General features: G+C 50.1%; 103 protein-coding genes and 1 pseudogene (2 of these 104 running past the window's edge). 71 read left to right on the top strand and 33 right to left on the bottom strand.

Features of this window, described 5'->3' with window-relative positions; all coding sequences use genetic code 11:
- A protein-coding gene (locus tag EL633_RS08215) for a DNA translocase FtsK (RefSeq protein ID WP_126626721.1) crosses the window boundary here: on the top strand, positions 1 to 1,371 show its end. 1,956 nt of this gene lie to the left of the window's left edge; 1,371 of the gene's 3,327 nt are visible here — the last part of the coding sequence; its start codon lies off the left edge, out of view; the stop codon is at positions 1,369 to 1,371.
- Positions 1,372 to 1,471: 100 nt separating this feature from the next.
- Here the strand turns inward: EL633_RS08215 and EL633_RS08210 are convergent, their stop codons facing one another.
- Positions 1,472 to 1,705: a hypothetical protein gene (locus EL633_RS08210; protein ID WP_126626720.1), complete on the bottom strand. Its 234-nt coding sequence runs from the start codon at positions 1,703 to 1,705 to the stop codon at positions 1,472 to 1,474.
- Between the two features lie 506 nt (positions 1,706 to 2,211).
- Here EL633_RS08210 and EL633_RS08205 point away from each other — a divergent pair.
- Positions 2,212 to 4,017, top strand: coding sequence for an N-acetylmuramoyl-L-alanine amidase (locus tag EL633_RS08205; protein ID WP_126626719.1), 1,806 nt, complete (start codon positions 2,212 to 2,214; stop codon positions 4,015 to 4,017).
- A 197-nt stretch (positions 4,018 to 4,214) separates the two neighbouring features.
- On the opposite strand, the gene EL633_RS08200 is transcribed toward EL633_RS08205, so the two are convergent.
- Complete coding sequence (locus EL633_RS08200; RefSeq protein WP_126626718.1) at positions 4,215 to 5,081, bottom strand: GNAT family N-acetyltransferase; 867 nt, start codon at positions 5,079 to 5,081, stop codon at positions 4,215 to 4,217.
- Positions 5,082 to 5,107: 26 nt separating this feature from the next.
- Positions 5,108 to 5,869, bottom strand: a complete 762-nt coding sequence (gene trmD / locus EL633_RS08195) for a tRNA (guanosine(37)-N1)-methyltransferase TrmD (RefSeq protein WP_126626717.1) — start codon at positions 5,867 to 5,869, stop codon at positions 5,108 to 5,110.
- Positions 5,870 to 5,996: 127 nt separating this feature from the next.
- Here trmD and EL633_RS08190 point away from each other — a divergent pair, with 127 nt between their 5' ends.
- The 6 genes from EL633_RS08190 (at position 5,997) to EL633_RS08165 (ending at position 11,207) form a co-directional block, all read left to right on the top strand.
- Complete coding sequence (locus tag EL633_RS08190) at positions 5,997 to 7,592, top strand: sensor histidine kinase (protein ID WP_161982032.1); 1,596 nt, start codon at positions 5,997 to 5,999, stop codon at positions 7,590 to 7,592.
- A 2-nt stretch (positions 7,593 to 7,594) separates the two neighbouring features.
- Positions 7,595 to 8,323 (top strand): response regulator transcription factor, encoded by a 729-nt coding sequence (locus tag EL633_RS08185; RefSeq protein WP_126629377.1) that lies wholly within the window; start codon positions 7,595 to 7,597, stop codon positions 8,321 to 8,323.
- Positions 8,324 to 8,343: 20 nt separating this feature from the next.
- A complete protein-coding gene (locus EL633_RS08180) occupies positions 8,344 to 9,333 on the top strand; it encodes a uroporphyrinogen decarboxylase family protein (protein WP_126626715.1) in 990 nt (329 codons plus the stop codon).
- Between the two features lie 347 nt (positions 9,334 to 9,680).
- Positions 9,681 to 10,199, top strand: coding sequence for an NUDIX hydrolase (locus tag EL633_RS08175; protein ID WP_161982031.1), 519 nt, complete (start codon positions 9,681 to 9,683; stop codon positions 10,197 to 10,199).
- Between the two features lie 5 nt (positions 10,200 to 10,204).
- Positions 10,205 to 10,564, top strand: a complete 360-nt coding sequence (locus EL633_RS08170) for a hypothetical protein (protein WP_126626713.1) — start codon at positions 10,205 to 10,207, stop codon at positions 10,562 to 10,564.
- Positions 10,554 to 11,207, top strand: a complete 654-nt coding sequence (locus EL633_RS08165) for an MEDS domain-containing protein (protein ID WP_126626712.1) — start codon at positions 10,554 to 10,556, stop codon at positions 11,205 to 11,207. Before EL633_RS08170 ends, EL633_RS08165 begins: the two co-directional genes overlap by 11 nt.
- 178 nt (positions 11,208 to 11,385) lie before the next feature.
- On the opposite strand, the gene EL633_RS08160 is transcribed toward EL633_RS08165, so the two are convergent.
- From EL633_RS08160 to EL633_RS08115, 10 genes are all read right to left on the bottom strand, one after another.
- Positions 11,386 to 12,423: an AIM24 family protein gene (locus EL633_RS08160; protein WP_126626711.1), complete on the bottom strand. Its 1,038-nt coding sequence runs from the start codon at positions 12,421 to 12,423 to the stop codon at positions 11,386 to 11,388.
- A gap of 220 nt (positions 12,424 to 12,643) precedes the next feature.
- A complete protein-coding gene (locus EL633_RS08155) occupies positions 12,644 to 13,105 on the bottom strand; it encodes a hypothetical protein (RefSeq protein ID WP_126626710.1) in 462 nt (153 codons plus the stop codon).
- A gap of 36 nt (positions 13,106 to 13,141) precedes the next feature.
- On the bottom strand, positions 13,142 to 14,419 hold the full coding sequence (gene coaBC, locus EL633_RS08150) for a bifunctional phosphopantothenoylcysteine decarboxylase/phosphopantothenate--cysteine ligase CoaBC (RefSeq protein ID WP_126626709.1): 1,278 nt from the start codon (positions 14,417 to 14,419) through the stop codon (positions 13,142 to 13,144).
- A 228-nt stretch (positions 14,420 to 14,647) separates the two neighbouring features.
- Positions 14,648 to 16,564: a M6 family metallopeptidase gene (locus EL633_RS37255; protein ID WP_218027443.1), complete on the bottom strand. Its 1,917-nt coding sequence runs from the start codon at positions 16,562 to 16,564 to the stop codon at positions 14,648 to 14,650.
- A gap of 755 nt (positions 16,565 to 17,319) precedes the next feature.
- Positions 17,320 to 19,425: a hypothetical protein gene (locus EL633_RS08140; protein ID WP_126626708.1), complete on the bottom strand. Its 2,106-nt coding sequence runs from the start codon at positions 19,423 to 19,425 to the stop codon at positions 17,320 to 17,322.
- Between the two features lie 296 nt (positions 19,426 to 19,721).
- Positions 19,722 to 22,895, bottom strand: coding sequence for an FHA domain-containing protein (locus tag EL633_RS08135; RefSeq protein ID WP_246039104.1), 3,174 nt, complete (start codon positions 22,893 to 22,895; stop codon positions 19,722 to 19,724).
- Between the two features lie 181 nt (positions 22,896 to 23,076).
- Positions 23,077 to 24,357: a DUF4097 family beta strand repeat-containing protein gene (locus tag EL633_RS08130; protein WP_126626707.1), complete on the bottom strand. Its 1,281-nt coding sequence runs from the start codon at positions 24,355 to 24,357 to the stop codon at positions 23,077 to 23,079.
- Positions 24,338 to 26,020 carry an MFS transporter gene (locus EL633_RS08125; RefSeq protein WP_126626706.1) on the bottom strand — a complete coding sequence of 561 codons (1,683 nt, stop codon included), beginning with the start codon at positions 26,018 to 26,020 and terminating at the stop codon, positions 24,338 to 24,340. The genes EL633_RS08130 and EL633_RS08125 overlap by 20 nt, the downstream gene beginning before the upstream one ends.
- Before the next feature lie 118 nt (positions 26,021 to 26,138).
- Complete coding sequence (locus EL633_RS08120; RefSeq protein WP_126626705.1) at positions 26,139 to 26,870, bottom strand: LppX_LprAFG lipoprotein; 732 nt, start codon at positions 26,868 to 26,870, stop codon at positions 26,139 to 26,141.
- A gap of 168 nt (positions 26,871 to 27,038) precedes the next feature.
- Complete coding sequence (locus EL633_RS08115; RefSeq protein WP_161982030.1) at positions 27,039 to 28,001, bottom strand: YihY/virulence factor BrkB family protein; 963 nt, start codon at positions 27,999 to 28,001, stop codon at positions 27,039 to 27,041.
- Positions 28,002 to 28,233: 232 nt separating this feature from the next.
- Here EL633_RS08115 and EL633_RS08110 point away from each other — a divergent pair, with 232 nt between their 5' ends.
- From EL633_RS08110 to EL633_RS08080, 7 genes are all read left to right on the top strand, one after another.
- Complete coding sequence (locus EL633_RS08110) at positions 28,234 to 29,154, top strand: MBL fold metallo-hydrolase (protein WP_126626703.1); 921 nt, start codon at positions 28,234 to 28,236, stop codon at positions 29,152 to 29,154.
- 16 nt (positions 29,155 to 29,170) lie between these two features.
- Positions 29,171 to 29,902, top strand: a complete 732-nt coding sequence (locus tag EL633_RS08105) for a site-2 protease family protein (protein WP_126626702.1) — start codon at positions 29,171 to 29,173, stop codon at positions 29,900 to 29,902.
- Between the two features lie 9 nt (positions 29,903 to 29,911).
- The gene (locus EL633_RS08100) at positions 29,912 to 30,442 is read left to right on the top strand and encodes a hypothetical protein (RefSeq protein WP_126626701.1); all 531 of its coding nucleotides are present in this window, start codon (positions 29,912 to 29,914) and stop codon (positions 30,440 to 30,442) included.
- The gene (locus tag EL633_RS08095; protein ID WP_126626700.1) at positions 30,442 to 31,272 is read left to right on the top strand and encodes a segregation and condensation protein A; all 831 of its coding nucleotides are present in this window, start codon (positions 30,442 to 30,444) and stop codon (positions 31,270 to 31,272) included. Before EL633_RS08100 ends, EL633_RS08095 begins: the two co-directional genes overlap by 1 nt.
- 322 nt (positions 31,273 to 31,594) lie before the next feature.
- The gene (locus tag EL633_RS08090) at positions 31,595 to 32,152 is read left to right on the top strand and encodes a nucleotide exchange factor GrpE (RefSeq protein ID WP_126626699.1); all 558 of its coding nucleotides are present in this window, start codon (positions 31,595 to 31,597) and stop codon (positions 32,150 to 32,152) included.
- 63 nt (positions 32,153 to 32,215) lie between these two features.
- Positions 32,216 to 33,250, top strand: a complete 1,035-nt coding sequence (locus EL633_RS08085) for a DnaJ C-terminal domain-containing protein (protein ID WP_126626698.1) — start codon at positions 32,216 to 32,218, stop codon at positions 33,248 to 33,250.
- 26 nt (positions 33,251 to 33,276) lie between these two features.
- Positions 33,277 to 33,642, top strand: coding sequence for a MerR family transcriptional regulator (locus tag EL633_RS08080; RefSeq protein WP_126626697.1), 366 nt, complete (start codon positions 33,277 to 33,279; stop codon positions 33,640 to 33,642).
- Between the two features lie 192 nt (positions 33,643 to 33,834).
- Here the strand turns inward: EL633_RS08080 and EL633_RS08075 are convergent, their stop codons facing one another.
- The 4 genes from EL633_RS08075 to EL633_RS08060 form a co-directional block, all read right to left on the bottom strand.
- Entirely contained in the window at positions 33,835 to 35,370 is a 1,536-nt protein-coding gene (locus tag EL633_RS08075) for a glycoside hydrolase family 3 protein (RefSeq protein ID WP_126626696.1), read from the bottom strand.
- 163 nt (positions 35,371 to 35,533) lie between these two features.
- Positions 35,534 to 37,990, bottom strand: a complete 2,457-nt coding sequence (locus EL633_RS08070) for an alcohol dehydrogenase catalytic domain-containing protein (RefSeq protein WP_126626695.1) — start codon at positions 37,988 to 37,990, stop codon at positions 35,534 to 35,536.
- A 157-nt stretch (positions 37,991 to 38,147) separates the two neighbouring features.
- Positions 38,148 to 39,398, bottom strand: coding sequence for a sensor histidine kinase (locus tag EL633_RS08065; protein ID WP_126626694.1), 1,251 nt, complete (start codon positions 39,396 to 39,398; stop codon positions 38,148 to 38,150).
- Positions 39,399 to 39,445: 47 nt separating this feature from the next.
- The gene (locus tag EL633_RS08060) at positions 39,446 to 40,204 is read right to left on the bottom strand and encodes a response regulator transcription factor (protein ID WP_126626693.1); all 759 of its coding nucleotides are present in this window, start codon (positions 40,202 to 40,204) and stop codon (positions 39,446 to 39,448) included.
- A gap of 316 nt (positions 40,205 to 40,520) precedes the next feature.
- Here EL633_RS08060 and EL633_RS08055 point away from each other — a divergent pair, with 316 nt between their 5' ends.
- The 43 genes and pseudogenes from EL633_RS08055 to rpsI all read left to right on the top strand — a co-directional run bounded on the left by EL633_RS08055 (position 40,521) and on the right by rpsI (position 77,188).
- Positions 40,521 to 40,961 (top strand): RrF2 family transcriptional regulator, encoded by a 441-nt coding sequence (locus tag EL633_RS08055; RefSeq protein ID WP_126626692.1) that lies wholly within the window; start codon positions 40,521 to 40,523, stop codon positions 40,959 to 40,961.
- A 141-nt stretch (positions 40,962 to 41,102) separates the two neighbouring features.
- A complete protein-coding gene (locus EL633_RS08050) occupies positions 41,103 to 41,489 on the top strand; it encodes a response regulator transcription factor (protein WP_161982029.1) in 387 nt (128 codons plus the stop codon).
- A gap of 29 nt (positions 41,490 to 41,518) precedes the next feature.
- A complete protein-coding gene (cysK, locus tag EL633_RS08045; protein ID WP_126626690.1) occupies positions 41,519 to 42,490 on the top strand; it encodes a cysteine synthase A in 972 nt (323 codons plus the stop codon).
- A 309-nt stretch (positions 42,491 to 42,799) separates the two neighbouring features.
- The gene (locus EL633_RS08040) at positions 42,800 to 43,633 is read left to right on the top strand and encodes a hypothetical protein (RefSeq protein ID WP_126626689.1); all 834 of its coding nucleotides are present in this window, start codon (positions 42,800 to 42,802) and stop codon (positions 43,631 to 43,633) included.
- Between the two features lie 777 nt (positions 43,634 to 44,410).
- Entirely contained in the window at positions 44,411 to 47,908 is a 3,498-nt protein-coding gene (gene rpoB / locus EL633_RS08035; RefSeq protein ID WP_126626688.1) for a DNA-directed RNA polymerase subunit beta, read from the top strand.
- Between the two features lie 114 nt (positions 47,909 to 48,022).
- Positions 48,023 to 52,357, top strand: a complete 4,335-nt coding sequence (gene rpoC / locus EL633_RS08030) for a DNA-directed RNA polymerase subunit beta' (RefSeq protein ID WP_126626687.1) — start codon at positions 48,023 to 48,025, stop codon at positions 52,355 to 52,357.
- A gap of 94 nt (positions 52,358 to 52,451) precedes the next feature.
- A complete protein-coding gene (rpsL, locus tag EL633_RS08025) occupies positions 52,452 to 52,901 on the top strand; it encodes a 30S ribosomal protein S12 (protein ID WP_126626686.1) in 450 nt (149 codons plus the stop codon).
- 579 nt (positions 52,902 to 53,480) lie between these two features.
- Complete coding sequence (gene rpsG, locus EL633_RS08020; protein ID WP_126549960.1) at positions 53,481 to 53,951, top strand: 30S ribosomal protein S7; 471 nt, start codon at positions 53,481 to 53,483, stop codon at positions 53,949 to 53,951.
- Between the two features lie 9 nt (positions 53,952 to 53,960).
- Positions 53,961 to 56,039, top strand: a complete 2,079-nt coding sequence (gene fusA / locus EL633_RS08015; protein WP_126626685.1) for an elongation factor G — start codon at positions 53,961 to 53,963, stop codon at positions 56,037 to 56,039.
- A 314-nt stretch (positions 56,040 to 56,353) separates the two neighbouring features.
- A complete protein-coding gene (tuf, locus tag EL633_RS08010; RefSeq protein ID WP_126626684.1) occupies positions 56,354 to 57,559 on the top strand; it encodes an elongation factor Tu in 1,206 nt (401 codons plus the stop codon).
- Between the two features lie 86 nt (positions 57,560 to 57,645).
- Entirely contained in the window at positions 57,646 to 57,963 is a 318-nt protein-coding gene (gene rpsJ, locus EL633_RS08005) for a 30S ribosomal protein S10 (protein WP_126626683.1), read from the top strand.
- A 53-nt stretch (positions 57,964 to 58,016) separates the two neighbouring features.
- A complete protein-coding gene (rplC, locus tag EL633_RS08000) occupies positions 58,017 to 58,826 on the top strand; it encodes a 50S ribosomal protein L3 (RefSeq protein ID WP_126626682.1) in 810 nt (269 codons plus the stop codon).
- A gap of 5 nt (positions 58,827 to 58,831) precedes the next feature.
- A complete protein-coding gene (gene rplD, locus EL633_RS07995) occupies positions 58,832 to 59,533 on the top strand; it encodes a 50S ribosomal protein L4 (RefSeq protein ID WP_126626681.1) in 702 nt (233 codons plus the stop codon).
- A 17-nt stretch (positions 59,534 to 59,550) separates the two neighbouring features.
- On the top strand, positions 59,551 to 59,847 hold the full coding sequence (gene rplW, locus EL633_RS07990) for a 50S ribosomal protein L23 (protein WP_126626680.1): 297 nt from the start codon (positions 59,551 to 59,553) through the stop codon (positions 59,845 to 59,847).
- A gap of 11 nt (positions 59,848 to 59,858) precedes the next feature.
- Positions 59,859 to 60,698, top strand: coding sequence for a 50S ribosomal protein L2 (gene rplB, locus EL633_RS07985; protein WP_126626679.1), 840 nt, complete (start codon positions 59,859 to 59,861; stop codon positions 60,696 to 60,698).
- Positions 60,699 to 60,701: 3 nt separating this feature from the next.
- A complete protein-coding gene (gene rpsS / locus EL633_RS07980) occupies positions 60,702 to 60,989 on the top strand; it encodes a 30S ribosomal protein S19 (protein ID WP_126626678.1) in 288 nt (95 codons plus the stop codon).
- 120 nt (positions 60,990 to 61,109) lie between these two features.
- Positions 61,110 to 61,460: a 50S ribosomal protein L22 gene (rplV, locus tag EL633_RS07975; RefSeq protein WP_126626677.1), complete on the top strand. Its 351-nt coding sequence runs from the start codon at positions 61,110 to 61,112 to the stop codon at positions 61,458 to 61,460.
- A gap of 23 nt (positions 61,461 to 61,483) precedes the next feature.
- Positions 61,484 to 62,530 carry a 30S ribosomal protein S3 gene (gene rpsC, locus EL633_RS38105; RefSeq protein WP_126626676.1) on the top strand — a complete coding sequence of 349 codons (1,047 nt, stop codon included), beginning with the start codon at positions 61,484 to 61,486 and terminating at the stop codon, positions 62,528 to 62,530.
- 14 nt (positions 62,531 to 62,544) lie between these two features.
- Positions 62,545 to 62,976 (top strand): 50S ribosomal protein L16, encoded by a 432-nt coding sequence (gene rplP, locus EL633_RS07965; RefSeq protein WP_126626675.1) that lies wholly within the window; start codon positions 62,545 to 62,547, stop codon positions 62,974 to 62,976.
- On the top strand, positions 62,963 to 63,172 hold the full coding sequence (gene rpmC, locus EL633_RS07960; RefSeq protein WP_218027441.1) for a 50S ribosomal protein L29: 210 nt from the start codon (positions 62,963 to 62,965) through the stop codon (positions 63,170 to 63,172). Before rplP ends, rpmC begins: the two co-directional genes overlap by 14 nt.
- Positions 63,172 to 63,552 carry a 30S ribosomal protein S17 gene (gene rpsQ, locus EL633_RS07955; RefSeq protein ID WP_126626674.1) on the top strand — a complete coding sequence of 127 codons (381 nt, stop codon included), beginning with the start codon at positions 63,172 to 63,174 and terminating at the stop codon, positions 63,550 to 63,552. Before rpmC ends, rpsQ begins: the two co-directional genes overlap by 1 nt.
- A 13-nt stretch (positions 63,553 to 63,565) precedes the next feature.
- Entirely contained in the window at positions 63,566 to 63,934 is a 369-nt protein-coding gene (gene rplN / locus EL633_RS07950; protein ID WP_126626673.1) for a 50S ribosomal protein L14, read from the top strand.
- A gap of 56 nt (positions 63,935 to 63,990) precedes the next feature.
- Entirely contained in the window at positions 63,991 to 64,332 is a 342-nt protein-coding gene (gene rplX, locus EL633_RS07945) for a 50S ribosomal protein L24 (protein WP_126629374.1), read from the top strand.
- Between the two features lie 5 nt (positions 64,333 to 64,337).
- Positions 64,338 to 64,880 carry a 50S ribosomal protein L5 gene (gene rplE / locus EL633_RS07940; RefSeq protein WP_126626672.1) on the top strand — a complete coding sequence of 181 codons (543 nt, stop codon included), beginning with the start codon at positions 64,338 to 64,340 and terminating at the stop codon, positions 64,878 to 64,880.
- A gap of 14 nt (positions 64,881 to 64,894) precedes the next feature.
- Positions 64,895 to 65,080 (top strand): type Z 30S ribosomal protein S14, encoded by a 186-nt coding sequence (locus tag EL633_RS07935; RefSeq protein ID WP_126549944.1) that lies wholly within the window; start codon positions 64,895 to 64,897, stop codon positions 65,078 to 65,080.
- 74 nt (positions 65,081 to 65,154) lie between these two features.
- On the top strand, positions 65,155 to 65,550 hold the full coding sequence (gene rpsH, locus EL633_RS07930; RefSeq protein ID WP_126626671.1) for a 30S ribosomal protein S8: 396 nt from the start codon (positions 65,155 to 65,157) through the stop codon (positions 65,548 to 65,550).
- Between the two features lie 13 nt (positions 65,551 to 65,563).
- Positions 65,564 to 66,139, top strand: coding sequence for a 50S ribosomal protein L6 (rplF, locus tag EL633_RS07925; protein ID WP_126626670.1), 576 nt, complete (start codon positions 65,564 to 65,566; stop codon positions 66,137 to 66,139).
- Positions 66,140 to 66,516: 377 nt separating this feature from the next.
- Entirely contained in the window at positions 66,517 to 67,065 is a 549-nt protein-coding gene (locus tag EL633_RS38360) for a 50S ribosomal protein L18 (RefSeq protein ID WP_443090056.1), read from the top strand.
- Positions 67,066 to 67,228: 163 nt separating this feature from the next.
- Positions 67,229 to 67,726 (top strand): annotated as a pseudogene (rpsE, locus tag EL633_RS07915) (30S ribosomal protein S5); the annotation flags it as partial.
- Positions 67,727 to 67,950: 224 nt separating this feature from the next.
- On the top strand, positions 67,951 to 68,145 hold the full coding sequence (gene rpmD, locus EL633_RS07910) for a 50S ribosomal protein L30 (protein ID WP_126626668.1): 195 nt from the start codon (positions 67,951 to 67,953) through the stop codon (positions 68,143 to 68,145).
- Complete coding sequence (rplO, locus tag EL633_RS07905) at positions 68,132 to 68,659, top strand: 50S ribosomal protein L15 (protein WP_126626667.1); 528 nt, start codon at positions 68,132 to 68,134, stop codon at positions 68,657 to 68,659. The genes rpmD and rplO overlap by 14 nt, the downstream gene beginning before the upstream one ends.
- Before the next feature lie 108 nt (positions 68,660 to 68,767).
- Positions 68,768 to 70,096, top strand: coding sequence for a preprotein translocase subunit SecY (gene secY, locus EL633_RS07900; RefSeq protein WP_126626666.1), 1,329 nt, complete (start codon positions 68,768 to 68,770; stop codon positions 70,094 to 70,096).
- Between the two features lie 104 nt (positions 70,097 to 70,200).
- Positions 70,201 to 70,854 (top strand): adenylate kinase, encoded by a 654-nt coding sequence (locus EL633_RS07895; protein ID WP_126626665.1) that lies wholly within the window; start codon positions 70,201 to 70,203, stop codon positions 70,852 to 70,854.
- Between the two features lie 596 nt (positions 70,855 to 71,450).
- Entirely contained in the window at positions 71,451 to 71,669 is a 219-nt protein-coding gene (gene infA / locus EL633_RS07890) for a translation initiation factor IF-1 (protein WP_126626664.1), read from the top strand.
- 256 nt (positions 71,670 to 71,925) lie between these two features.
- Positions 71,926 to 72,042, top strand: a complete 117-nt coding sequence (rpmJ, locus tag EL633_RS07885) for a 50S ribosomal protein L36 (protein ID WP_126626663.1) — start codon at positions 71,926 to 71,928, stop codon at positions 72,040 to 72,042.
- A gap of 75 nt (positions 72,043 to 72,117) precedes the next feature.
- Positions 72,118 to 72,498, top strand: a complete 381-nt coding sequence (gene rpsM, locus EL633_RS07880; RefSeq protein WP_126626662.1) for a 30S ribosomal protein S13 — start codon at positions 72,118 to 72,120, stop codon at positions 72,496 to 72,498.
- Positions 72,499 to 72,524: 26 nt separating this feature from the next.
- A complete protein-coding gene (gene rpsK, locus EL633_RS07875; protein WP_126626661.1) occupies positions 72,525 to 72,926 on the top strand; it encodes a 30S ribosomal protein S11 in 402 nt (133 codons plus the stop codon).
- A 31-nt stretch (positions 72,927 to 72,957) separates the two neighbouring features.
- Positions 72,958 to 73,584, top strand: coding sequence for a 30S ribosomal protein S4 (gene rpsD / locus EL633_RS07870; RefSeq protein ID WP_126626660.1), 627 nt, complete (start codon positions 72,958 to 72,960; stop codon positions 73,582 to 73,584).
- Positions 73,585 to 73,831: 247 nt separating this feature from the next.
- Positions 73,832 to 74,812: a DNA-directed RNA polymerase subunit alpha gene (locus tag EL633_RS07865; RefSeq protein WP_126626659.1), complete on the top strand. Its 981-nt coding sequence runs from the start codon at positions 73,832 to 73,834 to the stop codon at positions 74,810 to 74,812.
- A gap of 1 nt (position 74,813) precedes the next feature.
- Positions 74,814 to 75,440, top strand: a complete 627-nt coding sequence (locus EL633_RS07860) for a bL17 family ribosomal protein (RefSeq protein WP_161982028.1) — start codon at positions 74,814 to 74,816, stop codon at positions 75,438 to 75,440.
- 62 nt (positions 75,441 to 75,502) lie between these two features.
- A complete protein-coding gene (gene truA / locus EL633_RS07855; RefSeq protein ID WP_126626657.1) occupies positions 75,503 to 76,297 on the top strand; it encodes a tRNA pseudouridine(38-40) synthase TruA in 795 nt (264 codons plus the stop codon).
- Positions 76,297 to 76,764, top strand: a complete 468-nt coding sequence (gene rplM, locus EL633_RS07850) for a 50S ribosomal protein L13 (protein ID WP_371865555.1) — start codon at positions 76,297 to 76,299, stop codon at positions 76,762 to 76,764. Before truA ends, rplM begins: the two co-directional genes overlap by 1 nt.
- Before the next feature lie 52 nt (positions 76,765 to 76,816).
- The gene (gene rpsI, locus EL633_RS07845; RefSeq protein ID WP_126629372.1) at positions 76,817 to 77,188 is read left to right on the top strand and encodes a 30S ribosomal protein S9; all 372 of its coding nucleotides are present in this window, start codon (positions 76,817 to 76,819) and stop codon (positions 77,186 to 77,188) included.
- 254 nt (positions 77,189 to 77,442) lie between these two features.
- Here the strand turns inward: rpsI and EL633_RS07840 are convergent, their stop codons facing one another.
- Together EL633_RS07840 and rocF are read right to left on the bottom strand one after the other, a co-directional pair.
- Positions 77,443 to 78,378, bottom strand: coding sequence for a branched-chain amino acid transaminase (locus EL633_RS07840; protein WP_126626655.1), 936 nt, complete (start codon positions 78,376 to 78,378; stop codon positions 77,443 to 77,445).
- A gap of 159 nt (positions 78,379 to 78,537) precedes the next feature.
- Positions 78,538 to 79,431 carry an arginase gene (gene rocF, locus EL633_RS07835; RefSeq protein ID WP_126626654.1) on the bottom strand — a complete coding sequence of 298 codons (894 nt, stop codon included), beginning with the start codon at positions 79,429 to 79,431 and terminating at the stop codon, positions 78,538 to 78,540.
- Between the two features lie 709 nt (positions 79,432 to 80,140).
- Between rocF and EL633_RS07830 the strand changes: the two genes are divergently transcribed.
- Positions 80,141 to 81,394: a Glu/Leu/Phe/Val family dehydrogenase gene (locus EL633_RS07830; RefSeq protein WP_126626653.1), complete on the top strand. Its 1,254-nt coding sequence runs from the start codon at positions 80,141 to 80,143 to the stop codon at positions 81,392 to 81,394.
- A gap of 89 nt (positions 81,395 to 81,483) precedes the next feature.
- Here the strand turns inward: EL633_RS07830 and recJ are convergent, their stop codons facing one another.
- The 6 genes from recJ to rpsF form a co-directional block, all read right to left on the bottom strand.
- Positions 81,484 to 83,343, bottom strand: a complete 1,860-nt coding sequence (gene recJ / locus EL633_RS07825) for a single-stranded-DNA-specific exonuclease RecJ (RefSeq protein ID WP_126626652.1) — start codon at positions 83,341 to 83,343, stop codon at positions 81,484 to 81,486.
- Positions 83,344 to 83,362: 19 nt separating this feature from the next.
- Complete coding sequence (gene hemW, locus EL633_RS07820) at positions 83,363 to 84,601, bottom strand: radical SAM family heme chaperone HemW (RefSeq protein ID WP_126626651.1); 1,239 nt, start codon at positions 84,599 to 84,601, stop codon at positions 83,363 to 83,365.
- Positions 84,602 to 84,792: 191 nt separating this feature from the next.
- Entirely contained in the window at positions 84,793 to 86,277 is a 1,485-nt protein-coding gene (locus EL633_RS07815) for a peptidylprolyl isomerase (RefSeq protein WP_126626650.1), read from the bottom strand.
- A gap of 317 nt (positions 86,278 to 86,594) precedes the next feature.
- The gene (gene rpsR / locus EL633_RS07810) at positions 86,595 to 86,873 is read right to left on the bottom strand and encodes a 30S ribosomal protein S18 (RefSeq protein ID WP_126549923.1); all 279 of its coding nucleotides are present in this window, start codon (positions 86,871 to 86,873) and stop codon (positions 86,595 to 86,597) included.
- 17 nt (positions 86,874 to 86,890) lie between these two features.
- On the bottom strand, positions 86,891 to 87,289 hold the full coding sequence (locus EL633_RS07805; protein ID WP_126626649.1) for a single-stranded DNA-binding protein: 399 nt from the start codon (positions 87,287 to 87,289) through the stop codon (positions 86,891 to 86,893).
- Between the two features lie 103 nt (positions 87,290 to 87,392).
- Positions 87,393 to 87,980: a 30S ribosomal protein S6 gene (gene rpsF / locus EL633_RS07800; RefSeq protein ID WP_126626648.1), complete on the bottom strand. Its 588-nt coding sequence runs from the start codon at positions 87,978 to 87,980 to the stop codon at positions 87,393 to 87,395.
- A 1,066-nt stretch (positions 87,981 to 89,046) separates the two neighbouring features.
- Between rpsF and EL633_RS07795 the strand changes: the two genes are divergently transcribed.
- Entirely contained in the window at positions 89,047 to 90,756 is a 1,710-nt protein-coding gene (locus EL633_RS07795) for an MptA/MptB family glycosyltransferase (protein ID WP_126626647.1), read from the top strand.
- Between the two features lie 84 nt (positions 90,757 to 90,840).
- On the opposite strand, the gene EL633_RS07790 is transcribed toward EL633_RS07795, so the two are convergent.
- Positions 90,841 to 91,899 carry a LacI family DNA-binding transcriptional regulator gene (locus EL633_RS07790; RefSeq protein WP_126626646.1) on the bottom strand — a complete coding sequence of 353 codons (1,059 nt, stop codon included), beginning with the start codon at positions 91,897 to 91,899 and terminating at the stop codon, positions 90,841 to 90,843.
- Positions 91,900 to 92,402: 503 nt separating this feature from the next.
- On the opposite strand from EL633_RS07790, the gene EL633_RS07785 reads away from it, so the two are divergent.
- The 6 genes from EL633_RS07785 to EL633_RS07760 all read left to right on the top strand — a co-directional run bounded on the left by EL633_RS07785 (position 92,403) and on the right by EL633_RS07760 (position 97,659).
- Positions 92,403 to 93,368, top strand: coding sequence for a carbohydrate ABC transporter permease (locus EL633_RS07785; protein ID WP_126626645.1), 966 nt, complete (start codon positions 92,403 to 92,405; stop codon positions 93,366 to 93,368).
- A 19-nt stretch (positions 93,369 to 93,387) separates the two neighbouring features.
- Positions 93,388 to 94,272, top strand: coding sequence for a carbohydrate ABC transporter permease (locus tag EL633_RS07780; RefSeq protein WP_126626644.1), 885 nt, complete (start codon positions 93,388 to 93,390; stop codon positions 94,270 to 94,272).
- A gap of 103 nt (positions 94,273 to 94,375) precedes the next feature.
- Positions 94,376 to 95,716 carry an extracellular solute-binding protein gene (locus EL633_RS07775; protein WP_161982027.1) on the top strand — a complete coding sequence of 447 codons (1,341 nt, stop codon included), beginning with the start codon at positions 94,376 to 94,378 and terminating at the stop codon, positions 95,714 to 95,716.
- Between the two features lie 399 nt (positions 95,717 to 96,115).
- On the top strand, positions 96,116 to 96,322 hold the full coding sequence (gene rpmI / locus EL633_RS07770; RefSeq protein ID WP_126626642.1) for a 50S ribosomal protein L35: 207 nt from the start codon (positions 96,116 to 96,118) through the stop codon (positions 96,320 to 96,322).
- A gap of 39 nt (positions 96,323 to 96,361) precedes the next feature.
- Positions 96,362 to 96,721 carry a 50S ribosomal protein L20 gene (gene rplT, locus EL633_RS07765; protein ID WP_126626641.1) on the top strand — a complete coding sequence of 120 codons (360 nt, stop codon included), beginning with the start codon at positions 96,362 to 96,364 and terminating at the stop codon, positions 96,719 to 96,721.
- A 68-nt stretch (positions 96,722 to 96,789) separates the two neighbouring features.
- On the top strand, positions 96,790 to 97,659 hold the full coding sequence (locus tag EL633_RS07760) for a TrmH family RNA methyltransferase (RefSeq protein WP_126626640.1): 870 nt from the start codon (positions 96,790 to 96,792) through the stop codon (positions 97,657 to 97,659).
- 70 nt (positions 97,660 to 97,729) lie between these two features.
- Here the strand turns inward: EL633_RS07760 and EL633_RS07755 are convergent, their stop codons facing one another.
- Complete coding sequence (locus tag EL633_RS07755) at positions 97,730 to 99,919, bottom strand: methyl-accepting chemotaxis protein (RefSeq protein ID WP_126626639.1); 2,190 nt, start codon at positions 99,917 to 99,919, stop codon at positions 97,730 to 97,732.
- 504 nt (positions 99,920 to 100,423) lie between these two features.
- Here EL633_RS07755 and EL633_RS07750 point away from each other — a divergent pair.
- Positions 100,424 to 102,019, top strand: a complete 1,596-nt coding sequence (locus tag EL633_RS07750; RefSeq protein WP_218027440.1) for an acetyl-CoA carboxylase biotin carboxylase subunit — start codon at positions 100,424 to 100,426, stop codon at positions 102,017 to 102,019.
- Positions 102,020 to 102,191: 172 nt separating this feature from the next.
- On the opposite strand, the gene lepB is transcribed toward EL633_RS07750, so the two are convergent.
- From lepB to EL633_RS07730, 4 genes are all read right to left on the bottom strand, one after another.
- Positions 102,192 to 102,770 carry a signal peptidase I gene (gene lepB, locus EL633_RS07745; protein ID WP_126626638.1) on the bottom strand — a complete coding sequence of 193 codons (579 nt, stop codon included), beginning with the start codon at positions 102,768 to 102,770 and terminating at the stop codon, positions 102,192 to 102,194.
- 28 nt (positions 102,771 to 102,798) lie between these two features.
- Complete coding sequence (locus EL633_RS07740) at positions 102,799 to 103,683, bottom strand: PHP domain-containing protein (RefSeq protein ID WP_161982026.1); 885 nt, start codon at positions 103,681 to 103,683, stop codon at positions 102,799 to 102,801.
- Positions 103,684 to 103,818: 135 nt separating this feature from the next.
- Positions 103,819 to 105,366 carry a ribonuclease Y gene (rny, locus tag EL633_RS07735; protein ID WP_218027438.1) on the bottom strand — a complete coding sequence of 516 codons (1,548 nt, stop codon included), beginning with the start codon at positions 105,364 to 105,366 and terminating at the stop codon, positions 103,819 to 103,821.
- A gap of 459 nt (positions 105,367 to 105,825) precedes the next feature.
- A complete protein-coding gene (locus EL633_RS07730) occupies positions 105,826 to 107,094 on the bottom strand; it encodes a mannosyltransferase family protein (RefSeq protein WP_161982025.1) in 1,269 nt (422 codons plus the stop codon).
- A gap of 116 nt (positions 107,095 to 107,210) precedes the next feature.
- Between EL633_RS07730 and EL633_RS07725 the strand changes: the two genes are divergently transcribed.
- On the top strand, positions 107,211 to 107,666 hold the full coding sequence (locus tag EL633_RS07725; RefSeq protein WP_126626635.1) for an NUDIX domain-containing protein: 456 nt from the start codon (positions 107,211 to 107,213) through the stop codon (positions 107,664 to 107,666).
- A 179-nt stretch (positions 107,667 to 107,845) separates the two neighbouring features.
- Here EL633_RS07725 and EL633_RS07720 read toward each other — a convergent pair whose 3' ends face one another.
- Positions 107,846 to 108,622: an enoyl-CoA hydratase-related protein gene (locus EL633_RS07720; RefSeq protein ID WP_126626634.1), complete on the bottom strand. Its 777-nt coding sequence runs from the start codon at positions 108,620 to 108,622 to the stop codon at positions 107,846 to 107,848.
- A gap of 204 nt (positions 108,623 to 108,826) precedes the next feature.
- Here EL633_RS07720 and EL633_RS07715 point away from each other — a divergent pair, with 204 nt between their 5' ends.
- Positions 108,827 to 109,729, top strand: a complete 903-nt coding sequence (locus EL633_RS07715; RefSeq protein ID WP_126626633.1) for an ATP-grasp domain-containing protein — start codon at positions 108,827 to 108,829, stop codon at positions 109,727 to 109,729.
- Between the two features lie 316 nt (positions 109,730 to 110,045).
- Here the strand turns inward: EL633_RS07715 and EL633_RS07710 are convergent, their stop codons facing one another.
- The gene (locus EL633_RS07710) at positions 110,046 to 111,413 is read right to left on the bottom strand and encodes a dipeptidase (RefSeq protein ID WP_126626632.1); all 1,368 of its coding nucleotides are present in this window, start codon (positions 111,411 to 111,413) and stop codon (positions 110,046 to 110,048) included.
- Between the two features lie 255 nt (positions 111,414 to 111,668).
- Here EL633_RS07710 and mutL point away from each other — a divergent pair, with 255 nt between their 5' ends.
- Both mutL and priA read left to right on the top strand, forming a co-directional pair.
- Positions 111,669 to 113,861, top strand: coding sequence for a DNA mismatch repair endonuclease MutL (gene mutL, locus EL633_RS07705; RefSeq protein ID WP_126626631.1), 2,193 nt, complete (start codon positions 111,669 to 111,671; stop codon positions 113,859 to 113,861).
- A 5-nt stretch (positions 113,862 to 113,866) separates the two neighbouring features.
- Positions 113,867 to 115,343 carry the 5' portion of a replication restart helicase PriA gene (gene priA / locus EL633_RS07700; protein ID WP_126626630.1) on the top strand. The gene runs 1,145 nt beyond the window's last position, so only the first 1,477 of its 2,622 coding nucleotides appear in the window; its start codon is at positions 113,867 to 113,869; its stop codon lies beyond the right edge, outside the window.

Genomic DNA, 115,343 nt, shown 5'->3' with positions numbered 1-115,343 from the left:
ATTCGTATGGAGGCACCAGTACCAGGTCGTCCGTATGTTGGTGTGGAGATCCCAAATAAAAATAGCCGTCTGGTCACCTTACGTGAGGTGCTGGAGAGCAAAGAGTATATTGCCGCCAAAGTAAAATCCTATCTCTCAATTGGACTAGGTAAAGACGTGGCGGGTCTTGTTCGTGTCGGGGATCTGGCCAAGATGCCGCACTTGCTGATCGCTGGTGCTACCGGAGCCGGTAAGAGCGTGATGATCAACGCGATCATTGCCAGTATCCTGATGCAGGCTACGCCAGACGATGTCCGTTTGCTGATGGTCGATCCGAAGATGGTGGAATTGAACATGTATAATGGCATTCCCCATCTGCTCTCACCGGTCGTTGTTGAAGTGGAGAAAGTTGTCTCCTTACTCAAAAATGCTATCGCTGAGATGGAGCGCCGCTATCGACTTTTCTCGCAGCTGGGTGTGCGTAACCTGGATGGATATCGCAAGTTGCGGGCTCAGAAATTGACCCAGGGTGATGTCAGCCTGAATAATTTGCCTGCCATCGTGATTATCATTGACGAGTTAGCCGACCTGATGATGGCCGCGCCTGAAGAAGTCGAAGGTATGATCTGTCGTCTGGCCCAGCTAGCCCGTGCCACTGGTATCCACCTGGTCGTGGCCACACAGCGTCCATCGGTCGATGTTATCACAGGACTGATCAAAGCCAACATCCCGACGCGTATCTCGTTCATGGTGAGCTCGGCCGTCGATTCTCGTACCATTATCGATATGGGCGGCGCTGAGCGGCTACTGGGCCGAGGGGATATGTTATACTTACCCGCCGACGCTGGACGGCCTGAGCGCATTCAGGGCGCGTTCCTGAGTGACGATGAAGCCCAACGGCTAGCGGATTTCTGGCGCCAACAAATCATCCAGCATGCCCTTGAGTTAGGAGCTGATCCTGATAGCGTTCAGCGCCAGTCGGCGATTGAGCCGGGTTGGGAACTCAAGGTCGAGCAGCACGATGAGTTCGAGCTTGAAGATGAGCTCTTGGATCGTGCCGAGGATGTCGTACGGGAACAGGGACGAGCCTCCATCTCGCTCTTGCAGCGCCGTCTCAAAGTCGGTTATTCACGGGCGGCTCGCCTGATCGATCTTTTGGAGCAGCGTGGCATCATCGGACAATCCGTAGATGGTGGTCGAGCCCGAGAGGTCTATGATCATGGCAACCGTGGCGGTGGTGATGATGGACACAGTATGGCTGATGAAGCCGATGACATCATGGCTGACGAAAAGGCTCGCAACGACTTCCTACGCAGTCAGGCTTCCCGTTTCCAGCCCAATGTTGGCTCCCGTGGTGCCCCCATTGATGATGAAGATGAAGAGATAGACTAGAGATCTTATAAGAAAGACGCCTTCTCAGCACTGCTGGAAAGGCGTCTTTTTATGTTCGTGTACGTTCACCGCACGGTGATGTTATACCTGTCTGCATCGTTTAGCGCAACATCGGCTGCTGTTCCCAATAGGAAAGCCTGGCCGAAGAAACCATCAGAGCCGTCTCATAGTCCAATTGTTCTCCAGCATACAATGACTGATCCCCATCCAATTTCTGTGTCGGAGTCTGAGTAACCACATAGTGTTGGAAATAGCTTACCCTGCGCATCACAGCCTGTAACAACGTCTCTTTTTCTGATAGATGAGCGGTTGGTAATAAATCATAGAGTTGCATAAAGATCATTTCCTTTTATATATCTTATCAATAGAAGCACTTGTGCCTCATTCATCTCTTCAAGCTTCGATACCCATAGTGTAAAGGAAAGATGTTTAAAATATATGTCATATGTGTCACAGAGTTGTCGCAACATTTATAAGTCAGCGGATAATAAAACGTAGCGGCAGGTCTTGTACCTGCAACCTGTTCACGTATGCAAAGCCTCAAAAACACGTGGTCGTGTAATGGCGATCACAGCCAGGCGTGTTCAGCCTCTGGCCTGTGCATAGTCATACGTTGGACTGGTCGCAGGTACAAGACCTGCCGCTACGTTGAGCTGCGTCTCCAGTGAGCATAAATAAATAAATTATGTTATTTTATATTAGAGCGTGAAATATCTCCCAGGTGGAAAAGCATATACCACCCATCAATCTAGTGCATCTGTAAACATATACCACTCTGTTTTGTTTCTCTTCGCACCTTCTTCAATGTACCTTTATTTGCTTAGGAGAGTTTAAAGTAAGATGCAACAACAATTCTTGTCTAAACGCATTGAGATCACTATTGTATTAGCTTTACTTCTTTCTTTCTCCCTTAGTGCTTTATCCGGTGGAACACCTCTACAGGCCAGCGCCGCCATTGGATCTCAATCGGCCAATGGAGCTATTACGCAGGCCTCACAGACTACGGGCGTCCCCGCCGAACTCCTCAAAGCTCTGGCATATATGGAGGGTCAATTCAACAATCACCAGGGCCGTCCCAGTGTGGATGGTGGGTATGGTAGTATGCATCTCATCAAAAACAGACGTGGTAATACCCTCGATGAAGCTGCTATGGATATTGGCGTTGCCGTTGACAAGCTGAAGAAGGATCTTGCCACCAATATTCGTGGTGGGGCCGCCGTCCTCCGTGATGAGGCATTACAGCAATCTTCCTCACATACGCTTCCTGGCAATCTGGCTGATTGGTATGGGGTGGTAGCTACCTATAGTCATGCAGCCACGCGGACATCTGCATTACAGTACGCCGATGCCCTCTATACCGTGCTGAATGCAGGCTTTTCCCGTCAAACGGAGAGCGGAGAGACGGTAACGCTGGCACCTCAGAATGTACAGCCGCATACCGCTACCGCCGCATCCGCTAAAATCGCTACCACCTCTTCCTTACCTGCAGGCTGCAAGCGTGATAATAAAGTAGATTATGCTGGTGCCATTGACTGTATTGTGCCAACCTCCTTTGATTGTACGCCGCCTGATTCTACCTATCCTGGTTGTACCTATGAATCAACCGATCGCCCCAAAGTTTTACCGGTCAATTATGTGACCATTCATGATACTGAAGGTGGCCTGCAGGCTTCACTGGGCGTCTTTCAAGATGTGAATAGCGGAGTGAGTATTCACTATCTTGTGGATACCGATGGGACCATCTATCAACTACTACACGACAAGGATGTGGCCTATCATGTCGGTAACTATTGGTATAATCAGCGCTCAATCGGCATTGAACATATTGGTTATGATGCGACTGGTTATCTCTGGTATAATGCCGCGCAGTATCTAAGCTCAGCCAAATTAACCGCCTACCTGCTCAAAAAATACAACATACCTCTGGACCATGACCATATTGTTTCACATGGAACAGTCCCATCACCTGGTTTGTTTACCAACCATGTCGATCCAGGTCCCTACTGGCTCTGGACCTATTATCTCAAATTGATTCATGAGCAGGGCGTTCCTTATCCTAAAGGTAAAAAGTACGACAATGTGATTACCCTGAAGCCCCGCACAGACCAGAAGCCGCTGGGAAGAAATGGAACCGAGACCAGCGCCAACTTCAACTTCTTCTATCTACATACTGGTCCCAATACGCATGCTCCTCTGGTCACAGCATTGGGTATCAATGATATGACTGATGAGACCAATAACGTTGAGACCAATACCAGTTACTATTACATCAACAAGGTCAAAGATCCAGTTGGAACGGGTGATACCTTTTATGAGATCTGGTATGGTGTATCGGACCATGGAGGAGACAATCCACCCACGCCTCTAGCGGATGCACATCTGGCATGGCTTGATGTACCGCCCGGTGGTGCCATAGAAGGACCCGGGACTCCCGTAACGCTGAATAGCGCCACCGGCGCTGATATTGCGGTTACTGGTAAACCCATGACCGGGGCGACCACGATTGGTTATGCGCCCAGTGGCGCCATCTTCGTCTCCGGCTATACCTATGTCGAGGATGGAACAACAAATCTGTGGTATGAGATTAACTATAATCATCGCCAGGCCTGGGTTCCTGCCAGCGTCGTAGTGCCTACCAGCAAATAAAGCGTAAAGGAGATAAAAAGAAATAATCCCAGTAGCGGCTGCCCTCGTGGCTGCGCACCTTCGCCCACGAGCGTAGCCGCTGACACCATGAGTACACTTCCCTCCACGCCTCGCTCAGCAACAATCTCCGCCCACTTGCCCCTGCGATCATCTCATTGACAGAACGGCTACGTGCGCAGCCACGAAGGCAACCTCAGTTATTTATTGGATTCGGTAAAGATAATGTCGTTCATATCGGCCAGCGGACGGTAACCTATCTTCTGGTAGATGCTATTAGAGGTAGGATTGGCGAGATCAGTAAAGAGGCTGCAGGCTCGCCAGCCACTATCCAGCAGGTGTTGGCTGAGGGCGGCTACACAGTTTGTACCATAACCTTGGCCGCGCTCGGCGGGCGGCGTATAGACTGGACCAATGTTGACGACGGTGGACATCTCGCGACTCTTGGCGGCCATGCACACAATCTCACCGGCAGCAGTCTCCCAGAAAAAGAAATCTCCCCGGTCCAGTCTGAATGGTATGGTGCGTTTAATCTCACTGACAGGTTCGTTGAGATGGGCCTCGGCAAAGAACGCTAGCATCCACTCCAGAATGAGCTCATAATCCTGACTGGTGGCCTGTCGTAAGCGGCCGTTTGTGGTCGCTGGTTGCGTCACCGCCGTCAACTCATAGACGCGTTCATGGGTCGCGACCTGATACGTGTGTCCCGTCTGCTCCTGCCAGATGCGGGCGAAATCTTCCGCGACTCGGGAGGGTCCGATGCAGCCCGGCAGAGCGATCTGCTGGGTGTAGAGATAATCGGCCAGCAACTTGAGGGCCGTTGACTGTTTTTCTGGATGATGGCTATACAGAATCAAGCGATGTGGAGGGGTCATGCAGGCCGCAATGACTAACTCTTCGTGATCTTCGACCGTCGCCAGAAATGGGGGCGTGGGGTAGGCATCTGGCTGAGCACGCAGGCGCATGCTGATACCCAATATCAGATTATTCATGGCCTCCTGCTCTTCCAGAATCTGCTGGGTTTTGGCCAAAAAATCCTGTGCTTCAGTATAGGTGGTTACAAGCATTGATTGCTACCTCCCTGGTATTTGTTCTATTCTTCAGGTGTTTCTGGTTGTGGTCGTAAGGCCTGTCTGGCTTCTTCGTCGAGTTCCTTCATGATTTTTTTGTCCTGTTTGCTACTCAGATCGAGTTTAGCGAAGAGATCAGGACGGCGTGCACGGGTACGGCGAATGGCTTCTTTCCGCCGCCAGCGTTCGATGTTTGCATGGTGACCGGAGAGGAGTGTCTCGGGAATGCCCCAGCCACGGAAGACAGGGGGGCGGGTATATTGGGGATATTCGAGCAGGTTGTTGCTATGGGATTCATCGCTGGCGGAGCCCTCGGTGAGTACGCCCGGCGTTAAGCGACTGACGGCATCTACCAGGATCATCGCGGCCAACTCCCCACCGGTCAACACATAATCTCCAATGGATATCTCATCGGTGACGAGATGCTCGATGATGCGCTCATCGATACCCTCATAGTGGCCACAGAGCAGGGTAATGCGTGGCTCCAGTGCCAGTTCATGCGCAATACTCTGATTAAATAAGCGGCCCTGGGGAGTCAGATAAATGATCGGTCCACCCTGATGAACCGCCTCGATCGCATGAAAAATAGGATCTGGTTTCATCACCATACCCGCGCCACCGCCATAGGGATAATCATCCACCACATGGTGCCGATCGGTCGTGACATCCCGAATATTGTGCAGATCGATACTCAGAAGATTGCGCTCCTGAGCTCGTTTAAGAATACTCTCGGTAAAAGGTCCCTGAAACATGCCAGGGAAAAGCGTGAAAATGTCGAAATGCATGAGCCTACTCACCTCTACAGATATGTGTTACAATAACACCGTTGCCGCTTACTGGCAAGCCCATTGCATTGTAAACACATACAGCTTTTCCAAAAGCCAGCTGAAATTTCCACAGCGGAGTCTTGTTATGTCCTGGTCCCAACCGCAGCAAGTTGAGGGTCCCCATGACCAAATGGCCATTCTGGTGGGTAGTGCGATACAATTGCTGCGTGGCGAATCCGGTGTTTTTGTGGTCTCGAATGAAGCTTTTGATCCACAGAGTAGCACCGAGTATACGCTGTATCAATTAAGTAAAATCGCTTTACCTGCGCTTCTCGCCTATGTGCAGGAAGGTATGCAACCTAACTCGCTTCATCCTCTGGTCGTAGAAAATCTGGCGCCCGATCTGGCGCACCAGATGGGATTGGCGGAAGAGGCTATTGCGGGCCATGGCGTTGAGTGGTGTTCACTGGCAGTCTATGATGAAGTGGGGCCGCTGGGGACGCTGTATTTCTTGCGCCCTGGGAATCTGCGTTCCTGTTTTGAACGGCAGGTCGCCGATGAGCATGAGGCGCTAGAATACAATGCTCTACATTTGTTTGTTACCCAGTTAGCGACCAGTCTGCGTATCGCTTTACGTTCGCAGGCATTGGTCAAAGAGCAAGACCGGCTGGCCGCGATCTTCCAGCATAGCACTGAAGGCATCTTGACGGTTGATAATGCGTTGCGTATTATCGATTTTAATCCAGCTATGCAGCGTCTGACCGGTTGGCGTGAGAACGAGGTACTGGGCCAGTTCTATTTCAAGGTTCTTCGTCCCAAGGACCGCCAGGGGAATGATCTGGGCCTCCAGGACTCCGTGATTCTACAAGCTTTCGCGGGCCAGGAGGTGGTCAATCGGGACATGATCATTTGCGCCCGTGATGGGCAGCGCTTCTCTGTGGCTGTGACCGCGTCATGCGTGCGTTCAGCGCGTGGTGAGCCGATGAATGGTATTCTCCATGTCCATGATCTGACACGCGAGCATCAGCAAGAGGAGCAGCGCTCAACCTTTATCTCAGTGATCTCGCACGAATTGCAGACACCGATCGCGATTATCAAAGGGTACGCCTCGACCTTAGCCCGTACCGATGCCCGCTTCGATGCCAAAACAATCCGTTCGCGGCTGGTAGCGATTGAAGAAGAGGCTGACCGTTTAAACAAGCTGGTTGGTAATCTACTCTATGCCTCACGTATCCAGGCCAACGGACTCCAAATGGACATTACGGCCCTGGATCTGGAGCGTGTGGTGCGCGGCATGGTACGTCGCCTGCGCGCCAAAGCGCCCGATGTTCAGGTGTCAGTCTTGATTCCGGAACATCTGCCTGTTGTTATGGCGGATCGAGAGAGAATCGAAGAGGTGCTGCAAAACTTATTGGATAATGCTGTAAAATATTCTCCGCGCCATCCAGAAGTGACTGTTGCATGTTATGTGACGGGAGAAGAAGTCATCGTCAGTGTCAGTGATACAGGTATGGGAATTGCGCTACGCGAGCAAGAGCAGATCTTTGATCGCTTTCACCGTGTCGGGGAGCCGCTCTCACAATCCACTCCTGGAGCGGGCCTGGGACTGTATATCTGTAAAGCCATAGTTGAAGCACATGGAGGACGTATCTGGGTGGAGAGCACATTGCGCCAGGGTTCAACCTTTTCGTTTAGTTTACCGCGTGAGGAGAAAGCGCCGTTACCGATGGTGGTTTTTTGATGATGGAACAGGAAGTATTTGATCAGCGGGACATGACGATTCTCATCGTCGATGATGAGCCGCGCATCCGCGATTTTGTGCGCATGAATCTTGAGCTAGAGCATTATCGCGTGCTTGAAGCCAACAACGGGATCGAAGCCCTTGACGAGTTACGTGAAAACCTGCCTGATCTCGTTGTGCTGGATGTGATGATGCCAGAGATGGACGGCTTCGAGACCCTTAAAGCCATTCGTGAAGTCTCGACGGTTCCGGTCGTGATGCTCACTGTGCGTCAAAATGAACAAGATCGCATTCGTGGCCTGGATCTAGGGGCCGACGACTATATCGCCAAGCCATTTAGTCCCCGTGAATTACTCTCGCGCATTCGCGCCCTTTTACGCCGCTCACTGATGGCCCCGCCATCCCGCAAGACAGAGATCGTGGTTGATCCCGATCTGACGATAGATTTTGCACGTCGAGAAGTGATTGTGCGTGGCCGTAAAGTCGTGCTACGTCCAACCGAGTATCGTCTCCTCTATCATCTCGTCAGCAATGCCGGGCGTTTGCTCACCCATGAAACCCTGCTCTCGAAGGTCTGGGGCCGTGAATATCGTGATGAATCACACTATCTGCGTCTGTATATTACCTATTTACGCCAAAAGCTTGAGAAAGATCCCGCTCATCCCCAATATATTCTCACGGAACGTGGGGTTGGCTATCGTTTTAAAGCGCTTGATGAAGGACACAAATAACAGGAGAACGAGAAGTTATTATGAATAAGAAGGAACGAGTAGACGCAGTGTTGCGTGGAGAAAAAGCCGATCGTGTCCCTGTCAGCGTCTGGGGACACGACTATGAGCGTGAATGGGGAATACAGTCACTGTCCGAATCAATCGCCGAGAATTTTAATCGCTACGATTGGGACTACATTAACGTGAAGCCACGGTCATCCTATCTGGTAGAAGGTTGGAAGGCGAAATATCAGCCCTCCGGCAAAAAGTTTCAGCCCCCAACCTGTGAATATACCCCAATTAGAAGTGCTTCAGACTGGAAGCGGATGCGTCCACTTGAACCGGATCATGGAGCGCTGGGCGAGCAACTACGGGTTCTGCAATTAGTCAATCATGAAGTTGGCTATGATGCTTACTTCACCCAGTCTATCCCCTGTCCACTTGGCGTTGCCCGCTATCTGGCTGGCGACAAAACCCAGCCAATCCTGTTGAGTATTCGTGAAGATCGCACTGCCCTGCATACCGCCCTGCGTATCATCACAGAAACCCTGATCAATCATGCCATCGCCTGTCTGGAGCAAGGTGCCAGCGGCATCTACTACTCCACCAATGGATGGGCCAGCGCGGGCATGTTGACCGAAGATCAATATCGAGAATATGGCGAACAATATGACCTTGAATTCTTAGACGCCATTAAAAGTCGCAGCAAATTCAACATTCTGCACAACTATGGTTCACACATCTACTTTGATCTCCTGGCCTCCTATCCAGTCCAGGCCATTAACTGGTCCACCGAACAAAAAGGCAATCCAGATTTACTTGATGGGCGTAAGCGTTCAGGAAAAGCTGTGATGGGTGGATTAAGTGAAATTGGCACCCTGAAAAAAGGCACCCCAGGAAAAGTCCAGGACGAAATTGGACTTGTCGTGGAACAGACCGGTGGACAGGGTCTGCTCCTGGCACCAGGCTGCTCTATCGCACCTGAAACGCCAACCAAAAACCTTGAAGCTATTCGCCGTGCGTTATCTTGACACTTTCTGATGCATTCGTTATACTTCCTGATGATTCTCAACCATGCAAAATAATCATATAGTGTACGCATTGCTAAGGTGAGATTGATAACAAAACATTATCCCCATACTGGCTAATAAGCCGACCATTATATACCAGGAGTGGGAAAAAATGTTGTATAGTAATATCTAACGAATAACAGAGAAGACCATGCACCGCGCTGTCTGGGAATAGGGATAGAGTGGGAAAGAGGAGAACTCAGCAATTACGGTGTATGCATCCTCAAAATTCCGTCGACAAGCATACTCGCATCGCACTTTGTTTGTAATAGAGAGGGTATACGGGAGCAATGGAGCGATATAGAACAATGCGAGCCTATTCAGCAGGCGGCGTTGTGTTCCGCCTTGCCCCTATGAGCTCTCCTGACATAAACTTCTCACAGAATCAACTGCGATCCGACGATATTCACGAAGGGTCCGACAGGTTGATATCTATGGAAGTAGTGCTGGTGGGACGTAGTCACGCTGGTATCTGGGCCTTACCTAAGGGGACCCCTCAGCCGGGCGAGACCGTCGAGCAGGTCGCATTACGAGAGGCACAGGAAGAGACTGGTTTGCAAGTCGAATTGATTGCCTATATTGGTAGCACCTCGTATTCATTTGTACGTGAGCAAGTGCGCTACCATAAACAGGTGCGACATTTCTTATTAGAGGCAGTTGGTGGCGATACCGCTTTACATGATCATGAATATGACCTCGTGGAGTGGTTTCCATTGTATGAAGCCAGTCGTCGCCTGACATATCAGAATGAAGTCAATATTCTATATCAGGCAGAAGAAATGCTCCAGCGCTGGTTGCAATATCGGCAACAAGAAGGGCAAAAGTAAGCTGTATGCAAGAAGAATATAAACCCCGCTTTAAACTCGCGAGACGCATACTCTTTCCCTATACTGGCGAAGAGCCGCTTACTCGTGCCCAGGAAGTGAAAGTCATCATCTCGTGGGCAACCATTTTTCCAATTATGCTTGTGGTATGCACACTGCCACTCGTGGCTTTATTCAGCAGCAATGCATCTCTGCAGAGAGTCGCCCTTTTTCTCCTGCTGGTCTTTGTAGGAGGGATCGCTATTTTTGGCTTGATGGCCTGGTTTGTGGTCTTGATGGTCAATCGATCTGCCCGGCTATTTCAGCTACACATGGCAAAAAAATCTGCAGGGACTAGCAACATCAGCGGAGGTAGGTATGGATCTTAGTGTCGAAGGCAAATCAGAGCGTATACCCCCTGGCTCACATATCTGCCAGCTTTATAGCAAGGTGACAGAAATTCCTGGTGTGACGGCGCGCCTGTTGCGTGTTGGGTTGTCACTAAATGAAAAGTGTCTGTTCGCAGCCGCACCGGCGCAAATTAAAGAGCTTCGTGAAGAGCTGGAGAAGCTCCAGGTTGATGTAGATGAACTTATCGCCTCTGGCCAGCTGGTTCTATATGATGAACGGGATGTGTTTCTGGCCAATGGGAAGCGTTTTGATCCATACTTTTTGTTATCCTCGCATCAAACGTTTATTGCGCAGGCATTACGTGAAGGCTGGCAGGCGGTACGCATATCGATAGATATGACCTGGTTGGCGAAGGATCTGGCTACTCCTGAGCAGATTCTTAAGTATGAGGCGGCTTCGGATGCTGTGTTTACGTTCCAGAATGCTCCTATTATTGCTTTAATGCATTATGATCATAGTAAGTTATTGCCGAGTCTGGTTGTGGAGGTGCTGAAGCTTCATCCGATTTCTGTGGTTGGTAAATATATTAAGCGTAACCCCTATTATCTTAACTCTGAGCAATATATGTTAAAGATTCTACGCATCAATAAAGATAAAGGGAATGCCAATACGGTTGTGTGATAACTTTTCGCTCACTTGGGCGCTAAAGCGCCCAACTTTAGTTTATCATATTGTGCCACAATATGATATATTGGTCAGGTGAGTATATTGTGCCACAATATGATATATCAGATAAAAAGAAGTCAGCGCTCTCGGTTCTGCGCGCAGAACCGAGAGCGCTGACTTCTTTTTATCTGGTTTAGTTGTCGAAGATGTTGCCCATGAAGTTGCTTTGGCCGCCAGCCTGAGGGGAGCCTTCGCTGGAGGGTGGATGATAGGTCATGGATTGTATGCCTACGCGGCCAGGACCAATGAAGCGGTTGAGGGTAAATGATGCACCCGCCATCAGGCCACCGATGGCTCCAAGGATGCCACCTCCGCGTTGTGATCCAGCCACCGTTGTTACCTGCATCTGGACCGATGGATCTTTCCAGAGCCATGCACCGGGCTCTACATCGAGTGCCTCTCCAGGCGCGAGCATCTTTTCAAAGACGTTACCATAGCCATGCAGGAGTAGCATGCCTTCGCCATTGACCGCAGTGAATTGATCAATAAACATCCCGGTTCGGCTGAAGAGAATATTAGCTGCCCCCTGGACGAAGGTAAAATTATAATCTACATTGCTGGTGGCGATAAGAAATTGATGTTCGCGTACCTCAACCGTCTGCCCTTGTTGCAGGCGAAGTGCCACAATCTGGCCTACAGAATCGCGTGAGAACGAAATATTACCGGGTCCTTGAGCCTCACTGATGAAGACCTGCAAGCCTGCAAAGAAGCGCCGTGCCGCACCTCTCAGGGACTTAAAGCCGATCTGGACACCTGGATGCTTCCACAATAGGATATGATGCTCAAAATAGACTGATAGTTGATTTCCAAGCATCACATCGACCACAGGTACCAGTTCGCCATCAATGCTGATAGTCATGTCCGCGATCCGTAATGGACCTTTGGGGTTATGTAATTCAGCTTTAGGAACCGCGTTTCCGAACATACTATTGGAATACTCTTCAAACTGGTTCGGTGGCGTGTATCCACTCTGTGAAGGAGTTCCATAGTTACCTGGTTGTGAAGGTGGTGGTGGTGGATTATACATACCTGGCTGTGAGGGTGGTGGACTGTTATAAGGTCCAGGTTGGGATTGGCCCTGTGGAAATGGAGCCGCATTCACAGGGGCTCCACATGTTCCACAGAATTTTACCCCATCAGCGATTTGGCTATGGCAGCGAGGACAGGTCATTGAATCCTCCTTATAAAGGACCGGTTAAGAATGTGTCTAACTCCCATCCCAATGGGAGTGGTGAGTTTTGTGCGCGTAAGCTTGTATCAATCTTTAATGTGATAATAACAGTGTTTGTCTGAAGATACAAGAGTAAAAATATAGAAAAAATCAGGAAGGAAACCGTAGCGGTTTTACACTTCCTGATTTTTTCTATTTGAGGTGATAATAACAGGGCAAGCTAGAGAACGAAGCTATCAGCCAGAGGGCTACGTGAATTATTATTAGAATTATCACGCTTGTCACCATTCAGATTAACCTGAGGCTGACCGTTGGTCTGGCGACCATTGCTATTATACGTTCCACTGCCATTATTTGAAGATGGCATAGCGGGTGGCGTATTCTGCATCCCTTGTAAGCTCTGAAGAGCGGCCTGTGATTGGCTCGACTGGTTAGAGGATCCAGACTCGGTTGCGAGCTGAATTGTCTTACCCTCAATTACTACAGCGATACCAATACCACGGCGAAGATCAGCGAGCTGTCTACGCAACTCACGATTCTCAGCCTCTAATGCATCCATCAATTTTTTCTGCTCGAGCAGCATCTGAGCGATGCCTTCAAAACCAGCGCTAGCAGCACGATCCATCATGGACTCCTCCTGCGTACTTTCCGTACCCATTTTATCTAGAACAAATTCACCCATCACAGCGCCACGTCCTCCAACTCAATTGTGCCTGGCCTAGCCTAATAACGGCACAACGCGATCCCAAATTGCCGCCGCAACGCCGGTCTTGGGCATTACAGGCAGGTCTTCCATTGTACCATCAGCATGAAAGATGAGCACTTTATTGGTGTCGGTACCGAAACCACTATCTGAGCGCGACACATCGTTCGCGACCAGCAAGTCCAGTTGCTTGCGTTGTAACTTCTCCTGGGCATGCTCGACAAGGTGTTCGGTTTCGGCCGCAAAGCCAACGCGTATCAAGCGCCGCTTCAACTGAGGAATGGAGCCGCCAGCATGTACATCTCTGACATCACCATCACCCTTAAGTGCCATCGCAAGTTCGCCAAGAATATCTGGATTCGAGACCAGATCAATGGTAAACCTGCCCTCCCCGTTTTGCCCGGTAGACTTATCACCATGCTTCTTGATTTTTTGTTCTGCGACCCGTGTTGGACGAAAATCCGCTACGGCAGCACTCATAATCAAGGCATCGGCATCAGTAATAAAGTCACGCACGGCGTCACGCATCTGTATCGCAGTATCGACCGGATGCAGTTCTACACCAAATGGTGGAGGGAGTGCAACGGGTCCCGATACTAATATAACGTGCGCGCCGCGATCTCTTGCTTCCGCTGCGAGGTTATAGCCCATTTTTCCTGATGAGCGATTCCCTACGTATCGTACTGGATCGATTGGTTCCTGTGTCCCACCAGCTGTGACAATAACACGGCGACCTGTAAGATCCCCATGTTGCCCCAAAACTTTATGAATGGCCCCAAGTAAAGTAGCCGTCTCAGGAAAGCGACCAATGCCGATTGCACCTGAAGCGAGTCGGCCCACCTCTGGTTCTACGACAAAGGCACCTCGCTCGCGTAATACTGCCAGGTTCGCCTGTGTCGCCGGATGGTTATACATATTGGTATGCATCGCAGGTGCCAGGAGCAAAGGAGCCCTGGTAGCCAGGGCCACGGCTGTCAGCATATTATCTGTCATACCGTGAGCCAACTTAGCAATTGTATTGGCGGTTGCCGGTACAATTACCAGAAGCTCAGCCTCGTCTGCCAACTTTATATGCGTCTCTGCGGCTTCTCCCGAGGCTTCCCAGAGGTCGCTATACACGCGCCTATGGCTCATGGTCGCGAATGTGAGCGGGCGAACAAATTCTTCCGCGTGCTCAGTCATAATCACATCTACGAGAGCACCTGCCTGTTGCAATTTGCTGACCAGGTCGATTGCCTTGTACGATGCAATTCCTCCACAGATACCTACGATAATACGCCTATTGAGTAACATGGCTAGCCTACTTGTTTCCTAGAATAAACCATTCGTGCTGGAACATAGCTACAATAGCATATGGAAATGTTTAACGGCAAGGTTGGTGCCAAGAAGTACCATTATATATTAAATAATACCCCATCCCACCAAATTAGAGCCAGTAGTAAGCATAAAAAAACCTGGTATATTGCAGCAATGCAATATACCAGGAGTGTGTTACAACAACTGCGGGAGTTGTTATGCGATCTAAGCATTCAATGCAACATCATCCACATAGAAGCTAGTGGTGAGTGAGGAATCGGTCGTACCAGAGAAGTACACCTGAACCTGCTGTCCCTTATAACTTGACAGTGCTGATGTTACATCGAAACTATACTGGGTCCAACCGTGAGCATTAGCGTTACACTGGGTCTGTGGTGTTGAGATGGTCGCGCCAGTGCTGGTGCGCAGACGTGCGTAGAAGTAGTCATAACACGTGCTACCGGTCTCGCTTGTGCTGATATAGGTCCAATAGGTCAATGTGATTTTTGAGGTTGTCGATGGGATCGAAACGGTCTGATAGATGGTGTCGGTACAAGAATTGTATCCACAGAGGTAGGCGCTATGGGTGCCGCTGTGTGGCTTGCTTGTATCAACGATCTCGTAGCCGCCTGTGGAACTCTCAGTCCATGAAGCAGATCCGCTCTCAAAGCCACCATTGGTGATGACGTTACCGCCACCGCCGCCGCCGCCGGAACCAACTGTTACTGTTACTGATGTGCCGTGAGAGGCGCTACCTTCAGTACCATTTACTGTAACGGTGTATGTACCAGAAGCAACGCTTGAACCGACTGAAACTGTCAGGGTTGAAGAACCACCGGCTGTAACGGAGGTTGGGGAAAGAGAAGCTGTTGGGCCGGAAGGAGAAACGCTTGCGGTCAGGCTAACTGTTGCGGCTGAACCACTGGTAACCGAAGTTGAGATTGTGGAAGAACCGTTGCTACCTGGAGCGATTGACAGGCTTGTTGGATTTGCGCTGATACCGAAGTCGTTACCGCCGCCGCCGCCACCACCAACGATCGCATGTGAAATATCACAGCGGTTGGTGTCATTAGACCATGTGGACTGCATGGCATAGGTACCATTGCCCATGGTAACGTTAGCCGAAGCACCCTGACCGGAACTGATCCAGGCACACTCGTCAGCGTTTTCCTGACCACTGGAAGCGGTCCAACCACCAGCAGGATTCTGGTCGGTGATGGTCTCTGCATACTCGTGGCCTTCAACCATGGTGTAACCATCATTAGTGCCATTGGAGTTTACGAAGTTCTGACCGCAACTGGAACCCTGGTCCATGACATATGGCATGTTGGTGAAAGCGATATCACCATAAGAGGAGCTGACAGCACCACCGCTCAGTGAACTATCACCGTTGTAGTCGTGCCATGCGCAGAAACCACCGGTTTTGTAGTTATCCGGGTTAGCACCTTTAGGGGAGAGAATTACGTATTGTGCATAACGGTTAGAAGAAGCGCTTGTGTTGCCGAAGTGGGCGGCAGCATTCACGGCTTCAACACCAATCTGGTGACCAGTAGCTGCGCTAGGTGAGGCTGTTGAATTGTCATACCAGACACCGGAGAGAGCACCACCTGTTGGATAACCAACATGAGCTGCGTTGGCGGAACAGCTGCTTGCGCCGGTTGCGACACCAGGACCATCACAAAACTGGGTCATGACACCAGACCACAGTTCGTTGCCAGTTCCCAGGCCTTTGAACATTTTCTGCATTAAGGGCGCGCCGCCGCTTGTGTCGCTTGAGAAGGTCAGGTTACCACCGCTATCTGTGCTCTGTGTACCCCACTGAGTGCCCCAGAAAATCAGATAGACTTTTTCATGGCCACTGGTGACGCCGATACCATCGATGCCACCACCATAACCAAGGGTTTTACCAGTGACAGCAGGATGTACCTGGCTGTAGGACTTCATCTGGTTGTTCTGTGAAATAGTAGGAACAACACCATGACGATAGCTGTGCTGGTAAGCTGGGGAATAAGGATTGGAATCAGTGGAGCCGGTCACACCCGCTCTGGCTGTTGTAGCAGCAAAAGCATTTGCCTGTGACAGGGCCGATAACAGTAGTAAAAATACTGTTATAGAGAAAAATCGTATCGCTCGTTTCTGCAAAATAAACTCCTTTTTAAGGCTAAAAGAAACGGTTTCTAATGGCGGATACAATTAAATAAGATATACAAGATGGTAGGCGTCCATTTCTACCATCATTAAGTAGGAGTATAGAATTAAAGCCTTAACAATCGCTTCGCTTTAAATTACATAATATTATGGTAAAAGAGTAGTGTGATGGCTGAACGATTGTGACTTGTATAAGACTTTTTTTTCTTGTGAGGAGTAAGTTCTTCGTGAGGATTCGCATGGTCTCTTTATGAGATTATAATGTTATTTTGTAGTGTATGTAACCCCTATGACCACCTTAAGTAGAATGAAAATTTTATATTAGCGGTAGTTATGTGCCGTTTCGCTCTATAGTAATACAAGATAGAATGGAAGAGAAGGAGATAGCGTCAGTCAGCGTACGGCAGGGTTTGCCCCTGCGGCCCGCACCATGTACGAGCAGACCTGGCCCATACACTGGACGCCCAGCCTCAATGCCGCGTGTTTGAGCGGCATATCAGACGTGAACAGGTCGCAGGGGCAAGCCCTGCCGTTACGTTGAGAGGTCTGGTCTTATGATTCTGATTAGATGTCACTATATCTGCATAAGATATTTCTTTATGTAACATTACATAAGACATTGAGTTGAATTTCTTTAACTTATCCTTTTTTGATATTAGGAGGCACTATCTCTAAGTTATGGCTAAAAATATAAAGAGGCAGGATAGTAACATATTCCAAATTACTATCCTGCCTCTTTAAGACTTTTTTTATTGAGCAATAAAAGTAGTTGTAGGCTGAATGGGTGGCCAAGAAAGAGTGGCAGTTACGTGATATGTTTGCCCACTTACCAGATCATTGGCTAGAATGGTGGCTGTAAAACTACCATTTTGATCCGTATTTACTACCACATACGTTCCTTGTGGGTAATACCATAGATCAGGATCTGCAGTAAATGGACCATCCCAACCAACAGGTATTTGAACACCGGCCAGAAAATGTGTGCCTGTAACGGTAATTGTTGTTCCTGAAGGACCAGTAGTAGGTGTTATGGTGAGTGTGGGTTGATAATAAAATGTGGTGGTATTCCAGCTATTACCAGCTATGAGACCACTTGTCACTCCAACTGCTTTTACCAAAGCATTGCCAGGGCCTGTGCTAACACTTTCTATAGCAGGAATAGTGACTGCCGCTTCATACGACCCATCGCTTTGACTGGTGGTTGTCGCAACGACTTTATCGTTAAAGGTGATATTTATCGTCTCATTCGCCCCAAAATTTTGTCCGGCAAAGCGCACAACATCCCCAGCCTTGCCAATCACATTTTCCGGCGTAGCATTTTCGGCAAGTATAGTTGGCTCCACTGAATATGTGCTTGTCGCAATCAGATTGGTGGTTTGTCCTATGGCAGCCATGGGAATGGTTTTTCCCAATGGTGTACTTGGCCACGTAATTAACATAATGCCATTGCCCTCAGCATCTGCCGTAATCGTGGCTATATTGCTTTGATCGGGTTGTTGATAGTGATTGACAATCTGAACTTGTTCATTAGCTCCAAAGCCACCGATAGTAATTCTGCCGTTTCCATCATCAATCCCCACCCCTTGAGGCCTAAATGTAAATGGTGAGCGAACAGAAATGGTAGCCGCTTTATTTTTAGCATAAATATAATATTTTGTCGTTGGGGAATACTGAAAGGGTACAGTGATATTAGCAGCAATGCTACCTGTACTATCGGTAGTAACGGTCGTCACACCATTTTTTACATTTTGGAAGTAGAGATCTACTTGCTCATTTGCGTTAAAGCCGCCGCCGTCGACTTCGATTGTTCCTCCAGGATTAGTATCTCCATCATAGTAGTGTGGATGATAGAGGCTAATGCCGGGGCCTACATTAATACTTGTAGTAACTGATAAGTTGCTCAACGTTCCCGTTGCTTGCAGAGTATAAGTGCCTGAAGAGGCAGGAGATAATTGTACGTCGAATCTAAATGCACCTTTACTGTCAGCGGCATCATTATAGAGCTGCTGCCCACCATTAGCATTCCAGGTTAGATTTACATACTCATTAGGTGCAAAACCTGTGCCGCGTACTGTAATGATTTGATGTGGTTTAGATCCGCCTGGAGCGGAAAGCGTCAGAGGATAGACACGAATTTGTCCTTTGACCGTAGCCGGTTTTTTGTTTGATCGTACGATGGTCACTGGATAGGATCCTGGTATTAAATGCGCTGGCATAGAAAATGAGAAGGATACGCCGCCATCCTCATTACTTGTTGTGGTACCTTCAGAAGTTCCAGTGATACTATCACCAAAGAAAATTTGAACTGTTTCAAAAGCGTTGAAACCTGTCCCTCGCATGGTTATGGGTAAGCCAGGATTTCCTGTGATGGGGGTAATTGCCGGAACAACCTGAATCGATGTCTGTGCAATAAATGGTGTATTGTAATAAATATCTGTGGGATAGAGATTCACCATATACGTTCCCTGTATAAGGGAGCTATTATCCTCCATAAAGGTAAATGTCTTTGAAAGATTGCCATTGCCATCTGTCAGGAAATATCCACCGAGCATACGAAGCCCTTGCCCATTAAGCATGAGTGCTAATTGATAATCAGTCTGTGGAGCCAGACCTTGTCCTGTAAGTGTTAGTGTCTGGCCTATATGTGCCGTTTTGCTGCTCAGGGCAATAGTTGGGGCACTGATTGTAGCTGCATGTGCTATCCGATTAGATGTCGGGATAAATATGCTTCCCAGAAAGGTGAAGCTGATAAGCATACACAAAGTTACAGTTGCGAGGATAGTGCGTTTAAAATGCATTGATGACCTCACGCTTTTTTCTTTAAATAAGTGTATCAATAGAAATGAGATAACCATAAGGAATATACTTTAAATATTGAAAAAAATCAATCATATTATCCATTTTTCTCTTTTGGGTACTTACCAGCCAAATGATTGTTCGGTCCTGATAGACAATCAAATGTCTTCAATGCTTTTATGCTAGCTATATGTGTAAATAACTGGAGCATAAATATTAAAAAGTAGTTTGGGCGAAAATAGATCATAAAATCGGTATAAGAGGATCTGGAGAATGTAGAGGTGAAATTGATAGGCTATGGGGGATATACGCCCAAAGGAGAGAGATTTTTTCCTTTGGGCGTATATTAGGTGGATTATGCGCGTACGTCTTTGCGTTTGATACACCAGGCGATGATGAGTCCCTGGATCAGGATCATGCCAAGCAGGATACCCCAGCAGAGTAAGAGGTGGGCTGCTGATGCGGCCTGATTGTTTCCGTTGACGGACGAGAATAGGGATGTGATGTATGAGAAGTTATCTGCGTCGAGTTTGTCTCCATGGAGGCCGACTGTGGTACCCATGGCTGCCATAGACCAGCGGGCACTGAAGAAGGCTCCAACTATCTGGAGAAGCTGTGGCTTGTCCAGTGAGAAGATGACGCCAGCAAAGATGACTTGCGGGATGAGCGGCAATGGCACAATACTCATAGCGCGATCATTGTTTGGAACGATGGCTGAGATCACAAGTCCGGTCATGAGGCCCGCGAGTGAGGTCAGTGCCATTGATATATATATCTCCAGGAATGGCGGTAGTATTACGCTGTGCCGATAGGGTGCGCTGAATGAGACCATGGCAACCAGGATCAGACTTTGGACCAGGCTGAAGATGCCAAGGACCGCGATTTTGGAGAAGAGGTAGGGCGCGATACCCAGATTGACTGAGCGTTCACGCCGATAGATCGCCGACTCTTTTACAATTTCACGGGAGCCGTTGATACAACCAAACATAATGGCGGCAAATGACATGATGAACAGTAACTTCTGTGCGTCCGAACCAGATCCCGGTAGAATGGAGCGCTTAAGAAATTCATCTGGCGTTAAGCCTTGTTGTTGGGCAGCCTGCTTACCTTCAGGGGTCTTCAAGAAATCTACGACGACCTGACAATTATCGGTTGGATGCGAGTTGGGATCAGTCATGACGACGTGACCGACACAGGTGGCAATCTTATTTTCATTAAAGGAGCCACTACCGGCAAGTCCTAGCAGGAGTAAGCCGATAATTGGCGCCTGTAAAACCAGGATGGCCAGATTGATACGGTCATTCAGGATTAATTCTATATAGCGCATGGAGAGCAGAAGGAACTGCTTCCAGGGATTACCACGTTTAGGCTGTGAGACCGGTGCGGCTGGTCTGTGCTGGTTGGCATTACCGGCGGGCCCTTGCTGGATATTAGAGACTACAAAGCGTGCATAGTCAGGTGACTGCTTGAATTTCGCCTCAGCCTCCACTGGAATATTTGGATTCTCATCAGTTGGCTCAAGCGCACTATAAATCTCAGCAAAGTCTGTTTTGCCGAAATACGCTTTGGCATCATTTGGCGGTCCAAAGTAGGCCAGATGGCCACCCTGACAAAGGAAACAGATGTAGTCACAGGCATTAATATTATTAGTCGCATGCGTGACCAGCACAATCGTATGACCTTTGTCAGCCAGTTTACGCAGCAGCAACATCATCTTACGATCCAGGCCCGGATCAAGTCCTGAGGTTGGTTCATCCAGGAAAAAGACACTGGGATTAGCCAGTAACTCTAGAGCGATCGAGACACGTTTCCGTTGTCCACCGGAGAGTTTGTTGACCAGCAGACCGCGTCGATGTTTCATCTCAACATCTTCAAGCACTTCATCGATGCGCTCTTTAATCTGCTTTTCCGTGAAGTCCTGTGGCAGCCGCAGCTTGGCGGCATAATAGAGAGCCCGCTCAACCGACAACTCGCGGTGAATAATATCATCCTGTGGTACATAACCCAGTTGTGTGCTAAAGGATGCCAGATTACGATAATAATCCTGTCCATTATACAGCACTGTACCCTGTTGAGCCGGACGCAGGCCATTTAGCGCATCCATCAGCGTTGATTTACCAGCACCAGAACCACCTACCAGGGCGACAAACTTACGGGGCGGAATGGCAAATGAGATATCGTTAAGGATAACAACATGTTTATTACCCTCTTTTCTCAGATTCAACGCATCAATACGAATACCATAACTTTCATCCTGCTGGGTCAGTACGGTACCCGTATATGTGAGCTTGAATGGACCGATACGAATGATATCGCCGGGCTTCAGAATCTGATTGCCTGTGCGCTGACTATTAACATACACATGGTTGGTACTATTCAGATCTACCAGTCGATAGCCGCCCTGCACCTGTTCCATGCGAGCATGATGGCTGGAGACCTGTGGGTGACGCAGGACTACCATATTATCGGGTGCGCGACCAAAGGTAATCACCGGCGCTCCCAGCTGAATTGGCTGGAGTTCAGGAATCGCATCCTGTATCTGACCACTACCATCATTATAGGTTAGAGAAACAAAGGTACCATTGGCATCACTGATACGGAACACATCACCACGTGTCAGGACACGACGGAACGGCTGTTGACCGCCAATATTCTGTCCCTGGAATGTCAAGCCATTCAAGGTCTGACCACGCTTGGGATGAGGATGGATCAAGACCAGCTGATTGTTCTCACGCACAATCTGGGCATGGAAACTGGAAATAGTTGGACGATTAATCACAATTGTATTTGATGGATCACGTCCAATATCAAAAACCTGGCGATCGGCGGTCAAGGGATATTGATGTTTTTCTTGATCGGTATTGGTGCTGACCTCCAGGGTTGGAACGCCAGGCACCTGGATTGCCCTGCTAAAGCTCCCATCTGATTGTTGTACCTGGGTCGGAAGGGCATCATTAGGATTAAATCCCGGTGCCGGCGCATAAGCATTGGCAGGAACTGGATTGACTGGCGCGGCCATATAATTTTGCGGTTGTTGTGGAGCCGGCATCGGTGCTGGTCCGGGTTGATATGGTGGTGGTGCCTGTACAGGTGGGTTGCCCTGAGCAACATTTGGCATATTCGCACCACGCTCAGTTGAGGGAGGGGTTGGACGAGCAGTATCCGCGATTAATAAGAGAAAGGTCGTACCCTGTCCCAGACTAATCGTATCCCGATCATTGAGCGGCGACTGATTGATCTCGCGCTGATTGAGCAAGATAGTGTTTTGTGGCGCAGTCTTCTTGATGGACCAAACATTGCCATTCCACATGATTTGCGCATGATGGCGCGATACCGATGGATCGGATATAACTATGTCGTTGCCGGGTTCACGTCCCATATTCGTAATGGGTTTTGTAATAGAATAGGTTTTGCCGGCCAGTGGTCCGGTCAAAAATTGAAGTGAACCGAGCACCGTAGGGTTGTTCACGGCATTCATGAAAAACATACCGTAGCTGCGTTCCTCATCATCATGATGACGAGTGGGCACTACGGCCCTCCTTTCTGCGTGAGCATGGCTGATGTAGCAGAAAACAGTAGAGTTGGGGACGGGAAAAATAGTACAAAATTATGTCTTGCTTCTTCATAATAACTTTGCTTCCCAGGCGGTAACTGTTTCCTGATCATGTGCCATTATACTTTAGCTTGCTTGTCACTTCAAGCAAGCTATATTACTGTGTCATTTCTTTGGCCTTCTGTATATGAACGTCGCCGGTGCTAACATCTAGGACAAGAGTTGCTGGCGCTGTATTGGTGGCGGTGGGATTAAGCGGACCATGGTAATTGACGGGTCCGCCGTTATTGTTGACGGTAATGGGAAATTCGCTATGGACAGCCCCAATGTTGGTGTTGGCATCCAGGGTGACGTTGGTATTGGCAGGCAATGTCACGTCAATCTTGCCTTTTTCGTTGCGTAACATATAGCGGCCATTGGCCTGAGGATCGGTAGGTAGCAGGAGAAAGCCACTAAAGCCCACATTCCCCTGGCCGGTCTCAAGCACGGAACCATCGGCCAGCACAGCATGCGAAACGGTAACATTGCCATCAAGTCCATGCAGGTTGAAGATGCCACTCAATCCATCCACGGCGATATTACCTTTGAGTGCCTCAATATGGATGGGGGCAGTAGGATGGTCGGTCGCTTGAATTATTCCTGGGGGCATGGTAATGGTTAGATCGACCTGATTATCAACTGGTTTGGGCAATGTCACATTAATAATCAAAGCATTGGCGCTATCGGCAGTGCCTGTTGCTGGAGTTGGCGTTGCCCCTGCCGTTGGAGTGGCGGTCTGCGTGGAAGAGCAACTTAAAGGTTTTGTTTGTGTCGCTGGCGGTTGGACCTCAACCGCAACCTGATTAAGCAGTGTTTTCCCTTCAGCATCACTGGTTGCCTGCACAGTTTTCAATGCACTTACAGTAGTCGTGGTGGCTGCGGGATCAACTTTGAGATTAACATTGCCAATTTTGTCGCAGACCTGAATACTGGCGATCTGTGTCAGCTTCACATCCTGTTTCAGCGTCTGGGTGTATGGTTTTTTGACGGGCAGGCCTGGTAGACCAGCAATCTTCCCACCATTTTGAATTGAGTTAATGCCCAATACCACCAGCAGGGCCAATACGCCAATAACCAGTACCATGCCGATGAAACAACCCAGTAAGAGTGTTGGCCAGGTCCTGCGCTTTTGAGGCACTGGTATTTGTCGTACGGCGCGCCGTGGCGGCTGTTGTCGGGGACGAGAAGGCACATCCTCATACCTGCGCCGTGGGGGAATCGTACCCGGAGGACGAGAGGCCCGAGACACGCGGCTAGCACGGGCTGGAGGTTCCTCATAATCATCGTAGTCCTCGTAGTCAGCATAATCCTCATCATGAATATAGCGATTATCCACAAAGCGATCCTCATCCTGAGGATGCCAGCCATTATGAGAATCCTTATTTCTTCCTGTGCCCATAGCTACTGCTTGCCTCGCTTTCCTGCCCAATTGGCTGCTTAAGTGATGTGGGATTGAGTTGATCGCTTGATTGTTCCTGGGATGGTATATTATGGGTGTTTATACCCTCAAGCAAGAGGGCTGGCAGTAAAGCCAGCAGGCAGAGTATACCGGCAGCCAGAAACGTACTACCATAAACGTCGTGTGCAGCGATCGTGATATAGCGAAAATAGAGTGTATTATATTCAGGACTCAATGTTGTAACGCCTGCGGGCACCGTAAACAAGGCCACTGATGCGCGGAAGCGCGCCAGACCCCATGAGGTGAGCGCGGCCAGGCCCAGAATCATACCGATCATACGCAGGATAGTCACAATTGAGGATGCCATCCCCAACCGCCACGTACCCACCGCATTCACCGCCGTCGTACTGATCGGCGCGATCACCAGGCCAAAGCCCAGGCCACCACAAAACGCGCTGATCGTAATCAAATTCCAATCGCGACTCAAAGGCCAGAGATGCATCAGCCAGAAACCCAGCGCCGCTAGTAGCAGTCCTGCTACCGCCGTCCAGCGACATGTTATACGCCCACAGAGCCAACCGCCCAGTAAAGCTCCCACTGGTATCAGTGCCGTCAAGCGCAGCAAGGCCAGTCCACTCTCCAGGGAATCGCCATCGTAGACAGTTAGAAAGAAAATGGGAATATCCACCATCGCAATGATCAGCGCAGCCCCTATCAACAGACTGACCAGTGCCGCGGCACTAAATGCCGGTCGCTTAAAGAGATCCAGTTCGATTAGCGGCCAGCGCCCGTGACGGGACAAGTACCATTGCAGGAACACAAAGATTGCCAGCAGTAAGAGCGCCGCCAGCACGAACCAATAGTTATGCGTCACCGTTGTCGTGGATGTGTTGATGAGTGGCTGAGGGATAAATTGTGCCGCCCCCTGGGATAATCCCAGACTCAGGCACAGCAGGACCGTGCCCAATACCAGTGCGCCAAACCAATCTATGCGCCTCCCTGTAGTAGTGACTGGATTATCCTGGTCTGAAGGTGGAACATAGAGAAAAATGAGGAGCATAATCAAAGCAACAAGCGGGATATTCACATAGAAGATAGCCGGCCAGTTCCAGTGTTGTACCAGTAACGAACCATAGAGAGGACCAAGCATCCCGCCGGCCTCCGTCACCATCCCGATTAAGCCCAGCACAATGCCCCGGTGACCCACACCATAGAAATCAGCCGCCACCGCCATCGCCACCGGAACCACCGCACCACCGCCAGCCGCCTGGATAAAGCGCGCAAGCACCAGCCAGACAAGTCCAGGATAATGGATATCGATCACGGACCCCTGTAAAAAGTCCAGTGGCCACCATCTGCCAAGTTGTGGAGCCAATGCACACAGAAGCGAGCCTAGAGCGAAAATAGAGAGGCAAATGATTAATACCAGTCGACGACCATAGAGGTCCGAGACACGACCCATCAGGGGCATCACAATCACATAGCCGAGCAAATAGCCACTGACAATCCAGGCCGCATGGTCCAACTGAGTGGGCGGGATATGGAGATCCGTAATAACCTGTGGCAAGGCCGTCACCACAACCGTTTGATCCAGGGCCGTTAAAAAGACAGACACGCAGACAGCAAATAAAGCCAGTCGTGCTGCATGCCGCTTTGTAGCCATGTCGTGCGCTCCTTGCCCTCACTCAAAGTTGAAACCAATAGGTGATTGTCTTAGAAGTCTTCTATAAAACATAGACGCCTGAGGAAAGCAGACGTATCAGGTGTTCGCAAGCAAAAATTTACGGGAGTTTGGGTTCGTTAATCGAGACCGGTGTATTAAAGTCAGACAACGTAAAGATGCGCTGCGTCTCCGCTGTATCCCCTTGAATGACCACACCCTGAATGCGAATCTGGTAGGGATAATAGTCTGTTTCTCCAACGCAGATGCTGGCCTGTACCGTGCCTTCAGTTGGTGTCCCGCCCTGAGTAATCGCTGCCAGATAGCGTGCAGGTAATTGACCAGTTACATACCAGCATGTCCGATCAGTTACCGAGCCAGCCGTAGGACGGCCAGTGGCATGAAAGTTTCCCAGCATAGCCGAAACGCCAGTCTGTGCATCTGACAGCGTGCGTGGATCGAGTAGATCATTTGTACGCGTCCAGCGGCCCGTAATCGGATCCGTATAATATTCTCTAGCGCCGATCGCGACAATATCTACTTGAAGCGCCGTCTTATTCACCGTCGCATCGGCCCGAGCCTGAAGTTTATCCGGCGTAACCATATCCCCGGTTGCATCCGTCACAACCAGCGCATCACCGCCAGAAGAACCCGCATTATCCGTCGTCAGATGAAAATGATAGGACCTGACTTGCTGAATCGCCTTTTGCGAGCGTGCAATCAGATCCTTTGTCGCAGGTGGAGGAAGCGTGCTTTGATTATCTGAGCAAGCTGTGCTCAAAAACACAAGCAACAGTAGCAGCATTCCCGCCAACCAAACTCTCAGGGGGAAAAAACGTCCCTGTTTCCACATGGATAGAAAACTCCTCGTAGCCTGGAGCACCGCCTAAAGAGCATGCTCCGCCTATCCATTGTATCATATCGGTGGGTTGGAAGAGGGATGTCATCAAGCAGATGAAAAAGAGCATTGCAGGTAAAGAATTCATCACCTGCAATGCTCCTATCAGAAAAGTTGGGGAAATTAACGACTGCGGCTAAGGCGCGTCACAAAGTCGTTTTGGGCGGGAGGAACATTTTCCACAAAGTATGCATTTACTGTGGCACCAATCAAGATCACCAGTGAAATGACATAGAAGAAAAGCATAAACACCAGTGCAAAAGCAATCTGTCCCACGATACCGCTGGTATAGTTGCGGATATAAAGTGGGAAGAGCACCAGTCCGATCTGTAAGACCACGGCAGCCGCGATTGCCCCAGGAATACTGGCCCGCAGGCGTCCTTTTAATGTACCTTTACGATTGGGGATAAAGGTATACATAACCTCGAACAATATAAATGAAACCAGCAAGCTACCGATAATACCGATAATGCGATTGACCATACTGGAGGCTATTGGTGTATCCCGCAGTATTGATACCAATTGTTCTGGGATCAATGAAGTTAAGACCAGCAATGGTGTCAGGATCATGAATACAAACACCATAATAATGGCCAGAATGTTTTTCTGCTTCATAGGACGCTGAGGAACACGATAGATAATATCGAAACAGGCCTCAAGCAGGGTAAAGAGACGTGAGCCAAAGAAAATCGCCACGATAACACTGACAAAAATCCAGATACCTGAGCTTTGTGAAAACTTCTGGAGCGCTGAATTGGTGATGTCAGTCGGCAAAATCTGTGGTGGTAGTACCGATTGCAGATGCTTAATAAACTGAGTCCGGGCACTAGTACTAAGGGTACCAATAAAACCGCCAATAATAGCAATGAGCAGCATCCCTAAAGGTATCACAGAAGTGACCAGACCAAATGTAAGCGCCTGAGTCAGATGGTGAGACCAGTCGTGATAGAACTTTTTCGCAAACTCACCAGCAGTTTTGGTGCCAGACTTGATATTATCAGCGGCATCGGATGTGAGCTCCTGAGCTTTTTGTTTAGCATTTTGCCCAGAATTTCCAGGTTGTTGATTTTGTCGAAGAGAGGCCATCTCCATTCCTCCATGGTGCAAAAAATCCTTCATATGCGCTTCATATGAGGTAATAAGAGTATTTAGATTATTTCGGTGCGTTAATTAACCTTTACTTAACAATAAGTTCACGGTTGAACTTGTTTAATCGTTTCAAATAGCCATGAAGCGACCTTTTCAAGACTTTCATCAGACGTTATAATATGGTGAGCCAGCTATCACACAAAGTAGGTTGCGTAGGAGCAGTATTTTTATGGCCAATGTCGAGGAATCGCGTTTTCTGGTACGATTTTGGGGAGTACGCGGTAGTTATCCTACTCCCGGTTCGCATACACTGCGCCATGGCGGTAACACTTCCTGTGTCGAAATTCGAGCAGGAGGGCAGACGCTTATTTTTGATGCCGGAAGCGGGATCATTGGTCTGAGTTCAGCCCTGATGCAAAAGATGAATGGCCGAGCCGACTTAAACGTCTCATTATTTATTACCCATGGACATAGCGACCATTTGCTAGGATTTCCGTTTTTTTCTCCACTTTTTGATCCCCGTACCAATCTCCATCTTTTTGGACCTCAGCTGGCCGGGCACAGCATAGAAGAGTTGATGGTGCCATTAATGTCTCCACCGTATTTCCCTGTGGATGTGCGGCAACTGCCATCGCAGCGAACATTTCATACGATTGTAGATGATCAATGTATTACCTGGAAGCGCGGGGCCAAGGATCCTGTTGTAACCACTGGCACTGAGAAAGCGCCGACCGCTGCTGAAGGGGAAATTCGGATTCTCGCCAGATTTACCCACAGCCACCCCTCAGATGGTGCTATTATTTATCGTATAGAGTATGCGGGGCGTAGCGTTGTTTATGCAACAGATGTGGAGTGGAACGGTGATATTGAGCAATCATTTCTAGATTTCATCGCGGGCGCTGACCTACTGATTCACGACGCGCAATATACGACGCCGGATTATGAGAAAGAGAAGCAAGGCTTCGGCCATAGTACTGTTTTCATGGCCACCCTGGCAGCGCGTATAGCGGGAGTTCAGGAACTTATCTTATTTCACCATGAACCGACATACGACGATAATCAATTAGATTTAATGGAAGCAGAAGCCCGGGCGCACTTTGCGCAGACGCGCTCCGCCTGTGAGGGCATGGAGATAGATCTTTTAGCTTGAAAGAACGAGTGAGTGAATGTTAGATGTGATCTTATCGTTAATGATAATCGTCTCATTTCTTGCAGCCATCCCCCTGCACGAATGGGCACATGCACAAATGGCCTACCAACTAGGAGATCGTACCGCTGGTACCACTGAACGTAGAACTTTGCGCTTAGGCTCACATGTTGATCCAATTGGAACATTGATGTGCGTGATCATGGCCTTTCAATCCTCCGTTGGACTGGGCTGGGGGCGCCCACTTAAGCCTGATCCCTGGAAAATGAAGGTGGGTGCTAATACTGGCGTCTTATTAGTGGCCTGCGCGGGCCCTCTATTTAGTTTATTGGTCGGCCTGGCGGTGGCAGCTCTGACACGGGTGATTATCCCAATTACAGGAGACAATATCGCCCTTAATTTTGTGATGAAGTTCCTGACTGTTTTTGCCAGCGTAAATATCAGTCTGGCCATCTTTAACCTGATTCCCCTGTATCCATTGGATGGCTATCAGGTGCTCTATACCCTGCTACCCAGTCGTCAGGCAGTGCAATTCGCGCGTTCAGCGGCTTATGGTCCTTTTATTATCCTGATCATCTTTTTCTTCCTGCCCTTCCTGGTACAATTCACCCCGGCCCTCAGTTCGTTCCCATTGTTCCGGCTGGCCTATTATATTCAACTCCTGGCGTTGACGCTGGCCTCCTTAGTGGCTGGTGCGCCACTGGAGCAATATTACGGATATTACGGATATGGTCAGTTCATCTTTCGCTAGAAGGCACATATGAAGTTGGTAAACACCGTCATTTATCGTTTGCGGCAGGTACGGCAGCAACTAGGGTTTGTACCATCCATGACCACTGAAGATTACAGAGAAGTAGAGCGCTGGCTATCCCGGCCTGCGCTCAATCTTTTCCGCACCATGACCCAGGCGGATCAGCAACACAGTCTGCGTGTCTGCCGTGGACTTCAGGAGAGAGGATGCCAGGAACCTGACATGCTGGCGGCCGCATTGCTCCACGATGTTGGCAAAGCCGAGGGGCGTGTCCCGTTCTGGACGCGTCCCGCTATTGTATTGGGCAAGCGTTTTGCCCCCTCACTCTTGCAGCGCACCGTCATTGAGCCCGAGCGCATCGAGCTTGAGCCGCAGCCCCGCTGGCGTCAATCCATCAGTTATGCCTGGTATCATGCTGAAGTTGGAGCCCTGCTCGCCGCCGCCACGGGTCTATCAGAGCGAGCCATCCTCTATATTCGCACCCATCACCAGCCACACGGACCCGCAGCCGAACTCCATCAGGTTGATGAGGTATCCTGATGACGATAGAGCAGCCAGATACAGATCCCACCGCAGAAGAGCAGATGCGTTATATCGTCCATCTGCCCGTCTTTGAAGGACCGCTGGACCTGCTCTTACGCCTGATCGAAAAGCGTCAGATGGAGATCACTACTATCTCCTTACTCGCGGTCACCGATCAATATCTAGCGCAACTCCACCTCTGGGAAGAGCAAAACGCCCTGCCCCTGGCCAACATGGCCGCCTTTGTCTCTATCGCGGCCCGCCTGCTATTTATTAAATCGCAAAGTCTGCTGCCACAGGCCCCACGCGAACAAGAGAATAACGAGCCCGGCAGCGCCGTATCGATGGCCGACGAGCTTCAGAGACATCTATTTGAATACAAACTTGCTAAAGACATCGCCGACACCCTCAGGCAACGTGAAGAGCAAGGCTTGCAAACCTACAGTCGGTCCAGTCTCCTGGCAGGTATCGAAGCGCAACTCGCCTGGACGCCACCGACCCTGGTAGACATGGAAGCCAGCGCCCTATCTCGCACCTTTCAGCGCCTGCTCGAACTCCAAGAAAAAAAGCCTGCTCGGGGGACCGAACTGATGCCCACCGCCCGTGTACGTGTCAGTGAACGCATCGCCAAGATCCGGGCACACCTCACCAACGCCTCATCCATCCTCCTGGAAGAAATCATCGCCAGCGAAACCTCGCGCCTTGTGATCATCGTCACCTTCATCGCCGTCCTCGAACTCTGGAAATGGGAACGCATCAACATCCAACAAGACACCCTCATGGGGCCCATCCTCCTTACCCGTGGTGAACTCTGGTCCCAGGAATGGCAAGAAATGGTCGACGAGTAGCGGCAGGGCTCGTCCCTGCTACCTGTCCACGTATGAAATGTTCCTTAAACATGTGATCGCGATGAGGCAAGTATAGCAAGGAGCGTCTGGATTCTGGCTTGTACCTGGTCGTACGTGGACAGGTAGCAGGGACGAGCCCTGCCGCTACGATGTGTTCTCTCTTCATACTCGTGGTTGCGCTGGCAAAATAATGAATGAAATTGCTTGCTGTCAGAAAACTTGACAGTGGTTGACTCAAGTTTTATACTGTTATGGCAATAAAGCTTGTACATATCCTTATGGTTATAGATAGATAGACATAGTAAGGAGACTTATAAACGTAATGGAAGAGCAGCGTGATAAATCAGCCGAACAGGCTAATACGATAGATCAACAGGGAACAAATGGTGCAGAAAAGAATGTAGATCAGCGTATCGCAGATCTGGAAGCTCAGTTGGCTCAGTCTAAGAAAGAGGCTGTTGAAAACTGGAATAAATATCTTCGCGAGCGCGCGGACTGGGATAATTTCCGTAAGCGTCAGGAGCGCCTGGTCTCGGATCGTGTTCTGTATCAGAAAAAGGCCTTATTCAATAAATTACTGGAAGTTATGGACAATGTTGAGCGTGCGCTGGTGTATGAAGATACTATGGATAAAACACAGATTCAGCATACCTTGCATATGCTCCAATGGCAAATGAACGAAGTCTTACGAGGTGAAGGACTTAACGCAGTCCCCACTGTTGGCGAGGCATTCAATCCCTATATGCATGAGGCAGTTGAAGCAGTTGAGAGCAGTGAGCAACCGGATGGCATGGTGCTGGAAGAGTTGCGCAAAGGCTATACTTTAGGCGAAGAGACACTGCGTCCGGCCCGTGTTAAAGTGAGTGTTGGCAACAAGTAAGACCCAAACGGACGGAGGTACTGATCGTGCCTCGTATGCAATATTCTGTAAGAGGGCTTGGACATGGATTATAAAGATTATTACAAAATATTGGGGGTGGCACGAGGCGCAAGCTCGGACGACATCAAAAAAGCCTTCCGGAAACTGGCTCGTAAGTATCATCCTGACGTTAACCCTGGCGATAAAAAGGCCGAAGAGAAATTTAAAGAGATCAATGAGGCCTATGAGGTGCTCTCAGATGCTGAAAAGCGCAAACGCTATGATACACTGGGACCAAACTGGCAAGAGCAATTTGGGCCTAACCCCGCTGGCCGGCGCACTTACTCCTATGGTGGTGGCGCACGCTCACCCTTTGACTTTGATGCTGGTGGTGCCAGTGGCTTCTCTGATTTCTTCGAGGCTCTCTTTGGCCGTAGCAATGGTAGTGCTGGTGCCCGTACAGCAGGTATGGGTGGTGGTATGCGCGATGACCTGCGTCGGCGCGCCGGAGATAGTATTGAGCAACCCGTAGAAGTAAGTATGCAAGAAGCTTATATGGGTGGTTCACGTACCTTCAATATCCAATCCACTGAGATCTGTGCTACCTGTCGTGGTACAGGTGAAGTCAATAACAAAACCTGTCCCACCTGTTCGGGTCAGGGACAAATACCAAAGAGCAAACGCTTGCAGGTCAAGATTCCCGCTGGCGTTGATAATGGTTCAAAGATTCGTGTAGCCGGAGAAGGTCAGCCAGGTATCGGTGGTGGACCACGTGGAGACCTGTACCTTGTGATTAGCGTCAAGCCAGATCCTACCTTTGAGCGCAGAGGCGATGACCTGCATGTAGATGTAAATGTTGAGCTAGTCAAAGCCATGCTTGGTGGTGAAGTTGCCGTCCCCGCACCCGATGGACGCAAATTCTTACTGACCATCCCGTCTGAGACCCAGAACGATCGACAATTTCGTCTGACCGGTAAAGGCATGCCCCGCCTGCGTGGTGAGGGTAGTGGTAACCTTTATGCCCACGTCAAAGTTGTCTTGCCAATGCAGCTCTCTGACAAAGAAAGAGAACTCTTTGAGCAGTTAGCACGCAGTCGTGGAGTCGAAGCCCATTCATAACGTGGCAGAAGGAGAGTGGAGTAATCATGCTAGACAATGGTGATGGCGCCTGGTACATAATCAGTATTGCCGCCCAACGGGCTGATGTCCACGAACAAACCTTGCGTCATTACGAACGTTTAGGACTCATCTCTCCTGCGCGCAAAGGTGCCAGTCCACATAGTCCAAGATTATATTCTGATTATGATATTGAGCGCGTTATTCAGATACGCGGCCTGATGCGTGACCTGGGTGTTAATCTGGCTGGTGTGGAGGCAATCCTGCATATGAAGGACCGCATGGAGCGCATGCAGGATGAATTGGAGCAGGAGATGGTCAGGATGCGTGAACAGCACGCTTCTGAGACGCGGCGCTTAAAAGATATTATTGAGCGGTTACAGCGAGGATCTTAGCCTTAATTGGATAGGATATTTGTTTGTGGTCTCGCGCCGATGGCGCTCGCCTGAATACTGATGGTGCCCTGGATGGGTGGCCGCGGCCACCCATCCAGGGCACCATCAGTATTACAAGGATGTGTACGTCAGTATAATCACTGGGATTGTTTATCGCACCATCATTACAAGGATGTGCACGTCACCTGTTAATCAGGCTGCCTCTGGTGGAACGGTTGGGATCAGATTGCGTTCCATTTTTAGTGCCAGGACGCGTGTCGCCGCTTCATCCAGTCGGCTTTTTGAGAGGGTCCCATTTTTTACAGCTGTTTTGATGGCGTTAACCATAGCCTGTAGACTTGCGGGACTCCCAGCACCCAGCAGCAGATCATTCCCAGCTTTGAGTGCCATCAAACCAGCTTCAGGCAGACTGAGGTGCCGGCCATTGACCTGGACTCCCAGCATCGATAAAGCATCGGTCACCGCTACCCCATCGTATCCCATCTCCTGGCGCAGTATCTTAGTCATAAAGGTTGGCGAGAGTTCTGCAATATAGGTTGGATCGATGGAAGGTACCAGTTCATCGGTCGACATAATCAGACCGGGTTGTTGCATTTTGTCACGGGCAGTGATGAAGTGCTGGAACGGGACCAGATCAGTGTGATATAGCTGCTCTTTAGACTGCTTGATCGTCACAAAGACCGCATGCGGATCGGTCGATTTTGGCGCGCTACCAAGTCCTGGAAAGTGTTTCATACTGGCAATGACGCCATTTTCCTGCATCGCTTTCGTATAAGCGCCGGCATATGTAATCACATCCTCAGGTGTAGGACCGAATGAGCGTTGATCATAGCCGATATAGCCATCATCCGTTGAGACATCTACGTCCGGGGCAAAGTTGGTATTGATGCCCACCGAAAGCAGATCATGGGCAACTTTCTTGCCCTCACTGGTTGCGACAGACACATTCTTGCTGGCATGGATATCGTATGCTGACAGGCGAGGTGGATATATGTTGGTCAGACGATGCACATTCCAGCCCTCCTCATCCGCGGAGATCAACAAAGGAAAATCGGCTCGCTGCTGCATGTGCTGGACATCTCTTTTGGTCTGGGCCACTGTATTAATCTGGCGTTGATACATGATCACGCCACCGACATGTAAATTATGGATCATTGTATCCAGGGCAGGTGAATAGCCATTCTCCTGAAACTCCACCATCATAATCTGCCCGATCTCCTGTTCCAGAGACATTTTCGAGACCGTAAGATACGCCAGTTGCCGATACTTCATGTGTGCCGAAAGGTGGCGCAGATTATCAACCTGTTGACTGGTCAAAGGCGGCGTGACAAAATTACCAACATTGGTCGCGGTATGATTGGATGGGAGCGCAGGTGTATTTGAGGCTGTACGACCATAGATAAATTGTGATCCAAGCAAACTTCCCCCAATAATCAGTACAGCCAGTAGCACCAGTGGCACTAGCAGACGTATATTTATTGGTCTGCGTGGCGTATGTGGCTTCTTCCCCAGTTCCGGACTTTCAGGCGCTACTGTGGCTTCTGAAGGGTTGGATACTGTAGTCTCACCTGTCTGGTCATCAGCCTGTTGGCTTGTTGGATATAGCGGGATAGAACGTGATACACCCGGAATAGATCGAAATTGATGCTTCGTCGGTGATGCATCAACCAGATTGTTATGTATAGTCTCACCATCTGAGGGTTCAAATGGCGATTCATGGTTACTCATTCTTTACTCCAAATAATTTGCTACTACGTAAGCCCCCCACAGCACCATCGGGCAAAGAAAGAGGCGATAGATCAGGTTTCTGGTCCCTCTGGTATTATATATAACCCACAAGCAGACCATATTTAACGTAATCTATCGCCTTGTGATCATTATCTGATCGCTGTTAGCGACTACCCGCCCTCTTTTTGCGGGTGCGAGACCGTGGCTGTTGAGCACGTGCCGTCTGTGGTTCTGCTATTTGTGGTAATGCATCAGCAGATGAGATAATCTCTGTTCCTTCCTCATCCACTTCCGCAGTTACTGGCTCCGCGTTACTTGGTGTCTCCTCTTCAGGTGCCGTCGAGGATGTCTCCAGAACTTCATCAGCGGGAGGCATAGATATCTCCTGTTCAGATACCAGGTCTTCTTCTTTATGCCCACTCTCATAGCTTACAGCTTGTTCCTGAGGTTCGGCTATGCTGACAGGTTCCTCTTCGGGCTCAGATGTCACATCTGTTTCATCAAAAGAGGCGGGTGGTATCTCTGTTGACGTTGACAGTGGTGTCTCAGCCATAGGATCGGCCGCTGCTTCTTCCGTATGTATAGTATGCGGAAAAGCGGAATCCAGAGAGATAGCCGGGCTCTCAAGGGCTGGTACTTCTCGTTGATCCTGCTCGGTAGCCTCGACATGCTCGTCCTCATTTTGTTGCGCATATGCAAGCTGTTCGGCCTCAACATCAGTGGCAAGTTCAGGATGAGGGACGGACTCCAGATCTTCACCGACAAGTTCAGGATGAGGGACAGACTCCAGATCTTCACCAACAAGTTCAGGATGAGCAGACTCTACTGGCTCCTCGTGCGCCTCCTGGTCAGCTTCATTCGCATGATCAGTAGAAAGAGGAATAGAGCTACGCGAGAAAAGCGTGGTAGCATCTGAATCCAGGTGCAGATCTGTTTCAGTCTGAGGAATCAACTGGGATCGTGAGATACGCTGAGTTTTATCCGCCATATCCTGATCTTCAGCATCTTCCGCGTCATATCCTGGTCCCTGGGCTGGAACGACCTCTTCTTGCTGGAGATTAGGAAGCTCAACATGTTCCTGCATCTGGGACTGAGGTACATAAGAGCGGATATTGCCGGTTACACGGCGACCGATGGCCGGCAGTGCAGTAGCGGTATCATCATCATCATATTCTTCCTGTGTCCGGACTGGCTTCGGTGAGCGGGCCAATTCTTTGGTATGTGGCTGCGCGGACGGAATTTCTTTCTGCCCGGGTGTCAGCGGAACATTGAGTGGATATTCGCCTGAACGTCTGACCTCATCACTTGAGTGCTCCATAAAGTTGATCGTCGATTGGCGACGAATACGAGGAGCTGAAGCCCGCACATTTGGCACGACCGAAGCGGGCAAGAGCGAATAATCAAAGACCACTTTGATGGCTCGGCTCTCAGCCTTGTTCTTTGCCGTCAGTAAAGCATGCTTATAGTTATCCAATGCAAAATGATGGGTAATAAACTGCTCGGGCGTAATACGTCGTTGCTGCATCAGCTCAGAGACAACCCGGAACGTCGAGGTATGCTCATTACTATCTAATGGCCAATACTCCACCCCATGGCTATTACTACCCAGCAGCGAAATCTCCTGATTCCAAAGGGGGGTTAGATCGATGCCTATTGGATGCTGGCTCATGCCAACCAGGACTACCGTCCCTTTAGAGCGTACCCAGCGTAGAGCATGGTGCAGGGTACTTTGATGGAACCAGCTAGTTTTCTGTCCGACCGTATCATAAATGACATCATAGCCACCCTGCAGCACCTGATTGCCAAAGATGCCCTGATAGAGTTTGGCATTGGTCGCCTTCTGAATACCCTCATAAGCGCTATTAGGATAAATGATATGGGCCGCACCCAGGCGTGTTGCCTGTTCCAATTGAAATGGATAGCGTGCCAGCACACTGATCTCACTTTGCGGCACCAGTGCGCGCACAATCTGCTGTGTAATCAGTCCAACTGTGCCTGCCCCAATGATCAAGACGCGTTCACCGGGATGGGGAAGATGGCGCAGAACGGCATGCATGGCAACCGCGGCTGGTTCCAGCATTACCGCCTGTTCATCGCTTAAGCCTGTAGGCACGCGGAACAATTGTTGTTCATGGAGTAACATTTCCTCGCTCCAGCCGCCACCCAATGGTTGAGGGGCCAGGAAAGAGCCATGATCACAAAGATTATAGTTACCCGTCGAGCAGGCATGGCACAGAGATTGGACGCCAGCCGTGATACAATTGGGATGCCATTGCAGAGCAACGCGATCACCTACATGTACCCGTTGCACATCATCGCCCACCTCAATCACTTCGCCAACCACCTCATGGCCGGGATAGAATTCTTTTTGACTGGGAGTTGCCGCTGAGGCCACTCGTTGATCACCGCCGCCCTTGAAAAGCTGGTGTATATCACTGCCACAAATACCGGAAAGGCGATTGCGAACACGCACCCAACTGCTTTCGGGTAGAGATTGACGTGGCAGATTCTGGACTTGTAACGGTGAATAAGACGAAAAATATATATCATGGTAAAAGTGACCAAGTAGCTGCGTTAGCAGAACCTTTTTCTGGTCAAGGTCCATCGTAGAGGTCCACATAGCAATATCTTACCTTTATCCGGGTGGCTATAAGGATTGTCCTACAACCATATTACCCTTATTTTTACTTCAGGCAGTGTATCATGGTAAACCAGCGATGGTCAATCTGTGTAGGAAAGATGCGTAGTTGAGTTTTCAACCTGAATACACAAGCAATTTAGTCTGCACAAGGTAAAAGCACCTTGAATTCAGTATTGCCAGGCTCGCTACATGCGGTAATCGCGCCATTATGAGCGCGCACAATCGCAGAAGCAATGGTCAGGCCAAGTCCGGTCCCAATAACTGGTGTCGCATTAGAAGAAGAGCGATGGCGACCGCGATAAAAGGCCTCAAAAATATGCTCTAAATCCTCATTAGGAATTCCATCGCCATTATCAATCACACTGACCGCCACCTGCCCCTGCTGTTTATCCAACTTTAGTGTAATCTCGCCCTGAGGAGCGGATCGGCCATATTTTAACGCATTATCCAGCAAGATGAAGAGCAACTGCTGCATACGTTCTTTATCTGCCTGTACACCTAGCTTATCATTATAGGCAAGTTGTAAGCGAATTTTGCGCTCATCATTGGCGCGTGTCTTGGTTTGTTCAATGCCCTGTAAAGCCATATCGATCATGTCGACATATTGTAATTTCATGGGATGTGTATCATCCAGGCGAGCCAGGGTCAGGAGATCATTGATCAGCAACGTCATCCGTTCAGATTCATTTTTCATGCGCTTGAGGATGCGTTGTGACGTCTCAGGATCGTCTTTGGCTCCACGGAGCAGCAGTTCGGTGAAACCACGGATAGAAGTCAGTGGTGTACGCAATTGGTGGGATGCATCCGAGAAAAACTGATGGAAGCGATCCTGGGAAGCCAACTGTAGCTCCTCAGATTTCTCAAGGCGAGAAACCATCGCATCCACACTGCCGGATAGACGATCGATCTCATCCTGTGGAGGTAGACGTAGTGGTAAACGTTCGCGCTGGGCCAGATCGCCCATCGCAATTGCCTGTGCCGCATCAGTCACGCGTGCCAGAGGCCGCAACAAAAGCGAAGTCACAAAGTAAGCCAGAGCGGAGCCAACCACCACCAGTACCAGCATCACCAGCATCATATAGGGAGTAGAAACCTGCTGGTTAAGCAAGAGGCCTGCAAAAGCCACCACCAGAATCAACAACAATGCATACGCAAACGTCAGTTGCACACGCAGGCTAAAGAACGGCCGCAGCCAGGATGGGGCATTATCGCGCTGACGATTTCCACCCCCATTTGAGGGGGAAACATCCAATGGCTGTGTCGTCTCTTCATCCTTTGCCGGGCCCATCAAGTACAAATTTCCCGATGACAGAAGCTGATTAGCTTTGATCTGAGAAGATCGATGAGCTAACCAACTTCGCAATCCCATAGCATTGTGGTCTGACATGATGTTGAACTCCGCATGACAACTAACACGAGAGGGTCGAAAACGCTTCACCCCTTTAACACATAGCCTACGCCACGAACCGTCACAATTAAACGAGGCGAACTAGGCGATTCCTCAATTTTTTCGCGCAGGTAGCGTACATAGACCTCAATAATATTTGTCTCACCTAAAAAATCGTAGCCCCAGACGCGATTAAGGATCGTCTGGCGATCCAATACCTGGCGGGGATGACTCATGAAGAGATGCAGCAAATTATACTCAGTCGCCGTCAACTCAATCTGCCGACCGGAGCGCGTCACTTCACGGGTCGCTGTATTCATACGTAGATCGCCAAATTGTAGTACCTGAGCAGCATCTTCTCCACTGTTCTCTCTTTGAGAAGACTTCGAGCGACTTTGACGACGTAAAATAGCCTTAATACGTTCCAGCAGCTCATAAAAATCAAAAGGCTTCGTTAAATAATCATCGGCCCCAGTCTGGAGACCGAGAATACGATCCCCCACCTCATCCTTGGCGGTAAGCATTAACACAGGAACATCACGCGTCGTTGGATTGCTACGGAGCCGTCGGCAGACCTCAAGACCATCAATACCAGGCATCATCACATCAAGGATTACCAGATCCGGATCGATCCTTTGGGCCAGTGCGATCCCCTGCTCACCATCTGATGCTACCTCAACCTGAAAGCCCTCATAGCGTAGACCGAGCCGAATAAGCTCAATAATGTTATCCTCATCGTCAACGACAAGCACCTTTAACTGTTGCTGATTATCCTGGTTTGTTTGCCAGGTAGTGCCTTGTTGCATAGTTTTTCTCTCCCAGTAGTCCACCAATAAACACAAGCAGGCATCAGAATAGAGAAAAGATCGCGCTGGTGTTTCTAAGCTTCATTATAGATACCTCTGTCTGCACCTGCAAGTCTAATGCTTCTGTTTACTCTCATTCTCAGCATAATTTAATCAATTTGGATTACTGCTTAGCATTTATTAATCCATACAAAGTTTACCAGTTTAGTCAACTTTAAGGTTAAAACCATTGACATGCATTCTCTACTGATATATCCTAACACTAGATAAACAGCTATCTAAACTCAGTCACTTTGCCCAATTGAAAGGCCCCAAGATGAAGTTAACAATGAAGGGAGACTATGGCCTGCGAGCAATGCTCGACATGGCAGCCTATTACGGGCAAGGGCCGATTGAAAGCGCGGATATTGCGGGCCGGCAGCATATTCCAGAGCAATATCTCGATCAGATCCTCATGGTGTTACGTAAAGAAGGATTGGTGAAAAGCGTTCGTGGTCCAAAAGGTGGGCACATGCTCGCAAAAGCGCCAAGTCAAGTTACGATGGCACAAGTGATGCAGGCCCTTGAAGGATACGTTCCGCCCATGGAATGTTTGCCCAATCCCGATTTTTGCAAGCTTTCTCCCGGCTGTGCTTTACGTGATGTTTGGCAACAAATAGACACAGTCACCCAGCAAATCTTAAATGCAACCACAATTGAAGAATTAGCCCAAAAGCATCGCACAGGTAATACAGAAGAGACAATGTACTATATATAGTAGGTAGTGTTTCTTCTTGTGCTCAAGTGATCAGAAAAAAGAGCAGGAAACTGACACGTCTTGCGTGTCAGTTTTGTACTCAAGCTTTCCCCTCGCAACGGTGAAAGCATAAGGATGTGTGAAAAGGGGGGATGGTTGCACGTGGCTGAAGCAGCAGAGAAGCGCAAATTAATCGCTATTGTTGAGGATGATCCACGGTTGACAGAAATGTTCTGTGATGTGCTACATCTGTCTGGTCCATGGCGTCTACATATTTTTGCCGATGGCCAGTCCGCCAAAGATCAACTCCCCCAGATCGGAGCCAACCTGGTGCTCATGGATGTGGGATTACCCAATTTAGATGGTGGTTCTCTCTACAAATATTTGCGTGGGCATAGTAGCACAAAGAACACACCAATCGTTGTGATTACCGGGAGTCATGACTGGGAACTGCACCGGATGGGATTACAGGCCAGTATTCTTCTGCGCAAACCATTTAACGTACAAGAATTAGTCAGTATTGTCCGTGCATTATTACCCGAGGAGTAACTTTACAGAAAGAAGGCAAGCAAAGCTTTATGGTGCATTGGACGAAAAATGCGTCTGAACTAGTCGGTCGTACTCCCCTTATTGAATTACGACGTTTTGCTGCCGAGGAAGAGACTCCCGGTGCACAGCCTGGCGCAGTAGCTAAAGTGTTAGCCAAACTGGAAATGTTTAGTCCCGGAGGTAGTTCCAAAGATCGAGTGGCACTACAAATGATCCTTGAGGCGGAGATGCAAGGCCTCCTCCGACCTGGCAGCACCATTATAGAGCCGACCAGTGGAAATATGGGTATCTCCCTCGCCGCCATTGCCGCCGCCCGTGGCTATCACTGTATTCTGACCATGCCGGACACCATAAGTCTGGAACGCCGACTCCTCCTGCAACGTTTCGGGGCAGAAATAATCCTGACGCCAGCCGCGCAAGGGATGCGTGGAGCGATCAATAAAATTATCGAGTTGCGCACCACATTGCCCAACACCTGGTATCCGCAGCAATTCTACAATCAGGCCAATCCCCGCGCGCATCGTGATGGAACCGCAGTCGAGATCTGGGAGCAGACGGCCGGGACCGTAGATATGATCGTAATTGGAGTGGGAACAGGGGGAACCTTAACAGGTTTGGCTGAAGGTTTACGCGCGCACAAACCTGGACTTGAAGTCATCGCTGTCGAACCAGCTACCTGTGCCGTCCTCTCCGGTGGCCGTCCTGGTCCACATCGTATTGAAGGGCTGGGCTCAGGTTTTATTCCAGATACCTTACGTGTTGATCTGATTGATCGTGTCATCCCCGTCACCGACCATAACGCCGTCGAAACAGCGATCCAGGTGATGAAAGAAGAAGGACTCTCCATTGGCATCAGTAGCGGAGCAGTTGCCTGGGCAGCCATGCAGGAAGCACATAAAGAGCAGAATCGTGGCAAAGTGATCGTCACCGTTTTCCCCAGTGCGGCCGAGCGTTACCTGCAAACCATCTTATTTGACGACCTGCGCGCCAATTCACGTTAAATGCTGTAGAAATGACGAATATCCTCCCCATGCATTCCCCACTCACTTTTTGGACATGGTTTGACACAGTCTGATATAAAGATGTAAGAAACCAGGCGCCTGTTTATTCGTAATAATAAGATAGCAGGTGGATTACAAGGAAATCACCTGTGGGAAAACGATTCACGACAACGAAATCTGATGAATATTTGTAACCGTTGGTATAGGCTGAATCGTTACAGCATAGGATAGTAAAAACCGCGAGAAGAGGATTGTCCATTTGAGTAATATATATGGCAAATGTCATCGCTGTAATTTAGGGGTAGAGTAATGATTCAACCGGTAAAAGATACGTATCGTTTTGATTTGGCGCATTCGCAATACCTACGCATCCGCAGGCTGGGTTGGTTATTTTTTCTCGGACTCATCTTATGCGCAGTCATTGGTGTAATCAGTGGTGCTGGATTGTGGACTACCTATGTACACAACTTCACATTATATCTAAAATGGCAGGACGCACTGGTGGCGCTCTCCTGGTTTATCGCCTTTATCTCGCTCCTGGGAAGTGTCCTGGTGATTCGGTTTCTGCATGCGCTGCACGAAGGACATACCGCTGGCATGGTGACATTTGAAGACAACAACACCGTCACTGTACGTGACCTTTCAGCGGAAAACATGAAAAGCATCTTTTGGATCATGAACAGTGCCTTCTGGTGTTTCTTAACCGCCCTGGTTGGTCTGGTACCAGCTATCCTGCTCGCGTGGACAACACGTATCCCCATACCATTCTTAATGGTCATCACCACCGGACTTGCCGGACTCCTGAGCCTGGCCGGCATCGTTGTCAGTATTCTCGCCCTGGTCTGTATCCTGGTTGGCTGCCTGGGTGGCATCTCCTTTTGCCGTAAGTTAGGTTCATCCCACACCTATCAATTGAACGGGCAAGCCACTATCCGCATAGATAACTTCGTACTCACCATCAGCTATCCTGGCAATCCAGAATCCCTGGTTGATCTTAATCTGCTTTCAAGCGAAGACCAACGCCAATTGCTGGCCCTGCTCCACAAGCGCTGGGTCGATGCCGAACAGGTCTGGAATCCTACTCTCGGTGAAGAAATCGCCCAGGCTCTTGAAGCATCCGAGCGCCTGATGCAAGTCGCCTGAGCCAGAATTTCCAATGAAAAAAGAGATGGAATAAATTTCCATCTGCCAACGTTTACACAGTTGACTCAAAAAATCGTTAAGAAGCCAACAATTATGTATCGCTGATGGTGTGGGCGATCTGTCCACACCATCAGCGATACATAAAAGCGAGCGCCGCAGACGCGAGGCGTAAGCCCCAAAAATACGTCTTCAAAAACAAAGTTGTCAAAACTCTTGACAACTTTAGTTCGGCGACGTATAATTATCACTTGCCAGTGTATGTATACTAGTAACAGTAGTGTTATAGCTGATTCATAACACAGGTAACAACAGAACCAAGAGACGAGACACATTACGAAACGACACATCACTCCCCAAAAAACATGAGGATACTATAATAAGCCACATGAAATTGCACCTTCGGCCCACATTCATGAGCCCGGCTCTGAATGTAGTAGAAAATCGGGTAGAGGGTACGATGTGGTATTTTTTGCTGTTTCGCAATATTTGCCAGTGCCTGTGATCTTGGCAGCTTGCTTTGTTTATCTCCACTGGAGGGGATAGTTGTGTGGATGATTGACAACAATTTGCAGACTATCTATATGTATAGAGAAGTAGGAGTAACCGCTTATCGTAAATGCAAGCGGTTACTTTTCTTGTCATAAACCGTTTCACAACACAGGCATTATCATAAAGCATTTATCTGTTTTTTTCCGTTTTCCGTTGCACTGAGAGGTGCGAATTTTCGTGTCTCTCAATTTCCTCTATGGGCGACTAGGTGAGAGGAGAATACCAAGTATGGCAGTAAGCACAAGGGCCGTTGCGCTTCCCGAGCGCGTATCCTTTGCACGTATCCCAGACATACGGCCTATGCCTGGCCTGATTCAGATTCAACTTGACTCCTTTGAATGGTTTAAGAACGAGGGTTTGCGCGAGCTTTTCGAAGAAATTTCTCCGATTGAAGACTTCACCGGCAAAAACCTGAGTTTAGAGTTTATTGTACCACCTGAACCATTCGGCAAGCCAAAATATTCAGAGGATGAATGTCGTGATCGTGACGCCACGTTCTCGGCCCCGCTGAATGTTAAGGCTCGCTTGATAAATAAAGAGACCGGTGAAATCATCGAAAAAGATGTTTTCATGGGTGATTTTCCATTGATGACCACAGATGGTACCTTCATCATCAATGGCGCTGAGCGTGTAGTCGTCAGCCAGTTAGTGCGTTCACCTGGTGTCTACTTTACCGTAGACGAAGATGCCACAACCGGTAAGAAACTCTACGCAGCCAAGCTTATTCCCGGTCGTGGAGCCTGGTTAGAATTTGAGACCAGCAACAAAAATCTGCTGACCGTGAAAATCGACCGTAAGCGTAAAATTCCAGTGACCACCCTGTTGCGAGCTATCTCTAGCCTGGCAAAAGAGCAGTGGCATGCTGAAGATCTAGACCTTTCAACCGATCAGGGAATTCTAGACGCCTTTGCCGGTGTCGATAACGATCCAGTTATTCGCTACATTCAGGCGACATTGGACCGTGATCCGGTGAAGAAAGAGGACGAAGCCCTGCTCGAACTCTATAAAAAGTTGCGACCTGGCGATCCCGCCACCCTGGATAACGCACGTTCATTAGTAAAGAATCTCTTCTTTAATCCACGTCGTTATGATCTGGGTAGTGTTGGTCGTTACAAACTCAACCGCAAGTTAGACCTGGCGATCCCCCAGAGTCAGCGTATCATTACGCAAGACGATCTGGTCAACATTATCCGCCGACTGGTGTCCTTGAATAATGGACGTGGTCGTAAAGATGATATCGACCATCTGGGTAACCGCCGTGTACGTTGTGTTGGTGAGTTGATTCAGACCCAGTTCCGCGTCGGCTTGTTGCGTATGGAGCGCGTCGTTAAAGAGCGCATGAGTATTCAAGAGCCTGGTCAGGCCACCCCGAATGCCCTCATCAATATCCGTCCAGTTGTGGCGGCGATGAAAGAATTCTTTGGTGGTAGCCAGTTATCCCAGTTCATGGACCAGACAAACGCCCTGGCCGAAATCGGTCACAAGCGTCGTCTCTCCGCCCTGGGTCCTGGTGGTCTCTCCCGTGACCGAGCTGGATTTGATGTTCGTGACGTCCACGAGTCCCACTACGGACGTATCTGTCCAATTGAGACTCCTGAAGGTCCAAACATTGGTCTGATCGGTAACCTGGCGACCTACGCGCAGATTAATCCATATGGTTTCATCGAGACGCCTTACCGTAAGGTTTACAAGCGTCTGAAAGCCAATGATCCCAATCTGATTGGACGTGAGTTCCGCGGCGTCTTTGGTCATGAGCGTGATGCCGTTACCGCTAAAGATGGCAGCGTATTAATCCCGGCCCGTGAGCATCTCCGTGTGGATGAGAAATTATTCCATAAGTTGAGCGAAGCCCTGGGTGATGCACAGGTGCGGGTAAAGCCCTTCGTCACCGATGTGGTGGACTATCATACCGCTGATGATGAAGAGAACTTCTGGATTGCGCAGGCGAACGCGATCCTGAGTGATATTAACGAATTTGATGAAGAGCGTGTTCTGGCTCGTTACCAGGGTGAGTTCTTCATGGAAAATTCTGACAACATTGACTACATGGATGTTTCGCCACGCCAAACGGTGTCAGTGGCAACTGCCCTGATCCCCTTCCTGGAGCATGATGACGTTAACCGAGCTCTGATGGGTGCAAACATGCAACGTCAGGCCGTGCCATTGTTGCGACCGCAGTCACCAATCTGCGGAACCGGCATCGAGCGCCAGATCGCGATTGACTCCGGTCAGGTCGTAGTGAGCCGTGCTACTGGTGAAGTGATTTCATCAACTGCCCGCCGCATCGATGTGATGGACGAGCAGGGAGAGATCCACAACCATCGTTTACGTAAGTTTGTACGTTCAAACGCTGGTACCTGTCTCAACCAGCGCCCGATTGTGAAAAAAGGCGATTTTGTCAATGCCGGACAGGTTCTGGCCGACAATACCTCAACCCAGGATGGAGAGCTGGCATTAGGACAGAACATTCTGGTGGCCTTTATGAGCTGGGAAGGTGGTAACTTCGAGGACGCCATCCTGATCAGTGAGCGTATCGTCCACGAAGATCTGTTTACCTCAATTCACATTGAGAAATATGAGATCGACGCCCGTGATACCAAACTGGGACCCGAAGAGATTACGCGTGATATTCCAAACGTTGGTGAAGAAGGCCTGCGTAACCTGGATGAGCGTGGCATCATCTATGTCGGTGCTGAGGTTGGACCACAGGATATCCTGGTCGGTAAAATCACGCCAAAGGGCGAGACCGAGCTGACCGCGGAAGAGAAACTGCTGCGTGCTATCTTTGGTGAAAAAGCTCGTGAAGTGAAAGATACTTCACTGCGTGTTCCCCATGGTGAGCGCGGTAAGATCGTCGAAGTCAAAGTCTTCTCACGTGAAGCCGGTGATGAACTACCTCCAGGTGTGAACCAGTTAGTGCGTGTCAGCATTGCGCAGAAACGTAAAATTGGTGCTGGCGACAAAATGGCTGGACGCCATGGTAATAAAGGTGTTATCTCCCGCGTACTGCCGATCGAGGACATGCCGTTCTTGCCGGATGGTACACCGGTAGACATCATTCTGAACCCATTGGGCGTACCTCACCGTATGAACATCGGTCAGATTATGGAGACCCACCTTGGCTGGGCAGCCGAAGCACTAGGCTTTAAAATTGCTACCCCCGTTTTTGACGGAGCCACCGAGGACGACATCGAAGAGTTCCTGCGTCGGGCAGGTTTACCTGAGACTGGTAAAGTGCAATTGTACGATGGACGAACTGGCGAGCCATTCGACCATCCCATCACGGTTGGTTACAACTACATGTTGAAACTGGCCCACCTGGTAGAAGACAAAGTACACGCCCGTTCAACCGGTCCATACAGCTTGATTACACAGCAGCCGCTGGGTGGTAAAGCGCAATTTGGTGGACAGCGTTTCGGAGAAATGGAAGTCTGGGCTCTCGAAGCCTATGGCGCAGCCCATATCCTCCAGGAAATTCTGACCGTCAAATCGGACGACGTTGTTGGTCGTGTTAAAACATACGAAGCCATTGTAAAGGGCGAAAACATCATGGAACCCGGCGTTCCAGAATCCTTCAAAGTGCTCGTAAAAGAATTACAAAGCCTGGGCATTAATGTAGAGGTCCTGAACGAAGACGAACAAAAAATTCAATTCGTTGAAGACACCTCTAACGATGTGATGCCGGAACTGGGTATTAACTTATCCGGTTTCGAGGGAGACCAATAGCATAGGGGCAATCAACAAAGCTTTTTGTTGAAAGCAAAAGAATTTGTATGCAGAAAAAATACGGAGCGGCAGGCAATATTGTCTGTCGCTAGCCCCTATCCCAGGAGAGGTAGCATGCTCGAAGTAAATGATTTTAACGCTATCCGTATCAGCCTCGCCAGCCCAGAGCAGATTCGCGGCTGGAGTTATGGTGAGGTCACGAAACCGGAGACAATTAACTACCGTACCCTAAAGCCAGAAAAAGATGGTCTATTCTGTGAGCGCATTTTCGGACCAACCAAGGACTGGGAGTGTTACTGCGGTAAATATAAAAGGGTTCGTTTTAAAGGCATCGTCTGTGATAAGTGCGGTGTTGAAGTTGCCCGTTCGAAAGTGCGTCGTGAGCGCATGGGCCATATCGAACTGGCGTCACCTGTAAGCCATATCTGGTACTTCAAAGGTACCCCCAGTCGTATCGGCCTGTTGCTGGATCTCTCGCCACGTAACCTTGAGAGGGTTCTCTACTTTGCTCTCTATGTGGTTACCAATGTGGATGAAGAGGCTCGCCAGCGCGAGTTGATGCGCCTGGACGAAGAGATGGTCGGGCTGGAACAGAATCTTGATGAGAAAGTTGTTGAGCGTGTCAATGACCTGCGTAGTCAGCGTGATGCTGCCTTGCACGATAATGATGAGCGCTTCTCTCTAACCGACCGTCAGGAAGTTGAGCAGCGCCGTGAGAGTGATCTGGAAGAGGCGCGCCGTGCCGAGAGTGAGACCTTAACGCTCTTGCGTGGATCGATGGGTAAAACGGTTGAAGATGATATCTTCTTCTCACCTACCGATCAGATCATCGTTAAGGCAGGCGATACCGTCAACTCCAAGCACCTGGATGTTTTGGAGCGCGTCGCTGAAACTGCACGTAACACGATTGCTGAGCAGGCCCGTCGTGAACTCGAGGGAGCCCAATCAGAAGGCAAACGTGAAGCCGATCGTCTCGCCTTTGATTTCCAGGGCCAGATCGATTCTGTGCAGACGCAACTTGAGCGTGAGCGCAACGAGGCTCGCCAACGTATTGAGCAGCAACGCCGTGACCTGGAAGGCCTCAAGAAGATGGACCTGTTACAGGAGAATCGCTATCGTGAGTTAAAAGATAACTTCAGCGATGTCTTCCGCGCAGGGATGGGTGCCGAGGCCGTGCGTGAGCTCATCTCGGGCATCGAGCTGGAAAAGCTTTCCAATGACCTGCGTCACGAAATCGGTAATACCGTTGGTCAACGTCGCAAAAAGGCCACCAAGCGCCTGAAAGTGATCGAGGCATTCCGTAAGTCCAACACATCGCCAGAGTGGATGATCATGACCGTTCTGCCAGTGTTGCCTCCGGATTTGCGTCCAATGGTACAGTTGGATGGTGGCCGTTTCGCAACCTCCGACCTGAACGATTTATATCGCCGTGTGATCAACCGTAATAATCGTCTCAAACGTTTGCTTGAGTTGGGCGCGCCAGAGATCATTATTCGCAATGAAAAGCGTATGTTGCAGGAAGCCTGTGATGCGCTGATCGACAACGGTCGCCGTGGACGTGCTGTGGCTGGCTCTGGTAACCACAAGTTGAAGAGCCTTTCAGACATGCTCAAAGGTAAACAGGGACGTTTCCGTCAGAACCTGCTCGGTAAACGTGTAGACTACTCTGGCCGTTCAGTTATTGTGGTTGGACCTGACCTGAAGTTACATCAGTGTGGTCTGCCTAAGCGTATGGCTCTGGAACTCTTCAAGCCATTCGTGATGCGTAAACTGGTTGAGCAGAACTTTGCCCACAACATTAAGAGTGCCAAACGCTTTGTTGAGCGTGTCAAGCCGGAAGTCTGGGATGTATTGGAAGAAGTCATTAAAGACCATCCAGTGCTCCTGAACCGCGCCCCAACGCTGCACAGACTTGGTATTCAGGCCTTTGAAGCTGTATTGGTTGAAGGTAGTGCTATTCAGCTGCACCCACTCGTCTGTTCGGCCTTTAACGCCGACTTCGATGGTGACCAGATGGCCGTGCACGTGCCTTTGTCCGAAAAGGCTCAGGACGAAGCCCGTCAGTTCATGATGTCAACCCGTAACCTGCTCTCACCAGCGCATGGTGAACCATCGATCGGCGCCAGCCAGGATATGGTGTTGGGTTGTTTCTATCTGACACAGGAGCGTCCAAACAAAAAAGGCGAAGGCCGTGTCTTCACCGACGCCGGCGAAGCACTCCTGGCCTATCAGCATGGAGTTGTTGATCTCCAGGCACCGATCAAAGTCCGCATAGGTGAGATCGATGTCTATGATCAGCCGCCCCCTGAAAAGGCCACCCTGCATTCGATGAACAAGCCTGTGACCACAACCGTTGGCCGCCTCATTTTCAATGAGGCACTGCCAGAACGCTTGCGTTTCAAGAACTACGTCATGAAGAAGGAAAACTTGAAACAGGTCATCGGTGAATGCTTCAAAGAATACGGACGTTCAAAAACCACAGACCTGGCTGACGAGATCAAACGCCTTGGTTTCTACTATGCGACCAAAGCTGGTGCAACCTTTGCTATCAGTGACGTTAAAGTACCAACCGGCAAAACCGAAGAGTTAGCCAAAGCCGATGCCAAGATCGCCGAGCTGGAAGAGCAGTTCCATGATGGTCTCATCACCGAGAACGAAAAATACCAGCAGACGATTTCAACCTGGAACGAAGCTACTGACAACGTCCAGAAAATGGTACGTTCAGTACTCGATCCATTTGGCTCCATTTATACCATTGCAGAATCTGGTGCAACGAAAGCGAAGTTCCAGCAGATTCGACAGCTTTCAGGTATGCGTGGACTGATGGCCAGTCCTTCTGGACGTATCATGGACATTCCTGTACGTGGTAACTTCCGTGAAGGCCTGAGCGTGTTGGAGTACTTCATCAGTACCCACGGAGCCCGAAAAGGTCTGGCCGATACCGCCTTGCGTACAGCGGAATCTGGCTACCTGACCCGCCGTCTGATCGACGTCGCGCAGGACGTTATCGTCACCGAAGAAGATTGTGGCACAACCGAAGGTATCCTGATCACAGAATACGATTCAAAAGACATGGCTCTGGAGAACTCCCGTGGCCGTCTGTTGGGACGTGTGCTGGCTGAAGAGATACCGGAGCTCCCACATCTGGAGCCTGGCGAAGAACTGACCGATGAAGATGTCAACGAAATCATAGCAGCCGGCATCAAAGCCGTACGTGTACGTTCGGCCCTGAACTGTCTGGCGCGACGCGGCATCTGCCGTAAGTGCTATGGCCGTGACCTCGCTGCTAACGCCCTGGCGCGTATTGGAGCCGCCGTTGGTATTGTGGCTGCCCAGTCCATTGGTGAGCCAGGAACGCAGCTCACCATGCGTACCTTCCACACTGGAGGTATCGCAGGAGCGCAGGGTGACATCACCCAGGGTCTGCCACGTGTTGAAGAACTCTTCGAAGCACGTGTACCAAAAGATAAGGCAGATATCAGCGAGATCGATGGTATTGTTGAAATTGTCAAAGACGAGTCGACCAACGCACGAACCGTCCGCATTGTTTCAACCAACATCTTCTTCGATGAGTATCCATTGCCAAAGGATGTAGAGGCCAAAATCGTTGTCAATGAGCACGACCGTGTTCAGAAAGATCAAATCATCGCCCTCGTTGCTGGTGAAAAAGGCAGCGAGCCAACGCCAATCATGGCACGAACCGATGGTGAAGTCATCTTAAACGAAGACGGCATCTCAATCCGTTTTGAGGAGCGAGAAGAGCGCAGTTATCCTGTGGCTGCCTCGCGTAGCATCGTCGTCACAGACGGTCAGAAGATTCAAGCGGGTACTCCAATGACTTCTGGTCAGAGAGACCCACAGGATGTCTTACGCATCCAGGGACGAGAAGCGGTCCAGCTGTACTTGACCAAAGAAGTCCAGCGCGTCTATCGTAATACTGGTGTGTACATCCATGACAAGCACATCGAGGTCATCGTACGACAAATGTTGCGTCGTATTAAAGTCGATGAGCCCGGTGACACCAATATGCTGCCAAATGATCTGGTGGATCGCTTCTTGTATGCGGATACCAATGCACGTGTTCTGGCTGAAGGTGGTGAGCCCGCCAAAGCCTCAACAGTTCTGCTTGGTGTCACCAAAGCATCCTTGAATACTGACAGCTGGTTGGCGGCCGCCTCCTTCCAGGAGACGACCCGTGTACTGACAGAGGCCGCGATTGAAGCTCAGACAGACCACCTGGTTGGTTTGAAAGAGAACGTCATCATTGGTAAGCTCATCCCAGCCGGTTCGGGCATTGCCCAGCGCCGTCGGGACCAGATAGCGCGCCAACAGGCTTCAGCAGCAGCACGTGTAGCAGCGGCACCAGTCGTTGCAGGTGCCATTGCCGGTACTCCGGTCGGGGCAAGTGCCCCACTTGGGCTGACACTTGACACCGAGGACAATGAGTGATAGTATATGCAATCGCATATGTGTGATAGAAATAACGCGGATAGTAGCCCTATCCGCGTGAACTTAGAACAACGAGGACAGGGAGGATTGTTCCTTGCCGACAATTAATCAATTGGTCCGAAAGGGCCGCTCGAACAAACAGAAAAAGGTGAAGGCCCCCGCGTTGCTGTATTCGTACAACGCGCTGAAGAACAGGACCTCCCGCCTGCGTGGGTCGCCCCAGAAGCGTGGCGTCTGCACCCAGGTACGTACGATGACGCCTAAGAAGCCGAATTCAGCAATGCGTAAAATTGCCCGTGTTCGTCTTTCAAACCAGATGGAAGTTACCGCATACATTCCTGGTGAAGGGCATAATTTACAGGAGCACTCGGTTGTGCTCATTCGTGGCGGTCGTGTAAAAGATCTGCCAAGTGTTCGCTACCACATTGTACGCGGCACATTGGACAGCGAGGGCGTTTCAAAGCGCCGTCGTGGTCGCTCAAAGTATGGAGCCAAGCGTCCGAAACCCGGACAGGCAGCCGCTCCAACAAAGGGCAAAAGGTAGAGCGCAGTAAGTAATTGCGGAGGATGGTGAGGAACAACCGTATATCGTCCGTCCGCCAAGACCCGGAAGCATGGTCAGAACAAAACAATGTTTCGTCGCCAGAGCAACGGGATGAGGATACTGCACTAAGTCGATAAATCACACGTTATCGTAGACGGGTATGCAGCCAGATACACGGTATGCTACCCGTCACTATTGCGATAATAGTCGGGTGTTCTCCTGGTTCAGTCAATTCGATCCGCTGACGAGAATAACGACAGACGGATTGAGTAGATAGTAACTATATCTAAGATGTGGAAAGGCACCCGCGTGTAGGCGTTCGAAAAAGGTCTGGGCGTCAAGCCTGCGATCGAATCGACGCCTTTTCTGGTGTCCGCTAGGTACCTCACACGGGGGGATGGGCGCTTGTAACACATCAGCCGGTTACTGTTTGATCAAGCATGTTTGATGTGAAGAAGACTTCCACCAGAACCTAAGGGAAACGCGAAAACCAGAGATCATAACAGGTCCAGCCCCTGCGGTGGGGGTACGATTGACGAGAAACAAGCAGATCCGAATGAGACACTGAGGAGGCAGAACATGCCAAGACGTAAGAGAGTGGTGCGAAGACCGGATGTACCAGATGCCAAGTACAAGAGCCGAAATGTAGCCCGCTTCGTAAACAAAATGATGATCGATGGCAAGCGCAGTCTTGCTGAGCGCATTATCTATGATGCGTTCGAGTCTATTGAAGCCAAGCAGAAACGTCCTCCTATCGAGGTGTTTGAGCAGGCTTTGAGAAATGCCACACCCAGCATTGAGGTAAAGCCTCGCCGTGTTGGTGGCTCGACCTATCAGGTACCGGTTGATGTACGGAAAGATCGCGGCAACGCGCTGGCAATGCGCTGGCTCATCAAATCTTCCCGGTCACGCAACGGTCGTTCGATGGCAGAGAAGCTGGCTAGCGAGTTAATGGATGCAGCAGCGGGTCAGGGTGCAACCATTAAAAAACGTGAGGAGACCCACAAGATGGCGGAGTCCAACAAAGCCTTCGCTCATTATCGCTGGTAAAAACACATCATGGCAAGAGAATTTCCACTCGCGAAAACACGAAATATTGGTATCATCGCTCATATTGACGCTGGTAAAACGACCACCACTGAGCGTATCCTGTTCTACACCAAGAAGATCCACCGTATTGGTGAGGTGCATGAAGGGGCTGCGACCATGGACTGGATGGCGCAGGAGCAAGAGCGTGGCATCACGATTACATCGGCTGCTACAACTTGTTTCTGGCAGGACCACCGTATCAATATCATTGATACCCCGGGACACGTAGACTTTACCGCTGAAGTCGAGCGCTCATTGCGCGTTCTCGACGGTGGCGTAGTAGTCTTCGACGGTGTTGCTGGCGTAGAGCCACAGTCTGAGACTGTATGGCGCCAGGCCGACAAGTACGACGTTCCAAGGATGTGCTTTGTAAACAAGCTCGATCGCACCGGTGCCGACTTCTGGCGCTGCGTGGAAATGATCGGTGATCGCTTGACCAAGCATGCCCTTCCTATTCAGATTCCGATTGGTATGGAGTCCGATTTCAAAGGATACATCGATCTTTTGGAACAGAAGGCCATCGTTTATACCGATGACCTGGGCACAACGTCGAAACACGTTGATATTCCCGAGGACCTTCAGGCCTCATACGAACAGCATCGCGAAGCGCTGATTGAGCGCATCGCCGAGTCTGACGAAGAGTTGACCCTGAAATACCTCGAGGGAGAAGAGATCACCAAAGAAGAGCTGATTGCAGCCCTGCGTAAAGCCACCATTGCGAACAAAATCGTGCCAGTACTGTGTGGTAGCTCTTTGAAAAACAAGGGCGTTCAAGCTATGCTTGATGCAGTTGTTGCTTTCTTGCCTTCTCCATTGGATATCGAGATTCCAACCGGCATCAATCCTGATACCGAAGAGCAGATAACCCGTGAAGTTTCGGACGATGCACCATTTAGCGCACTGGTGTTTAAGATTGTCTCTGACCCATTTGTCGGCAGACTTTCCTATCTGCGTGTCTATTCTGGTACAATGACTAAAGGTGGCTCGATGGAAAACTCTACCAAGGGTAAAACCGAGCGCATTGGTCGTTTGCTCCGTATGCACGCTAATCACCGCGAAGATATCGATGAGATTCGCGCCGGTGACATCTGTGCCGCAGTTGGTCTGCGTAACACCTTTACTGGTGACACGCTCTCCGATCCACAGCAGCCGATTATCCTTGAGTCGATCCAGTTCCCTGAGCCGGTAATCGAATTGGCCGTTGAGCCAAGGACACGTGCCGACCAGGAAAAGATGGGTATCGCTCTTGGCAAGCTGGCTGAAGAGGATCCAACTTTCCGCGTCCATACTGACGAGGAGAGTGGCCAGACCATTATCGCTGGTATGGGTGAGTTGCACCTGGATGTACTTACAGATCGTCTCTTCCGCGAATTCAAAGTTGAGGCAAATGTTGGTCGTCCACAGGTAGCATATCGTGAGACCATCACAAAGCAGGCGCAAGCACAAGGTAAGCATGTTCGTCAGACTGGTGGACATGGACAATACGGTGATGTCTGGCTGCGTGTTGAGCCAAACGAAACAGGTAAGGGTTTTGAATTTGTCAATGGCATCGTCGGTGGTGTTGTTCCAAAAGAATACATCAAGCCGGTTGAAAATGGTGTCAGAGAGACATTGGAAAACGGTATTGTTGCTGGCTTCCCAATGATTGATGTCAAAGTCACCCTGTATGATGGTTCATACCATGATGTAGACTCAAGTGAAATGGCCTTTAAAACCGCTGGTTCGATTGGTATCAAAAACGCGGTTGCCAAGGCTGGAGCGATCATCCTTGAGCCTATGATGAAAGTCGAAGTCACAACCTCCGAAGAATTCTACGGAGATGTCATTGGCGATCTTAACCGTCGCCGTGGTATCATTCAAGGAATGGAATCCCGTGGGGCGACGAGTGTGGTGCGGGGTCATGTACCTCTTTCCGAAATGTTCGGCTACGTGAACGAGCTCCGTTCTATGACCAGTGGACGTGCGGCATATACGATGGAATTCTCGCACTATGATCCAGTGCCAAAGAATCTAGCGGATGAGATTGTCGCGAAGCGTTCAGCGCGCTAAGCGCTAAAAAGATTTCCGGGGGATGTCTGCAAGTGGCATCCCCCCCAACTTGAGATAGGTAAACCTGGGGATGATAATCTCCCCCCCACAATCTCCTGTCATCAAAAACTTCTGAATGCATTCAGAAAATGCCACTCTGTGGTCTGTGCTGTATGCCATCTGAACATGAAGAAGTACGAGCGAAAAGTAAGCATTCATTAAAGTACTTCACTGGCTCGGTGCCGAATTCAGGGAACAGGCCGACCGAGTAGAAGTATCTTAAAAGAAATGTGTCCTGCGTGTTCGCAGGATTAAAAAAAGTAAGAGGAATTGACATGGCGAAGAAAAAGTTCGAGCGGACAAAGCCGCATGTGAACATTGGAACCATTGGACACATTGACCATGGCAAGACTACCCTGACTGCAGCAATCACAAAAGTATTGTCTGCTGCTCAGCTTGCCAAATATACAGCATTCGACCAGATCGATAAAGCTCCAGAAGAGCGCGAGCGTGGTATCACCATCTCGATTGCCCACCTGGAGTATGAGACTGAGAAGCGCCACTACGCGCACGTTGACTGCCCAGGTCACGCTGACTATATTAAGAACATGATCACCGGTGCCGCTCAGATGGACGGTGCTATCCTCGTAGTAAGTGCTCCTGATGGCCCTATGCCTCAGACCCGTGAGCACGTACTGCTGGCCCGCCAGGTTGAAGTACCTGCAATGGTGGTCTTCCTGAACAAGGTTGACATGATGGAAGACGAAGAGCTCCTAGAGCTGGTTGAGTTGGAAGTTCGTGAACTTCTCTCCAAATACCAGTTCCCTGGCGATGATGTCCCCGTCATCCGTGGTTCAGCTCTGAACGTCCTCGAGGGTAAAGGCGACATGTCCCGCAATGATCCTGCTGCCAAGTGCATCTGGGAATTGATGGATCAGGTCGACGAATACATCCCCACCCCCCCACGTGCTACCGATCAGCCATTCTTGATGCCTGTTGAAGATGTCTTCGGTATTAAAGGTCGCGGTACTGTTGCTACCGGTCGTATCGAGCGTGGTATCGTCAAAGTTGGCGATAACATCGAGATCGTCGGTATTCAGGATGTGACTCGCTCAGTGGTTGTAACTGGCGTTGAAATGTTCCAGAAAACTCTGGACTCCGGTATGGCCGGTGACAACGTTGGTTGTCTGCTGCGTGGTGTTGAGCGTGCCGACATCGAGCGCGGTCAGGTATTGGCCAAGCCCGGTTCGATCAAGCCACACAAAAACTTCCTGGCTCAGGTGTACGTCCTCTCGAAAGAAGAGGGTGGCCGTCACACACCATTCTTTAACGGCTATCGCCCACAGTTCTACGTGCGGACAACCGACGTAACTGGCTCGATCAAGCTGCCAGAAGGTGTTGAAATGGTTATGCCTGGCGACAACATCGAAATGACCGTGGAACTCATCCAGCCGGTCGCTATGGAAGAAGGCGTGAAATTCGCCATCCGCGAAGGTGGCCGCACCGTTGGTGCTGGCATCTGCACAAAGGTGCTTAACTAAGCAACGCAAAAAGGGTCATGGACACAGCTCAAGCAAACAAAGTGAGCGAAATCGCCCTCTGACCCTATCCGTATCAGGAGAGAAAAATGGCTACGGGAGTGAAACAGCGCATCCGCATTCGCCTCAAGGCATACGATCATCGCATTTTAGACCAATCGGCGATTCAGATCGTGGATACAGCGCAACAGACAGGCGCACGCGTCTCCGGACCAGTGCCCCTGCCAACCGAGATCAATAAATACACCGTTATGCGGTCACCCTTTATCGACAAAGATGCTCGTGAACAGTTCGAGATTCGTACACACAAGCGCTTGATTGATATCATTGATCCAACCAACAAAACTGTTGAGGCCCTGACACGTTTGAACCTGCCCGCAGGCGTGGATATCGAAGTAAAACTGTAGGGATCGCTCGAGAAGCAACCACTATTCCCTATAGTTGAGGAGAGGTAAAGAATATGCTGAATGCATTGTTGGGCAGGAAGGTCGGCATGACCCAGGTATTTGGGCCCAATGGAACAGCCATTCCAGTGACGATTATCGAGGCTGGCCCTTGTGTTGTCACCCAGGTAAAGACTGTGGCCAGCGATGGTTACGAAGCAGTCCAGCTTGGTTTTGAACAGAAGACAACAAAGAACGTCACACGTCCAGAGCTGGGACATCTCGGACATAGCCTGCCATTATTGAAGGCACAGCGTAAGTCGTTGCAGACGCATCAGCAAGAGCAGCGTACTGAAAACGCAACCGAGACAGCGGAAGCAGAGACTGCGACCGACAAGAAGAAAAATAGCAAGCAGATCCAGAAGCTGCTGAAGGTTCAAGCGAACCGCCAGCGTCGCCCAGGTCCAAGCCTTGGCCCATTCCGCGTCCTGCGTGAAGTTGGCCTTGACAACGGTAACGAGGGTGTCGAGTTAGGCGCAGAGTTTGACGTCAGCCTTTTCCAGGACGGAGAGTCAGTTGACATCGTTGGAACCACCAAAGGTAAAGGTTTCCAGGGTGGTGTCAAACGACATGGATTCAGCGGCGGCCCCAAGACCCATGGTCAGTCAGACCGGCACCGTGCTCCAGGCTCCATTGGTTCAGGTACCACTCCAGGACGTGTCCTCAAAGGCACCCGGATGGCTGGACAAATGGGTAATGTGCGCGTGACAGCGAAAAAATTGCAAGTACTACAAGCTGATCCTGAGCGCAACCTGCTGGTGGTTAAAGGTTCGGTGCCTGGTGCCAATGGCGGCTTGCTCATGATTAAAAAGCATGTGATGAGGTAACCGAAATGCCCTCGACTACAGTGTATAATCAGGCCGGAGAGGCCGTAGAACAGCTCGAACTGAGTGAGCAGGTGTTCGGAGTTGCCCCTAATATGGCGGTTCTCCACCAGGTTGTGACAGCACAACTGGTCAATCGCCGGCAGGGTAACGCCTCAACCAAGACTCGCTCAGAAGTAAAAGGTGGCGGTAAAAAGCCATATCGGCAAAAAGGAACCGGCCGTGCGCGTCAGGGTAGTACCCGTGCGCCGCAGTTCCGTCATGGTGGTGTTGTGTTTGGTCCTCGACCACATCCATATCATCACGATGTGCCTAAGAAAATGCGCCGCCTGGCCATTCGTTCCGTTCTTTCGGACAAAGTGGCCAATGAAAACTTGATCGTTATCAAAGACCTGGTCCTGGATACTCCTCGTACCAAAGACATGTTGACGATTTTAAGCAAATTGCCTTCCAGTGGCGGTAAAAAAGTACTCATGATGTTGCCACAGCGGGATGAAAACGTGTTATTATCGACACGTAACATTTCCAACGCAAAGGTGCAGCATGTCTCCTCCATTAATGTTGTGGAGTTGCTGAAGCATGATTATCTGGTCATGCCTATGAAGACTGTACGCTGGATTGAATTAGTTTTCGGCGAAGGCCTGAGTGCGGAAGAAGCGAGCGCAAGAATCGCTGAAGACGTCTCAGCAAGCGCTGGAAGCGAAGCATAAGGCGAGGAGGAGAGACTGTGGAAATCACAGAAATACTGCGCCAGGGTATCGTGACCGAAAAATCGGTCAAGTTGCAAGAGCGAAATCAGTATACTTTTAAAGTGGCACTCACTGCCAACAAAATTGATGTCCGTCGGGCGGTTGAACAGCTTTTCAAAGTGAAAGTTGTAGCGGTCAACATCATGCGTATGCCTGGCAAGCCACGGCTGATTCGTCGACGTGGTGCTGCTCCTCGACCTGTTGAGGCCCGCGAATGGAAAAAAGCGATTGTCACCCTTGCTGAGGGCGAATCAATCGATGCATTGAAGGCATAGGGGATTGAGAGATGCCAACTAGACAGTATCGACCAACATCTCCTGGACGTCGCGGCATGTCGGTATCGACTTTCGAGGAGATCACCAAATCACGACCAGAGAAATCTCTGACCGTAAAGCTGAATAAGCACGCCGGACGTAACAACCAGGGTAAGATCACAACCCGCCATCATGGCGGTGGTGCCAAGCGCGCCTATCGTATTATTGATTTCAAGCGTAACAAGCTTGGAGTACCAGCCCGCGTGGCAGCGATCGAGTATGATCCAAATCGTACCTCACGCATTGCCCTGCTGTTCTATGTAGACGGCGAGAAACGTTATATTATCGCTCCTCTTGGTCTGCATGTTGGAGATCGTGTTGAGGCTGGCCCGGATGCCGACATTCGTGTTGGTAACGCCTTGCCGCTGAAAAACATCCCAACTGGTACCACGATCCATAACATTGAGCTGGAGCGCGGTCGCGGTGGACAACTCTGCCGGGGCGCTGGTGTTGGTGCCCAGTTGATGGCTAAAGAAGGCGATTATGCTCTTCTGCGTTTGCCATCAGGTGAGCAGCGCCAGGTACACATCATGTGTATGGCAACCATTGGTCAGGTCGGCAACGTTGACCACGAGAACCAGAGCCTGGGTAAGGCTGGACGTTCACGTCACCTTGGTCGCCGCCCAACCGTTCGTGGATCTGTTATGAACCCACGAGACCATCCTCATGGTGGTGGTGAGGGTCGCGCGCCTATCGGTGGTCAGCCACAGACACCCTGGGGTAAACCAGCCATGGGCTTCAAGACCCGCAGAAACAAGCGAACGGATCGCTTCATTGTCCGACGCCGCAATGCAGGCAGGAGGAGGAAGTAATATATGTCGCGCTCAAGAAAAAAAGGGCCATATATTCATGAGTCGCTCAGGAAAAAAGTCCTGGTTATGCGCAAAACTGGCGATCGCCGCGTGATCAAAACCTGGTCCCGCGCATCCATGATCTTCCCTGAAATGGTAGGGATGACCATTGGAGTCCATAATGGCAAGACTCATGTACCGGTTTTCATTAGCGAAAACATGGTAGGCCATAAACTGGGTGAATTTGCCCCCACCCGCCACTATCGTGGCCATGCGGGTGGCAAGAACGAAAAAACCACCAACGTTCGTTAGTGGTAAGTTAAGAGGCTCAAGCGGTGAGCCCTCCGAGGATACTGCAGGAACCATAGCTTATTGTTCCAGGGGCCGACCAATGAGAGTGCCCCTTCCTCGGGGTAAATTGTGAGGTTAGAGATGCAAGTCAGGGCTATTGCAAAAGATGTCGGCATTCCGCCGCGCAAGATGCGTCTGGTTACGAACGCGGTGAAAGGGCTTCGGGTAAATGAGGCTCTGGCTATTCTTCAGTTCTTGCCAAACGCTGGCGCGACACCTGTAAGCAAGGTAGTGGCTTCGGCCGCGGCAAACGCTGAGAATAACTACAATCTCAATCCAGATGACCTGTATATTCTTAATATTGTGGCGGATGATTCGTTCCGGATTAAACGTGTGAAACCACGGTCACATGGTCGGGCGGCTCGTATTTTACGTCGCTTCTGTCATGTAACAGTGATTGTCTCAGATGATCCGGCAGACGCTGGTCGTTAGAGACTACTAAAAGGAGGACACTTTTGGGACATAAAGTGCATCCCAATGGGTTCAGACTCGGCGTCGTCAGAGGGTGGCAATCCCGCTGGTATGCTGAGCGTGATTATAAAGATATCCTGGCGGAGGATTTCAAAATCCGTCAGATCATCACGAAAGAGCTTGCCAACGCTTCAGTTTCTAAAATTGAGATTGAGCGTACCGCTGCTGACCAGGTTCTGGTCAAAGTTCATACAGCGAAACCTGGTATTGTCATCGGTAAGAGCGGCGAAAAAGTTGACAAACTTCGTAACCTGCTTGAAACCAAGACCAAAAAGCGTCGCGTACGCATGGATATCATCGAGATCCGCCAGCCGGAACTGGATGCTCTCCTCGTTGGTCGTAGTATTGCCGAGCAGCTCGAGAAGCGCGTTTCATTCCGACGTGCGATGAAACAGGCCGTGCAGAAATCAATGCGCGCCAATGCTAAAGGAATTAAAGTGATCTGTGGTGGCCGACTGGGTGGTGCGGAAATCGCTCGTACTGAGAAAGAAGTCGAGGGAAGTGTTCCGTTGCAGACCCTGCGCGCCGACATTGATTATGGTCAGACAGAGGCCCACACAACATTTGGTGTTATCGGCATCAAAGTGTGGATCTACAAAGGTGATATTCTGCCAAGCAAACGCCGTGAACTGGCTGAAGCTCAAGTGGAAGCTGCCGCGCAACAGAACTATGCATCACGTGATCGTGGTGACCGTCGCGGTGGTGAGCGTCGAGGACGTGGTGATCGCCCACAACAGGGTGCAGATCGCGGTCCACGTACACCAGGTGATCGTCCGCGCGGTGGAGACCGTGGTCCACGCCCAACAGGCGACCGACCCCAGCGTCCACCCAGACCAGCAGGCGACCGCCCACAAGGTGAGCGCAGTCCACGCCCAGGTGGAGACCGTGGTCCACGCCCAACAGGCGACCGACCCCAGCGTCCACCCCGTCAGCCACGTCCTGAGCAGCAGACACCTGTCAGTGAGAGCACTGCTCCTGCCGAGACCGTAACAAAGTCAACGCCTGATAGCAGCGCCACTCAGAGCGAGTAGAGGAGAGCTAAGCCATGTTATTGGCACCATCACGTACAAAATATCGTCGACAGCACCGTGGACGTATGAGAGGCGAAGCCTTACGCGGCAGCACGCTCTCTTTTGGCGAATATGGTTTGCAGGCCCTTGAGGCCTGCTGGATGGAAGCTCGTCAGATCGAATCAGCACGTATTGCGCTCACCCGCTTCATGAAGCGTGGTGGTAAAGTGTGGATCCGTGTTTTCCCTGACAAGCCTATCAGCGCCAAACCTGCTGAAACCCGTATGGGTAGCGGTAAAGGTGCTGTTGATCACTGGGTAGCGGTCGTTAAACCTGGCCGTATCATTTTTGAGATCGGTGGCGTGAGCGAAGCAATTGCGAAAGAAGCTGTGCGCCTGGCTGGTCACAAATTGCCCGTGAAGACCCGCTTTATTACACGAGGGGAGGCGGAGAGTGTCGAAGCTTAAAGACAGCCGTAAACGGATTGCAGATTTATCGGTTGGTGAAGCGCAGAATGAGCTGAAAGATCTGCGCTTGAAACTGTTCAACCTCCGTTTGCAACAGCAGCGCGGTGAAGTAAAAAACAGCCGTGTCTTTGCAGAGACTCGTAAAGATATCGCGCGTCTCCTACATCGCCTAACCATATTGGAGAATGAGCAATAATGACACAGCAATCCAACGCGATCACACCTGAACAGGCTATGGCTGCGGCTCAGAAAACGAGCCGCCGTCAGCAAAAAGTCGGTCGTGTGGTTAGCAATAAAACGGATAAGACGATTGTTGTTGTCGTCGAGTCCTTGAAAAAGCATCGCATCTACAAGCGTACGTACAAACAGACAAAACGCTTCCATGCGCATGATGAGAACAACATTTGTCAGGAAGGCGATCTGGTTCGTATCGAAGAGAGCCGCCCGCTGAGTAAATTAAAGCGCTGGCGTCTGGTCGAAATCGTAAAACACGGTTCCGGCATTGTTCCAGTGGAACAAGTTGTGGCTGAGGTCGATCCTAACCTGAAGGACGAGACCGCTGAGTCGGCGGAATAGGGAGAATTGACAGATGATTCAGCCACAGACACGCCTGAAAGTCGCCGACAACACTGGCGCAAAAGAAATTATGTGCATTCGCGTTATGAGTGGTTCAGCCAAACGCTATGCCGAAGTTGGCGATGTAATTAAAGCCTCTGTTAAGCAGGCTACGCCAAATGGACAGGTGAAAAAGGGCGAAGTTGTAAATGCTGTTGTGGTGCGTGTTTCCAAAGAATATTCACGCCCCGATGGTTCACACATTCGCTTCGATGAGAACGCTGCCGTGATTATTGCTGCTGGTAACAATCCACGTGGCACGCGTATCTTCGGACCAGTGGCCCGCGAGTTACGTGAGAAAAACTTCACACGACTCGTTTCGCTCGCACCTGAAGTGCTCTAACGGGGAAGAAGATGGCAACACATTTAAAAAATAAAAAGCCCCTGCATCTTATCAAAATGAACATTAAGAAGGGCGATCGAGTCGTCATTCTTGCTGGTAAAGATAGGAAAAAGGAAGGGACTGTTTCGCGCGCGCTTCCTCAGGCTAACAAAGTTATTGTTGAGGGCCTGAACGTTGTGAAGAAACATATCCGCCCACAGGGCCAGACACGGCAAGGTGGCGTGATTGAGAAGGCTATGCCCTTACATGTCTCAAACGTCATGTTGCTCTGCACTGAGTGCGGCAAGGCTACCCGTGTGGGTATTGAGCGTCGTCCCCTTGGGGCCGACCAGAAGGTACGTCCTGTGCGTGTATGTAAGCACTGCCATAAGGTTATTGCAGACCACACGAGGAGTTAAGAATTATGGCAACAGCATTTAAAGAGCGATATCGCCAGGAAGTTGTGCCTGCTCTGCAGAAAGAATTCTCTTATAAGAATCCTATGCAGGTTCCCGGCATCAATAAGGTTGTCGTCAATATCGGCATGGGAGAAGTAATCCAGAACGCTAAGGCGATGGATGCTGCTGTCGCCGATCTGGCCGCGATCACAGGGCAGCGCCCTGTGATTACGCGCGCCAAGAAATCGGTTGCGGCCTTCAAATTACGTGAAGGTATGCAGATCGGTTGTATGGTGACCTTGCGCGGTGCTCGCATGGAATACTTCCTTGATAAATTATTGAACGTGGCCCTGCCACGTATCCGTGACTTCCAGGGTGTTTCCCCGGACGCTTTCGACGGACGCGGCAACTACACATTGGGCTTGCGTGAACAACTGGTTTTTCCTGAGATCGATTATGATAAAGTTGACAAGTTGCGTGGTATGGAAATCACCATTGTGACGACGGCAACAACCGACCAGGAAGGCCGACGGCTGCTCGCATTGATGGGCATGCCCTTTAAGAAGTAACGCTGGAGGGCGGAATGGCAAAAATTTCAATGATTGTGAAGTCGCAGCGCAAGCCCCGATTTAAGGTGCAGCAGCATAACCGCTGCCAGGTCTGCGGCCGACCACGTGCATATATGCGCAAATTCGGTCTCTGCCGTATCTGCTTCCGCGAGCGTGCGTTACGCGGTGAGCTGCCCGGTGTGACCAAATCGAGCTGGTAGAATCGCGAAGATGAAAGGACATGTTGCAAGAAAGCCTGGGTGCTTTGACTGCTACATGATATGGAGGAACATCCATGAATATGACTGATCCCATTGCGGATATGCTTACGCGCATTCGTAATGCGGCCACAGCACGGCATACTCGCGTTTTGATTCCAGCATCGAAAATGAAGCTGAGTCTTGCGCGCGTGCTCAAAGAAGAAGGCTATATTAAGGACATCGAGATCCTGAAAGATAATCCACAGGGTACCTTGCGCCTGACATTGCGTTATGCAGAGAAGAAACCTGTCGTAACACAATTGAAGCGTGTGAGCAAACCAGGTCTGCGTGTCTATACCAAGCAGGCCAACATTCCTCGCGTACGCGGTGGATTGGGTGTAGCGATTCTTTCGACACCAAAGGGCTTGATGACCGGTTCGAACGCCTACAAGCAGGGTCTTGGCGGCGAAGTCATCTGCTACGTTTGGTAGAGGGAGGTATCACATGTCTCGTATTGGACGTTCTCCAATTGCTGTCCCACCAAAGGTACAGTTGAACTGGACCGATGACAATGTTGTAACTGTTAAAGGTCCAAAAGGTGAGCTGTCCCAGAAGGTCGATCCTGAATTAGCTTTAAAGCTTGAGGATGGCCAGCTGACAGTCTCCCGCCCTTCGGATAGCCGAGAGCATCGCTCAAAGCATGGTCTGTATCGCACCTTGATCAACAATATGGTGATTGGTGTGACCACAGGCTATACCAAATCTTTGGAGATCCATGGCGTTGGTTATCGTGCCGCTAAGGTTGGCAAAAACCTGGTGATCCTGGTTGGCTACTCCCATCCGATTGAGGTTCAGGCACCTGAGGGTGTCACCCTTTCTGTTGATGGTGTAGATGCAGCTACCAAGGCTACCAAAATTAGCGTCACTGGCATCGACAAACAGCTGGTTGGTGCAGTTGCTGCTGATATCCGCCGCGTGCGTAAGCCCGAGCCTTATAAAGGTAAAGGTATTCGCTATGCTGGTGAGAAGATTCGGCGTAAAGCTGGTAAAGCTGGTAAAGTCGGCGGTAAGAAAAAGTAACGCTAGCATCCTTCGTGTCCGTGATACAATCTATCTTAGTACTATCTGGATGGATTGTGCGCGGATACGACTTTCTGTGTAGGAGTCGCAGGGGAAAACTCGCGACATTAGCCAGATTGTGATACTATGGTGTGGGCTAAATAATTAAACCCATCCCTTTATATCTGTAGGCCACGCTATGTCCGGGGCCAGCAGATATGTCATCCAGCAATGTGTCAAACGCGACAATGAGAAGTATGTAACACGAGAGACGTAGTGCCGACCACGTCGCTCCCTACGCTTTTCATATTGCGCGTATCCAAAGAAAGGGGAATTGCAAAAGATAGCCTCTTTGTATTTTGAACAAAAATGGCCTGTATATCTTTTGTGATGAAACTATGATTAAAAAATTTGAAGCCAACAAGGCGCGGCTGCGGCGGCACCAGCGTATACGACGCCACTTCGAGGGTACCTCGTCACGTCCACGTTTGAATATCTTCCGCAGTGGACAGCATATCTATGCGCAGATTATAGACGACTCCATCGGCCAGACGTTGGTTGCAGCATCATCCATGGATGAGAGCCTGCAAAACTTTAAGCCAGAGCAGTCTTCCTCCGCAACAAAGGCCAGCGAAGTAGAAGCGCAGCAGCCAGAAGTTGAAGAAGTTGCTGCTGAAGCACCTGCCAAAAAAGGCAAAGGTGCCAAGCAACCTCGTACGGCGCAGCCTGCCGCCGTCAAAAAAGAAAAGAAGTCTCCTGTTGAGCAACTCGCTGGCATCTCCAGTAACCGCAAGGTTGCTATTGCACGCGAAGTAGGTAAAATTATCGCCCAGCGTGCCAAAGATAAAGGCATTGCCCAGGTTGTCTTTGATCGTGGTGGCTATGCCTATCATGGACGTGTCGCAGCATTGGCTGAAGGCGCCCGTGAGGTTGGCCTGGACTTCTAGGCCCCCGAGGCAACCTTTCGTGCGTGTGAGAACGGGATGGATGCTGCCAGGCACACACGCTGTACAGAACGTCGACAGAGACAATGGCGAGTGATGTCCTGAAGAGAAGTATTGCAATCCGTTAGAAAAACGCGCATGAATTTAGAGGAGTAAGACAGAAAAAATGGCAAGAATAGATGCTTCAAAACTGAACCTTGAAGAGACAGTGGTAGAAGTAAGTCGTGTCTCCAAGGTGGTTAAAGGCGGTCGACGCTTTAGCATTCGTGCTCTGGTTGTTGTTGGTGATCGCAACGGACATGTGGGCTATGGTTTCGGCAAAGCAGGCGAATATACAGAGGCAATTCGTAAAGGTGTAGAGGATGCCAAGAAACATCTGGTAGAGATTCCTTTGACCGGTACGACCATTCCTTTCGCTGTTGTCTGCAACTTCGGTGCATCCGAAGTGCTGTTAAAGCCAGCCGCCCCTGGTACTGGTGTTATCGCTGGTGGTGCTGTTCGCGCGGTAATGGAATCAGCCGGTGTCCGTGACATCCTGACCAAGACCCTGGGAAGTACCAACAAGGCGAATACGGTCCAGGCTTGTATTGCTGGCCTGCGCGAACTGCGTTCAGCTGACGTTGAAGCTGCACGTCGTGGCAAAACCGTTGTTGAGCTTTTGGGTAAGAAACGTGCTGAGCAGCTCATCGCTGCTAATGCTGCCGCCGCTGAGCAGGCAGCCGCTGCACGCGCCGCCCGTGAGGAAGAGATCCGCGAGAGCCGTGCGGTTTCCAGTAACCGCCGTGAGCGTGGTGGTGATCGCCGTGGTGGCAACGATCGTGGCGGTAATGATCGCCGTGGTGGGAATGACCGCGGTGGTAGCGATCGTCGTCGATAGGAGTTTTTTAAATGGCAAAGCTACGTATAAAATGGGTCAGAAGCTCTATCGGCTACCCAAAAGATCAGAAAGATACGATTCGGGCTCTAGGCTTGCACAAGCTGCAACATACAGTTGAGCACAACGATCAGCCAGTGATACGTGGTATGATCCGCAAGGTGAGCCACCTGGTTCAAGTAGAGGAGATTATCAGTGAAACTCTCTGATTTGCGACCCGCTCCCGGTTCTCATAAGGCCGAGCGCCGTGTTGGCCGTGGCCATGGTTCCGGCCGTGGTAAGACCGCCGGTCGTGGTACAAAAGGACAGAAGGCACGTACTGGTGGACATGTTAACCGCTCATTCAATGGTGGTCAGACACGTCTCTCCAAGCGTCTACCATTTGTACGCGGTCTTGGAAATGGTACTTCCGTTTTCCGGGATGACTATACTATTATTAATATTGTAGACCTCGAGTTGTTTGAGGCTGGCTCTCAGGTTCATCCTGAGGAACTGGCTGGTCAGGGTCTGATGACTGCCGCTCAAGGCAAAGGACTGATCAAGGTCCTTGGCGATGGTGAGCTCGATCGTGCTCTAACCGTGCATGCACATAAATTTTCTGCAAGCGCGAAGGCCAAGATTGAGGCCGCCGGTGGCAGTGTAGAGATCATCCCAACCCGAGTCTATGAAAAGACCAAACGTCGTAAGGACGAGGACAAAAACACAGCTGAAGCTGAGCAGTAGGTAGTATGAGCCAGAGAGTGATCTTATCATCCTCTCTGGCATCTTGTCGCTATCAACCACTGTCTATGCTCTTAGCTGTGTCTGCGTTCTTCGCAAAAGGAGGCTCCCATGTGGGAAAAACTGCGTAGCATCTGGACAGTCCCTGATCTGCGCAAAAAGATCCTCTTCACTCTAGGAATGTTGCTGGTATTCCGCGTCCTGGCCCACATCAACGTTCCGTTGTCGCCTGATGAGCAGAAAAACCTCAACAGTCTTTTTAACAAGGGCGATAATCCGGTTGGGCAGCTGCTCGGCTTGCTTGACGTATTTTCTGGCGGATCTTTGCAGAACTTTTCGATTGTTGCTTTCTCTGTTTACCCCTATATTACTGCTACCATCGTGATGCAACTTTTGCAGCCGATTATTCCGGCGCTGCAGAACTTGTCTACCCAGGGTGAGTCGGGTCGCCTGCGCTTCAGTCAGATCACTCGTATTATTACTGTACCTCTGGCCTTCCTTCAGGGTATTGGACAATGTGCGCTTTTCCAGCAGGAGAAGGTACTGACCAATTTCAGCTTGATTGATCCCCAGTATGCGTTGCAGTCTTTTGCGATCCTGGCTTCCTTGATCTCAGGCACGATGATTCTGGTCTGGCTTGGTGAATTGATTACAGAGAAGGGCATCGGTAATGGTATCTCCATTATCATTCTGGCCAATATTCTCAGTAACCTGCCCAAGTATGTTCAGCAGGGTGCTGTCGCTGCCCAGAGTGGTGGTAGTGGCGCGGTTGTCAGCATTGGTGTCTTCTTGATCATCGGTGCGATTACTATCCTGGGTATCATTTATATCTACCTGGGTCAGAGACGTGTTCCTGTTCAGTATCCAACCAAACGTAATGTCGGTCGCGGCATGCTGGTCGGTTCTGCGCAGACCACATATATTCCGATGCAGATCAATAGCGCGGGTATGATTCCACTCATCTTCGCCTCTTCGATGCTGCTCTTTCCAACGGTTATCGCTCGCTATCTGAGCACCAGTCAAACACCCTGGATTAAAGACGTCGCGTTATGGATTTCTCTCTATTTGATTAATCCGAGCGAATGGTGGTACTGGATTATCAACTTTGCGCTGGTCGTCGCCTTCACATATTTTTATGCGTATGTGTTGTGGCAGCAGCAGAATATTCCAGAGAACCTGCAAAAACAGGGTGCATTTATTCCAGGTTATCGACCTGGTGAGCCAACCAGTCGCTACCTCTTGACTATCCTGAATCGTATCACCCTGGCGGGAGCTCTGTTCCTGGGAGTGATTACGGTTTTGCCGTTCATCGCGCGTGTTGGCGGAAGCCAGATGTTAGGTGCAGCTTCACTCTTGATTGCAGTGGGTGTTGTGCTTGATACGGTGCGGCAGCTGGAGTCCCAGATGGTGATGCGTAACTATTCAGGTTTTCTTTCCTAGACAAGGGGTTTTAAGGTGGCTGTTTCACTGGTTTCCCTTGAATGTCTATTGTTCATGGGGGAGAGCGATGCTGCTCTTCCTCGAATTTCCGTCGGAGGAAAATCGTGAATATTATCCTTTTAGGTGCACAGGGGTCGGGAAAGGGAACACAGGCCAAACGGCTTGCGCAGACCCTTGGTATGCATCATGTTTCAAGTGGTGACCTGTTTCGTAAAGCGTCTGAAGCTGGCACTGAGGTTGGTAAAAAAGCTCAGTCCTACTTCGATCGTGGTGAATTAGTTCCTGATGATTTGACCGTAGCTATGGTGTTAGAACATATTTCTCAGGAGAAGTATGTTCGAGACGGAGTCCTATTGGACGGTTTCCCTCGAACTATTGCACAGGCGCAAGCACTTGACCAGGGATTGTTACGTGTTGGTCGGTTTATCGATTGTAGCCTTTATCTAGAAGTTCCCCGTGAAGAGCTGCTTCATCGTTTATCGGGGCGCTACATTTGTCAGGCCAATCAACATGTGTATAATATTGACACGAATCCTCCGAAAGTCCCAGGTATCTGTGATCTGGATGGAAGTGAATTGTATCAAAGAGCCGACGATCAAGGTTCTGCAATCCAGAAACGTTTAGACATTTTCTTTAATGAGACGATACGCTTGTTAGATTACTATGAACAGCAGCATAAGCTGAAAACTGTGAATGGCAATCACAATATTGAGCAGGTCTCAAAAGATCTTATTCACGCTGTAAAAGCCTGTAAATAAGATCCGAGTGCAATTGATAGAAGTAGTAGAGGCAACTTTGCTACTTCTATCAATTGATTTTATACTGATCTTATCAATCTATTGTTCGTAAGTACTTTACGTCAGGTAAGTTAGTTACTATAATCTTTATGGCTATAGCGGTGGTACCAGGCTAACGCTATCCAGTGGATGGCTTGGGGTACTGTTTCTAGCGTAGTATATCGGGTAGAGAGCTGTGGCTATGATGTGTAAGGTTCCTTCAGGCTATGCTGGTTACCAGTTGTGTCTTGACTCGTTTAAAAACGAAGATGAGCCTATTGTTCGGCCATAGAAGCATACCTGGCTGGAACTGATGGCGAGGCGGATAATCGCACGCTTAGTGCTGGATGGTGGTGCAATCCCCCAGAAAAAATTCCCACTCGACACCTCAGAGAAAGTATGCTATAATTCGTAGTTGGCTGCAGCAGTAAATACTGCTGCCCTTTTGTACTTTCAAGCGCATCGAAACTGCAGTATAATCCGCAGTTGCTCGTGCGAAGGCTGCCGCACGGAGCAGATCTGGCTAAGATATATGCATGTAGTAGCGAATGTAGTCCCGCCGCTAGGGAAAGGATGTTATGCCTAAGAAGGATGAAATTGAGGTTGAGGGAAAGATACTGGAATCCCTCCCCAATGCCATGTTCAAAGTAGAGATCGACGAAAACCATCAGGTTCTGGCCGTCCTATCGGGTCGCATGCGTATGAATTTCATACGTATCGTTCCAGGTGATAAGGTGCGGGTTGTGCTGTCCCCCTATGACCTGACACGAGGGCGCATAACATGGCGTGCGCGATGATGTAGCCTCTGGCTGGTTCGTGTGCAGGTCTGTCCGTTAGACTGCACGCATACCCATCATTGTTCCTTTTCTCCTATCGGTGTCTTTTCGATAAACGGGCCGGATAAGAAGGAGCATCGAAGATCCGTTCATGCGATCCTTTACTTCCGTCCTGCACTTCTTTGTTTTCTAAAGCCGTCAATGACTGGCGAAAGCAACCCTGAAGTGGTTAATCAACTTTTTAAGTTTTTTATGCCCAACAAGAGGAGAGGCAGACATGAAAGTAAGCGCCTCAGTTAAACCGCGCTGTGATGGCTGCAAAATCATTCGCCGCAAACGTGTGGTAATGGTCATTTGTAGCAAAGATCCTAAACATAAACAGAAACAAGGCTAATCAGAGGTTTCGGGTTTCAAGTTTCGAGCGTAAGCAAGCAGCATTGAAAGTCGAAACGTAAAGCTGGAGGAAAAGATGGCAAGAATCGCCGGCGTTGACATTCCGCGAGAAAAGCGTGTGGAAATTTCGCTGTGCTATATCTACGGAGTTGGGCTGACAACCAGCCGCAAGATCCTGGATCGTACACGTATTAATCCAGATACACGGGTAAAAAACCTGACCGAAGAAGAAGTCAATCGTCTCCGTGAAGTAATTGACCGCGAATTTAAAGTTGAAGGCGACCTGCGCCGTGAAGTTGATATGAATATCAAACGGCTGATCGAGATCAACTGCTATCGTGGTATGCGCCACCGTCGTAACCTGCCGGTGCGCGGACAGCGTACGCGTACAAATGCACGCACACGCCGTGGTCCAAAACGTACAGTTGCTGGTAAGAAGAAAGCAGCGAAGAAGTAGCGTAACGCAGGAGAGAGATTGTAAAAATGGCAGACAAAAAGAAACCAACTGCTGGGAAGATCAGGCGGCGTGAACGGAAATCCGTTCCCCGTGGTCAGGCCCATATTCAGGCGACATTTAACAATACTATTGTGACCCTCACCGACCCAAACGGGAATGTGCTTTCCTGGGGTAGCTCTGGTGGTCAGGGCTTTAAAGGCTCTCGTAAGAGCACTCCTTACGCCGCTCAGGTTACTGCTGAAACAGCAGCCCGTAAAGCGATGGAGCATGGCCTGCGACAGATTGATGTCTTCGTGAAAGGTCCAGGCTCTGGCCGTGAGGCTGCTATCCGCTCGTTGCAGCAGGCCGGTCTCTCAGTCACTTCAATTACAGATGTTACACCTATTCCGCACAATGGCTGCCGACCACCCAAGCGTCGTCGTGTATAGCCGGACTGATCGGTGAGGAGGATAGAACTAGATGGCACGTTATACCGGTCCCGTCTGCAAATTGTGCAGACGTGAAGGGGTAAAACTTTTCTTAAAGGGCGACAAGTGCATGACAAAATGTACACTTGAGCGCCGCAACACACGTCCTGGTCAGCATGGTGCCAGCCGTGTTCGTAAAGAGTCGGGCTATGCAAAACAGTTGCGTGAGAAGCAGCGTGTACGCCGCACCTATGGTGTGTTGGAACGTCAGTTTGTAAAGCACTTCGGTGCTGCTGCTACTCGCCCCGGCAAGACCAGCGAGAATCTCTTGCAGATTCTGGAAATGCGTTTGGACAACCTGGTTTATCGCCTGGGTCTGGCCGATTCACGCGCACAGGCTCGCCAGCTGGTCAATCATGGTCACTTTGCCGTAAATGGCCGCAAGACAGATATTCCTTCTTTCATTGCTAAGCCAAACGACGTGATCACTGTTCGTGAGCGCAGTAAAGGTACTGAGTACTTCAAAACACGTGCATTGTTGCTCGCTCAGAAGGGTGTCCCCACCTGGTTGAGCTTGAACACCAATGACCTTTCAGGTCGTGTTGTCACCATTCCATCACGAGCAGACCTCGAGCTGCCATTTGATGAGCAGATGGTGGTTGAGTATTATCAGCGATAATAGGTTGAGTCGGCGGAGACTTCATGGCACACGCCCGCGCTCTTTGCTGATGCGACAAACGGTACGATGCCAAGTGTCGCTGGCATGTGTGTTAGAAGGGTTAGGTCCGTGCCTGGGTGATCCTTCGCGGGATCGCATCAGGGCGAAGAACTCTTGGACTACCAGCGTTCTGGCCTCTGTCTCCCTGGCTATTTAGGTCATGTGAGCACTACTGAACCTGGTAGAAAAAGAAAGGCAGGTTATAACCTTGCTAGATATTGCACTGCCTCGCATTAAAAATACAAAGACTCTTGGAAATTATGCGAGCTATGATATTGAACCGTTAGAGGCTGGGTATGGTATGACCCTGGGTAATTCGTTGCGGCGCGTGTTGCTGTCTTCGTTGCCCGGCGCGGCTGTCACCTCTATTCGGATCGAGGGTGTGCAACACGAGTTCCAGGACGTCCCTTATGTGATGGAAGATGTGACCGATATTGTGCTGAACGTCAAACGTCTTCGCCTACGCTCCTTTTCGGACCATCCTGTATCGATGCGTCTGGAAGTGAGCGGTGAGCGCGAGGTGACTGCAGCTGATATTGTCGCTCCCAGTACGGTAGAGATTGTTAATCCTGAGCTGCATATTGCAACACTCGATAATGACAATGCTCGCCTCGACATGGAGCTGGTCGTTGAGACTGGTAGAGGCTATGTTCCTGCCGACTCAAAAGAGGACCAGCCTATCGGGGTGATCCCTGTTGATGCTATCTACACTCCTGTGCAGAAGGTGAATTACACCGTTGAGCACACCCGTGTAGGGCAGATGACAAATTTTGATAAAATTGTGCTCGAAATTACGACGGATGGTACGATTACGCCTGATGAGGCGTTGCGTCAAAGTGCGGATATTCTGGTGCGGCATTTTACTTTGCTCGCTAATTATCGCGCCGAGGTGCCTGAGATTGACAAAGCACCTTTGAGCAGCTTGCCCATCCCACAGAAGATTTATGATACTCCTATTGAGGAGCTTGATCTCTCGGTGCGCGCTTACAACTGTTTGAAGCGTAGCAATATCACGAAGGTTGGTCAGGTTCTCTCAATGAATGAAGAAGATCTTCTCGGTGTACGCAATTTCGGTGAGAAGAGTCTGCAGGAGCTGCGTGAGCGCCTACTTGCACGGAACTTCCTGCCTAATGCACGCACAAGCCCCGTCGGAGCCGATTCTGACGACGATCACGAAATGGAGGAATAAGGTGAGGCACCGAATTGCCGGTAACCGGATGAATATGCCAGAGCCACGTCGGCGTTCTGCGCGCCGCAACTTGATGGCAGGTCTCATCCGCTATGACCGTATTCAGACCACTGAAGCGCGCGCACGCGCGATCCGTGGTGAAGCTGAAAAGTTAATTTCTATGGCTGTAAAAGGCCGTGAAGAGGCCCGCAAACATCTGGCCACTGTTGTATCTGATGAAGCTCAGGCTACCAGGATTCTGGAATTTGCACGCAAGGGCCGTTTCTCTTTGAAGCACAGCGTTGGTTCAAATGAGGAGCGCGCTAAATTGGACAAGGCTCCTTTAACTGATAAGGGCCGCAAATTCCATGAAGATAAGTTGAAAGCCCGTCGCGAGGAGCTGCTGGCGATCTTCCCTAATGAGAGCGAAGCTGAAAAGGCCTTGCAGGCTGCTTATCAGTCGATGGTTATTGAGCTGCATGCTCGCCGCCTGATTTTGAGCGCCTTGCCTGATGAGCTGGTTGTCAAAAAGTTGTTTGAAGAACTGGCTCCTCGTTATCTCGGTCGTCCTGGTGGCTATACCCGTATTACGAAAATTGGCCGCCGCAAAGGTGACGCTGCCGAAATCGCGCAGATTGCCCTGGTATAGGGATATATTGATCGCGGAACCTGGTGTATCGCGTCTATCCCTTTGGTATTGAACTGTAACATATGAACATAGCTTGTGGTATTGAGTATGATGGTACCGATTTCCGTGGTTTTCAGCGCCAAGCTGCCAACCATGGACCTACGGTGCAGGGAGCCCTGGAGCTGGCGATTTCTCGTGTCTCTGGTGGAGCCTTTTCTGTGGTGAATGGCGCTGGCCGGACCGATGCCGGTGTACATGCGAGTGGACAGGTGATTACTTTTTCCACCGAGGTACAGCGTGAACCTGAGGTATGGTTACGTGCTTTGAATGCCATCTTACCCAACACCGTGGTGGTACGGTGGGTGCGTGAGGTCCCAAAAAGGTTTCACGCTCGCTTTAGCGCCTGTAGTCGTTCCTATCGCTATACGATCTGGAATGACCTGGCACCGACGGCCTTGAAGGCCAGATATAGCTACCATTGCTCCAAGGCATTGGATGCGGATCTGATGAATCAAGCCTGTCAGATGCTACGGGGCACTAAAGATTTTGGAGCGTTCGGGCATAGCCCCTATAAATCGAATCCATTAAGACCAGGACCACATTCCTGTGTTCGTACGATGTTAGAAGCACGTTGCCTACGTCCAGAGGCGAATGAACTCATTTACTGTGATTTTACTGCCGATGCCTTTCTCACGGGGCAGGTTCGTAGAATGGTTGGCACGTTATTGTTGGTGGGACAGAAGCGTCTCAGTCTTGAAGAATTTATGACTATTGTGCAACGTGCGGAGAAGACGCACCCAGGTACAGCGGCCCCACCACATGGGCTGTGTCTGGTACGGGTTGATTATCCTGGAGAAGTTTGGAGTAACGAACGATGATGAAGACATATAGCGCCAAGGCCGCTGATCTGCAGCCGAATTGGTATGTCATCGACGCCGAGGGTCAGATACTTGGTCGCGTGGCAACGCAGATCGCGCAGATCTTGCGCGGTAAACATAAACCTAGTTTCACACCACACCTCAATAGCGGGGATTTCGTGGTTGTGATCAATGCTGATAAAATCGCTGTAACCGGCAATCGCCTGGAGCAGAAGATCTATTATCGCCATTCACAGTATCCTGGCGGCTTGAAGAAGACAACTTTGCGCCAGACTCTGGAAGGCCGATTTCCAGAGCGTGCTCTTGAGCATGCCGTTCGCGGTATGGTTATGCACAATCGCCTGGGCACCCAGGTGATGTCACGCTTGAAGATCTACGCTGGCCCTACCCATCCTCACGAGGCTCAGAAGCCAGTTATCTGGACCGGCCCCGAGGTTTTGTTGAAGCAGGCTACTGAGGCAAAGTAAAGAAGGAGAACCTACCTTGGCTGATACCATCAAGGGTGAATACTACTACGGTATGGGACGGCGTAAAACGGCTGTAGCTCGCGTACGCGTCTTCCCAAATGGCGATGGTAGCATCACTATCAATGGCAAAACTGCCCATAACTATTTTGGGCAGCGTGACACACACCTGGCTGCAGTAGCTGCGCCTATGCGTGTGCTCGATCTGAACAACTATACCCTGACCGTTCGTGTGGTCGGTGGTGGTGCTAGCGGTCAGGCTGGCGCTATCCGTCATGGTCTGGCTCGCGCCCTGGTACGCTTGAATCCTGATTTCAAGTTGGCCCTGCGTAAAGCTGGCTACCTGACACGTGACCCACGTATGAAAGAAAGAAAGAAACCAGGTTTGAAACGCGCTCGTAAGGCTCCACAGTATACAAAGCGTTAGTTTTCAAGCGGTTGGCGACCTTGTTGTCGCTTTCATGGGTAAAAACACAAAAAGAAGTCCTGTCGGCAATTAAGCGACAGGACTTCTTTTTATGGTGTCTAGTACTTTGTCAAACTTCGCTTGATCGATGGTGCGCCCGCTACGCGGGCGAGGTTGGGGGTGCGGGGGCTGTGCCCCCGCACCCCCAGTCAAGGAGCTCCGCCGCCCCTTGCATCCCCGCTTACCCATCACATGATGTCTAACAGACTACTAGCTTAGCGCTGTGAAGCGACTTCTGCGTAGACGGGTGTGCACCAGTCCTGGTATTTGCTGTTGCGTCCACGGACGATGTCAAAGTAGAGATCCTGAAGTTTCTGGCCGATGGGGCCTACCGCGCCGGTGCCAACAGGATTATGATCTACTTCCACTACTGGTGCGATCTGGGCTCCGGTTCCGCAGAGCAGGATTTCATCGGCGGTATAGAGCTCAGTACGGTCAATCTGGCGCTCACGGACGTTGATGCCCAGTTCGTTTTTCGCCAGTTGCATTACGGTGTCACGGGTGATACCCAGCAGAATGTTTTCTGAAGGAGCCGGTGTGATCAGTTCGCCGTTCTGGAACAGGAAGATGTTTTCCGCGCTACCCTCTGAGACATGGCCTTCGTGATTGAGCATGATTGCTTCGTCAAAGCCATTCTGGATCGCTTCGGTCTTGGCGAAGGCCGCATTCACATAGCTACCACAGATTTTCGCACGGGCCGGAATCGCATTATCGTCGATACGCCGCCAGGAAGAGACGCCGCAGCGTAGGCCGCCGATCTCGACATAGTTACCCATGGGCTCTGAAGTTAAGATGTAATCATCCTTCAGACCGTGTAAGCGTACGCCAATTATTTCATCGGCCTTATACGCGACAGGGCGCAAGTAGACATCCTGGTGCTGCTCATTGCGTCTCACCAATTCTACACTACTCTCGATCAGGCTCTCGACCGTGTAGGGTAGACTGATGCGCATGATTTTGCATGAACGAAGTAAGCGCTCATAGTGTTCACGCAGACGGAACAGATAGATCTGCTTCTGGTCTGTATTCCAATAGCCGCGAATGCCTTCAAAGACACCTGTACCATAGGCGAAGCCATGAGTGCGTACGGAAATATAGCCACGCTCGGCTGGAATGTATTCACCATTCATATAGAGCATTTTTGCATCCATAGTCTTATGTGGATAAGCTGCACTGCTGCGACTTATCGTCTCCTCCTTTTTCAATAGTGTGGTTTGAGATGAGGTTGCAGAAGATACTGATGTGTCTACAACCTCAGGGGTATATAGCTATAACGTAGCAGGACTGATCTCGGAAACTTTTTTTCAACGTTATAAGATCTTCTTGCCCATGGCCGATAATGTGAGTTCGACAGCCAGTTGAGCGGTCGTATTCTCGCGGTCCAGGATCGAGTTGACTTCTACCACATCCATTGATATGACGCGCTGGCTCTCAGCGAGCATCTCCATCGCGAAGTGGGCCTCGCGATAGCTTAAGCCGCCGCGTACAGGTGTTCCTACACCTGGAGCCTCATGTGGATCCAGTGAGTCCATATCCAGGCTTAAATGGATAGGACCATTGTTGGCTCCTGCGATCTCGATAGCCTGCTGCATGACCGCGGAAATACCACGGCGATCCAGATCTGACATCGTGAAGACATGGATGTTGTGTTCGCGTAGTAGCTTCTGCTCTCCTGTATCGAGGTCGCGAGCACCAACGATCACAATCTTATTCTTATCAATTTTGGGGGCCCAGCCACCGATATTAACCAGGCGCTCATCGCCAAGTCCTGCCAGCGCGGCCAGAATCATGCCATGGATATTGCCAGAGGGTGTGGTGTCTTCTACATTAAAGTCAGCGTGGGCATCGACCCAGATCACACCAACATCTTTATGTTCACGTGCCACTCCACTAATAGAACCCAGAGACATGCTGTGGTCGCCACCTAGAATCAACGGAAACTCTTGCGCGCGCACAGCCTCACTAACACTGTCAGCGAGCTCTTCCGCCAGTTTGGTAATTGGCTCAAGATATTTCAAGCGAGGATTACCAGTTGGTTGATTCTCTGGAAGCGGGATGTTGATATCGCCAACATCATTGACACTATGGCCAAGCTGATGTAGCTGATCAATCAGACCAGCATAACGGATAGCCCGGGGTCCAATATCAACCCCACGTCTGTCTGCGCCTAAGTCTATCGGGGCGCCAATAACACGGATACGCATAAGAAAATTGCACCTCTGTTTCGCCATTGCATGTTGGCGATATTGCTCACAAATCAAATACTACAGAACTCCCACGCCGTTTGAGCGCTGGAGGTGTTGCTTCCATTATATGCACTGCTATAGAACTTTGTCTACGATACTCATCGATTTAACAACCATCTCCATCCCCAAACCTCTAACATGATGCCTGCGGCGCTGGGTTGGGAGTGTGTGGTGTGTGGTGCGCGGCTGCAGCCACACACCACACACCACACACTCCACACACCTGAAATAATGTACATCTGATCGCTTGCTAGTGATCTCCCTGCGATCTTTGGGCGAACATTAAAAAGCCCTGTGACTGTGATATATAAACTTGCTCATTTTTGAAGATTAGTGATATACTGATTAGCGTATAGGTCAGATATGAGCCCGCCCAAAACAGGCGGGTTTTTACCGTTAAACACATACTATCGCTGAAGCGTATGTGGACAGACGTTGATCGATTTGGCAATCACGGCAATTCTGGCAGCGTAAATAGTGCTTCCAGGCCGCCTTGCCCTATGAGATTGGTGCCTGGCATAGCGGTGTTTTATCTGATGAGATATATGATATGTCATTGCTTTAAACTTATCAGGTAGAGAGTGGGAAGCAAAGAGGCTTTTTCGTGCAGCGTAGCAGCCTGGTTTTCTATCTATGATGACCAGGTTCGAGGAGGTTCACCTTTATCATGGTTGTCGATATTATTAATCCCTATGCCGTGGCAGTTACTCAGTTTGACGAGGCAGCCGAACGGCTTGGGCTATCTCGCTCTATGCGAAACATTCTGCGCGCCCCTAAACGCGAACTCATTGTAAATTTTCCGGTCCGTTTAGATAACGGCGACGTGCAGATGTATACCGGTTACCGCGTACAGCACAATATCAATCGTGGCCCTGCCAAGGGCGGTATCCGCTTCAGTCCTGAGGTCTCATTAGATGAGGTTCGGGCGCTGGCCATGTGGATGACCTGGAAATGTGCTGTTGTAGATATCCCTTTTGGTGGCGCTAAAGGTGGCGTCATCTGTGATCCTCATCAAATGTCCCGTGGGGAGCTTGAACGTCTCAGCCGTCGTTATGCGACCGAGATCTCGATCCTGATGGGCCCCAACAGTGATATTCCAGCGCCCGACATGAATACAAATCCACAGATTATGGCCTGGATGATGGATACCTATTCGATGCATCAAGGCTATTCTGTGCCAGCAACTATCACCGGTAAACCCCTGGCTATTGGTGGAAGCGAAGGACGGCTGGATGCCACCGCACGTGGCGTGCAGGTTGTTACCAAAGCCGCTATGCGCCATCTTGATATGACCCCTGAAAATTCTTCAGTTGTGATCCAGGGTTTTGGTAATGTTGGTGGTATCACTGCCCGCCTCTTACACGAATCAGGTTGTAAGGTTATTGGTTTGAGTGATATTAGTGGTGGCGTTTATAATCCTCGCGGCATCGATGTTCCAATGGCGATGCGCTTTTCCCGTGAACATGGGAGTCTGCGTGGCTTGCCAGGCACCGAACCAGTCACCAATCGCGAGTTGCTGGAACTTCCCTGTGATATTCTTATCCCGGCAGCCCTTGAGAATCAACTGACCAAAGAGAACGCTGGTCGCGTACAGGCTCGGCTGGTAGTCGAGGCCGCCAACGGTCCTACAAATGTTGAGGGCGATCGAATCCTTAATGAGAATGGCATTATGGTCGTACCGGATATCCTGGCCAACGCCGGCGGTGTGACTGTCAGTTACTTTGAATGGGTGCAGGATCTACAACATTTCTTCTGGTCTGAAAATGAGATTAATCAACGCCTGGAAGCGATTATGACACGTGCCTTCAATGCAGTTATGGCAAAAGCGGTGGCACAAGATACCCACTTACGTATGGGCGCTTACTTGCTTGCAGTGAGCCGGGTAGCAGAAGCCACTGAACTGCGAGGCATTTATCCGTAAACTACAAAATTAAGCTTGTTTGCGCATAATCAATGTTTTAATGAAATGTGTTTATTGCAGGAAGACCATTGCTGGTCCTCCTGCATTTTTTATGCCTCTGCGGGACTGGGTTCGACCGCCAGGATCTTGAGCCAGATTTCTGGCCTGGCATCGTCTTCTGAGGATGCTATGCGGAAAATGATATCCACATATTCCACATTTTTGAAGCGTGGTAGCTCAGAGGCTCCGCGCGTATAGGTTCCGCGTGGCAATTGTTCGCCTCGTGTCAGGGATCGTGGTAAGGAACTTTCGCCGTTGCCTTTTGTGACACCCAGACGCAGCAACAAATTTTGCCGGTTAGGACCACTGGTGCGTGCCTCTAATAGATTGACATGTTGCAACTGGAAGACAGGATCTGGATTGCCGGCTCCGAATGGTCCCAGGACACGGATCTTTTTGTAGGTTTCGTAGGTCAGTAATGCGGTTTTGGTGAAGGTAAGATCAATCATCTTTGGCATCATGCTCGGAGCGGTCTCACTACTCTCCTGTTCGGTTACTATACCAGTGGGATCGGGTAGTGTCGTGCCTTCGATCAATGCTGGATGTGGTGGTCCACCGTTTTCTTGCCAGCTTAATACATGTGCGCGCAATTCTTCGATGCGTTCACTGCGAATCGTGAAGCCAGCGGCCTGTGCATGGCCACCATAGCGTTCCAGACGTGTTGCAAAGCCACTCAAGGCTTCGATGATATTAAAACCTTTCTGACTACGGGCCGAGCCACGGCTCCGTTGTGTTTCCGGATCATCACTCAGGACCAGAACGGGCTTATCACTCTCTTCAGCTAGCTTGCCTGCTACCAGGCCGATGATGCCTTCGTGCCAGTGCTTGCCGTTGACCACAATTACAGCGTGCTCGGGATGTAGCGCGGCCTGTTCACGGACATTGTTCATCAAGGTCTCAGTTTCCTGTTGTCGTTGCATATTGAGCTGGCGTAGTTCCTCGGCGATGGTGTTGGCTTCCTGGATATCGTCTGTAATCATCAGCTCAAAGGCAATGCTCGCCTCCTTCATGCGGCCAGCGGCATTGATACAGGGGGCAATGCCAAAGGCAATATCTCGCTCACGGACCTTGCCGGACTGGAGATTCGCATTGCGTATCAATGCTCTAAGTCCAGGTTTGTTGGTGGCATTTAAGCGATCTAAACCTATACGTACATATGTATGGTTTTCGCCAAGCAAGGGAGCGATATCTGCAACTGTACCGATAGCCACCAGGTCTAATAGCTCTAACTCTTCCTCCTTTGTGCGTTTATAAGCGCGATAGAGCGCCTGCGTTAGTTTAAACGCTATTCCTACGCCACACAGATAATGGCCGCCGTAGCTACAATCTGGACGCCAGGGATTAACCATGGCGTATGCCTGAGGGAGTTCAACTGGTGGATGGTGGTGGTCTGTGATGATAACATCTATACCCAGTTGTCTGGCATATGCCACCTGGGCGACATCAGAGCTGGCACAGTCGGTTGTAATGATCAAACTGGTACCACGAGCCTTAAGCATATCCAGAGCGGCCAGATTTAAGCCACAGCCATCTTTGAGGCGATGAGGGATATGGTAATCGAGGATGCTATTCGTCTGTTTCAGTTTGCGTAGTGCGCGATAGAGCAATGCAGATGATGTAACACCATCTGCATCATAATCACCATAGACCGTAATATGTTCCTGATCGGCGAGTGCACGTTGAATGCGTGTGACGGCCCGTGGCATATCGATGAGGTCAAGTGGATCACGTGTATCCTCGTATGCGGCGCGGATAAAGGATGTCATGTCTTCCACGGATTTGATGCCACGATTAGAGAGCAATTGGGCTTGAATTGGCTCAAGACCTGCTGCTTTGGCGGCGAGAAACAGCTCTTTGCTCAGTTCGGGATATACTTCCCAGGTGTCCGCCAGATGAGGTGATAATTCCAAGTATCTCTTCCTCTTGTTTTTAGTCTGGTAGTAGGCGTAAAAAGACCTCGTTGCCGAGCAGGCGGCCGCGTGTACTTAAGCGGAGCCAATCGTCCTCATACTCTAATAAACCAGCTGCTTCTACATCCTGTAGATGATCACCTACAAATTGCGAAAACGGTTGTCCAAACCGGGTTGCAAAGGTCGGTAAGTGTAATCCCATGGCGGTGCGCAAACCGAGAAAGGCGGTCTCAGACATCGCCTGTGCGAGTCCTACGTCTTCGCTCTCAACTTCCGGTAGCTGATTGGCTTTAACAAGTTTAATATAATCGAGCGGCTCACGCTCATTGGAGAAACGGCGTCCAGCAAAGCTTGAGGCGGCTCCAGTACCCATGCCAATGTAGGGGAGATTCTGCCAGTAGGTCAGATTATGGCGGCTGTGATGACCGGGTAAGGCCCAGTTGGAAATCTCATAATTGATATAGCCAGCCTGGCGTAACAGCTCGTCGGCATACTCATACATATCGGCGCACAAATCCTCATCGCCGGGTACAATACTACCATCATTCACCCAATCCTGGAACGGGGTACCCTCTTCAACGATAAGTGAGTAGAGCGAGAGGTGTTCCGGGCGCAATTCTAGTGCCCGCTTCAGCGTTTCCTGCCAGTGTTGCATGGTCTGGTTGGGGAGGCCAAACATAAAATCTATATTGATAGATGTGAACCCGGCTGCGCGTGCATACTCGACGGCTTGTACGATTTCCTGAGGACTATGGATACGTCCCAGTGTTTTCAATAGCTCCTCATCGAAGCTCTGGGCCCCCATGCTCAGTCGATTGATGCCTGCTTTGCGGATGCCCAGTAGTTGTTCTTGATCCAAGGTACCTGGATTCGCTTCCATCGTGATTTCTGCATCTGCATCAATAGCGAAAGATTGGAAGCAGGCATTCAGTATACGTGTGATCTGATCTACGTTTAACAGACTTGGTGTGCCGCCGCCCATAAACATGGTGCGCGCACGGCGTAGACGTCCATCTTCGTGGCGGGCCATGACGCCAGCCATCTCTATTTCATGTAGCAATGCACGAACATATGGTTCACGTAAAGGAAGCCGGCCAGCGAACGTATTGAAATCACAATAATGACAACGCGTATGACAAAAAGGTATATGCAAGTAAAGAGAGGCCGTCTCCAGGAGATCCTGGATTGGTTCAGTCGCTTGTAATAGTGATTGTGGTATTTGAGTGTGTGTGTGTGTGTCTTTGACAATAGATGTCATGGATGCTGTATTATCCCTTAATAGATTGCGTAAAACGTATGTAGGAACGTTCCTCAATACATTATACTGCTGCTTCGCGCTACATGACCGGAACAGAGTTGCTGCTAACACAACTTTGCTTTACTATTCATTGTGCCACTCTGCCGGTCATCCGTCTAGAGGAAACGTTCCTACAGGTACATTTTTACGGCTTAGCCCTGCGCTCCACTGGGAACGCCACCGGGAACATCACCAGGTGCAGCGCCGGGAACGCCGCCGGGAGCAGCGCCGGGAGCACCTTGCTGGCTAGGCGGTGAGGCCGGGATCCAGGTGGGCATGTTTGAGGCGTCAAACAGTTTGGTTGAGTCGGGATCACCGAACTTCACGCCTTTGGCTTTCTGTGTCTCAATCCAGTGCTTTAAGGCATTGTCCTTCAATTGCTTGAGTTTGTTAGCGTCGATGTCACGACTGGCATCTGAGCCTTCAAATTGCAGCACATGGAAGGTACCGTTCTCTTTCAAGACCGGGCTGAATTGATTGTTTTGACGAGCTGGATCCATCAACCAGTTATCGACGGTCGCGCCGATATTAGAGCCGTAATCCAGCATATACTGGCCAGCGGCTAACCAGCCAAGTTCACCACCTTTCGCCTTGGTATTGTTGTCCACCGATTTCGCTGAAGCGAGCTTGTGGAAGTCGCCTCCCGCCTTCAATTGCTTCAGAATATCGTTGGCGTCCTTTTCAGTGGCAACCGTGATGGCGCGCGCGTTTACCTGGCGAGCCGGTGAGGTGATTTGTGATGCCAGATAATTCTGAGTATTATCACGACGTAACTTCAGGGTTATCATTGTCTGTATATCCCCATCACTTACGTTTGAATCACTCAGGAACTTGTCATAAGATTTTCCCTTTGGCAGGTTTGCCTTCAGATCGTTGAGAGCCTTTGTCACAGCACTGCTACTGGGATTAATCTTATTCTGGATTGCGGAGCTTTGTGAGTTTAACCATTTGCTGATGACCAGATCCTCTTGTAGCCACTGGGCACTTGTTGTTCCGATCTGGGATTGCGTAAAGAGGGATTCCTGCAAAGTCGCTTGCTGCGTCAGATTATTGTACGAGCCATCTGTGGTGGCTTTTTGTTTTTCAGCATCCGACTGCTTGGTCTTGGCCGTATCCAATTGTTTCTGGAGATCGGCGCGCTGACTGGAGTTAGCTGGTAGCGCTTTCAGCTTCTTGGTTAAATCATCAACCGTTTTCTTGGCATCATCCACAGCCTTTTGCTGCTGGGTTGATTGGGTTTTCGCGTTATCGGCCTGTGCACGTAGACCATTCTTTCCTTTGAGCTGATTTTCGGCCAGTTGGCCCTGTAGCGCTACCAATTTATGATAATCAGATTGGGGAATGGACTTTCCATCGACTGAAGCAATTGGTTGATTAGGAATAATAACATTAAGATTAATCCAATAACCAACAAATACTGCAATAACGAGAAGGACGATAAGGCCAATAAAGGACCAGATGCCTAAACGTTGTAGCTGGGTCTTCTCGGTCCTTGTGAGGTGGCCTCCCCAGCCAAAAATAAGAGGTTGGCCGTCACGACGAGCCTCGACGTGCGCCGTTTGTCTGGTATATTTCTTGGTTTGGGCGGAACGCGTTGGCTGCTGCTTTTCAGCCCTACGCGTCGTTTGATTGTTCATCAAAACCTCCAACGTGGATATCCCAGGCTTGTGCCATCAGGGAAACCGTCTCCCTGGCACGGTCGATACAGTTTCGTCCTGTTCCGACCGCTACCCTTTGATTGGCCGGAGTGGAGGTTTCTGGCTCCGCTCAAGATAGTCGGAGTCGCAGGATCCCATGTATCTGTGTTGATCAGTATTACCAGTGTAACTGATAATCAATCTTCCGTGCTATACCATGTCGAGTAGGTTAGGACCCTGGTGCACCTGGAGGGAAAGCCTGTGGCTTTCACCTCCAGATCCACTGTCAGCTACAAGCGAGGAAGTAACAATGGTTATTACATCCCACGCATATGTTCTGCAGTGTAGGGGAGCAGGGCCATAAAGCGGGCCTGCTTGATTGCAGTGCTCAAACCACGCTGATGCTTGGCGCAGGTGCCCGTCTTACGGCGGGGCTCGATCTTTCCGCGATCGGAAATGTATCGCTTCATGAAGCGACTTGCATCTTTGTAGTCGATTTCTCGTACGTGGTCGTGGCAAAATTGACAAATTTTGCGGCGAGATGAGCGCTCGCCACGCTCGCGTCGCTCACGACGTGGACCTGATGGTCTCTGCATCAGTCTTTCTCCTTCATTTAGAAGGGGTGATCATCCAGTTCTCCAAGGTCGTCGGGGCCGCCATAGCTTTCGGAGCCAGAGCCACCAGGCTGCTGATTCTTCGGCGTAAGCATTTCCATCTCGTTGATAATTACGTCGATCGCAGTGCGGGGATTACCATCTTTATCGGTATATTTGCGCTGCTCCAGACGCCCCTCAACATAGACTTTCTGGCCTTTTTTCAGGTAGTTGTTACACGTCTCTGCCAGCTGGTTCCAGGCAACGATGTTAAACCAGTCCGTCTCGCGCTCACCACTGGCAGATTTGCCAAAGCGGCGGGTTACGGCTAGCGTGAATTTTGTCACTGCTACACCGTTGGCTGTGTAGCTCATTTCAGGCTCGCGTCCCAGATTCCCAATCAGAATAATCTTGTTCATGACTCAAAGTCCTTTCGACGTGTTATACCACCCCAACTCGGTATACGGAGACAGATGAAAGCACCCAAACGTCTCATCATTGCGCTTAGTACGCTGATCGCTACTAAGCCTTGATCTGCTCTTCGTTATTCTCTGCGCCTGTATCTGCGGCAGCGGATTCCTCGGCAGTTGTAGCAGCAGGAGTTTCCTCAGCTGTTGCTGTAGGTGCGGTTGACTCGGCAGCAGGTGCCTCTTCTGCAACTTCAGCGCTGGCTGGAGCCTCTTCTGGAGCGGCTTCAGTTGTGGCTGTAGTGGCTTCTGGAGTAACTTCAGCGTTAGCTGGAGCCTCTTCAGTTGCCTCTGGTGCAGCAGCGGCAGCGGCGGCGCGGGCCTCACGCTCTTCACGCTCTCTTTGAACGGCCTTTGGATCGCGTTTGCGGACCATTTCGCGGAGGACAATCTCCGAGACTTTCAGAGTACGTTCGATTTCGATCACGGTCTCAGGAGTCAAAACCATGTCAAGGAAAACATAGAATCCATCGCGGTGGCGATCGATGGGATATGCCAGGCGGCGGCGCCCCCATTGATTAACCCTTACAATTTGACCGCTATGTGTAGCGACGATCTGTTCGATACGATCCATTACAGATCGTGTCTCCTCTTCGCTGGCTTCAGGACTGAAAATTACGCCTAATTCGTAATCTCGACTCACGAAGCCACCTCCTTCCTGTGGGTGTGCTACTGGTCAGATAAAACACTGCCAGAGCAGGTGGAGCATCAACACGTTGTCGATGCTAAACTTAGATGCCGCTTTTTCTCTAGTGTTTTTGCTAGTGTTTTTTATGCGCGGCCTCGTAAAAAAATCGCCCCCCGATAATCGTGGGCAATAGAGATGCCTTCCTTTTCGATGACAGGCTGAACGAGCAAGTACGTTATATGGATAATTTTCTTTGCTCATGGGCCTGTGGAAGCCATCAATACCCCGCATTATAACACTGTTCTCCATGTCTGACAATAGAGTTGAGGTGAAACAGATGTTTACTTCTCTATCTTCCTATTCTCTCTATGCCTCACAAAATTGGAAAAGCGGAAAGTTTTTTTCTTTGACAAAAAAATAATGCTAATCCGCATTATTTTTTTGTCATTATCTCATATGGTGGTGCCTGGTTGGTTGTCCCCACACTCGTCCCCTGACGGGGACCTGCTTTTTATAATATGGTGCAAAAATTGTGCACGGCACAATTTTTGCACCATATTATAAAAAGTGAATGTTGAAAAGTATTGCCTGAAGCTATTTTAATAAAGTGTGGCCTCGCTCGAACTTATCTTGATAAAGTGTGGCCTCGCTCGAACTTATCTTGATAAAGTGTGGCCTCGCCCGAACTTATCTTGATAAAGTGTGGCCTCGCTCGAACTTATCTTGATAAAGTGTGGCCTCGCTCGAACTTATCTTGATAAAGTGTGGCCTCGCCTGAAGCTATTTTAATAAAGTGTGGTGGCGGGTGGCCGCGGCCGCCCGCCACCACACTTTATCAATGCGAGCGCCGTAGGCGCGAGGTGTCAAAAAAGAAACATTTGAAATACCTTACTGGTATACGTTTGCTTTATTGACAGGTTATGCCCAATAGCTCATACTAATGCTAATATCAACGCCGCTCAGAAGCACTAACATCAACATCGGAGCCAAAAAATCGCAATCCCCAAATCAATAAACAATAGACATCGAGAAAGCCAAAAACAGAACCGATCCATTCTAATCTATTTAAGGAGCAGCGCCTATGTCTGCTATTGATACAAACACAATATATCCTGTGCGCGGTGGGGCGGTCCGCAAACAGCTAAGGGTAAGACGTTCTACACTCTTCCTACTCATTATTATGATCCTGGGTCTGGAGGTTTGTTACCTGGCACTCTATCCCTGGCTGGCCGGGCGTATAGCCTCCGACCCGTTGCTCCAATCCTGGGAAGCGCTGATCCCTATGTCATCTAAGATTTATAAGCGCCTGGATTGGTTTGCGTATATCAGCACTTTTAGCTGGCCGGAGCCACTTTATGGACATCTTTATCCTCTACTAGGAGTGTTAGGGATCATACTCTTTTTTATCTGGTTAGCGGTCGGCGCCGGTAATCGTGCTGGTCGCCTGATCTTGATTCGTTCAACACTTTATCTGCGACCAATCTTCTGGACTATTTTGGTGTCAGGGATATTGATGGCCATGACTATGTTTTTTGCCCCTGTACACTTGAGTGAACTGACCAGAAGTATGTTGCAGTCGGGACTGTATGGAAGGATCGTCGCGACCTACCATCTCAATCCCTATTTGTCCCACAGCGCTATTCTGACTCACGATCCTTTGCAGGCGCTGGTAAATCGCCTGCCAGCTTCAGATGATGTCACGCCTGGGGCCGTAGGACCTGTCTGGATGGATATCAGTATCCTGATCTCGTTGATCGCCCACGCTGATGGTGGCGTGATGGTATTGGCCTGGCGTGTACTGGCCCTCCTGGCTCATATCCTTAATGTTGTTTTGATCTGGTCATTACTATCAGCGCAGAAGCCACTTTATCGTATCTCTGGCACTATACTTTATGCCTGGAATCCTCTTGTGCTGGTGCTGGGTATTGCCTATGTGCATCCTGAAATCCTCTTAGTTTCCTTAATGTTATTAGCACTACTCAGCTTCCAGCGTGATGCCACCCTGCTTGGCTGGGTCTTTGCCTTGCTGGCCTCTCTTATCAGTCTCTATAGTATACTTCTATTGCCTCTATTATTTGTATATGCCTTGCGTCGAGCGCGTTTGCTTGGCTGTGGCTGGTTCCTGCTCTGGACCCTCGGAATGCTATTGGTTACCGCGCTTGTTCTGGTGCTGGCCTACATCCCCTACTGGCAGGGTTGGGGCGTCACTGGTATCCTGTTGGGGATACGGGATATTTTCTGGCAAGAAGGGGCCGTGAATTCATTAAACGCAGCCATTATCAACATGCCCATCCAGTTGCCTGCGAATATCCTCTGGACCTTCCAACCCCACAACTGGTCCCTGGCGGCACTTATCATTATTCTACTTTATCTGTTAATTACAGTCTGGGTTATAGATACATTTGAAGCTTTATTGCAATGTAGCGGCTGGCTCTTACTGTTATGGACTATACTACAGCCCACGTATTGGCCCTGGTATATGATCTTACCCTTTATTGTTGCCACCAGCACATCCAATCGTCGCGAAACCCTGGCTGCTATCCTATTATTATCAGGAGCCCTGATTAGCTATTACTTCTGGCAGTGGTCCAATATCTGGGAAGGGCAGGGACTGGCCATCATTGGTATCCCGTGCCTGCTCTGGGGCTGGGCTCTCTTCTTCCATGCTACCTGGCAGATGCTTCGTGGCAATTCCAGCAGACGGCAGTTTGTACAGGATGAGAGCCGTCCGCAAAAGTTGCAGCGTCCCCCCTGGTTCTCCCGTCCCTGGACCTCCAGGCCCAATCGTTAATGATCCCGTATAACTTCCATGAGGAAACGGGTTGCAGAATTTATAGCCCGCTTTCTCATGGAATGATCTAGAACCAGATATTCGTCACTCTGCCATCTCTTGTACCGAATCACGAATGATGATATCAACATCCATGAGGTAGCTCATATAACTCGCATCGGGATTATTGATACGGGCAATGAGTGTTTGTACCGCTTTTTCTCCCATGGCTTCTTTGTAGACGCGCATAGTGGTGAGCGCTGGTGTTACATGCTCTGCAAGGTCAATATCATCAAAACCTATGATAGAAATATCTTTGGGTGCAGATAAGCCCATGGTGCGCAAAATTTTAATTACCTTGCTGGCCACCGGATCATTGGCACAGAAAAGCGCACTTGGAGGATTCTCTAATTCCAGGAAACTTTTACATAGTATGGTTATATCCTGATACGTCTGGCACATAAGCCTGTCGTCAACTGCCAGTCCGGCCTCAATGAGTGCATCCTGGTAGCCTTTTTGCCGCCAGGTAAAAGAGTGGATAGTGTTAGCTGGAAAGTTGGAATCGCTGTGCTCATTGATGTACGCAATGCGCCGGTGACCTTGTTGAATCAGGTAGTTGGTTGCCTGTTTGGCACCTTCATAATTATTAGAGAGGACGGCATCAACTTTTTGCGTTAATCCTGATACATAATTGTCTACCAGTATAAGAGGGACATTAACCGCTTGAATTGTCTGGATGGTTTTTGCTTCTGAGGGACCAACCAGTAGAATACCGTCTGCCTCCAGTTCATGAATTTGTGCCTGTAAACTGTAAGAAGAAGCCTGATAATCGATCGCCTGATAAACAAGCTGGAGATTTGATTTGCGTGCTTCCATTTCTGCGCCGTGTAATACTGTGGCCCAGAAGGGATTGCTAAGAGCCTGGTATGGGTCGTATTCGCTGTAGCATAAGAGGAAACAGATCTTCTTAAGTTGTGGCTCTTTTTGTTTAGATGATGAATGGCGACCAACGGTTTTAAAATATCCCAGTTCGGCCGCTACCTGCAATACGCGCTGCCTGACCTCGGCGTTTATACTCTGATGATTGTTGAGGGCTCTGGAAACAGTTGCGATCGATACCTCCGCAATCTGGGCAATGTCTTTCACCGTTACCGAACGCTTCACGTATTTTCTCCTGTTGAAATTACAGAAAATCTTGCTATGGTGATTGATACCATGATAAGCCTAAAAAGTCAATCAATGCTTGTTCAGGACGCGTGATGTACTTTTCCCAGGTCATATTTGCGAATTTCAGGCCTTATTTTTGAAAAATCCTGGTGATAACACTATGATAAGCTTTTTTGCTGAAAAATAGTGTTGACTTTTACAGAAAAATCATTATGCTTAATTATATACTTTTTTATATCTTCGCTGTGTTCGCTGATTGAACACATAGGATGATTTCACGATCAGGTCATACTACTTGTGCGCACTTGTAGGGTTTTTCCTGATTAGTCATTGAAGACAAGCTAGTGAACGAAGGTAGGTGCTTAATGCATAAGAAGTATCTCAACTTGCCTCCTGGATTGATCCTCTTTTTCTGTATGACGTTAGAGAAATAGCCTTCCTGATGATTACAATTTCATGGCTGAAATTTGTTCTGTAGCACGCAAGGAGGTTGACTACGCATGAGTACATCCGGTATACAGGCTGTCGATGTGGATTCTGGGCAAGCCACAAGCGCTCAAAAGCAGTCAAAACGACGTAGTTACAAGAGTAAGCTAGAGGCACGAGAAGCCCGATCTTTCTGGCTATTGATCTCACCATGGCTCATTGGTTTTCTTTTCTTTACCGGTGGACCGGTTTTGGCCTCGTTCATTTTGAGTTTCACTGATTACACTGGAACATCTAGCGCCCCCAATTTTATTGGCTTACAGAATTATACGTCCCTTTTTGCGGACTCTATTTTTCTGAAATCACTGGCTGTGACTGTGTATTATGTTGTGCTATCAGTACCGCTGGCACTGGTAGGCTCACTCTTCCTCGCGATACTACTGAATCAGCGGGTGCGCTTTTTGGGAGTATTTCGTACCATCTATTACATGCCCACAGTTATCGCGGGCGTAGCGGTCTCGCTTTTATGGCAGTGGATCTTCAATCCCGATCTTGGTATCGCCAACTACATACTAAATTCTCTGCACCTGCCATCCTCGCTCTGGTTTCAGGATGAATCCAGTGTTATTCCATCTTTTGTGCTCATGAGTCTCTGGGGATTGGGCGGTCCTATGATCGTGTTTCTGGCCTCCCTACAGAACATTCCCTCTGATCTCTATGAAGCTGCATCCCTGGATGGTGCTAATAACTGGCATCGCTTTAGAAGCATCACTCTTCCAATGATCAGTCCCGCGATTCTGCTGAACCTGGTCACCGGCGTAATTGGCGCCTTCCAGGTTTTCGTACAGGGCTATGTGATCACCCAGGGTGGACCAAATTTTGCCTCCGAGTTTTACGTGCTCTATCTGTTTAACAATGCCTTCCAGTACTTTAAATTTGGCTATGCTGCCAGTCAGGCATGGATACTGTTTGTAATTATCTTTGCATTGACAGTTGCGCTGCTACAGATCAGCCGCCGCCTGGTGTACTACGAAGCCTAGTGAAAGAGAGAGTAAACATATGTCATTGCAAGTATCACAGGTAGACACTGCCCGGAAAAACGCACTGCTACGTAAGCGTGTGAACAAGATTCTTGTTTATGCCCTGCTGATTTTCTTTGCCCTGCTCTTCTTAGTGCCTGTTGGTTGGATGTTGTCAACGGCGCTGAAATCTCTGGCAGATGTCAGTGCTTTTCCACCTATCATCTTCCCCAACCCGCCAATCTGGGCAAACTTCGTAACAGCATTAACGGCTGTACCAATTTTCCAATATATGGGCAATTCAGCGGCGTATTGCTTGCTTACCATTATTGGAGACATCCTCTCCTCCTCATTGGTCGCCTATGCGTTTGCGCATGTACGCTTCAAATATCGTGAAGTTGTCTTTATTTGCGTACTCGCAACCATGATGATTCCGTACGAAGTATTGATCATCCCACAGTTCCTGCTGTTTCGCTCACTGGGCTGGATCGACACCTACCTCCCATTGATTGTGCCCACCTTCTTTGGCAGTCCTTACCTGATCTTCTTGTTGCGCCAGGCATTCCGTGGCATTTCGCGTGATGTGGTGGAGGCCGCCAAGTTGGACGGAGCCAGCCACCTGGTCATCTGGTGGCAGATTATCCTCCCCCTATCCAAGCCTGCCCTGGCGGCGGTCGCCATCTTCTCCTTTATGTTTCACTGGAACGACTTGATGGGTCCATTGATATATTTGAATACCAATGAATCCTATCCGATCAGCCTGGGATTATCCCAATATACAGCCGCTTATGGTTCCACCCAATGGAATATATTGATGGCCGCCGCTCTGGTGGCAGTAATCCCCTGTGTTATCGTCTTTTTCTTTTCCCAGCGCTACATCATCCAGGGAATTGTTGTGGCTCGACCCACAGTGGATAAGCCATAGTTATCAAGAAAATGGACTTTGCGCGGCAAGGTATGTAATTGTGGACTCGTCAAGTTCCGATTGAGTGAGGTAGTCAATGCTTAAATGGTTGAGCAGAACGCTCATGTTAGGCGCGCTCTTATGCCTGGTTATCGTGGCCAATACAGGCTGTAGCGTTTTAGGGATAAATGCTAAGACCTTATCCGGCCGAACCACCGTGACGTGGTTGGTGCGCACCGATATAAATATTAATCCGTGGGAATACAAAGTTGTCGATGATTTTGAAGCCTCGCATTCCGACATTCATATCAAGTTGGTATTAGTTCCTTCGGGAGCGAACTTTGACCAGAAACTGGTGACGATGCAGGTTGGCTGGGAGCCTGCGGACATTTTTTCCATCTGGGGCAACAATAGCTGGGCCGATGAGGTATATCGTGGCTTTGCCGCTGACCTGAACCCATATATTGAGTCCAGTCATTTTTCTTTCAACGGCATGAATCAGAAGCTGCTGGATCAGTATAGTGTCAACGGCCATGTCTATGCTATCCCCTTCGCGACCGGTGGTAGTTATGTCTACTACAATGTAGATATGTTCAAGAAGGCTAATTTGCCGCTGCCACCAACAAGCTGGGATGATCCCAACTGGACATGGGAAACCATGTTGAAAGATGCCCAGGCGATGACGGTCAAGAGTAAATCCTTGAATGAGCGCGCTTATGGCATGAGTGATGATCTCTGGCCAGAAAATTCCACCTCAATGCTCTTTGGCGGAGATTATTTTCAGCCATCCACTTATAAAGATGGAGTTGTTAAATCTACCACAGCGACTGATCCACTTGTGGCGAAGTCGGTACAATGGAAACGTGACCTGATCTATAAATATCAAGTTGCGCCTCTACCAGCCGACGCAACCCTGCTCAATGGCTTTTTGAGTGGTAAAGTCGGCATGTCGATGAGTGGTGTCTGGGGATTATGGGGGAACAAACCGGCCAAATTCAACTGGGCTGTTGCTCCCTTGCCCCATTTTACCAGCAACGCCAAAGACGTCTTATTCACTGATCCCTGGATGATGGCAAAAGACTCCAAACATCCCAAGGAAGCCTGGACCTTCCTCCAATGGTTATGTGATCCCGCCCATGGCGCGAAAACCTATATGGAATCCTCAGGTGCCGTTCCTCCCTGGTCACAACTCCTGCCAGAATGGGCCGAAAACACCCATAAGGTTATGCCTTCACTGACCAAGGAACAGTTAATGCAAGTGGCCCAGGGATCTCTGGATCACGGTCAGGAATCCATCAACCACCTGGCAATCAGCTACGGCCAGTTTGATAGTGTCATTTCAAACGTATTATCGCCAGTCTACAACACCGGCAAAGTTGATCCTACAGGTGCCCTTAACGAAGTCCAGAAACAACTGGAAGAAACCATCAAAAAAGTAGGATCAGTAAAGCCACTATCATCCTGAACCCAGCACATAAAAAATTTCATTGAGTAGAGTGGGTCTGTAAAGTGTGAAATGAGTGTGGGGCACGGCTGCGGCCGTGCCCCACACTCATTTCACCCCCCCCCAATCTGGCGCCGCAGGCGCCAAAAAGAAACACTAAACATATTGCACAATAGACTACTTGCCTCTTGAGGATGGGTATGCTATAATGCAACCCGCATGCGGGGACTTTCTTGAAAAAGGCTTCTCTTCGCCTTTGATAGAGTTGCTGATATGATTGAAACGTTCAATCATCACATCTACATTACCTTCACCTGTAGCCGTTGTGTGCTTCACACTGCGCTCCAACAGATAGATTTGTAGTAGAGAACAGAAGAAATAATAAATATTACCCCCGCCCTATGAAGGAAAGAAAGAGCTATGCCAAAGCAGAAATTAAAAACACACAAGGCAATGGCCAAGCGCGTCAAAGTAACCGCCGGCGGCAAATTCTTGCGCCGTAAGATTGCTATCAACCACTTGCGCCGTAACAAATCACCTCAGGCTGTTCGTTCTATGGACAAGACGTTTCCGTTGGCAACCGCTGATACACGCCGCCTGAAACGCTTGCTTCCTTACGCATTCTAGTTCTACCGCTCAAAAATAAAAAAGGAATAAGGACCGAACATGCCAAGAGTAAAACGTGGAGTAACCTCCCACAAAAAGCACAAAAAAATATTCCAACTCGCGGAAGGACATCGTGGTACGCGTCGTAACGTGTTCCGCCCCGCCCATGAGTCCGTTATGCGCTCAATGGCGTATATGTACCGCGACCGCCGTAACCGCAAGCGCGACATGCGCCGTCTGTGGATCGTACGTATCAATGCAGCGGCCCGCATGCATGGCCTCAGCTATAGCCAGCTGATGCACGCCATCCATCTCGCCGGAATTGAAGTCGATCGCAAGATCCTGGCTGAAATGGCCGTCAATGATATGTCAGCCTTTAGTGTGCTGGTAAATCAGGCCTTAGAGGCTACCAAGGCGTAAAAGATTTTTCTACATAAAAGGGCCCGCCGTTTTAATATGGCGGGCCCTTTGGTTCTTTTGAGGATATCATGACGCTGATTACCAGTCCCTCGAATCCACGTATCAGCAAGTTACAGACCTTGCATAGCGCTCGTGGCCGTAAAAAACATGGCCTCTTCTTAATGGAGGGTCCTCATTTATTGGAGACCCTGTTAAATGCCCAACTCTGGCCCCATGAAGTATATTATCAACCCACTTTACTTCAGCGTACCGCTGAGGGCAGGGCTTTACTTGAGCGTTTGTTACATACGCCGGCCCTGACCGAATCTCAATTGATTGAGGTGAGCGATCGCGTCATTGAGGCACTTGGTGAGACACAGACCTCGCAAGGGGTGGTTAGTGTTTTGACGCTGGACGCCCTGGATCCAGCTGTACTCCAACAGAAGCGACAGCCAGGTGCTCGGCCTTGCCTGCTGATTCTAGATGATCTGGCGGATCCTGGTAATATGGGAACCATCCTACGTACTGCCCTGGCGGCTGATGTTGAGCGTATCCTACTAACTCCTCACTGTGTGGATTATTACAGTCCCAAGGTTGTACGCTCGGCGGCTGGCGCGCATGTAGCATTGCCTGTCGAGACCAACGTTGACTGGGAGACTATGTCCACACGGATTGCCAGCCATTGTGGTGATCATGTCCAGGTCTTACTGGCTGAAGCTGGCAGTACACACATGTATTATGAGCAGGATCTGACACATCCGTTTGCTTTAATTATCGGCAATGAAGCCCATGGACCCTCGCCTGAAGGCCATCGGCTGGCCACGCTACCAATTAGTATTCCCCTGGCTAACGCGGTTGAATCTTTAAATGCGGCCATGGCGACCGGGATCATTCTCTATGAGACTGTACGCCAGAACGCCATGCATGTGTCCACATCCAGCAGTAAAGAGCACCACTGAGTTTTTATGCTCAATGGCGCTCGCTGTTTCTGAATTTCTGGATGGTATACCACCAACCTGATCCTCTGCATCAACCTTCTTTATGTGCCGTTCGCCATTGTTCGGATTGTGGAATATGCTGCCAATCCTCGCCGCTTTTCTGGATCTCTTGTGAAGGAGATACGGGATAGGCGCTATAATCGTCGGTTGACTCTGGAGGCGCAAAATAGATACCCGAGTGTGATGTGCCATTGTTATCCTGTAGTGGTCGCAGTGTAGCGCTCACCGCGCGAAATGAGCCACTGGCAGTCAGGATACTCTCAGATTCCATGCCCCACTCCAGGTTCATGTTGGTGGTTGGAACCTGATAGATATGGTCGTCACGCAATTTAAAGGCTTCGACCGAGGCACGTAATTGTTCCACTTGCTGGGCCAGCCGCTCCACATATTGGGAAGCATTGCGTGTACTACTGCTACTCTGTCGGGTGGTGGACGCCACATTTTGCATGATCCTGGAGACCGCGCTCGAAGATTTAAGTTGCTGAGCGACCATACGATTGATCTGCTCAATCTCCTTCGCCTGATGTTCGACGGCGGTAAAGATGGATTCCAGTGCCATACTGGCCTCCTGGGTCAGGCGTGTGCCTGCGATGGCTTCTTTCTCGGTTTCCTGCATAGAGATCGCGAGTGTGCCAATCTCCTCACGAATACTCCGGACGATACGGGTAATCACATTGGCCTGATCTTTTGTGCGTTCAGCCAGACGACGAATATCGGCTGCGACCGCGCCAAAGCCCTTACCATTATCTCCGGCCATAGCGGCCTGAATAGCTGAATCCAGAGCCAGCCGGTTTGTCTGATGAGCGATACTGGCGATGACCTCAATGACCTCATCAATCTCACGTGAATGATCGCCCAGGCTATGTACCTTGCCAGCGGTACTCTGCACGTTGTAATTGATACGGCTGATCTCTTCGAGCGCCTGTTCAACCGCCTCGCGTCCAATCTGAGCATCCTGCCGAGCTATGCGTGCGACATCGAACAACACCTGTGAGCGTTCCGCGACGTTGCGACTGGAGGCCGCCATCTGCTCAACCTCTTCACTGGCGATCGCGATCTGCTGTAACTGGTTGCTATCGGTCTCCACCAGTTGCGTCATGGAGCCCAGAATTGTTTTCGTCGAGCTTGTTACCCGGTTCGCCACCATTTTGACGCGTACTACCAGGCTACCGAGCTCTTCAATCATATAATTAAACGAGTCGCCCAGGATACCCAGTGCGTTATCATCAACCTCGGCCTGGACGCGCAGGTCGCCCTCACCGATGCCGCTAACCTCACCAATCAGTTTTTCTACCTGCCCCTGTAACTGATCGCGCTGGAAGCGAGCCTCCTGCATAAGCTCCACAATATTGTCCAGCATGGTATTCATTGAGAGCGCGACCAGATAGATCTCATCGCGAGTCGTAATTGTGGCGCGGGCCTTGGTATCTCCTCTGGCAATGCGGCGTGTGAGCAGGGCCAGTTGATGCAAAGGCACAGTAATCGAGCGATAGGCAATATAGCCGATGGCTGTGACCATGATGATGGTGCCGAAGAAAGCGACCAGCGTCAGAAAAATAATCTGATTGGTTTGGGTGGTATTGGTCGTAACCATGCGAATACTGGTCTTTTCCGCGATATTTGTGATCTCATCCCATTCGTTCTCTAGTGGAAGATAGGCGAGATTGGCCTGCGCGACCAGATCATGGACGAGAGTATTTGAAGCTTTCTTATCGATTGCCTCCAGCACCTGATCCTGAGCCGCTTGATAAGCTGGCCAGCTGGTATGCAGCACCAACTCCAGATCGCGTTGTTGTTGGGCCGGGAGACCTGGATCGAGATGATGGCGTGTCAGTATAGTATAGGTTGTCCGCATTCCTGGAGAGGTCAGTAATTCGTAGTTCTGCTGATAATTATTAGCCTCATTATCAAAGAGGCGGGTAGTTTCTTGAATGTGTTGTAGATTGGTGGCCAACTGGTTTTTTTCAACCAGTGGATGACTCTGATACTGCTCCAAATAGGTGGTAATGAGCAAAGCATTCAGATCGGGTAAATATGTGCCGGCCGTTGTGGCAGACTTGAATGCACTAATGTTTGTGCGAATGATCTGGCTACGTTCAGTCTGAGCTTTAAAAAACGTCAAACCGAGCACAGAGATGACGATACCGGGGATGACCGCGGTAAGCAAAAACGCCAGCAAGAGACGGCGGGCGATCTGCATTCTGGTTATAAACTTAAGCATTGGTACTTCGGCTCCTCCTCAGACACCAAAAAACACCTCAACATATCCGCGCGAAGCAACGTCTGCTAATGTTATGGTATGCAACCGCGCTGGCCGCAAATAAGCGGTCGCTACGATTGTTTTTCAATTGATTGTTACCATTAGCGAAATGACAGTCAAAATTCAGTGTACTCGTCATTGAGAGAAAACCAAATTTCCTTACAACCTTAGCCTTTTATTCCTAAGGTATGATGCATAATAGTAACCGTAGGAGCAGCGTAACGGCAGGGCTTGTCCCTGTTACCGATACACATACGACCAGGTCCAAGCTATAGGTGATCCGTACTTCGTTCTGCCAGCTTCAAGAATACGTGTTTGAGCAGCATGTCATACGTGTACCGGTAGCAGGGACAAGTCCTGCCGCTACTCTGTCTGCTGTTTAAAGCAGGTAAGTGGTATACTGTGACGAGAAATTGTCTGTTTTGTGTATTTTGTCCATTCTATGGAAGTCGAAGGAGCCTTCTTTTGGAGAAACTTATTAGCGCCGATTGGCCGTTTCAGAAGGTATTGATTGCCAATCGGGGTGAGATTGCGCTACGTATAATTCGCGCCTGCCGCGATATGGGTTTACAAAGTGTCGCTGTCTATAGTGACGCGGACCGGGATGCGCTCCATGTGCGTATGGCCGATGAGGCATATCGTATTGGGCCAGCAACGGCTGCTCAGAGCTATTTACATATTCCGACCCTGATAGATGTGGCGCGCCAGTCAGGCGCTCAGGCGGTGCATCCAGGTTATGGATTCCTGGCTGAAAATGCCAATTTTGTTGAGGCCTGTCAGGAAGCTGGTCTGATCTTTATTGGACCTTCGGCTGCGGCTCAACGCTCGATGGGAGAGAAGACGGCGGCCCGTCGTACGGCTGAGGCTGCGGGTGTGCCGATTGTGCCAGGGGCGATGATTGATGACGCGGATGATGCAGAGATTCAGGCCAGTGCCCGACGTCTGGGTTATCCTGTTTTGCTGAAGGCGGCCGCCGGTGGCGGCGGTAAAGGCATTCGTCTGGTACGGGATGAGCGCGACCTGTTGTCCTCTTTGCGTACCGCTCGTAGTGAAGCCCAGAGCGCCTTTGGTGATGGTCGTGTGTATTTAGAGAAGGCAGTTACGCCCGCGCGCCATATCGAGGTACAATTTATCGCGGACCAGTATGGTCATGTGGTGCATCTGGGTGAGCGCGAATGTAGTATTCAGCGCCGCCATCAAAAGTTGATTGAGGAATCGCCATCTCCAATTGTGGATGAAGCCTTGCGTGCTCGTATGACGGAGGCGGCGATTAATCTGGTACGCTCGATTGAGTATGTAAATGCTGGCACGGCCGAATTTTTGCTGGGACCTGACCACAATTTTTATTTTCTTGAGGTTAATGCGCGTATCCAGGTTGAGCATCCAGTGACCGAGTGGTGTACTGGTGTTGATCTGGTACAGGAACAGCTACGGGTGGCTGCCGGTTTACCACTATCCTTTTCGCAGGACGATATCCGCTTGCGTGGTGCGGCTATCGAATGTCGTATCTCGGCTGAAGATCCAGAGAATCGTTTCCTGCCCGCTACTGGTACCGTGTTGGCGTTACAGGAGCCCTCAGGACCAGGTGTGCGGGTCGATAGTAGTCTGTATCCAGGTTTGCAGGTTCCGCTCTTCTATGATCCTTTGCTGTCCAAACTAATCGTATGGGGCAAGGATCGTACGCAGGCGATTGCACGCCTGAGGCGGGCGCTGGCAGAATATCAGCTGGTGGGCGTACGCACAACCCTGCCCTTCGCACGCTGGCTGCTGGAGCAACCGCGCTTTATTACTGCCGATTTCTCGACGGACTTTATCGCTGAAGAATGGGACGGACGACAAACGGGCCCTGTGGAGTCGGTAACCACTGAGCAGCAGGAGAATGGTGCTGCGCCCACACCAGTAGAATTGTCACCCGAACAGATGGCGGCTCTCGTTGCAAGTTTGCTGGCCAACGATAATGCGGAGCAAGAAGAGGCACGCCGTCATCCTCAAACCCAGACACAGGGTGAGAATAACCGCTGGCTTGATGTTGCCCGCCGCGATGGCCTACGACGCCTTTAATACATGTCTGATCGCCGTCGCCATCTCACTGTACAGGCAATGGCGTAGCGCATCATACGCGCCCCACTGTTTTATGATAAGAGGCCAGAATTGTGCACAGCATAATTCTGGCCTCTTATCATAAAAAGCCTGTTCCCGTCAGGGAACGAGGGTGGCTAATATACCAATGCACCTAATGTACATGCGCAAAAACATCACTCTCACTTGGAAGTAAGCCAAAGTTATCGACCCCAAACGGCCAGTAAACCACAATCGCCTTACCAATAATATTTTGCCGTGGCACCGTCCCCCAGTCCCGTGAATCTGAGCTATTCCCACGATTATCCCCCATCACAAAATATTGATCACTACCGATAGTACGTCTGGTTGTGGCTGGATCATAATCGTGCGCGTCCTGCTTATTTATATAGCGTTCATGCAGGGCCACCCCATCAACGATAACTGCATCATGCGTGATGCTAATCTTGTCTCCCGGAGTTGCAATGATACGTTTAATATAATCTTCCTGTGGATTTTTTGGATAGCGGAAGACGATGATATCGCCACGGGCCGGCTGTTGCAGCAGGTACGCAGCTTTATTCACGAGTATGAATTCCTGATCATGCAGCGTTGGCTCCATACTCTGCCCATCAATATGGAAATTTTGTACGGCAAGACGAACAACTAATAACATCAAGAGCACGAGGGTGATCGTTTCAATGATCTGTCGTGTCCATAAACGTACTCTAATAGACGGTTCTCCCTGACTCACTTTGTGCTCCTGTTCCTGCTATCGCTATTTAGTGCTCTTCCTCTGGTGGGGGAAGTTCAAAGGCAGGTGGTGTAGAGCCCTGACGCTGTGCCGCCAGTTTTTTCAACCGTTCGACCGCCTCCACGGGCACAAAACGTCCACCAAGAGGAGTTGGATGGATCCCAGGTCCATGGAAATCGGTACCGCCGGTAGCAATCAGATTATACTGCTTGGCAAGTGAAAGCAAGGCTTGTTCATCCTTCGCTGTATAAGGACCATAATAAGCTTCCAGGCCGACCATGCCAGCTTTTTGTAGTCCGGGCAACCATTCCCGTAGCTTATCAAGTCCGGGTAGTCCAATTGGATGGGCCATGACCGCCAGTCCGTTTGCACTGTTGATCAAGCGTACAGCATCTTCTGGCGAGAGTTTGTAGCGTGGTACGTAGGCCGGACAGCCTTTGCCGATATACTTGTCAAAGGCCTCGGCAATAGATTGTACGTAGCCGGCTTCCATCAGCGCTTTAGCGACATGGGGACGCCCAACGGCCCCTTTAGCTAGCTCGCGTACACGTTCCCAGGAAACCTTAACACCTTCTTCATTGAGCAACTCTACCATACGTTCGCCACGGCGCTCACGTGCATCGCGCAATATTTTCAGCACCGCCTGAAATTCTGGACGTTGATATTCTAGAAAGTAGCCCAACACATGGATCTCGCCGCCACTGACATCAGTATTTAGCTCGATGCCAGGAATCAACTCAATGCCCAGGTCTTGCGCTGCCGCTCTGGCCTCTTCAATTCCCTGTGTACTATCATGATCCGTCAGCGCCAGCACCTTGAGTCCTACATCATGTGCCTGCTGCAATAGATCAGTAGGACTATAGATTCCGTCAGAAGCCGTAGAATGTGTATGGAGATCAACTAAATTTGCCATTAAATTTCTACATTTCCTTAAGTGATGCAGAGGTCGGACCTCTGAGTACAAAACCAAAAAGCGTATGCTTGTAATAAACAACATTGACGTTGTAAATTACAAGCATACGCCTGTCTATAACAATGTTAGATCAAGCTATCTAGCATAATCAACGGAGCGCGTTTCACGTACAACGCAGACCTTGATTTGTCCTGGATAGTCCAGATCTTCCTCGATTTTATGTGAGATATCGCTGGCCAGACGCACGGCTGCATATTCATCAATCTCTTCAGGTTTGACGATGATGCGCACTTCGCGTCCCGCCTGAATGGCGAAAGACTTTTCGACGCCTGTAAAGGAATTGGCGATATGCTCAAGTGCTTCCAGACGTTTAATATAGAGATCAATGGTCTCTCGGCGCGCTCCAGGACGGGCGGCAGAGATGGCGTCGGCGGCCTGTACAATAGCTGCCTCTAACGTCTGGGGCTCAGTCTCGGTGGCGTGATGAGCCACCATCGCGTGCACAATTTTGGGCGATTTACCAAAGCGGCGCGCGATTTCACCACCAATAATGGCGTGTGGTCCCTCTACCTCCTGGTCGATAGCTTTACCCATATCATGCAAGAGCGCGGCCGTCTTACAGACATTCACATCGGCACCCAGTTCGTGGGCGATTGTAGCTGCCAGCAGTGATACCTCGACCGAATGGGTAAGCACATTTTGTCCATAGCTCGTACGGAAACGTAGGCGGCCCAGAATCTTGAGCAGGTCTGATTGTAGACCGTGCACATTCGCCTCCAGGGCAGCATTCTCACCGGCTTCACGCACAATCAGATCAACTTCCTGACGTGCCTTGGCCACCACATCTTCAATACGAGCGGGATGGATACGACCATCCATGATTAACTTTGTCAATGCAACACGTGCGATTTCACGGCGCACAGGATCAAAACCAGAGAGGATCACGGCCTCAGGAGTATCATCGATGATCAGATCAACACCGGTTGCAGCTTCAAGCGCACGGATGTTACGGCCTTCACGTCCGATGATGCGTCCTTTCATATCGTCATTAGGCAAAGGAACAACTGAGACAACCGCCTCCGCTACCTGATCTGAAGCGCAGCGCTGAATGGCCAGTGTAATAATCTCACGGGCTCTGGCCTCCGCATCTTCACGAGCCTCCTCTTCAATACGACGAGCGCGCCGCGAAGCCTCCATCCGTACCTGCTGCTCTACACGATCCAATAGCAGTTCCTGTGCTTGTTCCTGGGTTAACTGAGCAATGCGTTCAATCTCTGCAATTTGTTGGCGCTTGAGCTCTTCCAATTCCTCGCGGTTTTGTTCCAGGCCACGCTCTTTCGTTTGTAATTTACGTTCACGTTGCTCAAGCGCATCCATTTTGCGCTCAAGATTCTCTTCTTTTTGTACGATGCGCCGTTCCTGGCGCTGCAGTTCTGAGCGTCGCTCTGCGTTTTCCCGTTCGATGACCGTGCGAATACTCGCAGTTTCATCACGGGCTTCCCGCAGGGCCAGGCTTTGCTGATCTTGTACAGCGAGCAAGCGTAGCTCACTGGCATCTTTCAGGGCGCGCAACTTTTCTTCAAAGGCAACTTTGTTGCGTGATGCGCCGAGTGCATAACCAACAAACAGAGCTAAAACAGCTCCCAGGAGAAGAGCTATGGCCCAGACGATAATACTAAACACGTCGGCCTACCTCCAATTGTAAAGGCAATCAGGCCTGTAAAGGCTCGAAAATGACTATTTCATGTAATTTATGTGATTTTTAGCTGTGGGCCATAGGCAAAAATGCACTATGTACCAACCATACTATATAAGAGTGTTAACTATACGTCAAGAAGAAAACTTGGATGAAACACAAAATACGTGGCAGAAGTATCTACTCTTAACATATCATACGAGCAGATGAGCTGTAGAACAGCGTGCCATGCGTGCATGGCTTTGGTCTGTTGTTGTCAACTTTCTCTTATTCTTTATTTTGTCATAAAGCGTTCATACTTTGCCATTGTTGCGAGCATCACTGTCTTCTTCTTGTCCCTCCCCTTTTTCTACTGTTGATCTTGTATCTCTGCTATTTTTTTAATGCTATGGGTTTATCCATGGAGCGAAACAATGTTGCTCATGATCGGCCGGATCAGTTGTTATTTACATGGCCCAGAGTATTTTAAACAGCTGGAAGACTAGAAATGCTAGCATGGGTGTGGCAAAGAGTAAGTAGGTCTGATGGAGCCATGGATAGCGACCAAGGCGCGCCAGGACGAGTAGACCGGGAATGAAAAGCAATGCCACATATTGGACGGATGGCAATGGATCAAATTGATTCGCCGGCAAGCCTGGTTGATTGGGGAGCAAAATGGCATACAGGATGGCCAGCGTACCAAATACCAGCCACGGCCATTGTCCCGCTGCCAGTCGCTCACGACCTTTCCAACCCATAAACAAAAGGAGGAGCATGCCTGAAAGAATCAGGAGTTCAAAGAGGGCATGGGCTGCTGCATAGGTCAACCAGGAGCCGCTGGTTAGTATGTGCAGGGCTGTAAACAATCCTCCTAAAGAGACGTTATTGTTGGCCTCTTGCGGATGTAAAAAGACCAGTGGATTATGAAAGGGTTTTTGGAGTGCCAGACTGTAAATTATGAGTCCCAGTGGGATGAACAGGGCGGCTACCAGGGGCAACAGCTTGAGTATGCGCTCGCGCTTTTCTGCTAGATTCTCTTGTTTGCGTAGCTCTGGTCCCTGTTGTCGGAAGAACTCACACAGGAAGACAACAAATAATATGCAGCCAAACAGATCAGTTAACGTTGCCAGCGCACCTGCAAGACCCGCCAGCCACCACGAACCCCGACGCAGGAAATACAGGCAAAGCAACGTGAATAAAAGTAACAGAGCACTATTATAGGCCATGAAAAAGAAGAGAGCAGTTGGAAATACTGCCAGGTAGAGTAGCGCACGTCTGGCGGTACCTGCATCAAACTCAGCTTCGACGAGAAGATAGAGAACCATCAGGGCGGCAAAAAAGGCCAGATTTGAAATGAGCATTGCCGCTAGCAGGATATCGATGTGTAGAGGCGCACTAAATGTATGGATGATAACTGGATAAAGTGGGAAAATAGCGGTGTAACTGGGATCAACATAGCCCCGTGTGGCAATGGCCAGCGTGCGTATGGCATCCCAATGATACCAGTTATAGAGTATGCTATTAGCAGTAAAGGCAAATGATGATGCGCCCTGTGCATTGAACAGGATGCCACCAAAATAGGTTAAGACCAGTAACAGCAGGCGTGTTAGCAGAAATGTAGGTAGCGCCGCAAGGGCAGCCTTGCGCCATGGATCGAGCGCGGATCGCCATACTCCTGCCAGGCTGATAGGCTTGCTGGCTTCTGTTTGTTCAGTTGTTATATCTTGTGCTTTCATACGAGGATTAACTCCCAGGCAGATTGCATGCTTTTTAGTATCCATCATGATTGACGGATTGTAAAAGTATACAAGAAATAAATGCTTTTGTCATCTCATGAGTAAAGGAGAGATAAATGAGTGCAGCACATTCTTCCAAACCATTACGGCCTACACATGTGGTTACCTGTTTTCTTGTGCGAGACGATGGTCAATTGCTGATTGTACAGCGTAGCCAGAAGGTTGGTAGCTATCATGAGCACTGGGCAGGTATCAGTGGTTTTGTGGAACCCAATGTCACGCCAGACGAGCAGGCGTTTGTGGAAATTGGCGAGGAGACCAGTCTGCAGCGCGATCAGGTGCGGATGCTAAAGCGTGGAGCTATCGTCGAGCATCTGGATGAAGAGCTCGATCGACATTTTTATGTCCACCCTTTTCTTTTCTCTGTGCTGGCCCCTGAGGATATTAAGACCGATTGGGAGGCTGTAGCTATGCGCTGGATTAATCCAGATGAGCTGACAAACTACGAAACAGTACCCAAACTTCAGGAAGCTTATCATTCAGCAATCCACGGCGAAAACGTTGGCCAGTAGCCTGTCAGACATCATTTGCTGGCAAAGCTGCGATGCATATGAAGGCCCACCCTTTGAGTGAAAAGCGGGGATGCAAGGGGCAGCAAGCCCCTTGACTGGGGGTTCGGGGGCTGTGCCCCCGGAATCTCCTCCTCCCTCTCCGCCCGCTACGCGGGCGGTATGGGCCTTGACTGGCAAAGCTACTTGCCCTGAAAGTTGGCTTTACGTTTCTCGATAAAGGCCTGCATTCCCTCACGCATATCTTTGGTTGAGAAGAGCAAAAAGAAGTTTTTACGCTCAATCTCTAAACCATCTTGCAGGGAAGTATCAAAGGCGGCCAGCACCGCTTCTTTCGCCAGCCGGGCCGCTATAGGAGCCTGACTGGCGATTTTATCGGCCAGCTTGAGCGTCTCATTGAGCAGTTCAGCCTGTGGGACCACATGATTTACCAGTCCCAGCCCCTCTAACTCTTTGGCGCTAACCGTCGAGCCAGTCAAAACCATCTCCATCGTACGATACTTACCCAGGGTACGTGCCAGACGCTGTGTACCACCCGCACCGGGAATTACGCCCAGCTGTATCTCTGGCTGTCCAAAGCGTGCATTATCAGAAGCCATGATGATGTCGCAATGCAGCGCCAGTTCGCAGCCACCACCCAGGGCATAGCCATTGACGGCCGCGATCGTCGGTGTATGAATCCTGCGGATCCGTTCCCAGGACTCGAAGCCGCCAATCATCATTTCGATCGGTGTTTTGTCGGCCATCTCCTTAATATCTGCACCTGCAGCGAAGGCTTTCTCACCGGCACCGGTGAGCACAATACAGCCAATCGCCTCATCGCGATCTAATTCCTCCAGCGCAGTGGCCAGCTCGGCGACCAGTTGAAAGTTCAGGGCATTTAATTCTCTGGGACGATTCAACGTAACAATGGCGACGCGCTGCTTGCGTTCAATGAGGATAGAGGTGTACTCTGCCATACTTTTAATCTCCTTAAGGTCACAAGGTTACGGAAATCAAGCACTATCTGTTGATAGCTTTTGTTTATTCGTAGTATATCACCCTGATAGTGGTGGAGGGGCTTTACAACGGCCGGGCGTTATTTGATAATAATCAAGGAAGTCCGCTTGCTGAGAATATATGTGCTGCTGCTTGCTTAATAAAAAAGAATGAGGGATGTCCAGATGCGTATGATCTTTTGTGCTGATCCATTGAATAAGCGTCAACCCGAAGCTATGTATGCAACGGAAGTGGCGGCGGTAGAGCAATTGGAGATTCCTACCTCACTGCTGGATTTTGAGGCGCTGGTTGAGCAGTACGATGATCAACGTGCTATCCGTAGGATCCAGGCGGCCGAGCAACCTGAAGTAGCGATTTACCGGGGCTGGATGCTCAAACCAGATAATTATATACAATTATATGCCGCCCTGGCCGAAAAAAATCTCTTCTTGATTAATATGCCTCAGGCCTATATCCACTGCCATCATTTGCCTGCATCCTATCACCTGATCCAGGAGGTAACGCCTCAGACCGTCTGGACGCCTGTATATGGAGAGCCAGACCTGGATGAGATAATGGAGCTGTTACAACCCTTCGGGGATAGCCCAGTGGTGCTAAAAGATTATGTGAAGTCCCGCAAACATGAATGGTTTGAAGCCTGTTATATTCCTTCGGCGGCGGATCGCTCAGAAGTGGAACGCGTAGTAAACCGTTTTATCGAGTTGCAGGGTGATGATCTGAATGAAGGACTCGTTTTTCGTGCATACCAGCAGTTTGAGCCGCTGGGTAGCCACGCCAAAAGTAGCATGCCATTAACAAGGGAATATCGTCTCTTCTTCTGTGATGGAAAGCATCTCCAGACTATTCCCTATTGGGAGCAGGAAGGATATGGACAGGAGATGCCCCCATTGGATCTTCTGCTGCCGGTGGCGCGCCGTATCCAGAGCCGCTTTTTTACGATGGATGTCGCCAGGCAGGACAATGGCGCCTGGAGTATTATCGAACTTGGTGATGGACAAGTGGCAGGTCTCCCCGAGCGTACTGATGTCCCTGCGTTTTATCAGGCATTGATACAGACAGCCCGCTAACTCGTTATTTAAAGCCGTATGCACATCTCGCGCATTAAGCATTGGTCAGCGAATAATACAACGTAGCGGCAGGTCTTGCACCTGCAACCTGTTCACGTCCGAACATGTACAAACAGCGCGCAGCACGCGCCTGGATAGGTTCGCTTCAACACGAATACGTGTTTAGGGAACATTACATACGTGAACAGGTTGCAGGTGCAAGACCTGCCGTTACTCGTTGCTATCTTATTATGGATCACATATTGCTCTGCTGTTGCCACACCACACACAAAAAATCTGGTTGATGCCGCAGGCATCAACCAGATTTGGATAGTTACTATTGAGCCATTTTTTGGAGCAGGCTGGCAACGGTACGTACGCCGTTGAAGAATTGCTGTAGCGAGTATTTTTCATTGGGTGCATGCAGATTATCATCCGGCAGACCAAAGCCCATGAGCAGGACCGGCACATGTAATACTTCATCAAAGAGGGCCGCAATTGGAATAGAGCCGCCTTCACGTAAGAATACAGGCTTTGTGCCATAGACCCCATTGAGTGCCTCTGACGCTGCTTGCATGACCTGTGATTCAGGTGAAACTATCACACCCTCTCCACCATGCAGGTTGACGACTTCAACCCTGACATCGGGTGGTGCTGCATCTTTGACTGCTTGCTCAAAAAGCGTAAAGATTTCTTTGGATTGCAGGTTGGGTGGTAGGCGCAAACTAATCTTTGCTTTGGCAACCGCTGGAATAACCGTCTTGGCTCCCTCACCGGTAAAGCCTCCAACAATACCATGCACCTCAAGGGTAGGACGTGCACTTGCTCGCTCGATTGGTGGATATTCTAACTCACCTGAGAGCTGGCTGACCCCCATCTCCTTCAGAAACGAGTCATTCATGTGCAGCGGGTCCTGGCGCCAGAACTCTTTTTCCTCATGGCTGGGTTTATGCAGCTTATCATAGAGGCCAGGAATATGTATATGTCCATCGGCATCTTTCAGGCGGCTGATAATGATCGCCAGGGCATGCAATGGATTAGGTGCCACACCGCCATAAGTGCCTGAGTGTAGGTCCCGTTTAGCACCATGCACGACTACCTCGGTGTAGATGATGCCACGCAATCCTGTGATCAGGGCCGGCGTCTCAGGGGAAGGCATATGGGTATCACAGATAAACGCGGCATCGCAGCCCAGACGCTCTGGATATGCTTTGATATATGCCTCGATCGACTCTCCACCGGCCTCTTCTTCACCTTCAATCAGGATCTTCACATTGATTGGGAGGGTACCATTAACCTGGAATAAGGTTTCCAGCGCTTTCAGGACGAGCATTACCTGCCCTTTATCGTCGCAGGCTCCACGGCTATAGATATTGCCATTGCGAATCGTTGGATCAAATGGGGCGCTCTCCCATAGTTCAATCGGATCAACTGGTTGCACATCATAGTGACCATAGATCAACAGTGTTGGCTTACCAGGCGCCTCCAACCATTCTCCATAGACAAGAGGATGTCCCTGGGTTTCGATCAGCCCGGCATGGCTGATGCCCAGATCTTTTAACTGTCCGACTGCATACTCGGCGGCGTGCAATACATCTCCTTTATGCTCGGGTGATGTACTGATACTGGGGATACGCAGCCAGCCTTTCAGATCTTCTAAAAACTGGTCCTGATGCTCAGTAATATAAGTTTCTATCTGGCTCATAAACTACTCCTTCAAATCTACTCTATTGTGGGTTATCGTAACAGGGCAGGAAAGGATTGTCCAGAGTCAGCCCTCTATACAGCGTGTTTGCTTCGTTGATTGTTGTGAGGATTCGGGGAGGAATGCAAAAGTCCCGTTGGTCAGATAGTAATGGTCCGGGGCTGTCCTGCCTGTGTTATAATGCCATATGAACACTCGTTCTTATCCAACTTTGTAGAGAAACATGATCCGCCTGATTTGTAGAGTGGAGTAGATATGCCCATACAACAACTCGCACCTGATGTTGCTGCCAAAATTGCTGCGGGCGAAGTGGTGGAGCGGCCGGCCTCCGTTGTTAAAGAATTGATCGAAAATAGCATTGATGCTGGCGCTACACAGATCCGTGTCGATTTGACTCATGGCGGCTTACAACTGATTCGCATTACTGACAATGGTAGTGGTATCCCCGCTGACGAGCTTCCTCTTGCTCTGACCCGCCACGCTACCAGCAAAGTATCCAATATAGATGACTTAGAGCACATTATCTCGCTGGGTTTTCGTGGTGAGGCGCTGGCCAGTATCGCGGCTGTGGCCGAGGTATCACTGGTGAGCCGTCCACGTGGGACCGAGCAGGGCTCACAGATAAACGCGCAAAATGGCATTCTTTCGGCTGTAACTGCTGCGGCCTCTCCAGAAGGAACAATGATTACGGTGCGCAATTTGTTTAGTGCCGTACCGGCTCGCCTCAAATTTATTAAGAGCCGCAACACTGAGGTAAGCCACTGCCATCATCTTTTAGAGCAATACGCTCTGGCCTATCCAGAGATTCGTTTCAACGTCTTTAGCGAAGGACGACAGATCTTCTCAACTCCCGGCGATGGTCAGCTTTCCAGTGTACTGATAGAAGTGTATGGCCTGCAGATCGCGGAACAGATGGTACCAGTGCAGGGAGAAGAGAAGCCAGATGATCCTACGCATCCTGTTGTGACAGGCTATACGAGCCGACCTACCGCATATAAAAGTAATCGTCAACATATCTCATTTTTTGTAAATCGGCGCTGGGTCTTGAGTCGTATGCTGACATCCGCTGTCGAAGGGGCCTATCATTCGTTATTGCTCACGGGCCGCCATCCGATTGCGGTGATTAATATTCAGATTGATCCTGGTATGCTGGATGTGAATGTGCATCCAGCCAAAACAGAGATCCGCTTCTTGAAGGAGCGGCGTGTCTACGCGAATATTCTGCGTGGGGTGCGTGCTGCTCTGCTGGAAGAGCCGGAAATGCCCCAATGGGATCCCAAACAGGAGGGCAGTGCGCCAGTGCGTTCTTTTGCCGCCCGTACCCAAAAGCAAGAACAGGAAGCGGTAGAGTCGCTGGGTGATCTTGATGTTGATGAGGAGACGGGTGAAGTCTACCAAAAAGGTGGTGGTCAGCAGCCAGCCCCCGGTATCGCCGCGACCACCGGACGTGCGCTTCCTGCCGATAATCCCTGGCTCACAGTGACCGAAGAGGAGACAGGTACTCGGCCCCCATTATTGGGACGCCTCTGGCAAAGTCATGTACAGGCTCCCGAGGTGTCTCGTCGCTCCAATTCAGGCGCGCTGGAAACCCGGCCAGAGCGGCAGGAAGCTCCCATTGAGGAACAGCCAGCGGCCAGCGTCGCGCTTGAAGCCGAACGCACTGAAGTCGCAGCTCCACACGAGACGATGTCTCCGATCGAGCAGCTCTGGTCCCAACGCAATACCGCCCGTAAAGAGGCTCCACCAGCAGCGGTTCCGGCCACTCCGACGCCGGTTGTTCAGCCCCAACAGGTAGCGATGTTGCCTCCAGACGAGGCTATGCTTGAGCAAGGGATCAATGTTGTCGATCCTCAACTGGCACGCCATTTTCCCAGGTTGCGTGTAGTGGGACAGGTTGCACAGAGCTACATCGTCACCGAGGGTGAGGGGGGCATGTATCTGATTGATCAGCATGCGGCCCATGAGCGTATTCTGCTGGAACGTATGGTATCCTCACTGAAGACGCGCACACCAATCTCGCAACTTCTGTTGACGCCAATGCAGCTTGAACTGGCTCCCAATGAGCTGGAAGCTATTGAAGAACATCAGCAACAACTGGAAGAGATTGGCTTTAAGCTAGCGAGCGACAGCGGTGATGGTACGCTAGAGGTGCGCGCCGTGCCCGGTGTGCTGGTCAAGCAAATGAATGCGCGCTCGCTACACGAATTATTAATCGAAGTGACCTCGGCCGAAAGTCTAGGGGATACTGAGACCTGGGAAGAGCGGGCCCTGGCCAATGTTGCCTGTAAGGCCGCGATTAAAGCGAATTACTTTTTGACTGTCAGTGAAATGCGGGAAATGTTAGAGCAACTGGAACAGACAAAAGCGCCTTTCAGCTGCTGCCATGGACGTCCAACCATGGTGCATTTTGGTTTGACCGCTCTGGCTCGTGCGTTTGAGAGGCGTTAAGACCTATGCTTGCTGATGTTTTGACATCGGCCGCCAGCTGGTTAGGTGAGCGTTCCTTGCTCACCTATGTTGTACCTGATGAGCTGGTGGCCGAATTGCGTGTGGGTCAGCTGGTAGCTGTCCACTACGGCGAACGGCTCGTCGAAGGTATCGTGTGGACGACCAGCCAGGACGAGTGGGTTGAGCTGGAACAGGGACAGGAGTTACGTCCGATCCACACTATTCTGGATGCCGAGCCAGCTTTGCAGGGCTATCAGATGGCCCTGGCACAATGGATTGCAGACTACTATGTGACGCCTCTGGCCTATGTGGCACAGATGATGCTACCACCAGGACTGATGCAACGCTCGCGCGCAGTCTTGCGTCTGGCATCTAAGGATGAGCAGCAGCTTGAGGCGGCCATGGAAGGTGGTTCGCTGCAGTTGCGAGCCCTGATGGGGCTCTTGCTGGCCGAAGGAACCATCGATATTGAGCGCCTGAAAGAACTGCTTGGTCCTAAACGTGCTAAAGCGGTGCTTAAAGAAGCCCGTGAACTGGATATCTTTTCACAGGATTCACAGCTGGATGCGCCACGTGCTAAAGCTCGCATCAAACGTGTGGTGAAACTGATCGCCCGTGGTGAGGCCCTGGAAGATTGGCGTAAGCGTACCGAGTTGATCGCGCAACATAATGCTTTACCCGTACCTGTGCCAGTTATTCCTGATCATGTCATGCAGCCCAAACGTGGTGGCAAAAAAAGCCAGAAGACGATTGAGAATCCCTGGGCTATTCCTGAAGCGGTCAGCGCAACCGCCACACTAACGTTAAGCAAAACGGATAAAGAGAGTTTGTGGGCACAACATCAACTGGCCGCTGTAGACCTGCTGCTGCAGAATACTGATCCCAATGCCTACTGGTCGCCGAATGCGCTATGTAAGGCCAGTGGGATGTCACAGGCACAGTTACAGCAGCTCTTGCGTGAACACATTCTAGAGATCACGGATGCCGAACTCCGTCGCGATCCATTACTGGGACGCACAACGCTGGCCACAACCCCGTTGTCCCTGACGCCTGATCAGCAGCATGCCGTGGATTGTATTGTTGGTGATGAATATGATCTGCGCCCCATCTTGCTCCATGGTGTTACCGGTAGCGGTAAGACTGAGGTGTACCTGCAATCTCTGGCTTCGATCATTGCTCAGGGTAAGCAGGGGATTATTCTGGTGCCTGAGATTGCGCTGACGACGCAGGCCGTCTTACGCGTGGCGGGCCGTTTTCCGGATCGTGTGGCGATCATCCATAGCGAATTAAGCATGGGTGAGCGCTATGATGAATGGCGGCGTATTCGCTCGGGACAGGTCGATGTCGTGATTGGCTCACGCTCCGCTCTTTTTGCTCCTTTGCCTGACCTGGGTTTAATTATTATCGATGAAGAGCATGAACCTGCCTATAAACAGTCTGAACGCCGACCATCGTACCACGCCCGTGATGTGGCGCTGATGC

Origin of the sequence: Dictyobacter alpinus (genome assembly GCF_003967575.1) — a bacterium.
In the GTDB taxonomy this organism is placed as follows: domain Bacteria; phylum Chloroflexota; class Ktedonobacteria; order Ktedonobacterales; family Ktedonobacteraceae; genus Dictyobacter; species Dictyobacter alpinus.
The sequence above is the reverse complement of the archived record's forward strand: the minus strand, read 5'-3'. Positions and strand labels throughout refer to the sequence as shown.

Bases quoted from the DNA above. Each gene is read 5' to 3' on its own strand.
- EL633_RS07805 (WP_126626649.1), bottom strand. From the start codon at position 87,289: ATGAACAAGATTATTCTGATTGGGAATCTGGGACGCGAGCCTGAAATG.
- rpsH (WP_126626671.1), top strand. From the start codon at position 65,155: ATGAATATGACTGATCCCATTGCGGATATGCTTACGCGCATTCGTAAT.
- EL633_RS07830 (WP_126626653.1), top strand. From the start codon at position 80,141: ATGGTTGTCGATATTATTAATCCCTATGCCGTGGCAGTTACTCAGTTT.
- EL633_RS08140 (WP_126626708.1), bottom strand. From the start codon at position 19,425: ATGGTTATCTCATTTCTATTGATACACTTATTTAAAGAAAAAAGCGTG.
- rpsS (WP_126626678.1), top strand. From the start codon at position 60,702: ATGTCGCGCTCAAGAAAAAAAGGGCCATATATTCATGAGTCGCTCAGG.
- EL633_RS08155 (WP_126626710.1), bottom strand. From the start codon at position 13,105: ATGGGTGAATTTGTTCTAGATAAAATGGGTACGGAAAGTACGCAGGAG.
- rpsR (WP_126549923.1), bottom strand. From the start codon at position 86,873: ATGCAGAGACCATCAGGTCCACGTCGTGAGCGACGCGAGCGTGGCGAG.
- EL633_RS08085 (WP_126626698.1), top strand. From the start codon at position 32,216: ATGGATTATAAAGATTATTACAAAATATTGGGGGTGGCACGAGGCGCA.
- EL633_RS08115 (WP_161982030.1), bottom strand. From the start codon at position 28,001: ATGGCCTCTCTTCGACAAAATCAACAACCTGGAAATTCTGGGCAAAAT.
- EL633_RS08075 (WP_126626696.1), bottom strand. From the start codon at position 35,370: ATGAGTAACCATGAATCGCCATTTGAACCCTCAGATGGTGAGACTATA.
- rpsJ (WP_126626683.1), top strand. From the start codon at position 57,646: ATGGCTACGGGAGTGAAACAGCGCATCCGCATTCGCCTCAAGGCATAC.
- EL633_RS07775 (WP_161982027.1), top strand. From the start codon at position 94,376: ATGTTAGGCGCGCTCTTATGCCTGGTTATCGTGGCCAATACAGGCTGT.
- rplM (WP_371865555.1), top strand. From the start codon at position 76,297: ATGAAGACATATAGCGCCAAGGCCGCTGATCTGCAGCCGAATTGGTAT.
- EL633_RS08090 (WP_126626699.1), top strand. From the start codon at position 31,595: ATGGAAGAGCAGCGTGATAAATCAGCCGAACAGGCTAATACGATAGAT.
- EL633_RS08055 (WP_126626692.1), top strand. From the start codon at position 40,521: ATGAAGTTAACAATGAAGGGAGACTATGGCCTGCGAGCAATGCTCGAC.
- rocF (WP_126626654.1), bottom strand. From the start codon at position 79,431: ATGCGTATCCGTGTTATTGGCGCCCCGATAGACTTAGGCGCAGACAGA.
- EL633_RS08210 (WP_126626720.1), bottom strand. From the start codon at position 1,705: ATGCAACTCTATGATTTATTACCAACCGCTCATCTATCAGAAAAAGAG.
- EL633_RS07720 (WP_126626634.1), bottom strand. From the start codon at position 108,622: ATGGCAGAGTACACCTCTATCCTCATTGAACGCAAGCAGCGCGTCGCC.
- EL633_RS08095 (WP_126626700.1), top strand. From the start codon at position 30,442: ATGACGATAGAGCAGCCAGATACAGATCCCACCGCAGAAGAGCAGATG.
- tuf (WP_126626684.1), top strand. From the start codon at position 56,354: ATGGCGAAGAAAAAGTTCGAGCGGACAAAGCCGCATGTGAACATTGGA.
- rplV (WP_126626677.1), top strand. From the start codon at position 61,110: ATGCAAGTCAGGGCTATTGCAAAAGATGTCGGCATTCCGCCGCGCAAG.
- EL633_RS07795 (WP_126626647.1), top strand. From the start codon at position 89,047: ATGTCTGCTATTGATACAAACACAATATATCCTGTGCGCGGTGGGGCG.
- hemW (WP_126626651.1), bottom strand. From the start codon at position 84,601: ATGACATCTATTGTCAAAGACACACACACACACACTCAAATACCACAA.
- rplD (WP_126626681.1), top strand. From the start codon at position 58,832: ATGCCCTCGACTACAGTGTATAATCAGGCCGGAGAGGCCGTAGAACAG.
- rplT (WP_126626641.1), top strand. From the start codon at position 96,362: ATGCCAAGAGTAAAACGTGGAGTAACCTCCCACAAAAAGCACAAAAAA.
- rplF (WP_126626670.1), top strand. From the start codon at position 65,564: ATGTCTCGTATTGGACGTTCTCCAATTGCTGTCCCACCAAAGGTACAG.
- rpmI (WP_126626642.1), top strand. From the start codon at position 96,116: ATGCCAAAGCAGAAATTAAAAACACACAAGGCAATGGCCAAGCGCGTC.
- EL633_RS08100 (WP_126626701.1), top strand. From the start codon at position 29,912: ATGAAGTTGGTAAACACCGTCATTTATCGTTTGCGGCAGGTACGGCAG.
- rpsK (WP_126626661.1), top strand. From the start codon at position 72,525: ATGGCAGACAAAAAGAAACCAACTGCTGGGAAGATCAGGCGGCGTGAA.
- infA (WP_126626664.1), top strand. From the start codon at position 71,451: ATGCCTAAGAAGGATGAAATTGAGGTTGAGGGAAAGATACTGGAATCC.
- EL633_RS08170 (WP_126626713.1), top strand. From the start codon at position 10,205: ATGCAAGAAGAATATAAACCCCGCTTTAAACTCGCGAGACGCATACTC.
- EL633_RS08160 (WP_126626711.1), bottom strand. From the start codon at position 12,423: ATGACCTGTCCTCGCTGCCATAGCCAAATCGCTGATGGGGTAAAATTC.
- rplB (WP_126626679.1), top strand. From the start codon at position 59,859: ATGCCAACTAGACAGTATCGACCAACATCTCCTGGACGTCGCGGCATG.
- EL633_RS07780 (WP_126626644.1), top strand. From the start codon at position 93,388: ATGTCATTGCAAGTATCACAGGTAGACACTGCCCGGAAAAACGCACTG.
- rpsG (WP_126549960.1), top strand. From the start codon at position 53,481: ATGCCAAGACGTAAGAGAGTGGTGCGAAGACCGGATGTACCAGATGCC.
- truA (WP_126626657.1), top strand. From the start codon at position 75,503: ATGAACATAGCTTGTGGTATTGAGTATGATGGTACCGATTTCCGTGGT.
- rpmD (WP_126626668.1), top strand. From the start codon at position 67,951: ATGGCAAAGCTACGTATAAAATGGGTCAGAAGCTCTATCGGCTACCCA.
- rpoC (WP_126626687.1), top strand. From the start codon at position 48,023: ATGCTCGAAGTAAATGATTTTAACGCTATCCGTATCAGCCTCGCCAGC.
- EL633_RS07935 (WP_126549944.1), top strand. From the start codon at position 64,895: ATGGCAAAAATTTCAATGATTGTGAAGTCGCAGCGCAAGCCCCGATTT.
- rplX (WP_126629374.1), top strand. From the start codon at position 63,991: ATGAACATTAAGAAGGGCGATCGAGTCGTCATTCTTGCTGGTAAAGAT.
- rpsM (WP_126626662.1), top strand. From the start codon at position 72,118: ATGGCAAGAATCGCCGGCGTTGACATTCCGCGAGAAAAGCGTGTGGAA.
- EL633_RS08175 (WP_161982031.1), top strand. From the start codon at position 9,681: ATGCGAGCCTATTCAGCAGGCGGCGTTGTGTTCCGCCTTGCCCCTATG.
- rplE (WP_126626672.1), top strand. From the start codon at position 64,338: ATGGCAACAGCATTTAAAGAGCGATATCGCCAGGAAGTTGTGCCTGCT.
- EL633_RS08105 (WP_126626702.1), top strand. From the start codon at position 29,171: ATGTTAGATGTGATCTTATCGTTAATGATAATCGTCTCATTTCTTGCA.
- EL633_RS07710 (WP_126626632.1), bottom strand. From the start codon at position 111,413: ATGAGCCAGATAGAAACTTATATTACTGAGCATCAGGACCAGTTTTTA.
- EL633_RS07840 (WP_126626655.1), bottom strand. From the start codon at position 78,378: ATGGATGCAAAAATGCTCTATATGAATGGTGAATACATTCCAGCCGAG.
- rpmJ (WP_126626663.1), top strand. From the start codon at position 71,926: ATGAAAGTAAGCGCCTCAGTTAAACCGCGCTGTGATGGCTGCAAAATC.
- EL633_RS08080 (WP_126626697.1), top strand. From the start codon at position 33,277: ATGCTAGACAATGGTGATGGCGCCTGGTACATAATCAGTATTGCCGCC.
- EL633_RS08070 (WP_126626695.1), bottom strand. From the start codon at position 37,990: ATGTGGACCTCTACGATGGACCTTGACCAGAAAAAGGTTCTGCTAACG.
- rplC (WP_126626682.1), top strand. From the start codon at position 58,017: ATGCTGAATGCATTGTTGGGCAGGAAGGTCGGCATGACCCAGGTATTT.
- EL633_RS08125 (WP_126626706.1), bottom strand. From the start codon at position 26,020: ATGGCTACAAAGCGGCATGCAGCACGACTGGCTTTATTTGCTGTCTGC.
- rpsI (WP_126629372.1), top strand. From the start codon at position 76,817: ATGGGACGGCGTAAAACGGCTGTAGCTCGCGTACGCGTCTTCCCAAAT.
- EL633_RS08185 (WP_126629377.1), top strand. From the start codon at position 7,595: ATGGAACAGGAAGTATTTGATCAGCGGGACATGACGATTCTCATCGTC.
- secY (WP_126626666.1), top strand. From the start codon at position 68,768: ATGTGGGAAAAACTGCGTAGCATCTGGACAGTCCCTGATCTGCGCAAA.
- EL633_RS07740 (WP_161982026.1), bottom strand. From the start codon at position 103,683: ATGGCAAATTTAGTTGATCTCCATACACATTCTACGGCTTCTGACGGA.
- EL633_RS08180 (WP_126626715.1), top strand. From the start codon at position 8,344: ATGAATAAGAAGGAACGAGTAGACGCAGTGTTGCGTGGAGAAAAAGCC.
- rpsD (WP_126626660.1), top strand. From the start codon at position 72,958: ATGGCACGTTATACCGGTCCCGTCTGCAAATTGTGCAGACGTGAAGGG.
- cysK (WP_126626690.1), top strand. From the start codon at position 41,519: ATGGTGCATTGGACGAAAAATGCGTCTGAACTAGTCGGTCGTACTCCC.
- EL633_RS07715 (WP_126626633.1), top strand. From the start codon at position 108,827: ATGCGTATGATCTTTTGTGCTGATCCATTGAATAAGCGTCAACCCGAA.
- EL633_RS08200 (WP_126626718.1), bottom strand. From the start codon at position 5,081: ATGCTTGTAACCACCTATACTGAAGCACAGGATTTTTTGGCCAAAACC.
- fusA (WP_126626685.1), top strand. From the start codon at position 53,961: ATGGCAAGAGAATTTCCACTCGCGAAAACACGAAATATTGGTATCATC.
- EL633_RS08205 (WP_126626719.1), top strand. From the start codon at position 2,212: ATGCAACAACAATTCTTGTCTAAACGCATTGAGATCACTATTGTATTA.
- EL633_RS08120 (WP_126626705.1), bottom strand. From the start codon at position 26,870: ATGTGGAAACAGGGACGTTTTTTCCCCCTGAGAGTTTGGTTGGCGGGA.
- EL633_RS07815 (WP_126626650.1), bottom strand. From the start codon at position 86,277: ATGAACAATCAAACGACGCGTAGGGCTGAAAAGCAGCAGCCAACGCGT.
- EL633_RS08110 (WP_126626703.1), top strand. From the start codon at position 28,234: ATGGCCAATGTCGAGGAATCGCGTTTTCTGGTACGATTTTGGGGAGTA.
- trmD (WP_126626717.1), bottom strand. From the start codon at position 5,869: ATGCATTTCGACATTTTCACGCTTTTCCCTGGCATGTTTCAGGGACCT.
- coaBC (WP_126626709.1), bottom strand. From the start codon at position 14,419: ATGTTACTCAATAGGCGTATTATCGTAGGTATCTGTGGAGGAATTGCA.
- EL633_RS07785 (WP_126626645.1), top strand. From the start codon at position 92,403: ATGAGTACATCCGGTATACAGGCTGTCGATGTGGATTCTGGGCAAGCC.
- EL633_RS07730 (WP_161982025.1), bottom strand. From the start codon at position 107,094: ATGAAAGCACAAGATATAACAACTGAACAAACAGAAGCCAGCAAGCCT.
- EL633_RS08130 (WP_126626707.1), bottom strand. From the start codon at position 24,357: ATGGGCACAGGAAGAAATAAGGATTCTCATAATGGCTGGCATCCTCAG.
- EL633_RS08040 (WP_126626689.1), top strand. From the start codon at position 42,800: ATGATTCAACCGGTAAAAGATACGTATCGTTTTGATTTGGCGCATTCG.
- mutL (WP_126626631.1), top strand. From the start codon at position 111,669: ATGCCCATACAACAACTCGCACCTGATGTTGCTGCCAAAATTGCTGCG.
- EL633_RS07760 (WP_126626640.1), top strand. From the start codon at position 96,790: ATGACGCTGATTACCAGTCCCTCGAATCCACGTATCAGCAAGTTACAG.
- EL633_RS07725 (WP_126626635.1), top strand. From the start codon at position 107,211: ATGAGTGCAGCACATTCTTCCAAACCATTACGGCCTACACATGTGGTT.
- EL633_RS08165 (WP_126626712.1), top strand. From the start codon at position 10,554: ATGGATCTTAGTGTCGAAGGCAAATCAGAGCGTATACCCCCTGGCTCA.
- EL633_RS07755 (WP_126626639.1), bottom strand. From the start codon at position 99,919: ATGCTTAAGTTTATAACCAGAATGCAGATCGCCCGCCGTCTCTTGCTG.
- EL633_RS08065 (WP_126626694.1), bottom strand. From the start codon at position 39,398: ATGTCAGACCACAATGCTATGGGATTGCGAAGTTGGTTAGCTCATCGA.
- rplP (WP_126626675.1), top strand. From the start codon at position 62,545: ATGTTATTGGCACCATCACGTACAAAATATCGTCGACAGCACCGTGGA.
- EL633_RS08060 (WP_126626693.1), bottom strand. From the start codon at position 40,204: ATGCAACAAGGCACTACCTGGCAAACAAACCAGGATAATCAGCAACAG.
- EL633_RS08190 (WP_161982032.1), top strand. From the start codon at position 5,997: ATGTCCTGGTCCCAACCGCAGCAAGTTGAGGGTCCCCATGACCAAATG.
- EL633_RS38360 (WP_443090056.1), top strand. From the start codon at position 66,517: ATGATTAAAAAATTTGAAGCCAACAAGGCGCGGCTGCGGCGGCACCAG.
- rplN (WP_126626673.1), top strand. From the start codon at position 63,566: ATGATTCAGCCACAGACACGCCTGAAAGTCGCCGACAACACTGGCGCA.
- rpsQ (WP_126626674.1), top strand. From the start codon at position 63,172: ATGACACAGCAATCCAACGCGATCACACCTGAACAGGCTATGGCTGCG.
- rpoB (WP_126626688.1), top strand. From the start codon at position 44,411: ATGGCAGTAAGCACAAGGGCCGTTGCGCTTCCCGAGCGCGTATCCTTT.